At 61.1% G+C, this 115,343-nt stretch carries 89 protein-coding genes and 3 pseudogenes (1 of these 92 only partly in view); 62 read left to right on the forward strand and 30 right to left on the reverse strand.

Annotated elements, in window-relative coordinates; genetic code table 11:
• The 13 genes from ACZ5M5_RS18560 to ACZ5M5_RS18620 all read left to right on the forward strand — a co-directional run.
• Positions 1–807, forward strand: partial view of a helix-turn-helix transcriptional regulator gene (locus tag ACZ5M5_RS18560; RefSeq protein ID WP_412548318.1) — the 3' portion only. 9 nt of this gene lie to the left of the window's left edge; the window shows 807 of its 816 coding nt (coding positions 10–816); its start codon lies beyond the left edge, outside the window; its stop codon occupies positions 805–807.
• Positions 808–1,048: 241 nt separating this feature from the next.
• A complete protein-coding gene (locus ACZ5M5_RS18565; RefSeq protein WP_060741819.1) occupies positions 1,049–2,923 on the forward strand; it encodes a 3-dehydroquinate synthase in 1,875 nt (624 codons plus the stop codon).
• Positions 2,920–3,810 carry a UbiA family prenyltransferase gene (locus ACZ5M5_RS18570; RefSeq protein ID WP_464737767.1) on the forward strand — a complete coding sequence of 297 codons (891 nt, stop codon included), beginning with the start codon at positions 2,920–2,922 and terminating at the stop codon, positions 3,808–3,810. Before ACZ5M5_RS18565 ends, ACZ5M5_RS18570 begins: the two co-directional genes overlap by 4 nt.
• Positions 3,807–4,580: an EboA domain-containing protein gene (locus tag ACZ5M5_RS18575; protein ID WP_464737768.1), complete on the forward strand. Its 774-nt coding sequence runs from the start codon at positions 3,807–3,809 to the stop codon at positions 4,578–4,580. The genes ACZ5M5_RS18570 and ACZ5M5_RS18575 overlap by 4 nt, the downstream gene beginning before the upstream one ends.
• A gap of 38 nt (positions 4,581–4,618) precedes the next feature.
• Entirely contained in the window at positions 4,619–5,503 is an 885-nt protein-coding gene (locus ACZ5M5_RS18580) for a TatD family hydrolase (RefSeq protein ID WP_060741816.1), read from the forward strand.
• Positions 5,500–6,729: a metabolite traffic protein EboE gene (gene eboE / locus ACZ5M5_RS18585; RefSeq protein ID WP_464737769.1), complete on the forward strand. Its 1,230-nt coding sequence runs from the start codon at positions 5,500–5,502 to the stop codon at positions 6,727–6,729. The genes ACZ5M5_RS18580 and eboE overlap by 4 nt, the downstream gene beginning before the upstream one ends.
• Entirely contained in the window at positions 6,719–8,164 is a 1,446-nt protein-coding gene (locus ACZ5M5_RS18590) for an alkaline phosphatase family protein (RefSeq protein ID WP_464737770.1), read from the forward strand. Before eboE ends, ACZ5M5_RS18590 begins: the two co-directional genes overlap by 11 nt.
• Positions 8,143–9,285 carry a hypothetical protein gene (locus ACZ5M5_RS18595; RefSeq protein ID WP_060741813.1) on the forward strand — a complete coding sequence of 381 codons (1,143 nt, stop codon included), beginning with the start codon at positions 8,143–8,145 and terminating at the stop codon, positions 9,283–9,285. Before ACZ5M5_RS18590 ends, ACZ5M5_RS18595 begins: the two co-directional genes overlap by 22 nt.
• Before the next feature lie 10 nt (positions 9,286–9,295).
• The gene (locus ACZ5M5_RS18600; protein WP_464737771.1) at positions 9,296–11,680 is read left to right on the forward strand and encodes a hypothetical protein; all 2,385 of its coding nucleotides are present in this window, start codon (positions 9,296–9,298) and stop codon (positions 11,678–11,680) included.
• Positions 11,681–11,914: 234 nt separating this feature from the next.
• Complete coding sequence (locus ACZ5M5_RS18605) at positions 11,915–12,835, forward strand: hypothetical protein (RefSeq protein WP_464737772.1); 921 nt, start codon at positions 11,915–11,917, stop codon at positions 12,833–12,835.
• A gap of 18 nt (positions 12,836–12,853) precedes the next feature.
• Positions 12,854–14,158 carry a hypothetical protein gene (locus ACZ5M5_RS18610; protein WP_103308006.1) on the forward strand — a complete coding sequence of 435 codons (1,305 nt, stop codon included), beginning with the start codon at positions 12,854–12,856 and terminating at the stop codon, positions 14,156–14,158.
• Between the two features lie 3 nt (positions 14,159–14,161).
• On the forward strand, positions 14,162–15,970 hold the full coding sequence (locus tag ACZ5M5_RS18615) for a hypothetical protein (RefSeq protein ID WP_464737773.1): 1,809 nt from the start codon (positions 14,162–14,164) through the stop codon (positions 15,968–15,970).
• Positions 15,971–16,002: 32 nt separating this feature from the next.
• Positions 16,003–17,058, forward strand: coding sequence for a hypothetical protein (locus tag ACZ5M5_RS18620; protein ID WP_464737774.1), 1,056 nt, complete (start codon positions 16,003–16,005; stop codon positions 17,056–17,058).
• Between the two features lie 60 nt (positions 17,059–17,118).
• Here ACZ5M5_RS18620 and ACZ5M5_RS18625 read toward each other — a convergent pair whose 3' ends face one another.
• Positions 17,119–17,883 (reverse strand): SDR family NAD(P)-dependent oxidoreductase, encoded by a 765-nt coding sequence (locus ACZ5M5_RS18625; RefSeq protein ID WP_103308003.1) that lies wholly within the window; start codon positions 17,881–17,883, stop codon positions 17,119–17,121.
• A 307-nt stretch (positions 17,884–18,190) separates the two neighbouring features.
• Here ACZ5M5_RS18625 and ACZ5M5_RS18630 point away from each other — a divergent pair, with 307 nt between their 5' ends.
• Positions 18,191–22,366 (forward strand): DUF5801 repeats-in-toxin domain-containing protein, encoded by a 4,176-nt coding sequence (locus ACZ5M5_RS18630; protein WP_464737775.1) that lies wholly within the window; start codon positions 18,191–18,193, stop codon positions 22,364–22,366.
• Positions 22,367–22,666: 300 nt separating this feature from the next.
• On the opposite strand, the gene ACZ5M5_RS18635 is transcribed toward ACZ5M5_RS18630, so the two are convergent.
• The 8 genes from ACZ5M5_RS18635 to ACZ5M5_RS18670 all read right to left on the reverse strand — a co-directional run bounded on the left by ACZ5M5_RS18635 (position 22,667) and on the right by ACZ5M5_RS18670 (position 33,403).
• On the reverse strand, positions 22,667–23,386 hold the full coding sequence (locus tag ACZ5M5_RS18635) for a response regulator transcription factor (protein WP_060741804.1): 720 nt from the start codon (positions 23,384–23,386) through the stop codon (positions 22,667–22,669).
• Between the two features lie 444 nt (positions 23,387–23,830).
• On the reverse strand, positions 23,831–25,204 hold the full coding sequence (locus ACZ5M5_RS18640; protein WP_177431750.1) for a TolC family outer membrane protein: 1,374 nt from the start codon (positions 25,202–25,204) through the stop codon (positions 23,831–23,833).
• Between the two features lie 2 nt (positions 25,205–25,206).
• On the reverse strand, positions 25,207–26,532 hold the full coding sequence (locus tag ACZ5M5_RS18645) for an HlyD family type I secretion periplasmic adaptor subunit (RefSeq protein WP_464737776.1): 1,326 nt from the start codon (positions 26,530–26,532) through the stop codon (positions 25,207–25,209).
• On the reverse strand, positions 26,501–28,285 hold the full coding sequence (locus ACZ5M5_RS18650) for a type I secretion system permease/ATPase (protein ID WP_103311093.1): 1,785 nt from the start codon (positions 28,283–28,285) through the stop codon (positions 26,501–26,503). The genes ACZ5M5_RS18645 and ACZ5M5_RS18650 overlap by 32 nt, the downstream gene beginning before the upstream one ends.
• A gap of 102 nt (positions 28,286–28,387) precedes the next feature.
• Entirely contained in the window at positions 28,388–30,757 is a 2,370-nt protein-coding gene (locus tag ACZ5M5_RS18655; protein WP_464737777.1) for a CehA/McbA family metallohydrolase domain-containing protein, read from the reverse strand.
• Between the two features lie 51 nt (positions 30,758–30,808).
• Positions 30,809–31,558, reverse strand: a complete 750-nt coding sequence (locus tag ACZ5M5_RS18660) for an ABC transporter permease (RefSeq protein WP_060741800.1) — start codon at positions 31,556–31,558, stop codon at positions 30,809–30,811.
• Positions 31,559–31,565: 7 nt separating this feature from the next.
• Positions 31,566–32,567, reverse strand: a complete 1,002-nt coding sequence (locus tag ACZ5M5_RS18665) for an ABC transporter substrate-binding protein (protein WP_103309472.1) — start codon at positions 32,565–32,567, stop codon at positions 31,566–31,568.
• On the reverse strand, positions 32,564–33,403 hold the full coding sequence (locus ACZ5M5_RS18670; RefSeq protein WP_103309470.1) for an ABC transporter ATP-binding protein: 840 nt from the start codon (positions 33,401–33,403) through the stop codon (positions 32,564–32,566). Before ACZ5M5_RS18670 ends, ACZ5M5_RS18665 begins: the two co-directional genes overlap by 4 nt.
• 134 nt (positions 33,404–33,537) lie before the next feature.
• On the opposite strand from ACZ5M5_RS18670, the gene ACZ5M5_RS18675 reads away from it, so the two are divergent.
• Positions 33,538–34,281 carry a GntR family transcriptional regulator gene (locus tag ACZ5M5_RS18675; RefSeq protein WP_192262379.1) on the forward strand — a complete coding sequence of 248 codons (744 nt, stop codon included), beginning with the start codon at positions 33,538–33,540 and terminating at the stop codon, positions 34,279–34,281.
• Between the two features lie 6 nt (positions 34,282–34,287).
• Here ACZ5M5_RS18675 and ACZ5M5_RS18680 read toward each other — a convergent pair whose 3' ends face one another.
• Positions 34,288–35,199 carry a bifunctional helix-turn-helix transcriptional regulator/GNAT family N-acetyltransferase gene (locus ACZ5M5_RS18680; protein WP_464737778.1) on the reverse strand — a complete coding sequence of 304 codons (912 nt, stop codon included), beginning with the start codon at positions 35,197–35,199 and terminating at the stop codon, positions 34,288–34,290.
• Between the two features lie 182 nt (positions 35,200–35,381).
• On the reverse strand, positions 35,382–36,173 hold the full coding sequence (locus ACZ5M5_RS18685) for a GntR family transcriptional regulator (protein WP_060741795.1): 792 nt from the start codon (positions 36,171–36,173) through the stop codon (positions 35,382–35,384).
• A 246-nt stretch (positions 36,174–36,419) separates the two neighbouring features.
• Here ACZ5M5_RS18685 and ACZ5M5_RS18690 point away from each other — a divergent pair, with 246 nt between their 5' ends.
• The 5 genes from ACZ5M5_RS18690 (at position 36,420) to hisM (ending at position 40,534) form a co-directional block, all read left to right on the forward strand.
• Positions 36,420–37,433 carry an SIS domain-containing protein gene (locus ACZ5M5_RS18690; protein ID WP_060741794.1) on the forward strand — a complete coding sequence of 338 codons (1,014 nt, stop codon included), beginning with the start codon at positions 36,420–36,422 and terminating at the stop codon, positions 37,431–37,433.
• 2 nt (positions 37,434–37,435) lie between these two features.
• Complete coding sequence (locus ACZ5M5_RS18695; protein WP_464737779.1) at positions 37,436–38,290, forward strand: PfkB family carbohydrate kinase; 855 nt, start codon at positions 37,436–37,438, stop codon at positions 38,288–38,290.
• Positions 38,291–38,351: 61 nt separating this feature from the next.
• Positions 38,352–39,122 carry an ABC transporter substrate-binding protein gene (locus ACZ5M5_RS18700; RefSeq protein WP_060741792.1) on the forward strand — a complete coding sequence of 257 codons (771 nt, stop codon included), beginning with the start codon at positions 38,352–38,354 and terminating at the stop codon, positions 39,120–39,122.
• A gap of 24 nt (positions 39,123–39,146) precedes the next feature.
• On the forward strand, positions 39,147–39,836 hold the full coding sequence (locus ACZ5M5_RS18705; RefSeq protein WP_464737780.1) for an ABC transporter permease: 690 nt from the start codon (positions 39,147–39,149) through the stop codon (positions 39,834–39,836).
• Complete coding sequence (gene hisM / locus ACZ5M5_RS18710; protein ID WP_464737781.1) at positions 39,833–40,534, forward strand: histidine ABC transporter permease HisM; 702 nt, start codon at positions 39,833–39,835, stop codon at positions 40,532–40,534. The genes ACZ5M5_RS18705 and hisM overlap by 4 nt, the downstream gene beginning before the upstream one ends.
• Positions 40,535–40,544: 10 nt before the next feature.
• On the opposite strand, the gene ACZ5M5_RS18715 is transcribed toward hisM, so the two are convergent.
• Entirely contained in the window at positions 40,545–41,141 is a 597-nt protein-coding gene (locus ACZ5M5_RS18715) for a TetR/AcrR family transcriptional regulator (RefSeq protein WP_464737782.1), read from the reverse strand.
• A 514-nt stretch (positions 41,142–41,655) separates the two neighbouring features.
• Between ACZ5M5_RS18715 and ACZ5M5_RS18720 the strand changes: the two genes are divergently transcribed.
• From ACZ5M5_RS18720 to ACZ5M5_RS18760, 9 genes are all read left to right on the forward strand, one after another.
• A complete protein-coding gene (locus ACZ5M5_RS18720; protein ID WP_060741788.1) occupies positions 41,656–42,669 on the forward strand; it encodes an SDR family oxidoreductase in 1,014 nt (337 codons plus the stop codon).
• An 81-nt stretch (positions 42,670–42,750) separates the two neighbouring features.
• The gene (locus tag ACZ5M5_RS18725) at positions 42,751–44,271 is read left to right on the forward strand and encodes a class I adenylate-forming enzyme family protein (RefSeq protein WP_464737783.1); all 1,521 of its coding nucleotides are present in this window, start codon (positions 42,751–42,753) and stop codon (positions 44,269–44,271) included.
• Positions 44,261–44,872, forward strand: a complete 612-nt coding sequence (locus ACZ5M5_RS18730) for an HAD-IB family hydrolase (RefSeq protein WP_464737784.1) — start codon at positions 44,261–44,263, stop codon at positions 44,870–44,872. Before ACZ5M5_RS18725 ends, ACZ5M5_RS18730 begins: the two co-directional genes overlap by 11 nt.
• Positions 44,873–44,875: 3 nt before the next feature.
• Positions 44,876–46,639 (forward strand): FAD-dependent monooxygenase, encoded by a 1,764-nt coding sequence (locus tag ACZ5M5_RS18735; RefSeq protein WP_464737785.1) that lies wholly within the window; start codon positions 44,876–44,878, stop codon positions 46,637–46,639.
• Between the two features lie 119 nt (positions 46,640–46,758).
• Positions 46,759–47,850, forward strand: coding sequence for an acyl carrier protein (locus tag ACZ5M5_RS18740; protein ID WP_464737786.1), 1,092 nt, complete (start codon positions 46,759–46,761; stop codon positions 47,848–47,850).
• 74 nt (positions 47,851–47,924) lie between these two features.
• Complete coding sequence (locus tag ACZ5M5_RS18745; RefSeq protein ID WP_464737787.1) at positions 47,925–51,335, forward strand: beta-ketoacyl synthase N-terminal-like domain-containing protein; 3,411 nt, start codon at positions 47,925–47,927, stop codon at positions 51,333–51,335.
• A 7-nt stretch (positions 51,336–51,342) separates the two neighbouring features.
• The gene (locus tag ACZ5M5_RS18750) at positions 51,343–51,864 is read left to right on the forward strand and encodes an SRPBCC family protein (RefSeq protein WP_464737788.1); all 522 of its coding nucleotides are present in this window, start codon (positions 51,343–51,345) and stop codon (positions 51,862–51,864) included.
• A gap of 56 nt (positions 51,865–51,920) precedes the next feature.
• Positions 51,921–52,619, forward strand: a complete 699-nt coding sequence (locus ACZ5M5_RS18755) for an outer membrane protein (RefSeq protein WP_060741782.1) — start codon at positions 51,921–51,923, stop codon at positions 52,617–52,619.
• Positions 52,620–52,768: 149 nt separating this feature from the next.
• Positions 52,769–54,421: a sensor domain-containing diguanylate cyclase gene (locus ACZ5M5_RS18760; protein WP_464737789.1), complete on the forward strand. Its 1,653-nt coding sequence runs from the start codon at positions 52,769–52,771 to the stop codon at positions 54,419–54,421.
• A 4-nt stretch (positions 54,422–54,425) separates the two neighbouring features.
• On the opposite strand, the gene ACZ5M5_RS18765 is transcribed toward ACZ5M5_RS18760, so the two are convergent.
• On the reverse strand, positions 54,426–55,046 hold the full coding sequence (locus ACZ5M5_RS18765; RefSeq protein ID WP_464737790.1) for a LuxR C-terminal-related transcriptional regulator: 621 nt from the start codon (positions 55,044–55,046) through the stop codon (positions 54,426–54,428).
• A gap of 31 nt (positions 55,047–55,077) precedes the next feature.
• Positions 55,078–55,860, reverse strand: a complete 783-nt coding sequence (locus tag ACZ5M5_RS18770; RefSeq protein ID WP_464737791.1) for a hypothetical protein — start codon at positions 55,858–55,860, stop codon at positions 55,078–55,080.
• 245 nt (positions 55,861–56,105) lie between these two features.
• Between ACZ5M5_RS18770 and ACZ5M5_RS18775 the strand changes: the two genes are divergently transcribed.
• Genes ACZ5M5_RS18775 through ACZ5M5_RS18785 form a run of 3 tightly spaced genes read left to right on the forward strand, consistent with a single transcriptional unit; the run spans position 56,106 to position 57,776 of the window.
• Positions 56,106–56,534: a DUF1810 domain-containing protein gene (locus ACZ5M5_RS18775; protein WP_464737792.1), complete on the forward strand. Its 429-nt coding sequence runs from the start codon at positions 56,106–56,108 to the stop codon at positions 56,532–56,534.
• On the forward strand, positions 56,527–57,006 hold the full coding sequence (locus ACZ5M5_RS18780) for a DUF4760 domain-containing protein (RefSeq protein WP_060741778.1): 480 nt from the start codon (positions 56,527–56,529) through the stop codon (positions 57,004–57,006). Before ACZ5M5_RS18775 ends, ACZ5M5_RS18780 begins: the two co-directional genes overlap by 8 nt.
• Before the next feature lie 14 nt (positions 57,007–57,020).
• Positions 57,021–57,776 (forward strand): SIR2 family NAD-dependent protein deacylase, encoded by a 756-nt coding sequence (locus ACZ5M5_RS18785; RefSeq protein ID WP_464737793.1) that lies wholly within the window; start codon positions 57,021–57,023, stop codon positions 57,774–57,776.
• Positions 57,777–58,378: 602 nt separating this feature from the next.
• Here ACZ5M5_RS18785 and ACZ5M5_RS18790 read toward each other — a convergent pair.
• The 3 genes from ACZ5M5_RS18790 to ACZ5M5_RS18800 form a co-directional block, all read right to left on the reverse strand.
• Complete coding sequence (locus ACZ5M5_RS18790) at positions 58,379–59,623, reverse strand: saccharopine dehydrogenase family protein (RefSeq protein WP_060741776.1); 1,245 nt, start codon at positions 59,621–59,623, stop codon at positions 58,379–58,381.
• A gap of 25 nt (positions 59,624–59,648) precedes the next feature.
• Positions 59,649–60,746, reverse strand: a complete 1,098-nt coding sequence (locus ACZ5M5_RS18795; RefSeq protein ID WP_058545429.1) for a carboxynorspermidine decarboxylase — start codon at positions 60,744–60,746, stop codon at positions 59,649–59,651.
• A 251-nt stretch (positions 60,747–60,997) separates the two neighbouring features.
• A complete protein-coding gene (locus tag ACZ5M5_RS18800) occupies positions 60,998–61,933 on the reverse strand; it encodes a Ppx/GppA family phosphatase (RefSeq protein WP_060741775.1) in 936 nt (311 codons plus the stop codon).
• Between the two features lie 222 nt (positions 61,934–62,155).
• On the opposite strand from ACZ5M5_RS18800, the gene ppk2 reads away from it, so the two are divergent.
• From ppk2 to phnE, 5 genes are all read left to right on the forward strand, one after another.
• Positions 62,156–63,073 (forward strand): polyphosphate kinase 2, encoded by a 918-nt coding sequence (gene ppk2, locus ACZ5M5_RS18805; protein ID WP_060743179.1) that lies wholly within the window; start codon positions 62,156–62,158, stop codon positions 63,071–63,073.
• Between the two features lie 318 nt (positions 63,074–63,391).
• Complete coding sequence (locus ACZ5M5_RS18810) at positions 63,392–64,243, forward strand: putative selenate ABC transporter substrate-binding protein (RefSeq protein ID WP_207962056.1); 852 nt, start codon at positions 63,392–63,394, stop codon at positions 64,241–64,243.
• On the forward strand, positions 64,240–65,040 hold the full coding sequence (locus tag ACZ5M5_RS18815; RefSeq protein WP_192262359.1) for a phosphonate ABC transporter ATP-binding protein: 801 nt from the start codon (positions 64,240–64,242) through the stop codon (positions 65,038–65,040). The genes ACZ5M5_RS18810 and ACZ5M5_RS18815 overlap by 4 nt, the downstream gene beginning before the upstream one ends.
• Entirely contained in the window at positions 65,034–65,861 is an 828-nt protein-coding gene (locus ACZ5M5_RS18820) for a PhnE/PtxC family ABC transporter permease (protein ID WP_060741772.1), read from the forward strand. The genes ACZ5M5_RS18815 and ACZ5M5_RS18820 overlap by 7 nt, the downstream gene beginning before the upstream one ends.
• Complete coding sequence (gene phnE, locus ACZ5M5_RS18825) at positions 65,858–66,625, forward strand: phosphonate ABC transporter, permease protein PhnE (RefSeq protein ID WP_464737794.1); 768 nt, start codon at positions 65,858–65,860, stop codon at positions 66,623–66,625. Before ACZ5M5_RS18820 ends, phnE begins: the two co-directional genes overlap by 4 nt.
• Before the next feature lie 70 nt (positions 66,626–66,695).
• Here phnE and ACZ5M5_RS18830 read toward each other — a convergent pair whose 3' ends face one another.
• Together ACZ5M5_RS18830 and ACZ5M5_RS18835 are read right to left on the reverse strand one after the other, a co-directional pair.
• Entirely contained in the window at positions 66,696–67,340 is a 645-nt protein-coding gene (locus ACZ5M5_RS18830; RefSeq protein ID WP_464737795.1) for an NADPH-dependent F420 reductase, read from the reverse strand.
• Positions 67,341–67,375: 35 nt separating this feature from the next.
• The gene (locus ACZ5M5_RS18835) at positions 67,376–68,134 is read right to left on the reverse strand and encodes an SDR family NAD(P)-dependent oxidoreductase (protein ID WP_464737796.1); all 759 of its coding nucleotides are present in this window, start codon (positions 68,132–68,134) and stop codon (positions 67,376–67,378) included.
• A 150-nt stretch (positions 68,135–68,284) separates the two neighbouring features.
• On the opposite strand from ACZ5M5_RS18835, the gene ACZ5M5_RS18840 reads away from it, so the two are divergent.
• Positions 68,285–68,878, forward strand: a complete 594-nt coding sequence (locus tag ACZ5M5_RS18840; protein WP_464737797.1) for a TetR/AcrR family transcriptional regulator — start codon at positions 68,285–68,287, stop codon at positions 68,876–68,878.
• 25 nt (positions 68,879–68,903) lie between these two features.
• Here ACZ5M5_RS18840 and ACZ5M5_RS18845 read toward each other — a convergent pair.
• Positions 68,904–69,825: pseudogene (locus ACZ5M5_RS18845) on the reverse strand (LysR family transcriptional regulator).
• A gap of 113 nt (positions 69,826–69,938) precedes the next feature.
• Here ACZ5M5_RS18845 and ACZ5M5_RS18850 point away from each other — a divergent pair.
• The 5 genes and pseudogenes from ACZ5M5_RS18850 to yghU all read left to right on the forward strand — a co-directional run bounded on the left by ACZ5M5_RS18850 (position 69,939) and on the right by yghU (position 74,806).
• The gene (locus ACZ5M5_RS18850; protein WP_464737798.1) at positions 69,939–70,934 is read left to right on the forward strand and encodes an aldo/keto reductase; all 996 of its coding nucleotides are present in this window, start codon (positions 69,939–69,941) and stop codon (positions 70,932–70,934) included.
• Positions 70,935–71,057: 123 nt separating this feature from the next.
• Positions 71,058–71,816, forward strand: coding sequence for a substrate-binding periplasmic protein (locus ACZ5M5_RS18855; RefSeq protein ID WP_464737799.1), 759 nt, complete (start codon positions 71,058–71,060; stop codon positions 71,814–71,816).
• Position 71,817: 1 nt separating this feature from the next.
• Positions 71,818–73,161, forward strand: coding sequence for a GGDEF domain-containing protein (locus tag ACZ5M5_RS18860; RefSeq protein WP_464737800.1), 1,344 nt, complete (start codon positions 71,818–71,820; stop codon positions 73,159–73,161).
• A 28-nt stretch (positions 73,162–73,189) separates the two neighbouring features.
• Entirely contained in the window at positions 73,190–73,924 is a 735-nt protein-coding gene (locus ACZ5M5_RS18865; RefSeq protein WP_060741764.1) for a substrate-binding periplasmic protein, read from the forward strand.
• A 43-nt stretch (positions 73,925–73,967) separates the two neighbouring features.
• Positions 73,968–74,806 (forward strand): annotated as a pseudogene (gene yghU / locus ACZ5M5_RS18870) (glutathione-dependent disulfide-bond oxidoreductase).
• Positions 74,807–75,105: 299 nt separating this feature from the next.
• On the opposite strand, the gene ACZ5M5_RS18875 reads toward yghU, so the two are convergent.
• Together ACZ5M5_RS18875 and ACZ5M5_RS18880 are read right to left on the reverse strand one after the other, a co-directional pair.
• The gene (locus tag ACZ5M5_RS18875; protein WP_464737801.1) at positions 75,106–75,645 is read right to left on the reverse strand and encodes a hypothetical protein; all 540 of its coding nucleotides are present in this window, start codon (positions 75,643–75,645) and stop codon (positions 75,106–75,108) included.
• Positions 75,588–76,211: a hypothetical protein gene (locus ACZ5M5_RS18880; protein WP_464737802.1), complete on the reverse strand. Its 624-nt coding sequence runs from the start codon at positions 76,209–76,211 to the stop codon at positions 75,588–75,590. Before ACZ5M5_RS18880 ends, ACZ5M5_RS18875 begins: the two co-directional genes overlap by 58 nt.
• A gap of 341 nt (positions 76,212–76,552) precedes the next feature.
• Between ACZ5M5_RS18880 and ACZ5M5_RS18885 the strand changes: the two are divergent.
• Together ACZ5M5_RS18885 and ACZ5M5_RS18890 are read left to right on the forward strand one after the other, a co-directional pair.
• Positions 76,553–77,707 (forward strand): annotated as a pseudogene (locus ACZ5M5_RS18885) (FIST signal transduction protein); the annotation flags it as partial.
• Between the two features lie 372 nt (positions 77,708–78,079).
• The gene (locus ACZ5M5_RS18890; protein WP_464739420.1) at positions 78,080–78,580 is read left to right on the forward strand and encodes a methyl-accepting chemotaxis protein; all 501 of its coding nucleotides are present in this window, start codon (positions 78,080–78,082) and stop codon (positions 78,578–78,580) included.
• A gap of 172 nt (positions 78,581–78,752) precedes the next feature.
• Here the strand turns inward: ACZ5M5_RS18890 and ACZ5M5_RS18895 are convergent, their stop codons facing one another.
• Positions 78,753–79,148, reverse strand: coding sequence for a DUF4280 domain-containing protein (locus ACZ5M5_RS18895; protein WP_060741760.1), 396 nt, complete (start codon positions 79,146–79,148; stop codon positions 78,753–78,755).
• Positions 79,149–79,343: 195 nt separating this feature from the next.
• Here ACZ5M5_RS18895 and ACZ5M5_RS18900 point away from each other — a divergent pair, with 195 nt between their 5' ends.
• The 7 genes from ACZ5M5_RS18900 (at position 79,344) to ACZ5M5_RS18930 (ending at position 99,694) form a co-directional block, all read left to right on the forward strand.
• The gene (locus tag ACZ5M5_RS18900; protein WP_060741759.1) at positions 79,344–80,411 is read left to right on the forward strand and encodes a phosphotransferase family protein; all 1,068 of its coding nucleotides are present in this window, start codon (positions 79,344–79,346) and stop codon (positions 80,409–80,411) included.
• A gap of 23 nt (positions 80,412–80,434) precedes the next feature.
• Positions 80,435–81,202, forward strand: coding sequence for an SDR family oxidoreductase (locus ACZ5M5_RS18905; protein ID WP_003180553.1), 768 nt, complete (start codon positions 80,435–80,437; stop codon positions 81,200–81,202).
• 233 nt (positions 81,203–81,435) lie between these two features.
• The gene (locus ACZ5M5_RS18910) at positions 81,436–82,551 is read left to right on the forward strand and encodes a Gfo/Idh/MocA family protein (RefSeq protein ID WP_464737803.1); all 1,116 of its coding nucleotides are present in this window, start codon (positions 81,436–81,438) and stop codon (positions 82,549–82,551) included.
• Positions 82,552–82,876: 325 nt separating this feature from the next.
• Positions 82,877–87,223 carry a SpvB/TcaC N-terminal domain-containing protein gene (locus tag ACZ5M5_RS18915; RefSeq protein ID WP_464737804.1) on the forward strand — a complete coding sequence of 1,449 codons (4,347 nt, stop codon included), beginning with the start codon at positions 82,877–82,879 and terminating at the stop codon, positions 87,221–87,223.
• Positions 87,224–87,243: 20 nt separating this feature from the next.
• Positions 87,244–92,133, forward strand: a complete 4,890-nt coding sequence (locus ACZ5M5_RS18920) for a Tc toxin subunit A (RefSeq protein ID WP_464737805.1) — start codon at positions 87,244–87,246, stop codon at positions 92,131–92,133.
• 38 nt (positions 92,134–92,171) lie between these two features.
• Positions 92,172–96,890: a Tc toxin subunit A-related protein gene (locus tag ACZ5M5_RS18925; RefSeq protein WP_464737806.1), complete on the forward strand. Its 4,719-nt coding sequence runs from the start codon at positions 92,172–92,174 to the stop codon at positions 96,888–96,890.
• Complete coding sequence (locus ACZ5M5_RS18930; protein ID WP_464737807.1) at positions 96,890–99,694, forward strand: RHS repeat domain-containing protein; 2,805 nt, start codon at positions 96,890–96,892, stop codon at positions 99,692–99,694. Before ACZ5M5_RS18925 ends, ACZ5M5_RS18930 begins: the two co-directional genes overlap by 1 nt.
• Before the next feature lie 60 nt (positions 99,695–99,754).
• Here ACZ5M5_RS18930 and ACZ5M5_RS18935 read toward each other — a convergent pair whose 3' ends face one another.
• Both ACZ5M5_RS18935 and ACZ5M5_RS18940 read right to left on the reverse strand, forming a co-directional pair.
• Positions 99,755–101,197, reverse strand: coding sequence for an FAD/NAD(P)-binding protein (locus ACZ5M5_RS18935; RefSeq protein ID WP_464737808.1), 1,443 nt, complete (start codon positions 101,195–101,197; stop codon positions 99,755–99,757).
• 17 nt (positions 101,198–101,214) lie between these two features.
• Positions 101,215–101,778, reverse strand: coding sequence for a helix-turn-helix domain-containing protein (locus ACZ5M5_RS18940; protein ID WP_060741753.1), 564 nt, complete (start codon positions 101,776–101,778; stop codon positions 101,215–101,217).
• Between the two features lie 12 nt (positions 101,779–101,790).
• Here ACZ5M5_RS18940 and ACZ5M5_RS18945 point away from each other — a divergent pair, with 12 nt between their 5' ends.
• The 7 genes from ACZ5M5_RS18945 (at position 101,791) to ACZ5M5_RS18975 (ending at position 109,070) form a co-directional block, all read left to right on the forward strand.
• Positions 101,791–102,795 carry a DMT family transporter gene (locus ACZ5M5_RS18945; protein ID WP_464739422.1) on the forward strand — a complete coding sequence of 335 codons (1,005 nt, stop codon included), beginning with the start codon at positions 101,791–101,793 and terminating at the stop codon, positions 102,793–102,795.
• A 205-nt stretch (positions 102,796–103,000) separates the two neighbouring features.
• On the forward strand, positions 103,001–105,925 hold the full coding sequence (locus ACZ5M5_RS18950) for a monovalent cation/H+ antiporter subunit A (protein WP_464737809.1): 2,925 nt from the start codon (positions 103,001–103,003) through the stop codon (positions 105,923–105,925).
• Positions 105,925–106,269: a Na+/H+ antiporter subunit C gene (locus ACZ5M5_RS18955; protein ID WP_003202835.1), complete on the forward strand. Its 345-nt coding sequence runs from the start codon at positions 105,925–105,927 to the stop codon at positions 106,267–106,269. The genes ACZ5M5_RS18950 and ACZ5M5_RS18955 overlap by 1 nt, the downstream gene beginning before the upstream one ends.
• Positions 106,266–107,951, forward strand: coding sequence for a monovalent cation/H+ antiporter subunit D (locus tag ACZ5M5_RS18960; RefSeq protein WP_060741750.1), 1,686 nt, complete (start codon positions 106,266–106,268; stop codon positions 107,949–107,951). Before ACZ5M5_RS18955 ends, ACZ5M5_RS18960 begins: the two co-directional genes overlap by 4 nt.
• Positions 107,948–108,436 carry a Na+/H+ antiporter subunit E gene (locus ACZ5M5_RS18965; RefSeq protein WP_464737810.1) on the forward strand — a complete coding sequence of 163 codons (489 nt, stop codon included), beginning with the start codon at positions 107,948–107,950 and terminating at the stop codon, positions 108,434–108,436. The genes ACZ5M5_RS18960 and ACZ5M5_RS18965 overlap by 4 nt, the downstream gene beginning before the upstream one ends.
• Positions 108,433–108,711, forward strand: coding sequence for a K+/H+ antiporter subunit F (locus ACZ5M5_RS18970; RefSeq protein WP_003202841.1), 279 nt, complete (start codon positions 108,433–108,435; stop codon positions 108,709–108,711). The genes ACZ5M5_RS18965 and ACZ5M5_RS18970 overlap by 4 nt, the downstream gene beginning before the upstream one ends.
• A complete protein-coding gene (locus ACZ5M5_RS18975) occupies positions 108,708–109,070 on the forward strand; it encodes a Na+/H+ antiporter subunit G (protein ID WP_060741748.1) in 363 nt (120 codons plus the stop codon). Before ACZ5M5_RS18970 ends, ACZ5M5_RS18975 begins: the two co-directional genes overlap by 4 nt.
• A gap of 201 nt (positions 109,071–109,271) precedes the next feature.
• Here ACZ5M5_RS18975 and ACZ5M5_RS18980 read toward each other — a convergent pair whose 3' ends face one another.
• The 3 genes from ACZ5M5_RS18980 to ACZ5M5_RS18990 form a co-directional block, all read right to left on the reverse strand.
• Entirely contained in the window at positions 109,272–109,709 is a 438-nt protein-coding gene (locus ACZ5M5_RS18980) for a DUF3995 domain-containing protein (RefSeq protein ID WP_060741747.1), read from the reverse strand.
• 138 nt (positions 109,710–109,847) lie between these two features.
• On the reverse strand, positions 109,848–110,858 hold the full coding sequence (locus tag ACZ5M5_RS18985; protein ID WP_060741746.1) for an ABC transporter substrate-binding protein: 1,011 nt from the start codon (positions 110,856–110,858) through the stop codon (positions 109,848–109,850).
• 152 nt (positions 110,859–111,010) lie between these two features.
• Positions 111,011–111,460 (reverse strand): hypothetical protein, encoded by a 450-nt coding sequence (locus ACZ5M5_RS18990; protein ID WP_060741745.1) that lies wholly within the window; start codon positions 111,458–111,460, stop codon positions 111,011–111,013.
• Positions 111,461–111,887: 427 nt separating this feature from the next.
• On the opposite strand from ACZ5M5_RS18990, the gene ACZ5M5_RS18995 reads away from it, so the two are divergent.
• The 3 genes from ACZ5M5_RS18995 (at position 111,888) to ACZ5M5_RS19005 (ending at position 112,799) form a co-directional block, all read left to right on the forward strand.
• Positions 111,888–112,112, forward strand: coding sequence for a hypothetical protein (locus ACZ5M5_RS18995; RefSeq protein ID WP_109791099.1), 225 nt, complete (start codon positions 111,888–111,890; stop codon positions 112,110–112,112).
• Positions 112,113–112,243: 131 nt separating this feature from the next.
• Positions 112,244–112,474 (forward strand): hypothetical protein, encoded by a 231-nt coding sequence (locus ACZ5M5_RS19000; RefSeq protein ID WP_060741744.1) that lies wholly within the window; start codon positions 112,244–112,246, stop codon positions 112,472–112,474.
• 88 nt (positions 112,475–112,562) lie between these two features.
• Positions 112,563–112,799: a DUF2789 family protein gene (locus ACZ5M5_RS19005; RefSeq protein WP_060741743.1), complete on the forward strand. Its 237-nt coding sequence runs from the start codon at positions 112,563–112,565 to the stop codon at positions 112,797–112,799.
• A gap of 287 nt (positions 112,800–113,086) precedes the next feature.
• Here ACZ5M5_RS19005 and ACZ5M5_RS19010 read toward each other — a convergent pair whose 3' ends face one another.
• Both ACZ5M5_RS19010 and ACZ5M5_RS19015 read right to left on the reverse strand, forming a co-directional pair.
• On the reverse strand, positions 113,087–114,691 hold the full coding sequence (locus ACZ5M5_RS19010) for a methyl-accepting chemotaxis protein (RefSeq protein ID WP_060741742.1): 1,605 nt from the start codon (positions 114,689–114,691) through the stop codon (positions 113,087–113,089).
• 179 nt (positions 114,692–114,870) lie between these two features.
• Positions 114,871–115,275, reverse strand: coding sequence for a TraR/DksA family transcriptional regulator (locus ACZ5M5_RS19015; protein ID WP_003202859.1), 405 nt, complete (start codon positions 115,273–115,275; stop codon positions 114,871–114,873).
• Between the last annotated feature and the right edge of the window lie 68 nt (positions 115,276–115,343).

Below are 115,343 nucleotides of genomic sequence, written 5' to 3' on the forward strand. Positions count from 1 at the left end.
ATGAGCCCGCGAAATCACCCACCGCCGCCCCTGTCTGAACCGGTCCGTCGTATCGAGGCTGGGCCCTGGGCGATCGAATTGCTCCCTGGCTGTGCCTACGCGACCCGCTACGTCGCGACCCAGTCGGCGATCGGCTTTGCCTTCGACAGTCAGCGCGGCCTGCACGCCATCGGCAGCGACCGCGTGTTGCCCTTCGAGGCGCTGCCCAACGGCCTGGCATTCGTTCCCGCCGGGTGCGACGTGTTCTCCGAATCTCCCCGGGGCGGTGAATACCTGCGGATGGTGCGCACCGACGGCATGGCGTTGCCGGCGAAACATGCGTTCAACAATCGTATTGACCCGCAGGCCATCACCCTCGCCTTGAGAATGCGCAGCGCACTGCTGCGTGCCACGGCAGAGGACGATTGGGAAGCCTGGGCGCTCGGGCTGGCTGAGCGAGTGAAGGACCACAAGAGGTTTTCGGCACATTCCCAAGGCTCGATCACGGCCGGCCGGATGCGCCTGCTCGATGAGTTCATCGACGCCGGTCTCGACGGTCCGCTGGGGGTCAAGGAAATGGCCGGGCTGCTTGGCTTGTCCGAAGGTTATTTCATGCGGGCATTCAAACAGGCGACCGGCAAAAGCCCACACAGCTACCTGATCGACCGACGCCTCGCCAAGGCACGGGCGCTGATGCGCGACTCAACCGCCCGACTGACCGATATCGCCCACATCTGCGGCTTCAATTCCCAGGCGCACATGACCACGCTGTTCAAGCAACGCCTGGGCGTCAGCCCGGCGCAGTTGCGCGGGTATTCAAGGCCCTGAAGCCTCTGGGCAATGGGTTGATGGGGGCACCTGAGGGGCGAAATGGCGCCCCAAACCAAATTGCCATCAGATGGCCTTGCAAAAACACACTGGCCGTCTAGATTCAAACCTGTCTCCAACCAGATCTTCAACCACACCTGACAGCCCCTCGGGCGAGAGCGTCTATTGGCCTGAAAAATACACTTGGCGTTGCTTTCAATTACTGACACGGAATCAGTCATATCAACAAGAGGGATGCTTGATGAAGCATGGCCGTGGGTATCGTTCGCGCTCGCAAAAAGGACCAGCCGGACATTTCTGGCTGTCATTGGTTTGCTTTTCAGGCCTGGTGATCGCCAGCTTCCTGTTGTTCGAACAACAGATCCAGGATTTCCTGACCCATCTCAACCTGTACCTGCCCTCGACGCCCGCGCAGAAACTCAACCTGGCCTTGCTGCTGATTGCCCTGCTGGCGCTGGATGTGGTGTTGCCGGTGCCGTCGAGCATGGTCGCGCTGCTGGCCGTGGCGATGCTTGGCAGCCTGGGTGGATACCTGGTGATTTTCGTCGGCCTGTGCCTGGGGGCCGGGCTGGGTTATGCGCTGGGAGCCGGCTATTTGCGCCTGCTGTCCGGCCGCCTGGGCCTGCATCAGCGCCAGCCGGGGCAACTGGCGTACCGGTTGGGCACGCTGTCGTTGATCTGCCTGCGCGGCGTCCCGGTGCTGGCGGAAACCTCGGTCGTCGCCGCCGGCATGCAACGCTACCCATTGCGCGCGTTCATCCTGGTCACCACCCTGGCCAATGCCGGCCTCGCGTTGGCCTACAGTGCCATCGGCACCTTTCTCGTCGAACAGAACGCGCTGCTGGTGACCCTGCTCGCCAGCATGGTATTGCCCGGGCTGTTCATCGCCGGGTACAGCCTGTTCAAGAACATTCGCCGGCGCGACACGGCGCAACCCTTGCACGGGCGCTTCAAGGTCAGCTACGACTACCCGGTGGTTTTCACCGATCATCTGTTCGACCCGCTCAATCCCTGCCTGCATCGTCAGCTCACCGCCGGACACCGCGGCCAGGTAACGGTGCTGGTGTTCGCCGATGAACAACTGCTGCACAGCGCTCCGCACCTGCTGGCACAGATCAATACCTACTTCGCCAGCCATTTTCCGGACCTGCATTTGCAGGCGCCCCCCATCGCGGTCCCGGCCGGCGAATCGAGCAAGGATTCCCAGGTGTTGCAGCAGCTGTACAGCGACATGCTGCAACATGGCCTGGACCGGCATTGCTATGTGCTGGCCCTCGGTGGCGGCGCGGTGCTCGATGCGGTGGGCTACGCCTGCGCCACCTTCCACCGCGGCATTCGCCTGATTCGCATCCCCAGCACCGTACTCGCCCAGAACGACGCCGGCATCGGTGTGAAAAACGGCATCAACGCCTTTGGCCAGAAGAACCTGCTGGGCGCCTTCTACCCCGCCACCGCGGTCATCAACGATTTTCAATTGCTGACCAGCCTGAGCCGACGCGACCAGATCGCCGGGCTGGCCGAGGCAGTCAAGGTGGCGCTGATCAAGGACCAGGCGTTTTTCCAGTGGATGGAGCAACAGGCCGACGCCCTCGCCCACTTCGATCACGCGGCCAGCCGCTACGCGATCCGCCGCTGCGCCGAACTGCACCTGGCGCACATCACCGGCGCCGGTGATCCCTTCGAGCGCGGTAATGGGCGGCCATTGGACTACGGGCATTGGGCCGCTCACAAATTGGAAAACCTCAGTCACCACCGACTGCGCCATGGTGAAGCCGTCGCCGTGGGCATGGCCCTGGATGGACTCTACGCCAATGCCCTGGGGCTGTTGAGCGACGCCGACAGCGACCGGCTGCTGCACCTGCTGCTCAAGCTCGGCTTCTGCCTCAACCCGCCGGAGTTGACCTTGAAAGATGCACAGGGACGCTCGCAGGTTCTGCTCGGGCTGGAAGAGTTTCGCCAGCATTTGGGCGGGCAACTCTCCATCCCCATGCTCAGCCGGATCGGCGAGTCGGTGGACTTGCATGAAATCGATACCGCGCGAATGGAGCAGGCGCTGCAACGGCTCTGCACTCAGGCCGCCCCTGCACTCACACTGAACGAGAGCTGTGCGCAATGAACCCATCGTCGCCGGACCTCAAGACCTGGATGACCCTCGGCCGCGTGTCCAACCTGCCCACGGTGTGGACCAACACCCTGGCCGCCGCCCTGCTCGCCAGCAGCGCAGGGACCCTGGCACCGCCATCGTCCCTGGTCTGGCTCCTGCTGCTGGCGGCACTGTCGCTGCTGTACCTGGCCGGCATGCTGTTGAATGACCTGTTGGACGCCGACTGGGATCAACGCCACCACAATCCGCGCCCCATCACCCTGGGCCTGGTCAGCCGCCAGCAAGTGCGGTTGGCCACGGCGCTGCTACTGGTGCTGGCCGCGGTCGCGCTGCTGGGCCTGAGCCGGTTGATCGAACAACCGCACTGGCTGCTGGGCAGCGCCACGCTGTTGGTGGGTTGCATCCTCGGCTACAACCTGCTGCACAAGAAGTACGCCCACAGCGTCTGGCTGATGGGGGCCTGTCGCTCGGCGCTCTACCTCACCGCGGCGGCCAGCCTGGCGATGCCACCCGAACCGATCTGGCTCTGTGCCCTTTTGCTCGGCGTCTACATCAGCGGCCTGACCTACCTGGCCCGCCAGGAACACCGCAATCAACTGATCAGCCGCCTCCCGCTGCTGCTGATGTTGAGCCCCCTGGCGTTGGCGATCTACGCAGACAACGCCTGGTTCTGGCCAGTCCTGCTGATATGGCTTGGCTGGTTGGGCTGGCACTACTGGCGCAACCTGGCCAACCCGCGGCAACGGCAGGTCCGCGCCTTTATCGGTGCGGGCCTGGCCGCCCTGCCGCTGTTCGATGCCCTGGTGCTGGCCGTCGCCAACCAGCCGCTGGGCAGCCTGTTATGTGTCCTGGTGTTTTTCCTGCTTCCTCATTTCCAACGCTGGATCAAACCCACATGAACACGGACGTTACAGCATCGGCATCGGCAGCCCTCGACATGCGCCAGGATTGCCTGAACGAACAACGCCGGCATTTCACCCAGTCGCTCGATGAAACCGAGCGGCAATGGTGGCTCTCGGCGCAGGCGCAACTTGCCCAACGCCCGGACGCCAACACCGCGGCGTTCCTGAGCGGCCAGTGCAAGCGCCACCTCAAGGAGCGCGCCCAGCCCGGCACCGACGGCTGGAGCAATGTCCAACTGGCGCGGGCATTGCTGCTGGCCCAGGTCCTGGAACTGCAACCCGTCGCCGGGCAAGTGTCCTTGCTGCGCCAGTTGTTCCTGTGGGGCGACGACCAGGAAAAGATCGCCACCTTGAAAGCCCTCGACTGGCTCGACAGCGGTGGGCTCTGCCTCGGGCTTGCACTTCAGGCCGGGCGCACCAGCAACAGCCAGGTGTTTGCCGCCCTCGCCCTGGACACCGCCTACCCATCGCGTCACTACGACGAACGGGCCTTCAACCAACTGGTGTTGAAAGCCCTGGGCATGGGCCTCGATGTAGGGCGCCTGGTCGGCCTGACGCAACGACAAAGCGTCACGCTCAACCAGTTGGCCCTCGACCTGCTGGACGAACAACTCGCCGCCGAACGAACGGTATCTGCCGGACTGCCTCACGTGATTGCCTTTGCCTTGCTGAGCCCGGCGCAACGTCAGCGCCTGGCCGGGCTGGCCCAGCAACAACGCTTGCCGCCGCCATGGCAAGCGCACCTGGGCGGCACTTTGCCGAACTGATGCCCGCCCCTCCCCTGCCTTTTTGACGAGGATTCACCATGCTCAAGTACTTCGACCCGCATATCCATATGGTCAGCCGCACCACCGACGACTACCAGAACATGGCGGCCGCCGGCATCACCGGCGTGATCGAACCAGCCTTCTGGCAGGGTCAGGCCAGGACCAGCGTCGGCAGCTTCATCGACTACTTCGACACGCTGTTGGGCTGGGAGCGTTTTCGCGCCAGCATGTTCGGCATCCATCACTTCTGCACCATCGGCCTGAACCCCAAGGAGGCCAACGACTTGTCGGTGGCCAATGAAGTGCTGGAGATCCTGCCGCGCTACCTGGTGAAAGATGGCGTGGTGGCGGTGGGTGAAATCGGCTACGACGACATCACCCCGGAGGAGGATCGCTTTCTCGCCGCCCAATTGGAGCTGGCCAAACAATTCAACCTGCCGGTGTTGGTGCACACCCCGCACCGCGACAAGATCGGTGGCACCAAGCGCACACTCGCGGTCATTCGCGAGGTCGGCATTGCCGAACACCTGGTGATCATCGACCACCTCAACGAACTGACCCTGCCCCTGGTGCTGGACAGCGATTGCTGGCGCGGCCATTCCATCTACCCCAACACCAAGATGTCGGAACAACGCATGGTCGCGCTGCTGCAGCAGTACGGCACGGAAAAAATGGTGGTCAACAGCGCCGCCGACTGGGGCATCAGCGACCCGCTCAAAGTGCCCAAGACCGGCCAGGCGATGCTGGCCGCCGGCTTCAGTGAAGCCCAGGTCGAACAGGTGCTGTTCCACAACCCGGTGGACTTTTTTGCCCAGAGCGGCCAACTGGACAAAACCCTGGTCAGCACGCCCCTGCCCATCGATCAGCGGCGACAGTGGCAGGACAACTCTGCCCTGCGGGGCCAGGAGCCGGTGATCAAATGAGTGCCCGCACGGGTTGGACGGCCACGCAGATCGGCTATTGCAGCAACGTGCACCCGACCCATGACCTGGGCGGGCTGCGCGCTTCCATCGAACGGCATTTCCAGACCGTACGTACACTGCGCGGGCTCGACACCCAAGACAGTGGATTGTGGATCAGCGCCGTCGCCGCCGCCGAGCTCCAACAGGCGTCCGCCCGTGCGGATTTCCTCGACCTGCTGCAACGCAGCGGCCTACGCCTGACCTCACTCAACGGTTTTCCCTACGGCCAATTTCACCAGGGCGCGGTGAAAGCCGACGTCTACCTGCCCAGTTGGGGCGATCCGCAGCGGCTGGCGTACAGCCTGGACCTGGCTCGATTTCTCGCCCAGGCCCTGCCAGCGGACTGTGCCCAGGGGGTGATCTCCAGCCTGCCGCTGGGCTATGCCGCCCACTGGAGCCCGACGTTACAGCAACGTGCCGAGCAGCAACTGCGCGAGCTCACCGCCGCGCTGGCCCGGTTGCAACGGGAGACAGGCAAGAAGATCGTGATCTGCCTGGAAATGGAGCCCGATTGCGTGCTGGAAAACACCGACCAGGCCATCGCCTTCTTTCGTCACTGGCAAGCCACGGACCCACACCATGAACACCTGGCGCTGTGTTTTGACGTCTGCCACCAGGCCGTGATGTTCGAAGACTGCTACCAGTCACTGGACCGATTGCGTCTGGCCCGGGTCCCCATCGGCAAGATCCAGCTATCCAATGCGCTGATTTGCCACCTGCCTGAGGATGCGCAGCGGCGCGAACAGGTGCTCCAGACATTGGGCGGTTTTGCCGAACCCACCTACCTGCATCAAGTCAAAGCCCGCGCTGGACAGGAGCGGTTATCGGCCTGGGCCGACCTTCCCGCGGCCCTGTACGAGTGTGAGCAGGACGGCCACGCCCCTCCCGAGCTGAGGATCCACTTCCACATTCCGTTGTTCAGCGAACACCTGCTGTTGCCCGAACTCAGCGGCAGCCAGGTCGCCCTGGCGCAGACCTTCGATTTTCTCGCCGACCATGGGGATTTTCGCCCGGTACTGGAAGTGGAAACCTACAGCTGGGGCGTCCTGCCCAGCCAGTTGCGACCCACCACCGAGCACGCCCAACTCCAGGGCATCGCGGCGGAGTTGCACTGGGTCGAAGACCAGTTGCAGCAGCGCCAGTTGCTGCAACCCCAAGCGCTGGAGGCCTGCGCCGATGTCCTCTGAGCCTGCGCGCCAGCCGTTGCTGCTGATCAACGTGGTCGGCCTGACACCCGCACTGCTGGGGGCCGCGACGCCCTGCATCAATGCCCTGTTGAAAACGGCCAGGATGGCCACGCTGCAACCGGTGTTCCCGGCGGTCACCTCCACGGTGCAAGCCTCGATCCTCACGGGCCAGCCACCGTCGGAGCACGGCATCGTCGGCAACGGCTGGTATTTTCGCGATCAGGCCGAAGTGCGTTTCTGGCTGCAGCCCAACGCACTGATCCAGGGGGAAAAAGTCTGGCAGACACTCAAGCGCCAGTACCCCGGGTTTCGCTGCAGCCAGCTGTTCTGGTGGTACAACATGTATGCGGACGTGGACGCCGCCATTACCCCACGGCCGCATTACCCGGCCGATGGCCGCAAGATGTTCGGCCTGTATTCGACGCCGGCCTCGTTGCACGAGCATATTGAACAGCAGATCGGCGAATTCCCCTTTCCAAGTTTCTGGGGCCCGGCAGCCGGCATCGCCTCGAGCCGCTGGATCGTGGATTGCGCCATCGCCGAATTCCAGCTCGACCGCCCCGACCTGCAGTTGATCTACCTGCCCCATCTCGACTACAGCCTGCAACGCCTGGGCCCCGATCATCCGTCGATTGCCGACGAGGTGCGCGCCATCGACAGCGAAGTCGGGCGTCTGCTGGACTTTGCCCAAGCACAGGGCGCGGCGGTGATGCTGCTGTCCGAATACGGGATCGAAGCCGTCACCCAATCCGTTTCCATCAACCGGTTGCTACGCGCCGAAGGCTTGTTGCAGGTCCGCCAATCGCTGACCTGGGAGTTGCTCGATCCCGGTGCCAGTGCGGCGTTTGCCGTGGCCGACCATCAGGTCGCGCACATCTACGTGAAGCAGGCGCGCGACATCCCTCGCGTCAAGGCGCTGTTGCAGCGCCAGGCCGGCATCGAGCAGGTGCTGGATAAAACCGAACAACGGGCCTGGCACCTGGATCATCCGCGCAGCGGCGAACTGGTGACCGTGGCCGCCGCCGGTTGCTGGTTCGATTACTACTACTGGTTCGACGACCGCAAGGCCCCCGACTTTGCCCGCACCGTGGACATCCATCGCAAGCCAGGCTACGACCCGCTCGAGCTGTTCATCGACCCAGCCATTCGCTTCCCGAAATTGAAAGTGGCGCGCCGCCTGCTTCAGAAAAAACTCGGCTTTCGCTACTACATGGACCTGATTCCGCTGGACACCCGCCTGGTCCGCGGCAGCCACGGACGGCTGCCCGCGAGCGAAAAGACCGGCCCGCTGCTCATCACCAATTGTGATCTGTCGTTGCCGCAGCACCTTGCGGCCACGGCGGTGAAGCAACTGCTCCTGGAACACTTCCGGGGGCGCCCTCATGCCGATACGGCGAATGCCAAGGAGCTTCCATGCGGCGAGCCATTTCCATAACCGTTCTCAGTGCCCTGGCCGGTTTGGCCCAGGCACAGGACACCAACAACTTCGATTGCAGCAACTTCCTGCAGTTTGGAGCAGACATCAACAAGACCCGGACCGCGTTTGCCCAGAGTCCCGAGACCATGGCCTGGAACTGGTTCGTCTGTTTGAACCAACCCAGCACCGCGCAAAGCAGCAATCTCGTGTGGGAGACGATGAAGCCTTCGGACCAGGTCTACCTGCCCAACGGCGCACCACCGGGCACCTATGACAGCTCAGCGCCGCTCCCGGCCGCGGTGGTGACGCAAGCCAAGGCACAGGGCATGGACCTGTCCCGATCCTTCCATAACATCAATGCCACCCAACAGGTCGATGGCCTGATCCTGCAAATGGGGGGTGCCGTGCCCGATGCCCAACAAGGCCAGCCCGTACGCTTTCAGTTACTGATGGGCAAGGACACGTTCGATTACATCGTGAAGAAGCAGGTCTACAACGTGAACGGTCAGGCCGCCCTGGCCAACGACCTGGACTTCCCCCCCACCGCCTGGGAGTTGAAAGCCGCGTGGCTGTGGATCGGCACGGACACGACCTACCGACAAACCCTGGTGAACGACGGCTACTACATTGCCCAAGCCTACTACCAGCAGGACGATGGTACCTATCAGGTCGGCTATGTGGCATTGAGCGGCCTGCATGTCGTCAACAAACTGAACGCTGACTGGGTCTGGACCACCTTCGAAAACATCAACAACAGCAAGTACACCGTAACCAATGCCCCGACGCCGGCGCCGATGACCAACACCACCGGGCCGACTGCGGCTGCCAAGCCGGTCAATGCCAGCTTCCAGGCCAATAATCGGAGCCTGTCGAAGTACGAGTTGATCGGGGTCGAGTTCCAACCCATCACCCAGGTACTGGCCAATTCACAACTGGAATCGGCGTTCCAGAACACCTCGTCCTGCCTGGCCTGCCACGGCACCGCCGCCTACTCGAACGACAACGGCTACTTCAATTTCGCTCTGAACCAGGGGGGCGGCATCGTCTATCCCACCACTCCGCTGCCGCCCTCGGCATTCGATGGCTACAAAAAACTGGACTTTGTCTGGTCGCTGAAACGCGCCCAGTGGCAACGCTAAGGAGCATGACATGAGCGTATTGAATTTCCCCCGTATCTACCTCAACGGCCATATGTTCTGGAACCCACCGACGGCCAACAATAACGACGTATATCCGCTGTATGACGCGGTCAACGCGGACATCAACTGGCCGTTCATGAGCCACTTCGGCATCAACGCCACGAACGCCCCCACCCAGCTGATGCCCTGGGCCATCAAGCCCCTGGCAAAGAATGAGCTGCCGCTCTATATGCTGCAGGTACCGACCAATGCCAACCCGAAAACCTACCCATACATGCCCGCCGAATGGGATCTGTTTGGTGACAATGCCTGCGGCACGGTGAGCTACAAAGGGACTCGCTCAACGATCATTGGCGGCGAGCTGCAGGCAGACACCTACATCACCGAGGATGCGCTGGTTGGCAGGGACTACCAATTGCTCGGCAATCCCTTTGGCAGCAACGCTCCGACTGCCGCGCGCTTCGTCGATGTCAGCCCGTGGCAGAACACCTTCACCGCGTTGTATTTCGACAAGCTGATGCTGGGGGATGCCACGTGTGGCCTGACCCTCAATCGCCAGTATCGGATGATGGATCGCTTCCTCAATTTCAATTGGGGCGCCTTCGGTGGCCTGGTGTATGTCACCACCACCTGGCAGACCTGCTTTCCCCAGGAGAACCTGGAATGGGTCATCGGCGATTCGGCGCTGCTGAGTAACCTGCAGCAGCAGATGAAGCTGCAAGGGGCAAAGGGCCTGATGTTCAGGTTCTCCACCTACCTGACCTGCTACGACAGGAACGGTGTTTTCAACGACTTCCCGTACGTCAACACCCGTTCCAATGCCCCCTCGGATACGGCTCGTCTGCAAGCGATGTATCAGAAGGGCCTGGACAACGTTTCCGGTATTTTCTTCAATCCCGCCTACAGCCGCACCGCCGCGACCCTGGGCCTCTGGTTCGCCGACGAATACCCGACCGCGCCCGCCGGCCTGCGCCTGGTGCCCGCGCAGGCCGTATCTGTTGTTCAACCCAGTGGAACTCCCCAAAACGCCACACTGGGCGTGACTTCGGTGCAGATTACCGGCAACATCCTGTCGCTGGATCTGGCCAACACGTTCCCGTTCTATCCGGTAGAGCCCAATGCCCCCATCCTGACCGCCGAAAAATTCCAGGCCGGCGACTACCAACTGGGTGTACGCGAGGGTGATCAATTCATGTCGGTAGTGGACTTCGGTTTCGACCGGTATGACCAGGCAGCCTTCGACAAACGCTCCGGCCTGCAGGACTTCACGCTCAGCGACGCGGACCTGACGAAACTACAACCAGGTCATCCATTGGAGCTGCGACTCAAAGCTACGGCCGCCCCGACACCCGTGATCGCCGCCACCCAGCAAACCTGGACCGCCGAAGTGGTGGAGAGCGGCAGTTTCATCGACGTGGGCGACCATAAGACGCTGACCATCATGGTGCAGAAAAATGGTCAGCCGGCCGCCAATACCACGCTATGGGTGGCGGAATATGGCAACCCCTACATGGTGACCACCAGCGACTACTATCTGGCCTCCAGCAACGCGGCCAATTTCACGCTGTTCTTCGACCACCCGAACCACCCCGAACTGAACAAGGCCAATCTACCGAACTTCAATAACGCGCCGCCCGTACAAAACTATCTGGCCGAAGGCAGCGGCCGCCGACTGACCGCGCTGCGCAATACGGATGAGGACATTGGAGACCCGATCGGTTATCAGCAATTCCTGCAGGGCGAGGGCAAACCGGTCACGATCGACTTGCACCCTTGCCTGGCATTCGACGCTGGCCTCTACGCCACCGGAACCCTGCACGACGACGTCCACGCCACGCCGGTGGATTACTCTTATGTCACCACGACCACCGACGCCAACGGCATCGCCCAAGTGAGCTTCAGGGCCGTGGCCCCGGGCTTCCCGACCTTGCGTTTTTTCGTCAAGGACGGCGACAGCGATCCGGTCATCCCCTTCAGTTTCCCCGTTCCCCAAGCCTACATCGACTTCCTCGCCCCGCTCCGCGTCCTGCCCTTGGACGTGCAACTGCAACAGGACTTCATCAACTACTGGAACACCGTCTACAAGGATCAGAACGCCGCCACGCAGCTGTGGGAGGGCTTCCTCTACCCACGCATCCTGCAGACCTTCTATTACCTGTACCCCATCATGAACAAGTACATGCCGCTCAACTCCCAGGCACGCGTCGAAGGCGCCATCGACCAGCTGATTGTGCTGATCAGCAAGCCCTACCAGGAAGAAAGCACGCTCTCGATGCCCATCACCCGTGACATGTCCCAGAGCCGCCGCGCGGTATTGGAGCTGTGGGCCAAGAAGCTGGTGAAGCGCAACTATCCGCCACAACAACTCAAGATGAGCGACTACGACAACCTCTGACCGTAACGCTGTTCACCCAGGAAAGATAAACCACTGTGGGAGCGAGCTTGTGTAGGAGCTGAGCTTTTGTGGGAGCCGAGCTTGTGTGGGAGCTGAGCTTGCTCGCGATGAAGGCACCTCGGTCTTTCGAATGACCGCGTTATCGTTCATCGCGAGCAAGCTCAGCTCCCACACAAGCTTTGCTCCCACAGGCTCGCACACAGTGTCACCCGGTACTTTTCAAAGGAATGACCTATGAAAACCAGTATCTTGAACCGGCTGTTGCTGTTGATCCTGCTGTCCAGCCCACCGCTGTTCGCCGAGGACAGCGGTGCCGTCTACTTCACCATGGGCGTGCACAACACCGAGGGGTGCAACGAACAGAACGGCAACTGCATCGCCAAACGGGCCCCGGGCGACCCTTCCGATCCGTTCTTCCCGGCGTTCTGGATCAGCGATTGGACCATGTACCGGGTGATGCACAACTACGAAAAAAACCCGCCGCCCTACAGCAATCCGCCCTCCACCCTGACCCCGGCGGACTACACCGTCTCCCGAGGCACCAGCTACTACGACACGGCCTATATCCCGGCCGATGGCGACGGCTTCGGTGCGATGATGGAGCACTATGAGAAGTACTGCCTGCCGATCTTCCCGATCAAGAACAACAATTACACCTGCTCCTTCGTGTCCCTGGGCAACAAGGCGTACTTCCTGACCTATCCGCAGGATCGCCCCAAGGACATGCCGGCCTGCTGCATGTTCTCGCCGATGAACCATCCGCCGCGCCAAGACTTCATCCAGCACCTGCCCTACAGCGCCGAGCGCAGCCAAAACCTCGACGCCAGCGTGCAGGCCTACGCGCTGGACCTTCAATCGCCGCAGGGGCCGATCCTGTTCGGCTATGCCTTCTACAAAAAGATGTCGGGGCAACCGCCCTACCGGCAGCCCCAATCGTTCTTTTTCTCCGGTGACACCAGCGTTGCCAATGCCCCCATCGTCAGCCAGAACTACACCAACTTCCGCATCGCCAGACCGGACCCGGCCCAGACCTGGGCGCAGGTGGCCGCGATGTGCCCGGCGAATCCACCGCCCTGCCAGTTGTTCGAGCCACCGGCTTCCCAGAGCAACGGGCAAAAGGCGCAGTGGAACAAGCTCATGCAGCGCAAACCCTGAGCAATGACGGAGATCGCCATGAACATTTCACTGCGTTTCATCCTGGTACTAGTGGGTCTGGCCAATCTTCCGGCCCTGGCCCTGGAGCAATCCCAGGAACAAGCCATGCCACGGACACAGGCCTCCAGCCTGAATTGCCAGCCCCCCAGCACGGCGCCGGCGGCCACCGCCAGCCAGGACCTGTTCGATCAATACAGCTGGCAGCTGTTCATCGCCGTGAACTGGCCCGCCCAGGCAGGGCAGCGCGGGGATCCCGACTGCAGCAAGCAACCGGGGGACCCTGGCTACACCGTCTGGCAGACCTACAAGACCGTGGAAGAAATCTTCCTGCCACGGGGGGCCGATCCAGGCCCCTGGAACACCCCGCAACTGGCCAAGAGCCTGGGCATCATCAACATCGCCGCGCTGAAGAACAGCTCCCTGGTGAATGCCGTCGACCAGGCCGTCGGCGGCTGGCTGATCGACCAGGCCGGCAACCCGACCTACTACGACATCTCGGCCAACGAGACCTCCTACAACTACATCGTCGCCAACCAGTTCTATAACGCCGATGTGGTGTCCAAAGCCAACAACATCACCTTTCCCTACGGGGTCATCGAGGTCAAATCCAGCTGGCGCATCCTTACCACGCATGACAACGCCAGCCGCTACCTGACCATGCTCGCCCGCGTCGCCACGTTCGACGACCAAGGCCAGCGCACCGGCGTCACCGAGGCCTATCTGGGCCTGGTGGGGTTGCACATCATCACCAAGGTGAACGGTTATCCGCAGTGGATCTGGTCGACCTTCGAACAGATCGACAACGTTGCGCCCAAAGCGCTGGTGAACGGGGTATGGGTCGACCAGCCGGTAGCCGGCACGGCCTATTCCTACTTCAACCCCAACGCGCCGGCAGCCAGCCTCAACCAGTCACCCTGCGACTGGCAGACCCAGGGCGCGCACCTGGTCTGCGTGCCCAAACCCGGCACCACCTTCCAGACGCCGAACCCGTTGAACCGGTTCACCCCGATCGCCGAGATCACCAACGAGGTGAACGCCCGCTACCGCAGCGACCCGGACCTGCAACGCAGCGTGTTGAAGTACTACCAACTCATCACCACCCAGCGCCCGCTGATGCCGGACAACCCCAGCAACCCACTGGGCCAGCCGACACCCGCCCTCTCGGCCAACGTAACCATGGAAAGCTACATCCAGCCCAACAGCAGTTGCATGAATTGCCACTCCATGGCGACACCGGTCAAGAGCCCCTACAAATCCGATTACTCCTACCTGTTCAAATTCGCCAATTCGCCTGTCGGCAAAACCATCAAGGACGAGGAATAACTCATGAGCATCCTGAACGGACCACGGCTGAATTTCTGGGGCGGCATCCGCACGGACGTCAGCCTGCCGAACAACTCCCCGACCATTCCCTACGATGGCAACGATGACTGGCCGCTCTTCGACCTGACCACCTCGACCCTGGCACCCGGGGCCGAGTCCTACACCGATGACCAGTTGAACAACATGATCAATGCCCCCACCGGCAACTACTACACCGCCGGTGGCTGGAATCATTACGGGCAGCATGTCGTCGACATGCAGAACGCCTTGATCAGCTCCCAGGGCATCCCCGGCAGCATCAGCACCACCGGCGACCTGGTGGGCCAGGCCGTCTACCTGCTCGGCTCGGTGGACCCGGTGACCGGCCAGGGACCGGTGTCCGGCCCGATGATGGTGGACCTGGACCCCACCGCCTCGACGACCACCCAGATCTTCGTCGGCGGCCTGCAAATCGGCGGCAACGACAACATCCAGTTGCTGATTCGCAGCGACACCGTGTGCAGCAGTTTCTACATGAAGAAGCGTGTGCTGGAACCAGAGCAAATGGATGCCCCGGGCTCCTTCCGCTTCAGCGGCACATTTCAGCTGACCTTCCCCCTGAGTAGCATCGTCAACTGGAACCAGAACAGCAGTGGGCTGCGTTCGATCATCCAAGCACCGGGCGCAACGGGTATCGTCCTGCGTTTCGTCATGTTCGAGATGTGTCCCGCGATGACCACCGAGCAACTGGACGCTGACTACGCCGCTGGCCGGTACACGCCCAACCCGAGCATCGGCAGGGTCATCGGCACACTGGCCCCGGCCTTCGCCGACGAGCCGCTGAACTGCCAGCCGGGCCGGCAACTGATTAACCAGTACACGGGGAACGCCGGCTATGCCGAACTGAGTGACAGTGGCCTCCTGAGCATCGACATGGTGAATGTCATTCCGAAGAAAACCTTCCGGGCTGTCCGGGACGATATCACCAGCCCCATCGGGCCCAACGCCGATTACGGGACCGTGACCATCAGCGCCGGCACCACCACCCTGACCACACTGGACCCGACCAGCAGTCCCTTGGTTGACTACTACGTGTACGGCGGCATCGTCGACGTGCCCCTGACCACCAGCCAGCAGCAGACGGTGCGGACCACGGCACTGGCCATTACCGCGCCCGACAAGGTTTGCAACACCACACTTAATGCCACCGAATCGACCTATCGGATCTATGCCGACCAGCGCAACGTCTACCTGGAGGACTACCCCAACGGCCTGTCGATCACCCTGCAGGTCCGGTACCTGGGCGGCGCGGTGCCCAGCACCACCGAAATCGGCCTGAAGGCGGCGGCCCCCGCGGTCTATGATCAACCGCAATACTGGGACTTCCTCGACTTCCCTGATTCGTTGACCGTCGACAATGGCCAGCTTTCCGTCAGCTTCCCGGTCACCCTCAAGCCGGGCAGCGCCGCTCAAGCGGGGTTTGTTGCCCTGACCTGCACGGTCAACAATTTCCCCAGCAGCGCTTACTTCACCAACTTTCGCAAATACGCCCAGACCGACTTCGGCATCCCCCAGGGCACGACCATCACCTGGCCGCTGATGTACCCCAACGTGCTGCGCTTTCACTACCTGGCCTTCCCCGCCATGTCGCGCTATATCCCGCTGAATCAGCCCGACGCCATCATGGGCGCCAAGAACCCCATCCTGGCCCGCACCTCGGATGCGTACAAAGGCACCACGCTGTTCATGCCGGTGGTGCGCTCGATGTCGCCCTGCCAGCGGGCACTGCTGCGGGCCTACCTCACCGGTGAACCGTGGCAACCGCCGCAATGACCGCGTCCCCCTTTTGTTCACGGAGAGAGCCTATGTCAGTTCCCCTTCAGATCCCCGCACACCCGGAGGAAAGCCTGCGCCCCAGCACCCTTGTCGCCGAGGACCTGCTGAACCCTCGTGGTCTCTGCCTGCAAGCCGACGGCAGCCTGCTGCTCACCGAAGCAGGTTCCGGCTTGCCCGACCAACCTTTCAGCGGCCGTATCAGTCGACTGCGCCCGGATCCGCAGCAGCCCGGCGCCTACCTGCCCCGCGAAACCCTGGCGCAAGGGTTTCGCGCCATGAACATGCAGGCACGCATGCTGCGCGATGAAATCATGGGGCTGTCGGACATCGCCTGCGGTGACGGACGCTGCCTGGTCAGCCAGACGGATTATGTCGCCGGTTCAAAACTGCTGGACCTGCAATTCACACCGCCCGAGCCGGTCTTCCATAGCCGCGGCAACCTGAACGCGCTGTGCTACCACCCGACCCGCCGCAGTTGGCTGGCCGTCAAGCCCGATACCAATCAGTTGGTGGAGTTCGTCACGGGCCAAGAGGAGCGCGTGCTGGTTCAACTGCCCGAGCTGGATCAAGGCCAGGAAGCCGTTCCCGTGACCCTGGTGTACGAACCGGCGACAGACGCTGTGCTGATCAGTCTGTTCTCGGGAGAACTGCACGGCGACCCGAGCCGCAAGGGCATCGATTTTGCCGAAAAGGCCGGCCAGGTGATCCGGGTCTGGCCCGCCAGCGCCGAGATCGACATCCTGATTCGCGGCCTGCAACTGCCCACCGGGCTGGCGCTGCGCCCCAACGGCCACCTGCTGGTGCTGGAACTCTGTGAGCGCTTGCAACAACCCCTGCTCCCAGACTGGAACGGCGAACCCCTGCATGGCGGCTTTACCCGATTCAGTGGACGACTGCTGGGCTGCGACTTGCAAACAGCCCAGGTCACCGTGCTCGCCCGAGGCTTGGATACCCCGTCCAACCTGTGCCTGTTACCCGACGCGGTACTGGTCAGCGAAGGCATGGGCCTGGTCGGGCGGCCACTGCCCACGCCAGAGGAAAACGTGGTGCCGTTACGCGGCAGGCTTCGTCGGGTGCAACTCTGACGAAAACACCGGCCGGGCGCACAGCCCGGCCGGTGACCCAGGTATCATCCACCACTCGATTCAGCCTGCGGTAACGGTCATGCCACCGTCGGCCATGACCACCGCGCCGACCACAAAACTCGCGCGATCCGAGGCCAGGAACGCAACCACCTCGGCAATTTCTTCCGGCTGCGCGGCCCGGCCGATGGGCGCGGCTTCACCGTGCTGGGCGAGGAACGCCGGACCGTCCTCGACCACGTCATTGAGGATGTTGGTGACCACATCGCCAACACCGATGGCATTGACGCGAATGCCATGCTCGATGACTTCCAGTGCCAGGGTGCGCGTCAGTTGCGCCAGGGCACCTTTGGACGCGGTATAGGCGGCAATGGTCGGGAAGGCAAAATAGGACGCGTAGGAAGCAATGTTGACGATGGCCCCCGCCTTGTTCGGCATCATCGCCTTGACCGCTTCGCGCGAATGCAGGAAAGCGGCCGTGGCGTTGACCGCCTGGATGCGCTCCCAGTCCTGGCGCGTCATGTCGATGACGAGTTTATTGATGATGATCCCGGCATTGTTGACCAGGATGTCCAGCCGGCCGAACTGCTCGACGGCCAGGCCGACAGCGCGCTCGGCGGCGCCATCCGCGGTGATGTCGGCCTCCAGCGGCACCAGCCCGGGACGGGCCAGCTCATGGACGGCGGGGTTGATGTCTTCAGCGATTACCTTGGCGCCGCGGGCATGCAACAGCAATGCGATGGCCTTGCCGATGCCACTGGCGGCGCCAGTGACCAGTGCAACCTTGCCTTGGACTTCGTGGGGAATGCTGTGTTGAAAATCGGTCATGATCGCTCTCCTGCGTGAGCAGGCAGACGAAACATTCGCCCGCCCGGCGCCCGTGGGCGCTGTCGTTATCGACGACTTCACTTTCTCGCAATGGCGACTGCCAGGCTTTCGCAGGCTTGCTGGGACTGTCGGGGTTTTGCGCAAATCTGCCCTCACCGACTCACTCCCGTTGCCGGTACACGGCATAGGCCGAAACTCCCACCCCGCCTGGGAGTATCAGCCGATGCGCGATGGCCCTGTGCTTCCTCATAGTTGCGGTCAACGGTCAACGGTCAGGCCTTGATGACCGCATGCTTTGGAGAAAGTCATGACTATTCTCGAGCAAGACTCCGCGCTGCCGAGCGATCCAGACTCGCTATACACGGTAACAGCCAGCACTGGCCTGGGTGTCGTGTCAACCGGCGTCAACGTGACGCTGGATGAAACCGCCGGCTTGCAAAACGGCACCGCCACGCCGGGCGCCGCAACAGATACGGATGACAACGACATTCTGGTCGCGTCCCTCCCCCTGACCTTCGCCAGTCGGCTGACTGCCCTTGGCACAGGGGCCGCGACGGGCGTCGCCTTGAGCGGCTATACCGGTGCCGTCGGCGACACCGGCAGCGATGCATTCACGGTCAATTCCGCACCTGGCGCAAGCATTACCAATATCAGCTTCGTCGGCAGCACCGGTGCGCCGCTCGACGGTGTGGACAGTGGACTGGATACGCTCAACGGCACCAGCATCCTTCTCTACACGGACACCAACGACAATATCGTTCTCGGCAGGGCCGGTGGGCTAACTGGTGCCATCGTCTTCGCCGCCTACATTGAAGAAACCGCCACCGGCGGCAAGATCTGGACCGTGCTCTACGAACCGCTCCAGCAACCCGTCAACACCAACCCCGACGATGCCGTCAACCTGCTGGACAAAGTCTTCATCGGCGCGAGCCAGGACCTGGAATTCAGCCTGGCCAATGCGCCTTCCGGCCAGAACCTGTTCCTGATGTTCACAACAGCGAACCCCACGACGGAGCTGGTCGACGGTGTCCTGCGCATCACCGACCCCACTATCATCGCCACCGGCAAGAACCCGGCCGACCAGTCCAGCGGCGCCAACATCACCACCGGTGACACGATCAACACCAGCCAGGCCGGTGGGCCGACAACCTTCGGTACCAATAACCAGATGATCGTGGAACAGGAAGGCATCTGTTTCACTTTCGTCACCGGTGCCAGGCAGGATGTGACCATTCCCAACCTGGACCAGACCGAAGCGGATGTGGAATCCAACATCGACTTTACCGACGTCTTCAATACGAAGATGGCCAACTTCGATGTCGTGCAGTTGCAGGCCGGCAAGACCGCCGTGGTAAAAATCAGCGCGTTCAGCACCGCGGCTGAATCCGGGGTGAATTTCGTCAATGGCTACACCGGTGACACCTCGGTAGCGATCAGCAATGTCCGTGTCACCAACATCAGCACCGGGGTGGTCATCGAGAACTCGGACGGCTCTGCCAATGATGCGGGCATTGTCATCAGCTTCGCGTCCGGGGTCGCCACCATCACCGGCGTCAAGGCCGGCTACCAGATCGAATACACCACCACGTCAGATCACAACCGTGTGCTCATCGAAAACGGCGCGGCCCTCGATGCCAAGGGCACCAACCACGCCGACTTTGACATCGGCGGCTTCACCCTGGTCCAGGCGTCCGTTGCGAAGACCGAAATCGGCTCCAAGATGATTTTCGAAGACGACGGGCCGAGCATCAGCACCACCGGCACCGAGCCAACCCTGACGGTGGACGAGACGCTACTGGGCACCAACGCCACGCAGAACTTCGCCGCCAACTTTACCTCCGCCTACGGCGCCGACGGTGCCGGTACGTTGACCTATGCACTGGGCGTGGTGGCCGGCGCTTCCGGGCTGACCGACACGGCCACGGGTGAAGCGGTCAATCTGTCGCTCAACGGCGCGGTTGTGGAGGGCCGCACGGCCAGTACCAATCTGCTGGTGTTCACCGTCAGCGTGGCCACTAATGGCGATGTCACGCTCGACCAGATGCGGGCCGTGGTGCACCCCGACACCACCAATCCCGATGACGCCAAGAGCCTGACCTCGGACAACCTGGTGACGCTGACCGCGACCAAAACCGACAAGGACGGTGACAGCGTCCAGGCGACGCTCAACATCGGCCAGAACCTGGTGTTCGAAGATGACGGGCCGAGCATCAGCACCACCGGCACCGAACCAACGCTGACGGTAGACGAGACACTACTGGGCACCAACGCCACACAGAACTTCGCCGCCAACTTCACCTCCGCCTACGGCGCCGACGGTGCCGGTACGCTGACTTATGCGCTGGGCGTGGTTGCGGGTGCTTCCGGGCTGACCGACACGGCCACGGGTGAAGCGGTCAACCTCTCGCTCAACGGCGCGGTTGTGGAGGGCCGCACGGCCAGTACCAATCTGCTGGTGTTCACCGTCAGCGTGGCCACTAATGGCGATGTCACGCTCGACCAGATGCGGGCCGTGGTGCACCCCGACACCACCAATCCCGATGACGCCAAGAGCCTGACCTCGGACAACCTGGTCACGCTGACCGCGACCAAAACCGACAAGGACGGTGACAGCGTCCAGGCGACGCTCAACATCGGCCAGAACCTGGTGTTCGAAGATGACGGGCCGAGCATCAGCACCACCGGCACCGAGCCAACGCTGACGGTGGACGAAACGCTACTGGGCACCAACGCCACGCAGAACTTCGCCGCCAACTTTACCTCCGCCTACGGCGCCGACGGTGCCGGTACGTTGACCTATGCACTGGGCGTGGTGGCCGGCGCTTCCGGGCTGACCGACACGGCCACGGGTGAAGCGGTCAATCTGTCGCTCAACGGCGCGGTTGTGGAGGGACGCACGGCCAGCACCAGCCTGCTGGTGTTCACGGTCAGCGTGGCCGCCAATGGCGATGTCACGCTCGACCAGATCCGGGCGCTGGTGCACCCCGACGCCACCAATCCCGATGATGCCAAGAGCCTGGCGGACAACCTGATCACGTTGATCGCGACCAAGACCGACAAGGACGGCGACAGCCTCCAGGCAACGCTCAATATCGGCCAGAACCTGGTGTTCGAGGACGACGGCCCTTCGGTCGCGTTCGGCAACCTGATCGGCACCGGCAGCGTGCTTGCGCAGTACGGATTCTGGGATAAATCGGTCGGGGCCGACGGACTGGGGGCTGCGGGCCTGGACATCTCGTTGGTCAATGGCCAGTTCACCCTGGTCAGGCCTGACGACACGACCACCACCGGGACCGGCACGCTCACCGAACAGGCGCCCTCGCCGGACGCCAACGGCGCGTACCATTTCGCTGGGACATTGACCGGCGACTTCGACAACAATGCCACCACTGCCGACACCAGCGTCGACTACACGCTGACTGCCTACGCCAATGGTCGCTATGCACTGGACCTGGTGCAAGGCTTCAGCTCGACCATCGTACGTAGCAGTGCCGACGGTTCGCTCGATGCCGGTGGCCCGGATCCGGTGCGCACCTTGTTGATCCCTGAGACGAACAATCCGGCCATTCCTTCGGCATCCGAAGAAATCGTGTTCTTCTCCGCGAAGGCACTGGCCTCCACCACGGATATCCTGACCGGCATCGGACTCGGAGCCCCCGACCCCACCGAGGCTGCCCTGCAAACCACGCCATTGCCGTCCTACATCGACCCGACGGCCATGAACGTCAGCACCTCCGGCATCGGCGTCGGCAACAACCTGCTGCAAGGGGACAACCTGGCGGCAATCGGCGCGGCCGATGAAAGCTTCGTCATCAACCCGGAGAGCCTGGTAACAGGCATGAAAATCTTCATCGACAACTCGGTGGCCGGCTACAACACCGCGACCGAAGACCTGTATTTCCGGATCTACTACGAAGACGGCACGTTTTCCAACCTCACCGAGGTTAATACCCTGACGCCCGAGATCGGTGGTCAGGTGTCCTTCGAGATCGAGCGCGAAGGCACGGCAATGATCGATGCCGTTCAACTCACAATGGGCCGTGGCGCGATCAAGATTCCCGTGATCCAGTTCATCCAGGAGACCGAGAACCTGGCCAGCGATGTGCAGCTGTCGTTCAACGCAACGCTGACGGACAAAGACGGAGATACGGCGACGAGCGCATTCGACGCCAACCTGTTCGCCAACAACGCAACCGACGCACTCTTCGACTACACGCTGGTGGGCACAGGCGGTGAGCGGGATGCCTTCAACATCGACCTGACCTTCACCGAAAACCTGTACCAAGTCACGGGCTTCGATGTCAGCCAAAACCTGCGAGACACGCTGGTGCTCAATGGTGACCAGGGCGCCGTAGTCCAATCGATCGACAACAACGGCGCAGACAGCATCGTGACCGTCGCTGAGACGGGCGGGCAAATCACAACCATTACCTTGGTGGGCGTCGACCTGCTGGGGAGCGACGTGGTCTTCGGCAACGCCTGAAGCACCGCGCGTGTGAAAGATGCGAGGAGGGCCTGGAAACCATCCTCGCATCGCTTTTTATACCTTCCCTGATCACGACGAAACCCGCTCACCCTCATGGGTTTCTGGGTTGGATGCGAACTCCATGTTCACGGCGATTTTCCTGTGGGAGCGAGCTTGCTCGCGAAAGCGGTGGGTCAGCCTGCATCAATGGTGCATGTGCCGCCGTCTTCGCGAGCAAGATTTGCTCCCACAGATCTGAGGGGTGTACGACCAGAGGAACCAGGCCGGCTACTAGCCTGCTGCTCCCACACAGATCGCTCAATCCAACTCCACCCAAGTGGACTCCGGCGGTTCTTCACTGGCGGTAAGTCCATGCTTTAGCGCATACATCAACAGGTCGATGCGGTTAATGAGATCAAGCTTCTGATAAATGTTACTGAGGTGATTGTGCACCGTGTGCTCGCTGATACCCAGGCGCCCAGCGATGCTGATGTATTTGGCAGACGGGTCCCCCACGATGGCACGAATCAATTCCTTCTCGCGCAACGTCAACCGAGCCAGTTTCGCCTGCTCCAGATTGCATTGGGTGGTTGCATGGCCGATGGCGGCATAGCCGGAAAGCCCACCGGCCCAGGCCCTGTCCATTCCGATATCGCGATGATGCACCTTGACGATGGCCTGGATGATCGCCTCCGTCGGATCTTCGGCCAACACGATGCCCCGTGCGCCCGCCTCTATCGCCTGAGCAACAGGAACGGCCTCATACAAGCCCTTGAGCACGAGCACTTTCATCTGCGCGCTGCGGGTCAGCCCGGCGACAACCTCCAGAGGGTTCAGCGCATCAGGAAAGAAACTGAAGAAAATCACGTTGGGCCGCAACTGATCGGCGAGGTCCAGTGCATGGGTATAGGTCGCAGCCTGACCACTCACTTCCATCTGCGGCTTTCTGGCGTTGATCAAGTCATGAAGTCCGCGAAGGACAAGGGGGCGACAATCGACCAACATCACGCGGATTGGTGCTCTGTGATCCGGTCTCATATCGCTGCCCCCCTCGCAAGGCAAACCAGGATGTCCACTGGGTTTTCTGGTGGGGGTAGCGTGCATTTCAAGAAGCCGGACGAAACCCTCGAGACAACCTGGATAGGAATAATTATCAACAGCTTACACATGATAATGTGCTCCTTTCGAGCTCGTAGGCTGAGTCTAGGACAGCCCAGCGCACCGCCGAACATCCATTAGCCAGTCGTCGGCCTGAATCTGGTACCGACCGTCTGGCCAATTTTCCAGAAAGGTGGGGAAACGCTCGTTAAATCAGTTCGTTAAGCCCAGGGCAAGGAGTCGGCGAGACTGCCGAGGCTGGACGAGAATCGTCAATTAATCGACAAATGGTACGTACTTAGCCACCGCAATAAAGCGACTTAAAAGTAACGTCAAGAAAACGCCCACGCCGGGCAACCAGATACAGGAACGCAAACAGGCTGATCAGCGAAAGTCTTGGCCAGCGCTGTCGGGACTTAGCCAGCCATTCACATTCTCAATGCTCTCGGCCGGTGGTTTACCCGCCCAGCGGTTCAGGATCAGCACATTGCTGAGAAAGTCGTATTGAGTTTTAAGCAGATCCCGCCGAGCCCGGTATTCATTGCGCACGCTGGCCAGGACATCGACGGAATTGACCATCCCGTAGCTCAGGGCTTTTTCGGCGGCGACCCTGGATAACTGTGCCGACTCCAGGGCCAGCCGGTTCGCGCCGATTTTTTCGCCATTGGAGTTGGCGGTCAGATAAGCGTTAGTGATCTCCTTGACCACCCGCCGCCGAGTCGCTTCCAACTGCTGCTCGGCGACCACTTGGTCCTGATAGAGTCCACGGACCCGCGCCGACGTGGATCCGCCGCTGTACAGCGGAACCTGGAGACCTATCCCGGCGACATAACTGTCCGTGCGAGGTGCCAGGGAGTTGTTGTAGCCCTCATTGGTCTGCTGGGCACTCAGGTTCAAGCTCAGGGTCGGATAGTGCCCTCCCTTGCCGCTGCGCAAGGCCGCCCCCGCCGCTTCGACGCCGCTCTCGTTGGCCTTGAGCGCAGGGTTGAGTGCCATGCCATCGCGAACCCAGGTTTCCAGGCTGTGCGCCGAGACTTGCAGTTCAAGGTCGTCACGAATCCGATTGAGTCGCTCCTTGACCGGCCGACCGACAATCTCTGCCAGTGCCTCGCGACTGAGGCTGGCCTGGTTGCGGGCATCCAGTTCCTGGGCCGAGAGCAGATCCACCCGGGCCTTGAGATCGAGTTGATCGGTGATCAACGCCAACTGCTTTTCATACAACGCATTGATCCGGTCCAGGCTTCTCTGGGTGGTTCGACGCTCTGCCCGCACCAACTGCAACTCGTCCTCGGCCGCCAGCGCGGTGAAGTAACGCCGGGCCAGCTCCACCGAGGCTTCGGCCTGGGTTTCCAGGGCTTGGGATTCGGACTGCCTGGCCAGGCTCTTGAACTTCTGATAGTTCTCCCAGGCGGCTTTGTTATAGAGGTATTGACGCAACACCAGGCCATAGCTTTCGCTATCGAAACTGCGTTGCACAAGATCGCTTTCCTGGTGAATCCGATTCGACCCGGCGTTGAACGACAATTGCGGCAAGAGCGCGCCCATGGCTTCGCTCTGATGCTCCTGACCGGCCTGCGCTTGCGCATAGGACGCCAGTATCTGCGGATCCTCCAGCCGCGCCTCGCGATACAATTGCATAAGGTCGGTGGAAAACGTCGAGGCATTGATCCCGGTGGGCGTTGCCGCCTCGGCCTGCGCCAGGACGGCGGCCGCTGCGAGCATCAAGAAACCGCCTAGCAGAGCTGTCGACACGGCCATGGTCATTCCTCGATCATCGATTGAGACAGAGCATTGCGAGCCGGCTGCATCAGATACTGCAACAGCGTGCGTTGCCCAGTGATAATCAACACGTCCGCCGGCATGCCCGGCAGCAGTTTGCGCTCACCCAAGGTGCGTGCCCCCTCGTCGGTCACCCGCACCCGCGCCAGGTAATAGGCCGTCCCGGTCTTTTCGTTGGTCATGCGGTCTGCAGATACGCTGCTGACCTCGCCTTCGATCACCGGCGTGGTAGCGCTATTGAATGCGCCGAAACGGATATCGGCACGCTTGCCGATGGCGATGCGATCGATATCCACCGGCGCCACCTGTGCTTCTATGATCAGGTCGGACACCGAGGGCACGATATCGAGCAATGGCGTCGCCGGACGTACGATCCCGCCAATGGTATGCACCGTCATGTCGATCACCATGCCCGCGTCGGGCGCCCGGATGACGATACGAGCGAGCCGGTCTTCCAGCGCCGAGGTTTTCTCCTGGAGGTCGTAGATCCGGGTCTGGACCTCGGCCAATTGCTTGACGACGTCAGCGTTGAAATCTTTGTCGACTTGCAGGATCTGCAGCTGTGTTTCGTTGATCTGCAGGCGCGTCCGGTCAATGGTGGAGCGGTGATCGGCAACCTCTGAATGCAGCAGCCCCAACTTGCGCTCCTGTTCGAGCAGACGCTGTTTGTCAACGAACCCCTGCTTGAGCAGGTCAGTCAACTCTTCGATTTCGCCGCTGTAGGACTTCTCCAAATGAACCTTGGAGCCGACCATCGACTCCAGCCCTTTGATCTGCTGGCGGAACTGGCCAATGCGCTCGCGCAGCACCGCAATCTGGCCCAGCCGCGAGCCTTGCCGAGCGTTGAATACCCGCGTCTCACCCTGGCGCGCCTCCATACCCCGGACACTGTCGAGATCGGCACTGTTGCCAAAACTGATCGCCGACAAGCTGTCGCGCTCGGCCACAAGCCGCGCCTCCATGGCCCTGGCCGCGATCAGTTGACCCCGGGCCATTTCGTACTCGAAGCGCAGTTGGGCGTCATCCAGAATGATCAGCGGGTCGTCACGTTTGACGATGTCGCCATCATGAGCAAGCAGCGCCTTGACGATGCCACCTTCAAGGTGCTGGACGGTTTTCCGATACGCCTGCACGGTGACCACGCCTGGCGCGTAGGCGGCACCGTCGAGCGGGGCGACGGCCGCCCAGGTGCCGAACAGGCCGAAGATCACGGCGATAATGACAATGCCCAGGCGACGAATTTTACGATCGGAGGTTGGCAGGTCGGCGAAGCTCTCAATTTGACGACTGGGCACCATAGGGTTCATCGGAATCACCCTTGCCGGTATCGACCGAAGCCGTGCCGGTGCTTGCGGGCACGGCTGGCATCTGTGCCTGCTGTCGCTGCGCGTTAAGTTCGGCCAGGACATGCTCGCGTGGCCCGTAGAGACTGATAACCCCAGCGTTCATCACCATGAGTCGGTCAAGCTGCGACACGATGTTGGTGCGATGGGTAATGACAAACAGCGTCGCGCCGATCTGCCTCAACTGCAGGATCGCTGCCGCGAGGGCACGGTCGCCGACGTCATCGAGATTGGAATTGGGCTCGTCGAGAACGATCAGCCGTGGGCTGCCATACAGCGCCCGGGCCAGTCCGATGCGCTGGCGCTGCCCTGCCGAAAGCATGAGGCCCTCGCTGCCGATGACGGTGTCATAGCCATCGGGCATCTGCAGGATCATCTCGTGAACGCCGGCGACTCTGGCCGCCTGGATGACTTGCACCGAATCGACCGCAGTGAAGCGAGCGATGTTCTCACCGAGGGTGCCTTCGAACAACTCGATGTCCTGAGGCAAGTAACCGATATGGGGCCCAAGCGCATGCTTGTCCCAAGTGCTAATGTCAGCGCCATCGAGCCGAACCACTCCATGCTGCGCAGCCCAGACGCCCAGCAAGGCCCTGGCCAGGGTCGACTTCCCCGCCGCACTGGGGCCGATGATACCCACCATGCAACCGGCAGGTGCGCTGAAGCTGATGTTCTTGAGGATCGGGGTCCTGGAACCGGGGGCCGCGACAATCAGGTTCTCGACCTGCACGTGCCCTTGGGGGGCTGGCAAAGCCATGCGCTCGGGTTGCGCCTGCTGTTTATCGAGGATGTCATTCAGGCGGCTGTATTGAGAACGGGCGGTGATAAAGCCCTTCCAACTGCCGATGATCAGGTCGATGGGGGCCAACGCCCGCCCCAACAGCACGGACCCGGCGAACACCAGGCCGGCTCCGACCTGATGGTCCACGGCCAGGTAGGCCCCCAAGCCCAGGACAAGCGACTGCACAAGGATGCGGAAGGTGCGCGACAGCGTGCTGATGATCGCCCCGCTGTCACTCGCTGCCGATTGCAGCAACAGTACGTTGCGTTGCCGCCGGCTCCAGCGATCCATCAGGGTCTCAAGCATGCCCATCGATTCGATGACTTCGGCGTTGCGCAGGTTCTTGGTGGTGTGGAGCGTCGCGCCGATGTGCTCTTTGTTGGCCTGGGCTAGCACCGGCCCCGTCAGTCTTTCGTTGATGAAAGCGAGCGCAAGCAACAACAGCGCGCTGGCCGTCGCCACCCAACCAAACCAGGGATGGAACAGGAACATCACCGCGATATAGATCGGCAGCCAGGGCGCATCGAAAAACGCGAACAAACCGTTGCCGGAGAGAAACTGCCGCAAGCCCGTCAAGTCATTGAGCGATTGGGCCGAGGCGTCCATGCCGCCGCTTTCCAGGGCCCGCTTGAAGCTCGCCCTGTAGACCTGGCGACTGAGCAGCACATCCAGCCGAGTGCTGACCCGAACCATGATGCGTGAACGGATCCATTCCAGCGAACCGAGGGTCACCAGCAATGCGATCATGATCAGCGTCAGCATGGTCAGGGTCGCGAGACTTCCACTGGTGATCACTCGACCATAGACCTGGAGCATATAGAACGTGGGAACGAGCATCAGCGCATTGATGAAAAAGCTGAAAAACCCGACAGAAATGAAGCTGTCCCGGCAGGCTTTCAGTGCTTTTTTCAAGCTGTTTTCAGGTGCGCTTCGCATTGAAACCCCCTGCTCGGGTGACCCTCCTCTGGAGCTTAGATCATGCCGGACGACGGCGTGTCGCAATTAGCCAGTTTGTTTTCTGTCAGCCAATGCCAGCGTCTACAGGGTCAGAAACAGCGCGGAGGTCCAGACCCGTGACTGATCCCGCTGGCGGGCACAAATGAACAAGGGGTGTTCACGCCCTGGATCAAGCCCCAGCCGTGCCAGTTCGATGCGCCCCTGCAACTCACGGGGCAACGGTGCAGCGGTCATCCGTTCCAGGGACAGCTTCAACTCCGCGCCCGGCAACTGCTCGACCACTTGCGATTGCGCCAACAACTCATCGCCGGACAGCTCCATCACCACGGTCGGTGCATGCACGTAAGGTTGCGGTTCGGACGGGTCGCCGACCTTGATGTAATTGTCGATACGGCTGTGGATCTGTAGCGTGGCGCCGGCCAGTTGCGACAGGTCGATTTCGATGCTGTCGGTATCGCCGTTGGTGTCGGTGCGAAACGCCAGGACCGTGGCGTCCTTGCGCCATACGGTCTGCTCGGGATGGTCGAGGCCCAGGGCGCGGAAACCATTGATAACCGCGCCGGTGATACGGATTTCGCCAGTCCAGTACGCACCGCGATAGCGGTCCTTGATCCGCGCGCCACCCAGGCGCAGGCGAATGCGCTGCGCGCAGAAACCCAGTTCCTGGTGCAGGTTGCGCGACCAGATCAACTGGTCGCCATCGAACAGATCGACCTGCTCCCACCCGGCCTCTCCCAGCAGTCGATAGTCCAGGGAGGCATTCGAATCGGCAGTGAAGACTTCCCCCATGAAGTGCTTGCCCTGGCGCAGGCTGGCGAACGAACGCTCCCCGGTCGTGGCGAAGGTACGGCGGGCGCGCAAGGCCTTGCCGACGCTGGCGCGGTCGAAAGCCTCGGCGACCACCCCCGTCAACCCGCCACGGGAGCCGAACACCGCCGTGGCCGGAACGCCGCCACCGCAGCGGCCCTGGTGTTCATCGCTGTTGGCCGCGGCGCCAACCCGATAGCCACGCTGCAGCGCTTCGGCGTAGACCCAATGGAACTGGCCCCAGGCCGAACCCACCTCGATCAGCCTCTCGAGTTCCGGGTGATGCCAGTCGAGGTTGCAACGGCGTCCACCGACATGGGGCATCATCAGATGGCCTTCGGGGTCCTTGGCATAGGCGGCGTACAACTCGTCCACCGGCCAGGCGCCTGGCTTGATGGTGCCGGCGGTGAACTCGTTCCATTCGAAGGAACGCACCAGTCGTCCTTGATTGTCGAAGGGGAACTCGGGTTTGCGGTCATGCAGGAATACGACGTTGCGGTCGCCGCCCGCGCAAGAGTTACCGCACCATTCGGTTCCGGGATAGCACACGAATCGGCCCGGCTCATTGAGCTCGTGGATCAGCTTGACCGCCTGGTCCCAGCGTTGCTCGGTGATATTGAAGTCATTGGCGGTGTAGCCGAGGACGTCGAGCCCGGCGACATCGCGACCGTAGCTGAGGTTGTACAGCGTGTCGTTGGTGCCCACCGTGTCATCGGAGTGCACATGCAGGTCGGCGTAGAGCGGGCGCAACGCCGTACCGGCCGGGTCGACAGTGACGAAGGCCTGGGCCCCGTCGACAAACGGCGCCGCCACGTTGGCGGACAAACGCCACTCGCCCACGGCGCCGAGCTCAAGCGCCTCGAGCCGGGCCGTCGCCCAACCTTCGGACGCCAGCGTGAACGGCTGTCGGCGCTCGCCGCCCTCCGGATCAACCAGGGTCAGGACACCCTCGAGCGGCAAGTTTCGGCAGGTGTTGCCCCAGGCATCGTCCACCCGCAAGAGGACATCGAAGGCTTCCCCGGCGCTGACCAGTCGAGGCACGATCAGTTGCACGCGCTGCGCCGGTCCCGGCACGATGTCCAACAAAGGATCGCCCGGCACTTCGGCAAATTTCGAACTGCCCAACGGGTCGATGAACAGGCGGAAACGGAAATCCTTCTCGACGAAACTCTGCACCCGCGTCCCCGCCCCGCCCTGGCGTCGGTCCCCCAGGCGAATGATGACTTTATCGCCCGGGTTCAGGTACCCGTCGATGATGTCGATGATGATCGCTTTCTGGAATGGCCGTTCATGGCCCTTCTGGTCGAAGCGCACCTTCAAGTGCTGCACCGTGGCCTGGCTCTGGCCGGGGACCAGCTCACCGGCCTGGTATTCGGCGCTGACATAGTTGGGACCGGCCGGGTTCGAGGTCTGGAACAAGGCCCAGTCGGAATAGAACTTGAAGGCCAGCTTGAGCCACGCGCCGTCGGCCAGGCCGCTGCCACCGACCTCGTAGACCAGGGTGATTTCATCCCACTGCCCGGCGACCAGCGTGTCACGGTCGCAGTGGACGCTGCCCAGGAACGGACGTTTCTTGTTGCGCTCGTACAGGCCTTGTGGGGCGATGTAATGCCCGGCTTCGCGGGGATCGAAAACGTTACTCACATGACACCTCGTGCAGTGGTCCACTGAAGGGTTCGAATACGTGGGCGATGCTTATTGCACGCGCCATTGCTGGTAGTGACGCTCGATGCGCCGGAACACAAAGCTTTCCATGAGCCAGGCAATCAAGCCGATCACGACAATGCCCAGCAGCACCTGGCTGCTGTTGCCGATCTGCCCGCCCGTGGCGACCATCCAGCCGATGCCGCGGGAAGCGCCGATCATTTCCGCCGCCACCAGCGCCCGCCAGCCCTGGCTGAAGCCGATGCGCAAGGCGGCGGTCACGAACGGCAACGAGGCCGGTAAATAGACGTGGGCCAACAGTTGCCAGGCGTTGGCACCCAAGGTCCGTGCCGCGCGAACTTCACCGCCGCGGATGCTCTGCACGCCTTCCTGGATGGTCACCGCCATGGGGAACATCGCGGCAATGAAAATCACCAGCACGATGGAGACATAACCCAGGCCGAAAATGATCATGATCAGCGGCGCCCAGGCAATCGGCGGGATGGCCATGAACAGGCTGTTGAGCGGCGAGATGAAATCGCGAAAGCGCGAGGACAGGCCAGCGGCCGTGCCCAGCAGGAGCGCAACGATCACCGCGGCGCAAAAACCACCCAGTTCTTCCAGCACGCTGGCCTGCAGGTGCTGCCACAGCGAACGGTCCCCCAGCCAGCGCAGCGCCTCGCGGGCAACGTCCCAGGGCTGCGGCAGGATGTAGGTGGGAAAGCGACTCGCCAGGGCGATCCAGATCAACAACAGGAATGGCAGCGACGCCCATCCCCAATTCGGTTTTGGCAAGGACATGACGGACTCAGTGCGCGGCTTTTTCCAGGTAGGAGGTATCCACGATCTGTTCGGTCTTGAGCGTGGTGTCGATAAAACCCAGGTCGTGGGAGTAATCCATCAGGCGCTGGATGAACTGGATGTCCGCCGCCTGCAAGTCCGCCGACCAGCCCAGCCGGGTTCGGGCCTGGGCAACGATGGTTTCCGGCGCGATGGTCTTGCCGTCAATGCCTTGCACCGATTCGAGCTTGAATGCCTCGGCGATGAGCCGGTTCGATTCGTCGGGATGTTCATTGAGGAAGGCGATGGCCTTGTGATGGGCGCGTAACAGCTTCACCACGTCATCCGGGCGCTCCTGCAAGGTTTTCGGCAAGGCGATCACCACGTACCACGGGTACTGGGGCAGCGCCTGGTTGACGTCCAGCAGGATCCGGCTCGAACCGCGCAACACCGACTGGCTGACGAAGGGCTCCCAGGAAAATGCCGCGTCAACGATGCCACGTTCAAGGGCAGCGTTCATGTTGCCCGGCGGCATGTCGATGATGTCCAGGTCCTTGTCGGGATCGAGCCCGGCCTTTTCCTTCAGGACATAACCGCGCAGCAGCACATCCATGCCACTGCCCTTCTTGACCCCGGCGAGTTTTTTCCCCTTGAGCGCTTCCAGCTGGGTGATCGGACTCTTGGCGTCGACAATCACTGCGGCCTGGCCGTAATTGACCTTCGCCAGGATCCGGCTTTGCAGCCCGCGGGAAAACCATTGGTACACCGGTGGGGTGCCGACATAGGCCACGTCCAGTTCACCGGCGGCCAGTGCCTGCTGGATCACCGGACCATCGCCCAAGGCCTTGAGGTCGACGTTCAAGCCTTCTTCACGGAAGTAACCTTGCTTGTCGGCGATCAGCGCCGGGGCGTTGGCCATGGCGAAGACATAACCCACGCGCAAGGGTTTCGCCTCGCCCGCCACGGCGAAGGCGCTGCCTGCCAACGTGGCGGCGGACAATGTAAGGGCAAGCAGCGAACGTTTGATCATGCTGTCAGCTCAAGTCGAGGGGTGGGGTAAACCGTGGTGTCGCAGGCGTCCATCACCTGGGCAATGCGCGTCATCAGCTCATTGCGGTAATCGAGGAACGCCGGCAGGCGACGGGTTTTCAGGTTGCTGCGGGGACGCGGCAGGTGGATCTCCAGCTCGCTGTGAATACCGCCCGGCGCGATGTTGAGCACGATGACTCGGTCGGCCAGGAACACCGCTTCGTCGATGTCGTGGGTAATGAACAACACCGTCTGGCCCAGTTCGGCCCAGATGCGCAACGTCTCTTCGTTCATGCTGTTGCGACTGATTGCATCGAGCGCGGCGAACGGCTCATCCATCAGCAATACGCTGGGTTCCAGTGCCAGGGTCCGGGCCAAGGAGACGCGCTGCTGCATGCCGCCGGAAAGCTGGTGCGGCAACCGCTGCGCGGCATTCTCCAGGCCGACCAGGCGCAGGTACTGCAACGCCTGTGCGCGCTGCTGCGCTTCGTCGGTCCGGGCGCTCATCCGCAGACCGAAACGAACGTTTTCCAGGGCACTCAACCAGGGGAACAATTGCGGCGCCTGGAACACATAACCCAGCTCCGAGCGCTCCGGGCGTACCGCGGTCTGGTTGATGGTGATGCGGCCACTTTGCGGTTGCACGAACCCTGACAACAAGTTCAGCAAGGTGGTTTTCCCGCAACCGGATGGCCCGAGGATCGCGACGAACTCGCCGGGTTTGGCGTTCAGGCTGAAAGAGGAAAATACGCGATGCCCGTTGGGGTAGCTGAAGCTGATGTCATCGACCGTCAGAGCGTCGGCTTGCGGCTGCGGGTAAGGGAGGGTTTTGGGCATGGCAAGTGTCGTCAGGTCGTTTACAATGGGAATGCCTGACATAATACGTATTAATACAAGTAGTCCCAATAACCTATTTTTATAACCTTAGAAGTGAAGGCACCCTGCCCCACTCAAGGCCATGGAAGCTGACAGTGTCCACCTCCATTCTTCGCGACAGCACCACCTCGCTCTACGAACAGATCGCCCATCAACTGCTGGAAGAAATCCAGCGCGGCGACTACGAACCCAGCGGCAAGCTACCGTCCGAGGCGCAGTTGGGCGAACGGTTCGGGGTGAGCCGCGTCACGGTTCGCCTTGCAGTGGGCAAGCTCAGCGACGACGGCGTGGTGGAGCGCAAGCAAGGCAAAGGCACCTTCGTCGCGGCCAAGCAGGTGCGGCACGGCCTGGATGCGTTGCGCAGCTTTCATGAGGCGTTGTTGTTGCAAGGGCTGCAACCGAGCATGCAGGTGCTCAGCCATGCCCTGCAGCCCGTTCCGGAAACCCTGCGGGGTCTGTTTGAGCAAGCGCACGACTGCCTGCTTCTGGAGCGACTGCACTTCGTCGATGACGAACCCATCGCATTGGGACGCAGCCACCTGCCGGCAGAGTTGGCCAGCGTGGCCTGGGCTGAGGTCGAACATCAGCCGATCTATTCCATTCTCGAATCGATCACCGGCCTGGCGGTCAGCCGCGCCGACCTGGCCATCCGTGCACAGGAAGCCGACAAAAGCCTGGCCAGCGCGCTGCACGTCAAACGCGGTGCCGCGCTGCTGGTCATGGAGCGCACGTCCTATTTCGCCGATGGCCGTTGCTGCGACCGCACGACGTTTTTCATCCGCCCGGAACGCTACGCCTTCGTGCTCAGTGGGGTGTTCAAATCCAATACCGCCAATTGATAGGATTCAAATTGGCGCGACGGTTGGGCCCGGCCTGACAAAACACTGTTCTGTAACCGGTCGCCCCCATTGCTGACCCTCTTGCTCCTGCTCCAACCTGAAACCGAACGCTTCATACAGCTTGCGAGCAGCGTCGAGCCCCTGGAACGTCCAGAGGATCGTTGAGCTAAAGCCCCACTCGTCGCAGAACTTCATCGCTTCGGCCAACAGGCGCCTGCCAGCCCCCTTGCCACGCGCCGAATCATCCAGGATGAAGCAGCGCAGCACCGCACTGCCGCCCTCGCCTTCGCCGTCGATGGCAATCGAACCGACTATTCGTTCGCCATCCAGGGCGACCCAGACCTCATTGCGCGGATTGTGCAGACGCCCCATCAGCTCGGCCATGTCCGATGCAACCAGGCTTTCGAACAACTGGCCGAAGTTCGAATGCCTGGCGTAATAGTCCGCATGCATTTGCACAATGCGGCCAATGACGCCAGGACGGTAGCCACGCGCGATCTCCAACTGCGCCGGCGCGGGCGGCGCTGTACCGAGCCGATGGGCGTGTAGCGCGATGGCATAGCTGGCAATCCCCTCGCTCACGGTCTGACACTGCCCATTGGATAAGTGAGCCATGGCCGCGACAACCTGTTGCGTGGCGAAAGCATCGATGGCACGGAGGGTGTTTTGCCCCTGGGCGGTGAGTCGCAATCTCTTGGCCCGCGCATCCTGTTCATGGGTAACTTCTTCGATCTCGCCGGCCTCGATGAGCTTGCGAACCATCCGGCTTACGCTGGATTTTTCCAGGCCGAGCAGCTCGACAAGCTCGCCCGCGGTCAGGGATTGGCGATTGCCGAGTTCCACGATGGTGTGTACCGACGACGGCGGATAATCCGTCGCAGCCAATGTGGTGTGCATGAACCCCAGCTCCCGCACCATGAGACGCGACGCCGAACGGATGTTCTCAATCAGATCTGGTGGGCAATGATTCACGGGGACCTCGGACGCGATGGGTATTTAGTTGTACCACACAACTAAATACCCATCCGTGCGTTCAGTCAAGCTTTCCAGTCCATATCCCAGGAGCAACGGCCACGCCGCGCAGCGAATGGAACATGCACCTAATGATCGCCATGAAGGCTATTGACCCGACTGTCCGCCAGCTTGAACACCACGCGCTGAGGGTGGTTGATCGAGACCAGGTACTCCACGGGCTGCCCTTGGCGGTCGAAGATCACGCCCCGGTAGACCAGCGCCGCCGTCCCGGGCTCGACGTCGAGCAAGCGCGCCTCCTGGTCGTTCATCGTGGCGATGCTCAGCGTGCCCTCGTCGCTTTCTATTTCAATCTGGTAGCGCGATAACAACAATGCATACAACGAAGCCCCCTCGATCAGGTCTCCCGCCACCAGCTCCGGTGCCCGGGCGGCCGGGATGTAACTGGTCTCGATGCAGAATGGCTTTTGATCCACGGTGCGCAGGCGCCTGATGGTCAGCAAGGGGTCGCCTTCCTGGATTTTCAGCAGTTTCGCCACACGAGCACTGGCTTGGGTTTGTTCGAAGTAGAGCAATTTACTGCCCGGCCGGGCGCCAGCCTGCTCGACCACTTCGGCGATACCTTTGCGCGCGACGGTATTGAGCGGCCGCTCGACACCTGGCGCCGTGACGAAGGTGCCACGATTGCCCCGACGCTCCAGGACCCCGCGATCGATCAGCGTCTGCAGCGCCTTGCGCAGGGTCATCCGGCTGATCCCCAGGTGCTCGGCAAGATCCCGTTCCGCCGGGATCCGTTCAGTGGGCCCGAATTCCGGGCGTTCCAGCATCTCCAGCAAGGCCTGCACAGCCTGCCAGGCCACCTGCTTGCGTTCGGGCGCCAACAGCGCAACGTCGGAAGACTTTGGAGGCGTTACTTTCATGGTCTACATCCTGGATTATTTTTTCGGCACTGCATTGCGACTGTGGAATCCAAAAATAATGTCGCAAACCCGCCAGCTTGATCATAAGCGGCAAAACCGCCTCGCGGAACACCGTAGAAATCCCTTAGGAAGCCTATTAGACCATGGGGAAAAATCCTTGTAATGGTATTTTTCATGGTATAGCTTTTGGTCTAAATCGTGTTCATGACAGCAGCATGAACCCTTTAACAAGGCCCAGGAGTTCACATGGCGATCCAGTTCAACCGGGAAGCATTCATCAGTTCCTTGCAGCAATCCGTGCACATCGTCGACGACGCCCAACAGTTCGGCCAGGAGTTGGCCTCGCGGATCGACCGCATCTATTTCGTCAGTTGCGGCGCTCCCAACCGCATCATGCTCGGCCTGCAATATTGGCTTGAACGCTATAGCCACACGCTGGAAGTGCGTCGTTATTTCCCGGCCGATTTCATGGACATCGATCCACCGCGCCTGGATGAACGCACCCTGGTGGTCCTCGCCTCCAAGTCCGGCACGACCCAGGAAACCATCGCCGCCGCACGCTTTCTGCAAGACAAGCCTTGCCTCACCGTAGGCGTGACCCAGACCGCCGAGTTGCCACTGGCCCAGGCCGTCCAGCATTGCTTCCTGCTGGGACGTACCGACGAAGCCTACTTCGGTTGTTTCATGACGCTCCAGGCCCTGATCGGCGGGATCCTGGCCAAGCGCGAAGGCTGGCCGCTGCTGGACAAGCTCACCCGCTCGCTCAAGGCATTGCCAAGGGCCCTGGCCGATGCCGCGATCAATAATGACCAACGGGCAACCGAAGAGGCACGCCTCTACAAAGACGACCGCGTCATGTATTTCCTTGCTTCGGGGCCGATGTTCACCACAGCCTATGTGTTCGGCGTCTGCGTGGTCATGGAAAGCCAGTGGTTGCATTGCCTGCCGGTGGAAGCCGCGGAGTTTTTCCACGGCCCGTTCGAAGCCATCGATGCCACCACGCCCCTGCTCCTGCTGGTAGGCGAAGACCCCAGTCGTGCACAGATGGAGCGCGTCGTGCGGTTCTGCCAGCGCTACACGGAACGGGTCATGGTCTATGACGCCAAGGACTTCCCGATGGAGGGCATCGACCCCGAGATCCGCGCCATTGTCGCGCCCTACATTGTCGGCATCGCCGTGGAACGCATCGCCGCCCACCTGGCGGTCTGGCACCAACAGCCACTGACGACCCGCCGCTACATGTGGAAAACGGAGTACTGAGCATGGCCAGCCTGATCGCGGTCGGTGACAACACCCTGGACGTCTACCTGGACCAGACCATCGAATACCCCGGCGGCAATGCACTCAATGTCGCGGTATTCGCCGCCCGGCTGGGTGCTCGCAGTGCCTACCTGGGCTGCGTTGGTGATGACCGGCACGGCCAGTACCTGCTCGATTGCCTGCAACAGGAAGCGGTCGATGCTTCACGCTGCCGGACGTTATCGGGTGCCAATGGCTGGGCGTGCGTCGACAACGTCGAGGGCGAGCGGGTGTTCCTCGGCAGCGATCCTGGCGTGTGCCGCCAACTGCGCCTCGATGCCGACGACCTGGCCTATATCGGCACATTCCCGTTGGCACACAGCAGCCTCTACAGCGGCCTGGAAGATCAATTGGCCCAGGTTCGCCAGGCCAGTGGTTGCCTGTCCTTCGACTTCTCGGACAACTGGGTCGAGTTCGACTGGCAGGCCCTGATCCAGCACGTGGACGTCGCTTTTTTCTCGGCGGCCGATCTCTCGTCGGCGCAAGCCATTGAACTGGCGAACGCGATGCGGGCCAAGGGGCCGGCGGTGGTGGTCATCACTCGCGGTGCCCAGGGCGCCCTCGCAGTCGACGCACAGGGCGTGCATGAGCAAGCCGCGCGCGCCTGCGCGTTCGTCGACAGCATGGGCGCCGGCGACGGCTTTATCGCCGCGTTCCTGCTGGCGTGGCAAGCCCGGCGCACCCTTGCCGAGTGCCTTGCGCGCGGCGTCGATCATGCCGGCCAGGTGTGCGGGTGGGCCGGTGGCTTTGGCCATGGGCGGACCGTGGACAGCCAACGCGTTCAACAACTGAAACACGCCTTGAACATTCAAGGCTGATGCGTACTGCCCCGGGCCACTCCCGGGACGGCTCTACCAACCTGTCGTGGATACCCTGTCGATGAAAAAATATCTGATCGGTTTGATGCTCGTGGCCAGCCCGCTGATGTCCTGGGGGGCCAATGAAGAACTGCGTTTCGGGGTCGATCCCACCTACCCGCCCTTTGAGTCCAAGCGCCCGGACGGCTCCCTGACAGGTTTCGATATCGAGCTGGGCGAAAGCTTGTGCAGCGAATTGCAACGCCGTTGCGTCTGGGTCGAAAACGCCTTCGACGGCATGGTCTCGGCCCTCAAGGGCAGGAAGTTCGACGGGATCCTCTCTGCCCTCTCGATCACTGAAGCACGCAAAGCCGAAATTGCCTTTTCCAACACCCTCTATGACACCCCGGCACGCCTGGTAGCCCCTGAAGGCAGCCCGTTGCAACCAACGGCCGAATCCCTGCGCGGCAAACGCATCGGCGTGCAGCAAGGCAGTGTGTTCGAAGTCTATGCCAAGCGGATGTGGGGCCTGAAGGGCGTGGAAGTGGTGCCCTATCAAAGCAGTGACTTGACCTATTCGGACTTGATCAACGGTCGGCTGGATGCGGCGTTCGACGATGCCATCGCCGTCTCCGAGGGCCTGTTGAAAAAGCCCGCAGGCAAAGGCTTCGGCTATGCCGGCGAGGTGGTCAAGTCACCGGAGATCTTCGGCCCGGGTACCGGCATCGGATTGCGTAAAAGCGATACCGCCCTGGCCGGGGAAATCAATCAGGCGCTCGAACGGCTCCACCGCAATGGCACCTACGAACGCATCGCCAGTAAGTACTTCGACTTCGATATCTCACCGAAATGAACCCACCGCGCGGAGCCTGAAAGCATGTTTCTCGAAGGGTACGGCTATCTCATTTTCCAGGGTGCGTGGCTGACCGTCCAAGTGGCCACGTGGGCCGTCTGCGTCGCCCTCGTGCTTGGCCTGCTCGGGGCCTTGGCGAAACTCTCGCCACTGGCACCGCTGCGGCTGGTCGCGACGCTCTACACCACGCTGGTGCGCAGTGTGCCGGACTTGGTGCTGATGCTATTGATCTACTACAGCGCGCAGATCGGACTCAACCAAGTGGCAGAAGCGTTTGGCCGTGAATCGCTCCAGTTGAACCCTTACGGTACGGCGATCGGCACCTTGGGCTTCATTTACGGTGCCTATTGCGCCGAAACCTTTCGTGGTGCCTTCCAGGCGATAGCGTTCGGCCAACTGGAAGCGGCCCGGGCCTATGGCATGAACCATTGGCAGGTGCTGCGGCGTATCCGGCTGCCACAGATGATGCGGTTTGCATTGCCCGGCATCGGCAATATCTGGCAAGTGCTCCTGAAAAGCGCGGGCCTGATCTCGCTGCTGGGCCTCAACGACATGGTCCAAGTGGCCAAACAGGCGGGCAATGCGACCTCGAGGCAGATGTTCTTCTACCTGGTGATTGCGGCGATCTTCCTGGCTTTCGCAATTCTTTCAAGCCTGGTGCTCAAACACCTGGAACGGCGCTACAGCGTTGAACCGCCGCGGAGCGTGTCATGATCGAGATTCTGAAGGAATTCGGACCGAACTTTCTCTGGTCCGACGGTTACCGCTGGAGCGGCCTGGTCGTCACGCTATGGTTATTGGTCACGTCCGCCGTCATCGGCTTGTGCGCGGCGATCCCCCTGGCGCTGGTTCGCACCTATGGCAATCGTTGGCTGGCACTGCCTGTCCAGCTTTATACCCTGGTGTTGCGCGGCACGCCGTTGTTCGTGCAACTGCTGATCATCTACAGCGGCCTGGCCAGCCTGAGCGTCATCAGGGAATCGCCGAGCCTGTGGTGGTTCTTTCGCGATGGCATGCATTGCGTGATCCTGGCCCTGGCCTTGAACACTTGTGCCTACACCGTCGAGATTCTCGCGGGCGTGCTGCGCACCATCCCACGCGGCGAGATCGAAGCCGCCCTCGCCCTGGGCATGACCCGCACTCAGCTATTCCTCCTGGTGCTGATACCGAGCATGCTGCGCCGAGCACTCCCGGCCTACAGCAACGAAGTGATCTTTGTCCTGCACGCCACGGCCATCGCCTTTACCGCGACCGTTCCTGACATCCTTAAAATCGCGGCAGATGTCAACGCTGCCACCTTCAAGACGTTCCAGGCCTATGGCATTGCCGCGCTGCTCTACATGTTGCTGGCGTGCGCACTGGTGGGTGTATTCCGATTGGCTGAACGCCGATTGCTGGCTTATCAGCGATAACGATGAAGACCTATAGAGGCTCCGCGGTCTGGATGAGCGAATTGAGCACCAGCTTTATTTCAATCGCCGGATCTTTATGCCCTTGCAATATCAAGCCTTCGGACAGGGCCGTGAAGGTCTTCGCAAGCGCGGCATAGTCCAGCGGCGGTTTCTTGCCAGCATGGTTGAATATGATGGTAATCAACTTGCCCAGGGCTTCGCTGTTTTCCTCATGCAAGTCGTAGTAATGCTGTGAGAACTCTTCATCCCGCAGGGCGATCAGTTGCAACTCGGCATCGAGGATCGCACAGCGGGTATTGTTCTTCAGGGTGTCGATATAGGCATTCAAGCCATGGCTCAACTGCTCCGCCGAATAGCCCGACGCCAGGGTCGCGCTCAAGCGATCGATTTCAACTCGCTTGAAGCGTTGAGTCAGTTGCAGGAGCAAATCCGATTTACTGGAGAAATTGGAAAAGAAGGCCCCTTTGGAAAAGCCCGCCGCCTCGGCGATAACGTTGACGCTGGCGGCATGAAAGCCTTTGCTGATCATCAGCTCAGTGGCAGTGTCGAATAATTTATCTCTTGTTATTTGCTGGCTCTCTTCTCGACCTAGTCTCTTTTTAATCACGCCCTCGGCTCCTTTGGCCAGTCAAATTACGTACATGTAACTAAATGCGACGCAGCGGCTACTCACTGTATGGAATCCATCTTCGCCATCATATCTTATACGCACCTCGTTCAATCATTTACATTTTAACTTCCATCCCGTGCCATGTATGTGCCATGTAACCGGGACAATCTTGAGGCGAACGCAAGATGACTACCCAGTCACTTTCTTGCCTGGGCCCATGCAAGGCAAAACCGTTGTGGTCTTTGCCTGACGAGCTGGATGGAGTGCCTCCTACCCACCTCAAAACGGCATTTTTTCCCACCGTCCCACGGCACACCACAGCGTAAAAAAATCTGCGTAAGGCCCGGTTCAGAGCCACTGATTTGCCATTACGACTAAATACCACTTGATTCTCAGATACCGAATGGTTTTTAATTGCGCCGTTGGTGGAGCCCAACGCCTGATCCAGGCATCACGTCCGTGACACGGGTCTCGATGCAATGGCAGGTCATCTCACAGGAGCGGTATTTTAATGGAATATGCCTTCGTTACAGGCGCTACGGGCCTGCTCGGGAACAATATCGTTCGTGCGCTGTTAAAACGAAACATCAAAGTAAAAGCACTGGTTCGTTCCGCAGAGAAAGCCAAGAAACAGTTCGCCAGCCTACCCGTGGAATGGGTCGAAGGCGACATGCTCAATGTCGATGCCTTCAGCCATGCCCTGCAGGGGTGCGATGCCTTGTTTCATACCGCAGCCTATTTCCGCGACAGTTACAAAGGCGGGAAACACTGGCAAAAACTCTATGACACGAATGTGACCGGCACCGAGCGATTGTTGCAAGCCGCCTATGCCGCCGGCATCCGTCGTGCTGTGCACACCTCTTCCATCGCCGTGTTGAAGGGCAATAAAGATCAAGTGATCGATGAAACCATGTCTCGCAGTGAACAGGAGGCTGACGATTACTACTTGAGCAAAATATTGTCCGAACAAAAGGTCCAGCAATTCCTGTCGCAGCACCCGGACATGTTCATTGCCATGGTCTTGCCAGGGTGGATGTTCGGCCCGGGGGATATCGGCCCGACCTCCTCGGGCCAGTTCCTGCTCGACTTTGTCGGACAGAAATTGCCCGGCGTACTTCCCGGAAGCTTTTCCGTCGTCGATGCCCGGGATGTGGCCGAACATCAAATCGCGGCCATCACCCGCGGCAGGTCCGGAGAGCGTTACCTCGCCGCCGGCAATCACATGGACATGAAAAGCATTTTCCAGGCGCTGTCCAGCGTCAGTGGCGTGAAAGCCCCGGAACGAAAAGTGCCCTTGTTCATGCTGCGAATCATCGCGCTGATCTATGAAGGTTATTACCGGATTACCAAGAAACCGGTACTCATCAGTACTTCCACGGTCAAGCTCATGGCGCAAGAACAAGGCCGTACCCATTTCAGCCACAACAAAAGTTCAAGGGAGTTGGAATGCCAGTTCCGCCCTGTCGCTGAAACCCTGACCGATACCCTGGACTGGTATCGGAATAACAACTACACAGATGCTTAATTGAAACACTTCATATAAAGCCTGCCTCAGTAGTACTTATTTTGACGCGCCCTATATCCAAGGATTGAAAGAGGTTGGTAAATGAAAAGCCTTTCATATAAAGAAGGTTTTCTGCATCGTTTTGTCGGTTTTTCGGAATCGTTCCCAGAGCAAGTTGCTATCCGGCACCTGGACACGGAAGAAGAGACCGTCACTTACCGCGAGCTGCGCATCAAGGCCGAAGCCTGCAACGGTACCCTGACGGCACTCGGTGTATTGCCAGGCGATAAAGTAGCGCTGGTGCTGCCTAACGGGGTGGCGTTCATCGCTTACTACCTGGCGATTATCGGGCGGGGTGCCATCCCGGTCATCCTCAACTACAAGTTGACTCCCTTCGAAATGAACAGTGTCGTCAGCCTCGCCAGGCCGACGCTGGTGGTCACGACCGAACCGTTGTGGGGACAACACAGCGAGGTATTCCAGCCGGACAACGGCGTCAGGCATTCCCTGGTGCTGGACGGTGGGAGCGAACCGTCATCGCCCCTGCCCGCCCATGCAACGGCCGCCTCTGAACTTCCTCGACAGCTCGAACCCTTGTCGTTGCCCGACGGCAATCCGATCGTCTCGGTGCAGTTCACCTACCGCGGTATCGGCAGGCCCCTGGCTGTTTCTCACCGCTACCTCGACCTGACGCAATCGAGCGATGGCCTGCACGAGCACTTTCACCTGCAGGGCGTCGGCTCGGTGCACCTGGTGACGCTACCGCTGTATGCCATTTTCGGCCTGTCGGTGATGATGGTGTTCCCTTTGAGCGTGGGCGCCACCCTGCTCATGACCAACACCCTGCTCAATCGCGACCTGGCCGAAGTCTTGTCCGAGCACCAGGTCACCTTCGCCTGCCTGGTGCCCGATGTCATCCGCTACTTCAATACGCGCCTGGCCAAACGCAAAGGCACGCCGTTGCCACTGCACCCGCAACTGATGATTTATTCCGGCGGCAGCCACCTGCCGGCCGATGAAGCCGAGAAACTGGGCAAGCTGCTGGGTTGCAACCCGGTGCTGCAAGGCTATGGCCTGACCGAAAGCATGCCGGTCATTGTCCAGAGCTCGATCGGCGAGGTCCACCGCGGCGCCATGGGCCAGCCGATCACCGGCGTGGAACTGCGCGTCGTCGATGCCGAGGGCCAGGACGTGGCACCCGGCCGCATCGGTGAATTGCTGATCCGCGGCGCGATGGTGATCGACGGCTACAACGATGCCGAGGACAGCAATGCCCGGTTCTTCCGCGAGGGCTGGTTCCACAGCGGTGACCTGGTCTGGCGGGACGACGCTGGGCATGTATTTTTCTTTTGCCAACGCCTGCGGATCTCGAAGATCAAGGCGCAGATGGTCGACCTGGTGGAAATCGAATCCATCGCCCTCAAGCACCCCGATGTGGTGCGGGCCAGGGCCTACATCGTCCCGGACCACAAGGAAGTCAACGTGCTGCACCTGTGCGTCGAAGGGACCGGCGAGCTGAACCAGAACGCGCTTTCCACCCTGCTTTCGCGCTACCTGTCGGGCTTCAAGCTGCCCAAGACCATCGAGATCATCTCGCTCAAGGAAGAGGCACATGCACGCTAACAGCACCCAACCGTTACTGGCCGTTTTCGACTTCGACGGCACATTGACCGACCGCCACACGTTCTGGCGCTACATGCGTTTTATCGTGGGTACCCGTTCGTTCTGGCTCAGGATCATTCCCCTGCTGCCCAAGATGCTCAGCGTGATCCTGGGCATCACACCGCTGATGCAAGCGCGCCTGGCTTTCATCGCCTGTTACCTGGGCGGGTTGTCGGTGGAACAAGAACGCGAGCACGCCAAGTACTTCATCAGCGAACAGCTCCCGCGCTGGCTCAGGCCCGAGGCGTTGCGGCGGCTGCAATGGCATCAATCCATGGGGCACGTCACCGCCCTGGTCAGCAACTCGCCGGAAAACTACCTGATTCCCTGGGGCCGGGTCGCGGGGTTCGACTATGTGTGCGGCACCCGCCTGGCCACGGCGAAGAACAAACTGACTGGCGGGATAGCCGGTACCAACTGTGTAGAGCGAGAGAAAGTCACGCGGCTCAAAGGCTGCCTGAGCAACCTTGATGATTTTTACATTTATGCCTACGGCGACTCATCGGGCGACGATGCCCTGCTCGGCATTGCCAACTCTCCCTTCTACAGAAACTGGTACTGATCGATGAACACTCTGAGCACGTTGGCCCCCCAGCATTTCAAGCGCCCTGGCAGCGCCCCGGCCGTCATGATCGTCGGCGCCGGCCCCATTGGCCTGTCCCTGGCAATCATGCTGAAAAAATGGGGTGTGGCGTTTCGCATCATTGAAAAGAACGCCGGACCCTCGACGGCGACCAAGGCCATGGCGATCCACTCCCGGACCCTGGAAATCTTCAGAGACCTGGGCGTTGCCGAGCAAGCCATCCACGACGGCTTCACGATCAACCAATTCTCCGTGCAGTCGAACGCCAGGCGGGTGCTGAACTACAACTTCTCCTACCTGGACGCGACCTATCCCCTGCTCTTGAGCCTGCCACAGCCGCAAACCGAGAAGATTCTCCTGGAGCGGCTGAAGGAACTGGGCGCCGAGGTGGAATGGAACACCGAACTGGTGGACATCGAAAACCTGCCAGGGTCGGTACGCATGACGCTCAAGCATGCCGACGGCACCGACGAAACCTTCACCAGTCGCTGGGTGGCCGCCTGTGACGGGGCTCGCAGCAACATCAGAAAACGCCTGGACATGACCTTCGAAGGTTCGTCCTACGACCGCTTCTTCATGCTGGCCGATGCCGATATCCAATGGTCCGGCAGCCAGGATGAGGGCGCGTTCTTCCTGGGTGCGCAGGACGGTTATGTGGCCGTCGCACCGATCAGCGCCCAGTCCCGTTATCGGCTGTTCATCGAAATGCCCTATAACCTGCCCCCCGAAGGCGAGCGCCCGTCCTTGAGCCTGGAGAACTTTCAGCGCCTGTGCGAAGGACGCGGGCAAAAGATGACGCTGTCCAATATCTCATCGACCACCATCGCCTCGTTCCAGCATCGCCGCGTGCAAACGATGCAGCAAGGCTCGGTGTTCTTGCTGGGGGACTCGGCGCACATCGGCAGCCCCATCGGTGGCCAGTGGATGAACCTGGGGGTTTCCGAGGCCTATAACCTGGCCTGGAAAATCGCTTATGTCGACCAAGGCCTGGCGGACCCGTCCTTGCTCGACAGCTACAACGAAGAGCGTTATCCGGTTGCCCTGGAAGTCGAGAACACCGCACACCGCCTGACACGGCTGATTACCGTTCGGCGGCGCGCCCTGGTCTGGCTGCGCGACCATGTCCTGCCGCTGTTGAGCAACCGCAAAAAGGTCCAGCGCAGGTTGCCGTCAATGATTTCCGGTCATCAGTACCACTATGACAAGAGTGACTACATCCAAGAATCGCTGACGAAGCAGCAGCGCCAGAACTGGAATAAAAAAGGCAAAAAACCCGAGTTCCAGACCGCCGCGCCCCGCGCCGGGCAACTGGCGCCGGATGTCGAGTTGTGGCAACTGCAAGGGCTGCCCACGAAACGCTTGATCGACCTGTTTCATGGCACGTTCACGTTGTTGATCTTCAGCGCGGCCGATCAGTTTTCGCCGTTATTGCCGGGCTACTACGCCTTGGCCGAGTCGGTGGAAAAGGACTACCCGGGCATCAAGGCCTATTGCGTGATCGACGCCCTGAGCAGCGCCGGGCTACCGGCCTGGCACTCGACACTGCTGGACCCCGATTGGCGATTGCACAAGCGCTACCACGCCAAGGAAGGCACGTTGATGCTGATTCGTCCTGACGGCTACATCGCTTTCCAGGGCGCCGATGCAATGACGCTGGTGACGTATCTGAACGTAAGGTCCGGGTTGCTCAAGGGTGCCAGAAAAACGCTGACTCGCGAGATCGACGCAATGGAACTCCAACTTTAAGTCGCTCCATGGCTACTGCCAGTTCGCTTCATTGATATAAACACGGCCCAGTCCTGGGCCGCGATTTCTGGTCTTTCTTCTGTATAGAAATATCGACCGACTTTGGTTAGGAGAACCTTATGCGCATGCAACTTAACGATGTGGTGCAGGAATTCATCGTGTCCAACGGAAGAATAGCCCACAGCTATTTCTCTCTGTCCGAAAAGATCATTGAATCATTGTGCGAATCCAATATCGCCAAGGAAGCGATATTGCTGCGGGTGTTGGAACAGGCCGAATCCGTCACGGCCCACTATTTCAATGCTCATCAACAAGTTCTCGAGGGTGTTTATGCCCATGGGATCGCCGCCCCCGTCAGCCAGAATGTTGCGGTGCTGGAGCCTGTTCACTCGAACCCGACAATACTGGCTCCGGTGCCCGCCGCCGAAACCGTCGAACAGGCCACCGCACTCAGCTACGGGCAATGGTTGCGCAGCGAAATCGGCACGGTGACCGGGTTCCAGGCGCAACAGATCGACTTCGATCAAAGTTTCGAAAGCCTGGGGATCGACTCGCTGGGGCTGGTGGATATCTTCGAATCCCTGGCCCAGCACTTCCCGGAAAAGAAAGCACTCACCTCGCAGCTCTTCGATGCCCCGACCCCGACCGCCTTGCTCGCACGGCTCGAAGCCGATCCACAGGCACCGGCGGTGGATGTCCAGGGCTGGGTACTCGATCAACTGGCGGCGATCACCGGCTTTACGGTCGAGCAGATCGACCCGACACAAAGCTATGAAAACCTGGGCCTGGATTCGCTGGTGCAGCTGGATTTCCTCGAGTCGGTAGTCGCCCTGTGGCCGCAGCTCAAGGCTCACAGTTCCGAGCTGGCCAATGCCAGGTTCCCGCAGGCAACCATCGCCCTGATTCAAGCGGCCCTGGCCGATCCCCAGCCACAAGCGACGCCTTGCGAGACGCCTTCCCCTGCCGCGACGAACACTCAAGGACAGGAGGAAAACCTGCTGTTCAACGCCCTGTCGCCGTTGATCCCGGACGCAGCGCAGGCGATCGATATCCAGACGCCCTTCGCACAACTGGGTCTCAACGGCTTTGCCCGGGAGACGCTCTGCCAATCCATGGCGCAGCAGTGCTCGGCCAGCGAATTTGCCGGTGAAGCGCTGATGTCCCGTCGCACGCCCCAGGATGCCTTGTCGCTGCTGGCCAGGCTGAGCTGAGCCCAGCAACAACAGGAATGGAATCCGGGTGACCGAACAGGTCACCCAGCATTTTGGCGATCAGGAGACAGGGTATGAGTGGCGCAGTAACGACAGCGGGCGATTTTTGCTTCAGCGCGATGGCGGGCGAGTTTCCGGGGGCACCGTCAACGGAGGCGCTCTGGCAGTTGCTCGCCCAAGGGCAGGTCGCACCGATGGAATCGATGCCGACACGCTGGGAAGTGGACAAGGCATCAATCTATTCAACCAAGGCCGGCGAGAAGGATCGCACGTATCTGGACAGCGCTTTTTGCCTGACCGACGACGCCTCGATCCCGTCACGGCACGAAGGACGGCAGGTCGCCATCGGCAAGAAGGTGCTTCAGACGCTGTTGACCCAACTCGCCGCACAAGGCTCGCCACTGGGCGGGGAACGCACGGCGCTGGTAGTCGCGACGTCTTGGAGCGACGAGAGTTATTTCGTCACCGGCATGTCCGGAAAAACCGCTGCGCCGCCGGGTTTTACACCGGGTGAACAAGTGGCGGCACTGGCCGCAGCCTTTGCCTTGGGCGGCCCGGCGTTATCGGTGGACACGGCCTGCAGTTCGTTCCCCTATGCCCTGGACATGGCCCAGGCGCTGGTCAACAGTGGCCAGGCGGACAACGCGATTGTCATGGCCCTCAACACCGTGCTGCCTCCGGCGCTGTTCCTCGGGTTCTCGCAGTTGACGGCATTTTCCGCACGGGCGCGGATGGAAGCTTTCGGCCAGGACGCCGACGGCATCGTGCCGGGCGAATGCGCGGTCGCGTTTCTGGTCGAACCCGTCGCCCAGGCCCTGACGGCGCAGCGCCATCCCCTGGGTGTCTTGCGCGCCTTGGGCATGTCCGCCGACGGTGCCGAGGGCTCGGTGTTCGCCCCCGGCAAACAGGCCCAGTACTCGGCTTACCAACGTGCCTATCGCGGCCTAGACCCAAGGCACGTGGACTACATCGAGACCCACGGCACCGGTACGCCGCTGGGGGATGCGACGGAGTTGGCCTCGTTGAACAGCTTCTTCGCCCCCCATCGCCCGGACGACCGGAAAATCACCATCGGTTCGATCAAGTCGGTCATCGGCCATCCCCTGGCCGCTGCCGGCGGCGCGTCGCTCGCCAAGGCCTTGATGATACTGCGCCACAAAGGCATTCCACCGCAGCCCGGCTACCGCCCCAGCACCAAGGTCGACGACACCTGCCTGCGACTCGCCACCCAGCAGGTGCAGCCTCTGCAAGCGCGTCCGTCGGCGCTCCGGATTGGCATCTCCAGCTTTGGTTTTGGCGGCGCCAACGCACACCTGGTGGTGGACGAATACCTGCCCGGCGACCACCCTGCCGCAGCCCCCGCAACCACCTCCGGCGTGCTGATGCTGGACCTTGCCATTGTCGAGGCTGAAGCCGCGCTGGGCAGCCACCGCTCGTTGCAAGCATTCCAGCAGCAGCTCGACCAACCCGCCGCCCCCTCCGTCGTGTTTCCTTATGGGCGCTTCGTCGATTACACCCCGGCTCCCGGTCAGCCTTTGCTGGGAAAATTCCTCGCCCAGGACCACGTCATCGATATCGACGGCTTCGGCATGGGCCCCAAGCCGCTGGCCCATGTCGATCCGTTCAAGCTGTTGATCACCGATCGCGTCAATCACTTGCTGCGGCGCTTGCCGGGCGTGGCCGGTTCGCCCGGCACCGCGATGGTCATGTGCTGCAACATGGGCGGCGAGCGCTTCAGCAACGCCTATAGCAGCGCCCACAACTTCTATTCCCGGGCACAAGGTGCGGCGCCGGGCGTCGAGGTGACCGACGTGGCAACCATGTTGCCAAACATGCTGTCCGGCTACCCGGCGCAGATTTTCGACTTCAAGGGTTTCCATCAGACCCTGGTCGGCACGGCAGGCCTGTTCTGGCAAACCTTGCTGGCCTCGCCGCAATGGTTCGACAACGGAATCACCACGCTCCTGCTCGGCGCCGGGCGTTTTTTCAGCGGTGAAATCGAGGTCGAGCGCGCTCGGTGCAACGCGACCCAGCAAGGTGAAGGATTGGGTTTGATCGCGCTGCGTCGCTATCAACCCCAGGCCACTGACAACCCGCTGCTGGTGATCCGCGCCGCGGTCCTCGCCCATGCGGCGGGCACGCTGGAAGAGGCTTGCCGGTTGTTGGGCAAAGCGCCCGGCCACTCTTTGCACGTTGAAGTCTGCGAGTTGCAGCCGGTTGCGACGCCTGCCAGCGGATCGCTGCAGGACATCACCGGTTTCCTCGCTGAAGCCAGTGGCATCGAAACCCTGCTGGCGGTGATGTTGCGGGGCGCGCCCCATACCGTGATCGAAGTGCGCGAGGCCGGCAAGGCGGTGATGTGGCTGTTTACCGAGCAGCTTCGCCGGTGGAACCCGACCACCGCCGAGGTCAGCTCGCCCATCAAGCATCCGTTCATGTTGCGCTTTGCCCATTCGTCATCCCAGGAACTGCAGCAAGTCATCACGCCTGTCAGCCTGGTCCGCGAGCCGCAGAACGATGGCGTCGACGTGCAGCAGCTCAGCGACATGCTCACCAGCACCCTGCTCTCCGGGCTGCGGGTACGGGTGCGCGCCATGGAAAGCCTGTTCGCCCTGCACCGGGGCGATACCGCCCAGCGCCCGACGCACTGGCAGCGCAGTGCGGAACATAGCGTGATCACCAACGCCCAGCGCAGCCATCAGTCGCTGCATGCCCAACTCGTGGTGAATGAAGCGCACCCGTACTTCTTCGATCATCCCCTGGATCACATCCCGGGCATCTTGCTACTGGAGGGCATGCTGCAACTGCTCGAACTGGCCATGCCGCCTCTGAGCGGACGGGTCGCCTACATCAAGACCCTGACGATCAGGTTCCAGCACTACGTGCAGAAGCAGGACACGGTCGACCTGCACGTCGAACAGGGCGAAGACCCCCTGGTGTTCAACGCGAAGGTCATGCAGGCCGGAAAAGTGATGTGCACCTGCGTCCTCGTCATGGCCTACAGCTCGGCATTCGAGACCTCGCCGGCTGGCGAATTCAGCGCCACGCCCTGCCGCGACAAGGCCCTGTTGCACAAGGCCAGGGCGGAAAACGTCATCGTCAGTGACATGAGCGGCATCGCCCAGGGCCTGAGCGTGGACACCGTGAAACTGCCGCCGGAACACTTCTTCCAGGCCGGCGATCCCCAGCACTATTCGATGGTGTATTTCCTCGAAGTGGCTCGCCAGTGCTACATGCAGATCGCCCACAGTCACCTGCGGATCCCGCTCAATACCCCGATGAACCTGCTGGCCTTGAGTTTCACCCTGGACCGGCCCATCCCCAGGAACAGCCCGCTGTCCTTGGCGCCGCAAGCCGGTTTCGATGCGTCGCTCCAGGCCTTCAAGACCAACCGCATCTATATCGACCTGTTCAACCGGGGCGAAAAAATCGGTCAAGCCAGCATTACCGCCCAGGTGCTGAGTCAATCGGCACCGGCAGCCTGAGCATGGAATGGATCTGCCCACCCGGCATGACCGTGCCCCCCACAACCAAGGTGTCGCCGTGAACGATGTCAACGTGCAAGTCATAGTCAAATCGCCCCCTTCTGAAATCTGGAAGCTCTGGAGCAATTTTCCCGAAGCGCCGCTCTGGGATACCGACGTCCGCCAATGTCAGCTCGACGGTCCGTTCCAGGCTGGAACCCGCGGTAGATGTGTCCTCAAGAATGGCTTGGAAATGCCTCTGAAACTGGAGGCCGTGAGTCCGCACGAAAGTTATCGCAACAGCGCCCGGCTGCTCTGGATCGACCTCGAATTCGACCATCGGATGCGCAGGCTCTCTGCCGATGAAACCCATGTCATCCATAGCGCAAAGATTTCGGGCCCGTTGAGCTTCCTGTACCGCGGGCTGCTGCGCAAAGCGCTGGCCAAGGCGATGACCACCGCACTGGACAACCTGTGCAGGCTGGCTGAACAACGAGCCATCGACACATCGGTGCACGGGAAAACCGCGACGCCCTTACACCTCGTATGAACGTCTTCGGACACGCTTCGCCTACTTATCGATAACAGCAACATTTCGGATCTAGCATGAACCTACAGAAAAACACCCGGTATCTTGTCATGGGCATCATTGGCCTGGGTGGTACCGCCCCGGCGTCGAGTTTCGCCGACACACTCGGCCCCTATGTCAGTGGCATGGGCGGCGTGAACTGGGTCGCTGAGCAGGACCTTAACCAGAACGACCTTGACTTCGTCGAGATGGAATTCAACCAACCGTTGCATTCCGGCTTCGCCACCGGCCTGGCACTGGGCTGGCGATTCCCGGTCGGGCTGAGGCCTGAAGTGGAACTGAGCTACCGCCGCAACACCCTGACTCAGTTCAATCACCGGGTCTACGAAGGTGGCGGCAGCATCGACGGCAAAGGCGAAGAGCAAGCCACCAGCCTCATGGCCAACCTCTGGTATGACGTCACGAACCTGCCAGCCCCCTTGAGCCGGTTCACCCCTTACGTCGGCGGTGGCCTGGGCTACGCCGTGCTGACCATCACCGGCCTGGAAGCCGGCGGCGTCGAGTTCGGCGACACCCATCGCGACACCGTCTCGGCCTGGCAACTCGGCACCGGGGTCGCCTACGAGCTCAGCGAGCATTGGTCCATGTCCCTGGATTATCGCTACTTCAAGACCGGTGAAGCGCACTTCGGCAACATCCAGGGCCTGCCCCAGGGCGATGTGAAAACGGAGTACAACGCCCAGTCCCTGATGCTGGGTTTGCGATACTGGTTGTAAGCGGTAGACGGAGCGGCGCCTTGCCTCATTCGCAGGGCGTCCGGTCGGTGACCGCGCCAGTACCCCAAACTGGAAAATTTTGAGAGGATGCATGCCAAGAACGCCATGGAATACAGGCTTTCCAATTTCCATCCCCGTGGCGGTCCGACATGTACATCCCTCTCTTCCAAAGCTTACAGGCACGCTTCGCCATCGTCGTGGCGCTGGTGGTGCTGCTGCTCAGTTGCATCTTCGGCACCGTTATCGGCGAGTCCTCCATTTCGCGGCTCAAGGAGCAAACCGGGCTGCAACTGAGCGAATATGCCTACTCGATGATCGATCGCCTCGATCGCGACATGAGCAACCGTTCAAAAGCGCTCACGGTCCTGAGCAAGCTGGAAACCCTGCGCAACACGGCGAACCCCGGCGAAGCACGCGCCCTGCTCGACCACCTTAGCCAGCAATTCCCGAACTATTCCTGGATCGGCCTCACCGACGCCCACGGCAAAGTGGTCGCTTCGACCAACGGGGTGCTCGCAGGCGCCGACATCTCGCAACGGCCGGTCTTTGCCAATGCGCGGGAAAAGACGTTCATTGGCGATGTCCACGAAGCCGTCCTGCTGGCCAAGTTGCTGCCGAATCCTTCCGGGGAAGCGATGAAATTCGTCGATATCAGCATGCCAATCAAGGACATCGGCGGAAATCTCACGGGGGTGCTCGCGACGCATCTTTCCTGGGAATGGGCTGCGGAAGTCGGCCGATCGCTTTTTGCCCCCCTGCAGGAGCGCCTGCCTGGCCTGGAGTTCCTGGTCATCAGCAAGGACGGCACCGTCTTGCTGGGCCCCAAGGACATGATCGGCAAGCCCGCCGGTGTCACGCTCGACGGGCGCGGACAAAGCTGGTCGGTCGAGCGCTGGCCGGACGGTAAGCTCTATCTGGCAGGTGCGGCGCAAAGTGTCGGTGTCGACGACTATCCCGGCCTGGGATGGACCGTGGTGACCCGCCAGCCCGCCGAGATCGCCTTTGCGGCTGCACGTGAGATGCGCAATGAAATACTCCTCTGGGGCGGCCTGCTGTCCATCCTGTTCGCGGTCATCGGATGGATCATGGCAGGTATTCTCACCGGGCCGGTGAACGTCATCGCCGAGGCTGCCGCGCGCCTTTCCGAAGGCGCCGATGTGGGGATTCCCTTGCTCAAGGGCACGCGCGAAGTCGAAACGCTGAGTGTCGCGATCCGGCACCTCGTTGATAGCCTCACCCGAAAAAGGGGTCAGTTGGCGGTGGTCGAGGGTATCGCCTACCGCGATGTCGTCACCGGCCTGCCGAATCGGGCAGCCTTGGAAAAGTACATCGAGGCGGTACGCAGCGAGGTCGACGTACAGCCTGGCTTCGGCGTGCTGTGCCTGGATCTGGACGGGTTCAAGCCCATCAACGATTGCTTCGGCCATGCCGTTGGCGACGCATTGCTCCAGGAGGTCGGCCTCCGGCTCCTGGCCGCTGTGCGCGATGGCGACATCGCTGTGCGCCACGGCGGGGATGAATTCGTATTGCTGCTGCGCCTGCGTACCGGAGAATCCTTGTCCAGCATGCAGGGTGCCGCCCAGCGCATCATCGCAAAACTGGCCGAGCCGGTCGTGCTGGCCGGGGAGTCGATCACGATCGGCTGCAGTATCGGCGGGACGCTGTGGACCGGCGGCGAGTTTACCGAGGCGCTGGCCCAGGCCGACGAAGCGCTCTACCGGGCCAAGCGTGCGGGCAAGTCCCAGGCGAAATTCCATGACACCTCGTTCACCGAGGCAGGACATACCGGAGCAAAGGTCTGAGGCGCTAGCGCAAGGTCTGAAGCGCCTCGCGCCCGGCAAAACGAGCAGCGGCCACCGCCCTGTTGGGAACGTTCAGCGCACGGATCAACGAAGAGACATGAATGCGCACGGTGAAGGGAGAGATCTCAAGCGCTGAGGCGATTTCCTTGTTGGTCTTGCCTTCGGCAATCAATTGCCAGACCTCTCGCTGCCGTGACGTGAGCTTGCTCATATCATCGTCGGAACCCAGTGGGAGCGGGCCCGAAGACTCGTACTTGACCAGCACTTCGCCACGGCGAATATCGGCGATGGCCTCGCCGACCTGGTCGGGAGAAAGGCTCTTGCCGACAAACCCGTCGACACCAGTGGCCATGACACGGCCAATGACATCGCTGTCATCCAGGGTCGAAACCACAATCATCACGGTGTGCTTGAGTGCCTGGCGCAACTGCGCGAGCTCGCTGATGGAGCCCAGGCCGGGAAGACGTATTTCAAGAATCAGCGTATCGAGAGGTTGTCCGTTCGTTGCCAGCGTCCGTACTTCCTCCAGGCTCCCTGCTTGTTCGATCATTGCGTCAGGTATCAGGCGTTCCAGCAACACCATCATCCCCTCTCGGAACAGCGGATGCTCATCTGCCACGATCATCCGGCAAATCTTCCGACCCGAGACGCGTCTCTCATCGCGTCCCATACTGCATCTTGACGACTTCACTGATTCTCTGCGCAACGCCATTGAACGGAGGCGTGACGGATCGGATCGACTGACCACGATAAGGTCCGTCCGCGGGAAACCAGTTCTGGACAACGACAACCTGTTTCGGCTGCCCGGCCGAAACCGAGCCCGTGGAGATTTCATTGGTGAATTTGCAGGTATCAAACGTCCCCAGGGCCGTCTTGATCGTTTCACGCCCGTTGTACGTCAGCTTCTCGACGACATCGAACTCCACCGCTCCCCCAGCGCTCACCGCTTTGTTTTTGTAGCTGACGGTGACGGTCTGCCCAGGTTGCAGATCAATCGGTGTGGAAGCGGGAGGCTGGTAGGTGGTGGTCACCAACGATGCCCCGGCACCATGGCGATCACCGTAACGAACCAGCCGACCGTCCTTGATCTCGGCGAAGGTCGTCGTCAGGAAAAACGGCGCATTGTTCAGGAACGACGTGTGCACCGAAGCCACCGGATTGGCGCCGGCAAACGCCTCGCGCCCGAGCGCCTCGGTTTTACCGCGACTGGTGGCTGGCGACAGGTTGTCCCGGCTTTCATACTCCACCACCGTCCCGGCCTGGAAATCCGCCTCGTTGGTGCAAGCCGCAGAGGATGTCTCACTGGCCGTGGCAGCCGACGCACCGGCGATCAAAGAACCCCAGCCACTGGCGACAAAGGCCGAGACGGCGAATGCCGTTGCGAGGCGCTTGCGATAAGCCGGGCAGATGCTGGACTTTCTGGCAGGTGTGCTTTTCAAAAAACAGATCCTTGTTCAAATAGGCTCGTTGCGACCGATCGAAAACCCGATAGCGCTCATAGGTTAGGGTCGAGTGCCGAGCGGCGCTATAGCGCAAGTGTGCTATAGGCTTTGCCCTCGTTCTGGATGGGGGTGATGATCGAGACTACCGATACGCGCCAGACCATGACATCATAAAGCCATCTTTTTTGATCGAGCCTGGACGTGCTTCATTCTTCAGCCTTGAAACCGTATCAGAGGCTTGTATGACCGAATCACTGGAGCGCTTTGTCCAGGCGCAAGCGTCAACCTATGACCACGCTTTGCTCGAGCTACGGCGCGGCCGCAAGGAAGGCCACTGGATGTGGTTCATCTTTCCCCAACTACGCGGCCTGGGTGTCAGCGAGAACGCCACCTACTACGGCCTGCGCGACCTGGAAGAAGCGCGCGACTATTTGCATCACCCGCTTCTGGGACCACGACTGGAGTGCGCAACCCGCGCCGTCCTGGACTCGGAAGTCGCGGTAGAGAAACTCCTGGGGACACTCGACGCCATGAAATTCGCGTCCTGCATGACGCTGTTCGCAGCGGCCGCGGGCGGGCATTGCGTGTATGCCCAGGCGCTGGAGGGTGGGGTGAATGTCGACTCAAGAACACTGGAACTACTTAAGGAGCAAGAGAGAAAAAATGTCTAATTACGAAACATGGACGTTGGTGGTCCAGGTGGCCGTGGCCCTGGTGGCCCTGCTGTCGATGTACCTGGTTGTTCGCCAGGTGGTCATCCTGACAGCACAACTGAAGGCGACTCAACAGGCTTCCGAGGCCCAGAGCATCATTTCGATTGTCGAGTTCCTGCAAGCCAGCCAGGCCCGCGATGCCCGGCAAGCGGTTCGCGCCACGCTGTCGACCCTGCATCATGACCAATGGGACGCAACCCATGTCCAGCATGCCTCGCTGACCTGTGCGAACTACGACGTCGTCGCGGCGTTATTGCGGGCCGACTTGATCAAGAACAAGCACATCATCATCGAAAACTGGGCGCCGAGCATCAAGCACTGCCACCAGATACTTGCCCCGTTCATTGAGACAAAACGCGCCCAGCCCGGCGGCGACCGAAAGTACTGGAGCAACTTCGACTGGCTGCGCGAGCAGTGCTCTAAGGTCTGACGGGGGTTGTGACAGTGAATCCAGAAGCCATTTTCGCTGAAACGGTGAAACGCCTGCGAGCGGCCAGGCACCTTGCCATTTTTACCGGTGCCGGCATTTCCGCACAAAGCGGTATCGCCACGTTCCGTGATCCCTCGACCGGCCTCTGGGCGCTTTACGACTCAAAGAAACTGGCCACCCCAGCCGCCTTCGCCAAAGACCCTGCGCTGGTATGGGCATGGTACAGCTGGCGCCGAACGCTGGTTAACGAAGCGCACCCCAATGACGCGCACCGAGCAGTCGCCAGGCTGACCCAGAGCTTGCCCCGCGTGACCGTCATCACGCAGAACGTCGACGACCTGCTCGAACGCGCCGGGTCCAAGGAGGTGATTCATCTTCACGGTGATCTGGCCAGCGCCCGTTGCTTCCAGTGCAACCGTCCCTACCTGGGCGCGTTGCCCGTGGACATCGGGCCAGACTGCGACAGCCTGGCCCCCCCGCGTTGCCCACACTGCGACGGCCAGATCCGCCCCAATGTCGTCTGGTTCGGCGAGAAAATGCCGGAACAGGAACTGGACCAGGCCTTCAGCGCGGCCCGCGACTGCGACGTCATGCTCTCCATTGGCACTTCTGGAGAGGTCTACCCGGCGGCACGGATTCCAACATTGGCAACCGAGCATGGCGCCTGGCTGGTGCATATCAATATCAAACCGATGGGGGCCGCTTCCGATAAAACGCTGGTGGGCGATGCGACATACTGGTTGCCGAGGCTGGTTGAGGCGTTGGGCTGAGAGGTGGCCTGCAAGGCTTGCCCGACACCGCTGAACTGAACCGGGAGGTCGTCGCCCAGGCCGATCATGAATTGTCGCAGTCGCGTTGTTAGGGGCCGCTGGGCTGCACAGCAGCCCCAAAAAGCTGAATGCGGTCTGCCTGAAATACCACAGGGTCTGACTTCAGGGCCGCTTCACGCGCCAGCGGGAGCAAGCTCCCTCGCCACAAAAACGGTGAACAGATGATGGGCGCACACCCCTGTGCCTTTTGTGGCGAATGGTTAAATGACTCCCAGCCCAACCCAACATAACTCCGTGGCGAGGGAGCTTGCTCCCGCTGGGCTGCACAGCAGCCCCAAAAAGCTGAATGCGGTCTGCCTGAAACACCACAGGGTCTGACTTCAGGGCCGCTTCACGCGCCAGCGGGAGCAAGCTCCCTCGCCACGGGCCTTTTTGATGGGCCCCTAAACGAAAAATGCCCCGTACCTTTCGATACGGAGCATTTCTTCAAGGCTTCCCGCGGATTGCCAGGTATTCACGCGACGGTGAGTCTTCTGGTTCAATCGCCTGCAGAATCCAGAGCGATTCTGCAGTTCCTATCGGGGGAACCCGCCTGAAGTCCTTCAGGCGTTCTGGTTCCAGGGACGGTCTCCATGTTCGTCCTTGATGCGCGTCGGCAGGCCCATCACATCCAGCGCCTCGAGGAACGCCTCGGCAGGCAGCTCTTCGACGTTGACCATGCGCTGCACGTCCCACTCGCCACGGGCCACCAGCAAGGCCGCGGCCACGGGTGGCACGCCGGCGGTATAGGAAATGCCCTGGCTGTCGGTTTCGGCGTAGGCGTCCTCGTGGTCGGCCACGTTGTAGATGAACATTTCGCGCGGCTGGCCATCCTTGACGCCTTTGACCAGGTCACCGATGCAGGTCTTGCCGGTGTAGCCCGGCGCCAGCGAGCTCGGGTCAGGCAGCACGGCCTTGACCACTTTCAACGGCACGACTTCCAGGCCTTCGGCGGTCTTGACCGGTTGCTCGGAAAGCAGGCCGAGGCTCTTGAGCACGGTGAACACATTGATGTAGTGCTCGCCGAAGCTCATCCAGAAACGCACGTTGGGCACATCGAGGTTCTTCGACAGCGAGTGCACTTCGTCGTGACCGGTCAGGTACAGGTTCTGCGAGCCGACCACTGGCAGGTCGTCGGTGCGCTTGACCTCGAACATGGTGTTGCTGGTCCACTGGCTGTCCTGCCAGCTCCACACCTGTCCGGTGAACTCACGGAAATTGATTTCCGGATCGAAATTGGTGGCGAAATATTTGCCATGGGAGCCAGCATTGACGTCGAGAATGTCGATCGAATCAATGCGGTCGAAATGCTGTTGTTGCGCCAGTGCCGCATAGGCATTGACCACACCCGGGTCGAAGCCCACGCCGAGAATGGCGGTGATGTTCTTCTCCTGGCACTCCTGGAGATGGTTCCACTCGTAGTTGCCGTACCAGGGCGGCGTCTCGCAGACCTTGCCCGGTTCTTCGTGGATGGCGGTGTCCAGGTAGGCCACGCCGGTATCGATGCAGGCACGCAGCACCGACATATTGAGGAAAGCAGAGCCGACGTTGATGACGATCTGCGACTCGGTCTCGCGAATCAGCGCCTTGGTCGCTTCGACATCCAGAGCGTTCAGTGCAAAGGCCTTGATGTCGGCGGGTTGCTTGAGGCTACCCTTGGCCTTGACGCTGTCGATGATGGCCTGGCATTTGGAGATGTTGCGCGACGCGATAGCAATACGACCGAGTTCGTCGTTGTGCTGCGCGCACTTGTGGGCCACCACCTTGGCGACACCTCCTGCACCAATGATAAGTACGTTCTTCTTCAATTTCTTTATTTCTCCTTCCGCCAGCTCAAGAGAGGCTGGACAAGTAGTCGTCGTAAACAAACTCGCGAACCACCTCGACGCTGCCGTCGAGTTGCTTCACAACGATGGACGGCATTTTCAGGCCGTTGAACCAGTTTTTCTTGACCATGGTGTAGCCCGCTGCGTCGATGAACGACAGCCGATCGCCGATGGACAGCGGACGATCGAATTGGTACTCGCCAAAGATGTCTCCAGCCAGGCAGGATTTGCCGCACACCATGTAGGTGTGTTCGCCCTCGCTCGGTGCCAGCTTGGCGTCCAGGCGATAGATCAGCAGATCGAGCATGTGTGCCTCGATGGAACTGTCCACCACGGCCAGGTGCTTGCCGTTGTAGAGCGTGTCGAGCACGGTGACTTCCAGCGACGCGCTCTGGGTGATCGCGGCCTCGCCCGGTTCCAGGTAGACCTGCACGCCATACTTCTGCGAGAAGGCCTTGAGCCGTGCGCAAAAGGCGTCCAGGGCGTAGCCCTCACCGGTGAAATGGATGCCGCCACCGAGGCTGACCCACTCGACCTTATGCAATAGATGACCGAAACGCTCCTCGATCGTGCCCAGCATCTGGTCGAACAAACCGAAATCGCCGTTCTCGCAGTTGTTGTGGAACATGAACCCGGAGATATGCTCGATGACCTGTTCGATTTTCACCGGATCCCATTCGCCCAGGCGGCTGAACGGTCGTGCCGGGTCGGCCAGCAGGTAATCGGAGCTGCTCACTTGCGGGTTGACCCGCAGGCCGCGGACCTTGCCGGCCGACGCCTCGGTGTAGCGCTGCAACTGGCCGATGGAGTTGAAGATGATCTTGTCGCAGTTGGCGAGCATCTCCTCGATCTCGTCGTCGGCCCAGGCCACGCTGTAGGCGTGAGTCTCGCCTGCGAATTTCTGCCGGCCGAGCTTGAGTTCATACAGCGACGACGACGTGGTGCCGTCCATGTACTGCTGCATCAGGTCGAACACCGACCAGGTGGCGAAGCACTTGAGCGCCAGCAAGGCCTTGGCCCCGGACTGCTCACGCACATAGGCGATCTTCTGCATGTTCGCCAGCAGCTTTTGTTTGTCGATGAGGTAGTACGGCGTTTTGATCATTTTCGAGGCCTCCGGGCAAGGCGAGCCAAAAAAGGATGCGCATTGTGCCTTCACTGACTGCAGATCGAAAGAGCGAAAAGCCCCGTTCGCGCAATCACCCCGATCCAGATCGACGCTTTGCGATCACCGGACATACCGGCCGCCCAGGCGACGAAATGCTGAATCTGGCAAAGGGAGGATAAGCAAAGAGCGCTGACGCTCGACCTTGAGCCGTCGCGGATAACCGGCCTTGCACAACAGGCCATGGGTGATCAGTGTTTATGCATCAGGTCATGCAGGACACCAAACCTCAGGCCCGCTTCACAAACGATCATGTCTGTAACACCGAAGACCTTGAACGCTGCCAGCATGATCGCCAGGCCACCGGGCAGGATGCCCAGGCGATGGCTTTGCAAGCCGGCCAATCTGAGGCGGTCGACATGGCCGACTTCCAGCAGCCGCAACGACAGGCGCAACAACCCGCTGTAGGTAATGCCGCCTTGTCCAACGTCATTGAGACCATTGGCCTTGAGCACTTTGGCCAACATCCGCGCCGTACCGGAAGAGCCGATCACCTGCTGCCAGCCCTGCGCGCGATAACGCGCCGCCATCGCTTCAAACTGCAGGACGGCCACGCGTTCAGCCTCCAGCAGCGCTTGAGCGGTGATGCGTCCGCCCGCAAAGTAACGCGCGCCAAAGGTGCCGCTGCCGATGGCGATGCTTTCCGTCAACAGCGGCTGAGCGCCCTGCCCCAGGATCAGTTCGGTCGAGCCACCGCCGATGTCCACCACCAGTCGCGTCCGCTCGACACCGGGCACCGCATGGGCGACACCGGCATACACCAACCGGGCTTCTTCATGTCCGGACAGCACGTCGATCCGAAACCCCAGGTGCCGCTCGGCACTGGCCAGGAACAATTGGGCATTGGCCGCTTCGCGCACGGCACTGGTCGCCACCGCCCGTACCCGTCCGGCTTCGAAGCCACGCAGCTTTTTGCCAAATCGGGCCAGGGCCTGCCAGCCTCGATCCAGCGCCAGTTCGTCCAGGGCCCCGGCTTGCAGGCCCTCGGCCAATCGGACCGGCTCGCGCAGGGTTTTCACTTCCTGGATCACCCGTTGTCGATTGCGCTTGACCGACTGGCCAATCATCAGGCGAAAGGCGTTGGAGCCCAGGTCAATGGCCGCGAACAGGGGGGCGTCGCCTTTCATAGCGGTGTTCCTTGATTCATCAGCCAGCAGGCACAAGCGCTGCGGGCATTCCACGATGGTTTGCGAAGATCCTGCCATGGCTTCGATGACACCTGGATGACACCCCTTGAGCCCCAGTAACTGTTTTAGCCAAGGGCAGCGCATGAAGCACAGATGACGTTCACCACTATGTAACAAATTGCAACTAGCGTGGATGGCGCCTCCACGACCGAGTTTTCCATCATGCTTTCAACCCAGGACACCTTGGTACAGCGCATCCACCGCGAATTGCTCGATCACAGCGACGAAGAACTGGAGCTGGAGCTCTCCGAAGACGGGCATGACCTGAACGCCTTGTTCGATGAACACGCCCCGGATAGCAGCGAGAAAGAAATCCGACGCCTGTATTTCAGCGAACTGTTCCGCCTTCAGGGCGAACTGGTGAAGCTGCAAAGTTGGGTGGTCAAGACCGGGCACAAGGTCGTGATCCTGTTCGAAGGGCGCGACGCCGCCGGCAAGGGTGGCGTGATCAAGCGCATTACCCAGCGGCTCAATCCCCGGGTGTGTCGCGTCGCCGCCCTGCCCGCCCCCAACGACCGTGAACGGACTCAATGGTACTTCCAGCGCTACGTTTCGCACCTGCCGGCGGCGGGTGAAATCGTGCTGTTCGACCGCAGTTGGTACAACCGCGCCGGGGTCGAGCAAGTCATGGGGTTCTGCACCGACGAACAGTACGAAGAGTTCTTCCGTACCGTGCCGGAATTCGAGCGGATGCTCGCCCGCTCCGGCATCCAGTTGATCAAGTACTGGTTCTCCATTTCCGACCAGGAACAGCACCTGCGCTTCCTCAGCCGCATCCATGACCCGCTCAAGCAATGGAAGCTCAGCCCCATGGACCTGGAGTCCCGCCGGCGCTGGGAGGCCTATACCAAGGCCAAGGAAATCATGCTCGAACGCACCCACATCGCCGAGGCGCCCTGGTGGGTGGTGCAGGCCGACGACAAGAAAAAAGCCCGGCTCAACTGCATCCATCACCTGCTTGGGCAAATGCCCTATGAAGAGGTGGAGCTGCCGACCATCGAACTGCCGCAGCGGGTACGCCAGGAAGACTACTCCCGCAGTCCGACGCCACCGGAGCTCATCGTGCCCCAGGTCTACTGAGACCCGCCAGGCAAGCCTCCCCACAAGCGGTTCTGACCTCGTGTTCGCCGGGGCCTTACGATCGAGGCCTCGGTTCCCCCGCCCGCCACAGCCCAGTGTGGGAGCGAGCTTGCTCGCGATAGCGGCGTGTCAGTCACGAATCTTGTCACTGATCCTCCGCTATCGCGAGCAAGCTCGCTCCCACAGGGGATTGGGTGAGTTCACCGCCAGAAACGGTTAACATCCCTCTCCTTCGTCTACCCTCACAGAACGGCGTACCGCCATCCATGTGGGCGTGATGCTTCGACATTCCTTGCCTTTCTCTATCGGAGATCTTCCATGCTCAAGCCTTCCCTGGCATTGGCCGCTGGTGTTGCCCTGTCGTTTTGCAGCTGGCTGGCGCAGGCCGCCGACACCCTGAAAGTCAGCGCGATTCCCGATGAGGCCCCAACCGAACTGCTACGCAAATTCAAGCCGCTGGGGGCTTACCTGGAACAGCAAACCGGCATGAAGGTCGAGTTCGTCCCCGTGAGCGACTACCCGGCCGTGGTCGAGGCATTGGCCACCGACCGGATCGACATGGCATGGCTGGGGGGCTTCACCTTCGTCCAGGCGCGCCTGAAAACCGGCAACGCCATCCCGCTGGTCCAGCGCGAACAGGACGCCCAGTTCACCAGCAAATTCATCACCGCCGACCCCGCCGTCAAATCCCTCGCCGACCTCAAGGGCAAGACCTTCGCCTTCGGTTCGGTATCGTCGACATCGGGCAGTCTCATGCCGCGCTATTTCATGCTTCAGGACGGCATCAAGCCAGAGAGCTACTTCAGCCGCGTCGGCTATTCGGGCGCCCACGACGCCACCGTCGCCTGGGTCCAGGCCGGCAAAGTGGACGCCGGGGTACTGAACGCCAGCGTCTGGGAAAAACTGGTCGCGGCCGGCAAGGTCGACACGACCAAGGTCAAGGTCTTCGCCACCACCCCAGCCTACTTCGACTACAACTGGACAGTGCGCGGAACCCTCGACCCCGCGTTGGCGGCCAAGATCAAGGCGGCCTTCCTCGCACTCGACCCGGCCAACCCGAAGGACAAGGAAATCCTCGACCTGCAAGCCGCCAGCCGCTTCATCGAAACCAAGCCTGAGAACTACAAGGGCATCGAGGAAGCCGCACGCGCCGCCGAACTGCTCAAATGACCCTGCGACTGACCCAGGTCAGCGTTACCCATGCCAACGGCGTCCAGGCGCTGCGAGGCGTGGACTTGCACATCGGCGCGAACGAACAGGTCGCCATCATCGGCCCATCCGGCGCCGGCAAGTCGAGCCTGCTCAACCTGCTGGCCACCGCACTGCGCCCGGGCAGTGGGGAGCTGCAGCTACTTGGCGAACGCGCCTGGCAGCTGTCGGCCCGCCAGCGTCAACGCCTGCGCGCGCGCATCGGTCTGATTCACCAATCGCCGCCCCTGCCGCCGCGCCAACGTGTGGTGACGGCGGTCCTGGCCGGAAAGCTCGGCCAGTGGGGCATCGGCAAAAGCCTGTTGAACCTGTTGCACCCACTGGATATTCCAGGCGCCAGGGCGGCATTGGCCCAGTTGGACCTGGGCGACAAACTGTTCGCGCAATGCCAGCAGCTGTCCGGCGGACAACTGCAACGCGTGGGTATTGCCCGGGTGTTGTACCAGGCGCCGGAGGTGTTGCTGGCCGACGAACCGGTTTCGGCCATGGACCCGGTATTGGCCGAGCACACGCTTTCGGTGCTTTGCCGCCACGCCCGGGAACACAACGTCACCCTGGTCGCCAGCCTGCATGCGGTGGAACTGGCCTTGGCGCACTTTTCCCGGGTCATTGGCCTGCGGGACGGGCAGATCCTGTTCGACCTGCCAACCGAGGCGGTCGACCGTCCGTTGCTCGACACGCTCTACGCCAACGAACAACTGCAGTCTTCACCAACAACGCCCCACGCGTCCTTGAGCGTGCAGATTCCCCGATGCTGACACGCGATACCCGAGACCCCGCCACCCGCCCTCGCCTGCTGCTCAGTCTGCTGGCCCTGGTGTTGCTGTGGCCGGGCATCCAGTTCAGCGAATTGGACCTCGGCGTGCTGCTGGCCAGCGACAGCCAGAGCGAAATGGGCCGGTTCGTAGCGGCGTTCTGGCCGCCCGCCCATGGCGACGAATTCGTTGAACTGCTGTGGCAGGCCACCTTGCAGACGCTGGCGATCGCCACGGCTGGCATGGCCTTGGCATTGCTGTTGGCGGTGCCCGCGAGTCTGCTGGCCAGCCGCGCCCTGTCGCTGTCGGCAGCCTCCCGCGCCGGCCATCCGGGCTATTGGGGCCAACTGCTGCGCTGGCCGGTACGCGGCTTGTTGATCTTCTTGCGCAGCGTCCCGGAAATCGTCTGGGCCCTGCTCTTCGTGCGCGCCGTCGGCCTCGGCCCAACGGCCGGTGTACTGGCGATTGCCATTACCTACAGCGGCATGCTGGGCAAGGTCTACGCGGAAATCTACGAGTCGGTCGACCAGCGCCCGGCCCACGCGCTCTTGCAGTCCGGCAGCAGCCGGCTGGCGGCCTTTTGCTATGGGATCCTGCCCAATGTCGCGGCGGAACTGTTGTCGTACACGGTGTACCGCTGGGAATGCGCGATCCGCGCCTCGGTGGTGATGGGCTTCGTCGGCGCCGGAGGGCTGGGTCAGCAGATGGACCTGTCGCTGCGAATGTTCGCTGGCGGTGAAGTCGCCAGCCTGCTGCTGACGTTCCTGGCACTGGTGCTGCTCGCCGATCAACTCAGCCGCCTGCTGCGCTGGAGGCTGGCATGAATCGCCTGCTCAACGTGGTCATGGTCCTGTGCATCGGCGCGGCAGTCATCGCCTCGTTCGTCTACCTGGGCATCGACCTGGGCGAGCTCGGCGACAGCGGCAATCTGCAGCGGATGGGCGCTTATGCGCAGCGCTTTCTCAGCCCGGACCTGAGCCCCGGCCATCTGAAAGCAATCGGTCACGGCGCCCTGGAAACCCTGGCCATGTCCGCCCTCGGCACCCTGCTCGCGGCGGTGTTCGGCCTGCTGTTGGCCTTGCCCGCGGCCGGACGCTTCGGCTGGCCTTTGCAGAGCGCGTCGCGCCTGGTGCTCAACGCCTTGCGCGCGGTTCCGGAGCTGGTGTGGGCCGCACTGATGGTCCTGGCCGCCGGGCTCGGCCCCAATGCCGGCACCCTGGCGCTCGCCCTGCACACCACCGGCGTACTCGGGCGCCTGTTCGCCGAAGCGTTGGAAAATACCCCTTCCGAACCGGCCGACGCCATCCGTTTGCAAGGCGGCAACGCCGTATTGGCGTTCTGCTACGGGACACTGCCCAACCTGCTGCCGCAACTGTTGGCCTACGTCCTGTATCGCTGGGAAAACAACATCCGCATGGCCAGCGTGCTCGGTTTTGTCGGTGCCGGAGGGCTTGGACAAATGCTCTATGTCAGCCTCAGCCTGTTCCAGGAGGCCCAGGGCAGCACGGTGATTCTGGCGATGCTGCTATTGGTGCTCGCCGTCGATACCTTGAGCGGTTGGAGTCGCCAGCGTTGGGTCAAGGCTTGACGGCCAGGCAGGTCATAAAGATCCACAACCGGTTTTATGACCCTGATTCGAACGAGTCAAAAATGGGTGGTCAATGGAGCGGGCGCGCCTTGGCAAGATTGGCGAGCAGCTCGGATCGGCTCTGGCGCTCCTGCTTCCATGCCGGCTGTCCGGGGGCACTGCGCCACGACTCGCTCAGCGGGCTGTTATCCACCGTGTCGAAACCGAACTGGTCGTACAGGCGCGTGACGATCTCCAACGCATCGGCATAATCGCTGGAAGCTGACAGGGCCAGCCGGTCGGGAGAGCCGGCCGGCCTGCCCCACGTGAGGATCCGCGGCGCCTGGATGTGGGTGAACGCCTTGACCACCCGGGAGGTGGGAAGCTGCTCCTGGCGAAGTTCATGGACGGTCTTTTGCCCCGAATCGATGACCGGGATATGGCCGTCACGCCAGATCATGTAGTTATTCGTGTCGAGCACGACCTTCCCTGCAAGCGCCTCCACGGGCATATCGTTGTCGACCTTGAGCGGGACGGCCACAACGACAAAATCGCCCGCCGCGGCCGCGCCTGCAGCCGTCGCCGCACGCGCCGACGGCCCGAGTGCTTCGACCAGCCCGCGCAACGTCTCGGGACCTCGCGAGTTGGCAATGACAACCTCATAGCCGTTCGCAATGGCCGCTCGCGCGATATGGCTGCCAACTTCGCCAGCCCCGATGATGCCGATAGTGGTCATGAGTCATTCACCTCAGTGTTGGATTGGGCGCGGGGTCAGATGCTCAAACCGCCAGCCACATCGATGGCGCTGCCCGTGATATAGGCGCCGTTCGGCCCGGCCAGGAAACACACCGTGGCCGCCACTTCTTCGAGCGTGGCGATCCGGCGGATGGGGTGCAGGTCGAGGATCGCCTCGGGCACGCCGTCGCCGAGTACTTGTGCCGCCATGTCGGTCGGCATGATGCCGGGCTGGACGACGTTGACCGTGATATTGCGCGGCCCCAGATCCCGTGCGACACCCTTGGCATAGCCGACGATGGCCGCCTTGGTCCCGGCATAATCGGCCGCCCCGGCGAACGGTACGTGACCGCCCAGGAGCGAGCCGATGAAGATGATCCGGCCACCGTCCGACAGCACCGCAGCCGCCGCTCGCGTGGTCGCCACCGCGCCCATGACATTGACCTGCCACTGGCGATCGAGATTCACGGTGTCGAGATCGGGATCATCGACCGTCTTGCCCTGGACGGCGATCGCCGCGTTGTTCACCAGGATGTCGAGCTTGCCGAAATGCGTGATCACCTCGTCGATCAACGGCTTGGCCGCCGTGCTGTCGGCCTGGTCGCTCTGGATGGCACGGGCACGGACGCCTTGCGCCTCAAGCTTTTCCACCACGGCCCTGGCCTTCTCGGCCGAGGCCACATAGCTGATCGCAACATCCGCCCCTAGTTCGGCGAGCGCCTGCGCGAGGGTCGCACCGAGCCCCCGGGACCCACCCGTCACGAGCGCAACTTTGCCTGCCAGTAATTTCTGCATGGGAAATCCTCTTCATGAATGCCTGAACGCCCTCGCCAAGAGGGCACTTGCCAACCGTAACGAGCGTTAGCGTAACGAACAGTATGAATTTGGACAGGGACCGTCAAGCGGTTTAATATCGATCGTTATGAAAAAGTCGGGGGTGATCTGATGGGGCGTCAACGCGAGTTCGACGTGGATACGGCGCTGGACGCGGCGCTTTGCGTATTCTGGCGCAAAGGTTATGAGGGCGCGTCTTACACCGACCTGACGCAAGCCACCGGAGTGGAACGCCCGGCGCTCTACTCCGCGTTCGGCAACAAGGAATCGCTGTTCCGCCGGGCACTCGAGCGCTACTACGCGCGTTACCTGGATTTCTTTCCGGCAGCGCTGGAACAACCCACTTCACGCGACGTCGCCGCCTACATTCTTCGCGGGGCTGTCGAGGTGAATACGCGCTACCCGGACCGCAAGGGCTGCCTTGGCATTCATGGCGCGTTGGCCGGCTCGGACGATGCCGAGCCCATCCGCCAGGCCTTGATCGACGCACGCGCAACCGGAGAAGCGTCGCTGCGGGAACGCTTCGAACGGGCGAAGACGGAGGGCGACCTGCCGGAATCGGCCAACTGCACGGCGCTGGCCGCGTTCGTGATGGCAATGACCCACGGAATGGCCGTTCAAGCCAAAGCCGGGTTCACCCGCGAGATCCTGGAGGCGGTTGTCGAGCAGGCCTTGTCGACCTGGCCATCCAACCCTGCAGGCTAGGCCAGGGCGAATCAATCATTGGCCGTCAGACTCGCACCATCAACGCCGGCTGCGTATCCGCCACGCCATGCAATAACTCGATCACCCAATCGATAAATACCCGCACCCGTGGCGACAGCTGCCGATGGGGCGGGTACACCGCCGATATGGGCCAGGTCGGCACGCGGTGCTTGTCCAGCACTTCAACCAGGCGGCCCTCGGCCAATTGCCGTTGCACGTGGTAACGCGGCACCTGGATCAAGCCCAATCCCGCTTCGCAGGCGGTCACGTAGGCATCGGCATTGTTGACGGTCAGTTCACCGCTCAATGGCCATTCGCGAACCTGCCCCGCCACCTCGAATTCAAACGGGAAGAAGCGGCCATTGCCAGTCGCAAAACAGATGGCCCGATGGGCCGCCAGGTCGTCCAACCCCCGGGGTGCCCAAGCGTGCCAAGTAGTCGGGGCTGGCACAGGTCAGTTGATGCAGGCGCACGATAGGCCGGGCCACCAAGGCCTGGTCAACGACATGCCCGGCGCGGATCGCGCAATCCACGCCTTCGCGCTGCAGATGAACCTGGCGATCGTGGAAACCGATGTCCAGTTGCAGCGCCGGGTAGCGCCGGTAGAACTCCGGCAGGCGTGGCAGGATCCAGGTGCAACCGAAGGCGATCGGCATGTCCACCTTCAACGTACCGCGAGGCTGGCTCCTTTGCGCCGACAACGAACTCTCAAGGTCAGCGAGGTCGTCCAGCAACTGGCCGCTGCGCTGGTAATACGCTTCACCGTCCAGTGTCGCGCGCACCTGGCGGGTGGTGCGCTGTAGCAGTTGCACACCGAGGTGAGCCTCCAACTGCTGGATCAACAGGCTGACGGTGGCACGGGGTAATCCAAGGTCATCGGCCGCCTTGCCGAAGCCGCCCAGCTCCACAATGCGCCGGAACACCTGCATGGCATGTAGTCGGTCCAATGTGCGCCCCACTATTCAGGAATCACGAATAGTTAAACCAATATTTGTGTATTTATCCAGAAAAACGCTTATCAGACACTAAACGGGTCGTTCATATCCAGGAGTAAAACATCATGAAGACCCGCCAACTCGGCCATCGCGGCCCTTACGTTTCCTCCATCGGCCTGGGCTGCATGGGCATGTCGGACTTCTACACCACGGGCGTGAACGAGGGAGAAGCGATTGCCACGCTCCACCGCGCCCTGGAATTGGGCGTGACACTGTTCGACACCGCCGACATGTACGGGCCGCATACCAATGAAGAGCTGCTCGGACGCGCCTTGCGAGGCAAGCGTGAACGCCTGTACCTGGCGAGCAAGTTCGGCCTGGTGCGCAGCAGCGATCCCCATGCCCGCGGCGTCAACGGCCACCCCGAATACGTCCGACAATCGGTCGACGGCAGCCTCAAGCGCCTCGCCACCGACTACCTCGACCTCTACTACCAGCACCGCATCGATCCTGAAGTGCCCGTCGAGGAAACCATCGGCGCCATGGCCGAGCTGGTCCAGGCCGGTAAAGTCCGCCACATCGGAATCTCGGAGGCCAGCGCCGAGACCATCCAACGGGCCCACGCCGTGCATCCACTGGCGGCGGTGCAAAGCGAATACTCGTTGTGGTCCCGCGAGCCTGAACACAATGGCGTGCTCGATACCTGCAAGCGCCTGGGCATTGCGTTCGTCGCCTACAGTCCCTTGGGCCGGGGCTTTCTGACCGGCGAGCTGAAATCACCGGAGGATTTTGCCGCCGATGACTATCGCCGCTTCAACCCACGCTTCCAGGCCGACAACTTCAAGCGCAACCTGGCGCTGGTCGAACGGGTCAAGGCCTTGGCCGCGGACAAGGGCATCAGCGCCTCGCAACTGGCCCTGGGTTGGGTATTGGCCCAGGGTGACCACGTCATCCCGATCCCGGGCACCAAGCAGCGCAAGTACCTGGAGAGCAATGTGGCGGCGGCTTCAGTGGTGTTGGGCGCTGATGAACTGGCCCATCTGGATGGGATTTTCGCAGGCGAAGGTGTGGTGGCGGGCGACCGATACCAGGCGCAGACGATGACGTTGTTGAACGGTTGATCCGTCGGCTGGGCTGTCGGTTTCGACAGGCCGGATTCAAGCAGGCGCCAGCCCAGCCGATAACCCTATCAATAATAGCCCCAGGCTTCGCCGGGCTCTGCCAGTTGCATAGGGTAACGATCAATGAGTTTGCCGCTGAATCGCCTGCTGATGTGGGGCGTCCTGATGTTCCTCGCTGCAAGCGCTTGCGCGGCAGAGACACCCCTGCGCATCGTGACGGAGGAGCTGCCGCCCTACAACATGACGCAGAACGGACGCGTGACCGGCATGAGCACCGAAGTGGTCCAGGCCGTGCTCAAGGAAGTCGGCATGGACGCGCCTATCCAGCCCATGCCCTGGGCCCGGGCCTACGAACTGGCGCTCAACGAAAGCAATGTGTTGATCTATTCGATCGTCCGTACGCCTGCACGCGAATCGCTTTTCCAGTGGGTGGGCACCATTGGCCCGACACAGTGGTACATCTACTCACTGGCGGACCGGCCGGTAAAACTCGACTCGCTGGCCGACGCCCATGGTCACCAGATCGCCACGGTCAATCAGGACGTGGGCGAGCAATACCTGGTCTCGAAGGGTTTCCGCATCGGCGAGGAATTGCAGTCGAGCACCAAGTACGAACACAACTACCGCAAGCTCAAGGTCGATCACGTGGAGCTGTGGATTTCCAACGAGCTCAACGCGCTGTACCTGACTCGCCAGAATGGCGAAGACCCGGACAAGGTGCTGATCCGCTCGCTGGCGCTTCCCGAACTGAGCAGCCCGGACGGCCTGAGCATGGCGTTCAGCCGCAAGACGCCGGCCGAGACGGTGGAAAAATTCCGCGCCGGCCTTGAGACCATCCGTCGCAATGGGGTCTACGACGCCATCCTGCGCAAATGGTTATGACATGGGGGACCCTTTCCGCACGGCATCGTCCCAGCCACCACCGACCAAGGCGTTCAGCTCCCTGGGACGGCGCCTGGTATTGGCAACGCTGTTGTTCTGCCTGTTCTTTACCCTGGCGATGGTCACCTGGCGCACCTGGCTGGCCTGGGAAAACAACCTGGCGGAAATGAATTCGGAGCTGGCCCTGATCGATCAGGTGTTCCAGAACACCTTGGCCTACGCCATTTGGGAACTGGACCGTGAATCCCTGGACCAGCAAATCACCAGCGTTGCCGCGGCAGCCCCCGTGGGCCGCGTGGTGTTGAACATCCTGCGCCCCGGGCAAGCGCCGGAAGTCATCGAACTCAATCGATACGCCGTCGATCAATCGGGTGTGGTGCCGGTGCTGCATCGCCAGCTCATCGCCGAGCCCTACGCCGGGGCCCATGAGAAAGTCGGTGAGCTGACCATCGAAGGCGATAATAACCTGCTGTGGGAGCGTCTCTGGAGCGAAGCACGCAGCATCGTCATCACCCAGCTCATCCAGTCCCTGCTGCTGGCCGGGTTGGTCATGACCATGTTCAATCGCCTGGTGACCGTGCATGTGGTGCATATCGCCCGTCACCTGGGCGGACTCGCGCCGCATACCCTCAAGCATCACCTCAAGCTGCAACGGGCGGTGAATCGCCAGGACGAACTGGGCCTGCTCGAATTCCAGGTCAACGAACTCCAGGACAATCTGTACGCCCACCTCGAACGCCAGCATTCGGACGAACTGGCCCTGGCCGCCAGCCGCGATCAAATGGCCGAACTGGTGGAGGCACGCACTGCGGAACTGAAAGCGGCCAACCAATCGCTCGAAGCGCTGTCCCGTCACGATGCCTTGACGGGCCTGGCCAATCGTCGCTACTTCGACGAATTGAAGGAAATCGAGTTTCGCCGGGCAATCCGCCACAACACCCCGCTGGCCGTGCTCATGTGCGATGTCGATTTCTTCAAGATCTACAACGACACCTACGGCCACATGCAGGGCGACCTGTGCCTGAAAGAGATCGCAGAGACCCTGCGCAGCGTGTTCGGCCGCTCCGGCGAACTGACCGCCCGCGTAGGCGGCGAAGAGTTCGTCGTGGTCCTGCCCAATATCGACGCCGCACAGGCCTGCCAAGCGGCTCAACGCTTTCGCACCAGCCTGGCGGAACGCGAGCTGCCCCACAGCGGTTCCAAGGTCTCGCCTTTCGTCACCGTGAGCATCGGCGTTGCCGAGCTGGACCCGGAGACCATGGACCATTTCGATCAAGTGCTGCAACGCGCCGACCAGGCGCTATATCGGGCCAAACACCAGGGACGCGACCGCGTTGCCCTGTAACGACCACCGCGCGCCATGAGGTCTGCATATGCACATTCGCCTGACACTCTGCTCATGCCTGCTACTCGCCTCGATCAGCCTGGCAAGCCACGCCGACACAATCGAAGTCGTTACCGAAGACTCGCTGTACGCCTATCAGCGTGACGACAAGGTCGTCGGGCCGGGCATTCGCATTGCCGAGGAAACACTGAGAAACGCGCAGCTCACCGACTACAGCCTGTCGCTGTACCCGTGGGCCCGGGCCTACGAAAAAGCGCTGCACGAACCCAACGTGCTGATCTTCCCGCTGGACCGCACCCCGGCCCGCGAGACATTGTTCAAATGGGTGGGTGAAATACATCGGGTGGCGAGCCGGCTCTATAAACTGCGTGATAACCGCGACATCACCGTCAGCAGCCTCGAGGAGGCCAAGCAGTACAGCATCGGCGTGGTGCGAAACGACGCCAAGCAGATTTACCTGCAGCAGCGTGGGTTCACCCGGCTGGTCATCTCGGCCAACAACCACGACAACTTTCAGAAACTGCTCAATCGCCAGATCCAATTGCTGCCAATGCCGGAGAACACCGCGCGCCTGATGAGCCAGGATGCACAACTGGATTTCGCTTCGCTGGAAGAGGTCTATACCCTCGACGAACAACCCCACAGGGTCCACCTGGCCTTCAGCCTGAGCACACCGGATGAAGTCGTCGCCAAGGCCCAACGCGCCTTCGAACAACTCAAGGCTTCCGGTGAAGTCGCACGCATCATGAACGAACAGCGGTAGACTCTGGGGGATCACACCGCAAGCAACGATGAGGTATGTCCCGATGAGTAAAGCGTCCTACGTTCCGCCCAAGGTCTGGAAAAACGACGCCCCGTCTGGCGGCCAGTTCGCCAGCATCAACCGCCCCATCGCCGGGCCGACCCATGACAAAACCTTGCCGGTTGGCAAGCATCCGCTGCAGCTTTATTCCCTGGCCACGCCCAACGGCGTGAAGGTGACCATCCTGCTGGAGGAACTGCTGGCGCTGGGTCATACGGGCGCGGAATACGATGCCTGGCTGATCCGCATCAACGAGGGCGACCAGTTCTCCAGCGGCTTCGTCGAGATCAACCCCAACTCCAAGATCCCGGCCCTGCTGGACCGCAGCGTGGAGCCCGCCATTCGGGTCTTCGAATCCGGCTCGATTCTGCTTTACCTGGCGGAAAAATTCGGCGCCTTCCTACCCACCGATCCGGCGGGCCGCACCGAAACACTGAACTGGCTGTTCTGGCAGATGGGCTCTGCCCCGTACCTGGGCGGTGGCTTCGGGCATTTCTACGCGTATGCGCCGGAGAAACTCGAATACCCGATCAATCGCTTCACCATGGAAGCCAAGCGTCAACTCGACGTCCTGGACCGCCGCCTCGGCGAAAGCCAATACCTGGCAGGCAACGACTACACCATCGCCGACATCGCGGTCTGGCCCTGGTATGGCCAACTGGTGCGCAACAACGTATACGGCGCCGCCGAATTCCTGAGTGCCCACGAATACACCCATGTGCAGCGCTGGGCAGAAGACATTGCCAAGCGCCCCGCCGTCCTGCGCGGACAGCGGGTCAACCGCACGTGGGGGATGAGGCAAGCCAAGTGCCAGAGCGGCATGAGGCTGGGGATTTGGGCTGAGGCCAGGTTGCACGCCGGCTCGGTGATGAACCTGGATTCCTCAACTGACACAGCCCCCTTGTGGGAGCGAGCTTGCTCGCGATAGCGGTGGATCAGTTGGCCTCGATGCTGAATATGCCGACGTCATCGCGAGCAAGCTCGCTCCCACATTGGATCGGTGGTGAACCTCAGTTTATCGACTGGCACCGCCCCCTGTGGGAGCGAGCTTGCTCGCGATAGCGGTGGATCAGCTGGCCTCGATGCTGAATATGCCGACGTCATCGCGAGCAAGCTCGCTCACACAGTTTTTCGTCAAATGTTCAGCGGTTGGCTTCCAGCTTGTACCTGTCACCCGCCGACGCCGGAGTCGTCTCATTGGCCAGGGCAAAAACACACTCATCCAGATAAGGCCTGACATCCGCCCATTTCTTGCGATCGGCGATAAACCCTCGCAGCTTCTTGCCGGCATCCACGACATCCGGCTCATGGGCCATCAACATGAGCCTGGCGACTGAACTGGCGTCATCGTCCTTGTGCTTGGCATGATCCTGCCGAGCGTAAGAGTGAAACTCCTCGATCCGCCCCAGCACAGCCTCGGCACCGCCCATGCACTTGTCACCCAGGATCTCTTCGCGCCGCTGCGCATGTCCGCCGGCAAAGCTGTCCTGGACAAGATGAAGCAAACTGCCAAACGCCACCTGATTCACATTCGCCCGCAACCATGGACGCCCCACCGCAAAAAGATCCTGCACGGTTTGTCCGTTATTGAAATGCTGTTCCCAGCCTTCGATCTGGATGTCTTTCAAATAGGTATTGAGGGGGTAGGTACCATCGGCAACCCCCAGGCGAACTCGGACCACATCATGATTTCGCGCTTGGTCTTCTCTGGCGCGTCGCCCTCTTGGGACGCCATTGCATGCAAGAATTGCAGGTCGCCAAAATGCGAACGGGAGATGTAGTTCCCCGCCCCCATGAACGCCATCGGATCGGAAGCGCTTATGCCCTCGGCTTTCTCGAAGAGATTGACCCAGCACCGCGTCTGCGAGATGAAACCAACCGAGTAACGTCCATCGCAGCCCTTGGTCTTGGCATCTTCCGCGCCCGGCATGAACACCGGATCATCGTTCCAGCGAACCCCGGCAATGACATAAGCGCCGGCGTTCTCCAGGTTGGGGTTGCTGCAATCCTGCCAATCCCCGTCACACCCATAGATCTTCTGCGTCAGCGCCTCGTGGGCAGGATCGGAAAAGTTATGCAGCGCGAAACTGGCGAAAGGCACCGTCGCCTTATAGGAAACCCCGTATTTCTTGGCCATCTCCCGTTCAGCCAACGTGCCATCCGGCGAGAGTTGAAAAGCGTTGGCGTGTCCGATGCAACCCAACAGAACACCCCAGGCAACTCCTGACACGGCTTTGTGTTTGTTCATGAATCGTCTCTGCAAAGGGCGGTGACGAGCAGGTTCTCGTCTCGCGCCGGGGATGGGTTGTGGTGGGCATGGCAAATGGCAAGAGGCCATCGTCGATAGCATAGCGGGTGGGGCTTTGTCGTCCAGCGAGCAAACGCTGATTTTTTCCGTAGGTTTCCCGGGACCAATACGAAAGTCGCCGTCCAACAGACGGAGTAAACCCCAACCAAAAGCCCCTATGGACCGCCCCCGCAAATAGCACAAGCTCACGCCCATACAAGTCCCCTGCCGTGATCGCTACAGAGAAAGGACTCCGCACGCATACCTCGTACGCGTCACGTCGCGCTCAACCGAGTCCTGCCATGAACCTATCGAATCTCTTCAACAAAGCCCGAGCCCGTACACAGGGGGCGGTCAGCGTGGCCTGCACGTTGAGCGAACTGGACCAGGCACTGGCCAGCGTACGCATCACACCGGTATTGATCGCCGGGTTTGTCTCCCCTCACCTGGACATCGACCGGGTCGCCGCCAAGGTCAAACAGCGTTTTCCCCAAAGCGCTATCAGCCTGTGCACGACGTCGGGTGAGCTGTGCAACGGTGCGAACGCGCTGTATTGCCAGACTGGAGAGACCTGGGACCGAGTGGTGCTGCAGCTGTTCGACGCCAGTGTGATTGCGTCGGCCGAGGTGGTGATGGTGCCGCTGGAGTGCGAGGACATTCGCGGTGGCGGCAAGCGCCTGGCCATGCGTGAGCGAATCGCTCGATTGGTGAATAACATCAAGCAGGCGCAGGTGAGCACGCCCATTGACCATCGCGATACCTTGGCCTACGTGGTGTTCGATGGTCTTTCGGCTTCCGAGTCGTTCTTTATGGAGGCGCTTTATGAATCAGGCCGTTTCCCCTGCCTGTTCGTCGGCGGCTCAGCCGGTGGCAAGGCAGATTTCAAGAAGACCTTGATCAGTGATGGGCAGCGCAGTTACCAGAACCATGCGCAGATTGTCTTTCTGAAAACCGCGGCGGATGTGCGCTTCGGAGTGTTCAAGAGCCAGAACTTCCAACCTGCCGGGCTGACATTCAGTGTGCTGACCGCGTCGGTCGAAGACCGCACCATCGATCAGGTCATCGACAGCCGTGGAAACATCAAGAGCATGGTCCAGGCGCTGTGCGAGGCCTTCGAGTGCAGTGCCCAGGCGCTGGAAAAGAAGCTGGCCGATTATTCATTCGCCATCCGCGTGGGTGATGAGCTGTTCGTCCGTTCCATTGCCCGCATCGACCATCAGCAGCAGATCATCCAGTTGTTCTGCGACGTGGCGCCCGGCGAAGAGCTGGTGATGGTCAAGCGCACGCCCCTGCGCGAGGCGACCCGGCTCGACTACGAGAAATTTCTCAAAGGCAAAGGTGGCCGGCCGGTGGCCGCCATTCTCAACGATTGCATCCTGCGCCGGCTCAACAACAGCAGCGACCTGGGCAGCATGGCCGGTATTTTCGGGGATGTGCCTCTGGCCGGCTTCTCGACGTTTGGTGAAATCCTCGGTTTGAACCTTAACCAGACACTCACGGCGATTTTCTTCTTCAGGGTCACCAAGGGCGCCGGGTTTGTCGACGAGTACGTCGATCACTTCATCACTCACTATGGCGAGTTCAAAGCCTTTTTCCTGCGCCGCCAGATCAAGAAGCTGGCGGGCCTGAACCATGTCGTGGTCAAGCAGATCATGGCGTTCAAGATGAATGACTTCAGCAGCGCCTTGGACACTCGCGGCCTGGACCAGACGATCCTGCCGGTGTTCGACGGCCTGACGGACCTGGGCCAGGTATTGGCGCAGGCCAGCCAGCACCAAGCGTCGATGGCGACGCAAATCAAGCATTACTCCGGCGAACTGCACCTGTCGATGGATGACCTGACGGGCACCATCGACCGGCAAAACAGCGTCGCCGAGCAGGCCGGCACCACCGTCGAGCAGCTTGCCACGCAAGCGGGTGAAGCGGTGGTCGGTGCCCGTGCGCTCGCCAATTCGAGCTTGCGTATCCAGTCGATCGTACAGGTCATCCAGCAAATCGCGGGGCAGACCAACCTGTTGGCCCTCAACGCCGCCATCGAAGCAGCGCGGGCCGGTGAGATGGGCAGAGGCTTTGCGGTGGTGGCCGATGAGGTCCGCAAGCTTGCGGAAATCACCCGCAAGAATGCCGCGGAAATCGGCGTGGACATCGACCTGCTCTCGACGGAGATCCAAGGCGTCGCCCAACAGATCGAAGACCAGTCCGTCGCCGTGAGCGCCCTGCGGGAGATGCTCGATGCCCTGGAAGACTCCAGCCGTACCACCGAAGGCACAGCACAACGCACGAAGGCCATCGCCGACACCTTGACCGGGCTGACCCACGCCAATGCGTGAGGCCAAGTCGCCCCGGCGATGGATCAAGATTGAGCGATCAGCACACGTCCCCTTGTGGGAGCGAGCTTGCTCGCGATGACGTCGGCACAGTCAATCACCGCAAACTGATCTACCGCTATCGCGAGCAAGCTCGCTCCCACAGGGAGTTTGTGGTTGTTCACAGGCGTCACCGTCAGGGAATCAACATCTGCACCTGCCCCGGCACGACGATCTTGATCACCCCGGCCCAGGAACACATCAAGGTGCTGTTGGCGTCGATGGCCGGCATGTTGCCCAGCAACAGGGTCGGGGCGCCGCCGGGGATCCATGGCGCCGCGGTGGCCGGGATGCAGGGCATGGGGGTCAGCACGCCCAGGGCCGCCGCCGTGGCGGCGGCCACGGTGGGGTTCGCCAGGCTCATGCACATGCCGAAGGTGGTGACGTTCACCAGCGGGATGTGATCCATGATGTTCGCCGCCGGCATCCCGCCGGTCAGCAGGCGATTGACCGGCAGCACATTGAGCACCGCCGGGGCTGCGCCGAAGCTGCATTGCAGGGTCGCGGTGCTACAGACTTGCGGGCATCCCATCGCGGTGGCTCCTTTGACAGCGACTCCCCGAACCATAGCTCGCCCGCATCCGACGCGCACGCCGCCATGCATCAAGCCCGCTGATTATCCGGCAACACGCTAACCTATAAGACCCTGGCGTGCTTGTGACGCCTCCCACGCGCCATTAGATTAGCCAATGATCGATGGCCTCCAAAATAAGCAGAAGGGATAAGCATGGCGTTTACTGATCAGTCCACCCGCGTGCGCGACGGTGAAGAACTCGATGCCAACCTGATCGACCCGTACCTCAAGGCCCACATTCCCGGCCTGACCGGCCTGCCACGGATCAGCCAGTTTCCCGGTGGCGCGTCGAACCTGACCTACCTGCTGGAATACCCCGAACAGGAATTCGTCCTGCGTCGGCCGCCGTTCGGCCACAAGGCCAAGTCCGCCCACGACATGGGCCGTGAGTTCCGCATCCTCAACCAGTTGCGCGAAGCGTTCCCGTACTGCCCCAAAGCCTATGTGCATTGCACTGACGAATCGGTGATGGGCGCCGAGTTCTACGTGATGGAACGGGTCAAGGGCATCATCCTGCGCTCCGACCTGCCGCCGGAGCTGGGTTTCGACGCCGCCCGCACCGAAGCGCTATGCAAGAGCTTCATCGACCGGCTCGTCGAACTGCACCGCGTCGACTACAACGCTTGCGGCCTGGCCGACCTGGGCAAGCCCGAAGGCTACGTGGCCCGGCAGATCCGTGGCTGGAGCGACCGCTACGAAAAAGCCCTGACCCCCGATGCGCCGAAATGGGCGGCGGTCAAGGCCTGGCTCAATGACAAGATGCCCGCCGACCACCCGACGTCGAGCATCGTCCACAACGACTACCGCTTCGACAACGTGATCCTCGACCCGGAGAACCCGATGCAGATCATCGGTGTGCTGGACTGGGAACTGACCACCCTGGGCGACCCGTTGATGGACCTGGGCAACAGCCTCGCCTACTGGATCGAGGCGGACGACCCGGCGCCGGTGCAACTGATGCGCCGCCAGCCGAGCCACGCCCCCGGCATGCTCACCCGCCGCGAATTCGTCGATTACTACGCCGAGCGCGCCGGGATCCGCATCGACAACTTCGACTTCTACTACACCTACGGCCTGTTCCGCCTGGCCGGCATCGTCCAGCAGATCTACTACCGCTTCTTCCACGGCCAGACCCAGGACAAACGCTTCGCGCAGTTCGTTCAGATGAACAAACTGCTGGAGCAGATGAGCCTGCAGGTCATCGGTAAATCCACGCTCTGAGCGCCCCATCACAAGGAAACAGCATGTCCAAGACCCAGTTGTTCGACCTCGACGGTAAAATCGCCTTCGTTTCCGGCGCCAGCCGCGGCATCGGCGAAGCCATCGCCAAACTGCTGGCCCAGCAAGGCGCCCATGTGATCGTGTCCAGCCGCAAGCTCGACGGTTGCCAGCACGTAGCCGATGCGATCATCGCCGCCGGCGGCAAGGCCACCGCCATCGCCTGCCACATCGGGGAAATGGAACAGATCAGCCAGGTGTTCGCCGGTATCCGCGAACAGTTCGGGCGCCTGGACATCCTGGTGAACAACGCCGCCACCAACCCGCAGTTCTGCAACGTCCTGGACACCGACCTGGGTGCGTTCCAGAAAACCGTGGACGTGAACATCCGCGGCTATTTCTTCATGTCGGTGGAAGCCGGCAAGCTGATGCGCGAAAACGGCGGCGGCAGCATCATCAACGTGGCGTCGATCAACGGCATCTCGCCGGGGATCTTCCAGGGCATCTATTCGGTGACCAAGGCTGCGGTGATCAACATGACCAAGGTCTTCGCCAAGGAATGCGCCCAGTTCGGCATCCGCTGCAACGCCCTGCTCCCGGGCCTGACCGACACCAAGTTCGCTTCGGCGCTGGTCAAGAACGACGCCATCCTGAAAACCGCCCTGGCGCAGATCCCCCTCAAGCGCGTGGCCGACCCGAGCGAAATGGCCGGCGCGGTGCTGTACCTGGCCAGCGATGCGTCGAGCTACACCACGGGTGTGGCGTTGAATGTGGATGGTGGGTTCCTGTCCTGATAGCGAACGCCATGGCAGACCTGTGAGAAACCCTGTGGGAGCGAGCTTGCTCGCGATGGCGGTGTGTCAGCCAAGAATCTTTTTCACTGACACGCCGCCATCGCGAGCAAGCTCGCTCCCACAAGGGGTCCTCTGCGATCGCACAAATGAATATTTATTCCAACATTTGCAATTTGAGAATATTTATTCCATAAAGAGCCTTCTGAAAATAACAATTCAAAGGGCTCTTTCTCATGCGTGAACTCGGCATCGGTCTGATTGGCACCGGCTTCATGGGCCGTGCCCATGCCTTGGCGTTCCACAATGCCAAGGCGGTGTTCGACCTCCCCCTGAACCTGACACTCGCGGCCCTGGCCGACGCCGATCCGCAGCGTGCCCGGCAGTGCGCCCAAAGCTGGGGGTTCGAGACGGCCCACAGTGACTGGCAACAGCTGATCGACGACCCCAAGGTCAACCTGATCGCCATCACCACACCCAACCACCTGCACTTCCCGATGGCCATGGCGGCATTGGCGGCGGGCAAGCCGGTCTATTGTGAAAAGCCCCTGGCGGTGTCCCTGGAGCAGGCCGAGCAGATGCGCCAGGCGGCCAGAGCCGCCGGGGTAGTGACGCGGGTCGGCTACAACTACCAGCACAACCCGATCATCCAACTGGCGCGGGACATGATCCAGCGCGGCGAACTGGGGCAGATCATCAGCTTCCAGGGTGAGTTCAGCGAAGACTTCATGGCCGATCCCGCTTCGCCGTGGTCATGGCGTTGCGAAGCGACCCACGCCGGTGGCGCACTGGCCGACCTGGGCAGCCACTTGCTGGCCATGGCCCGGCACTTGTTGGGCGATGTCGAGGCCGTGTGCGCCGACAGCCAGACCGTGCATCACCAACGCCCTGCCAGCGCCGGCAATGCCGAACAACGGGCCATCGCGGTGGACGACCACGTCCACGGGCTGCTGCGTTTCGCCAATGGCGCCCGGGGCACGGTGAGCAGCAGTTGGCTCAAGCATGGCTACAAGAATCATCTGAGTTTCGAGATCAGCGGCACCCTCGGCACATTGGCCTTCGATCAGGAGCGGCTCAATGAACTGCGCCTGTGTCGCGCCGGCCAGCCAGGTTTCCAGCGCCTGCTGGCCGGCCCGGACCTGCCCGGCTATGCCGCATTCAGCCCCGCCGCCGGACACCAGTTGGGCTACAACGAATTGAAGACGTTGGAGGTGCAGGAACTGATCATGGCCCTCGCTGGCGAAGGCGGCAGCGGCACGGACTTCGACGAGGCCTGGGAAGTGGAACGGCTGGCGGCAGCGATTCGGATGGCGGCGCGGGAGCAGCGCTGGGTCAAGGTCAGCGAGCTGTAACCGCTCACCTCAGTGAACACTTTTGTGGCGAGGGAGCTTGCTCCCGCTGGGTTGCGCAGCAACCCTAAAAAGACTGAATGCTGAATGCGACCAACCTGACACACCCGGGTGAATGGTTTTGGGGCTACTTCGTAGCCCAGCGGGAGCAAGCTCCCTCGCCACAAAAGCATGTTCCCCAAGGGTAGAGAGTAAGTCTGTGGTGAGATATGCCCCTCCCACCATTTTCTTATTTCATTAACGACTAGAGAACTGTCAGCTCTGACAGTAGATGCCCCCTCAGATTCGCGCCAAATTAGCTCCCTGCACACCCGCACAGAGCCTGGCGATGGATCAACCGGAACGCTTGAGCATCACCCCTCCTTCGTTGCCAAAGGGCGGCGGTGCCATCCAGAGCATCGGCAGCGGCTGGGGCGAAGTGGGGTCCACCGGCAAGGCGTCCTTCGACTTGCCGCTGCCGATTTCTCCAGGACGCGGTTTCGCCCCTGCCCTGCGGCTCGGTTACGGCAGCAGCGTGGGCAACAGCCTGTTTGGAATCGGCTGGGTGCTGTCGCTGGGCTGCGTCGCACGGCGGATCAGCAAGGGAGTACCGGCCTACACCGACGACGATGTCATGTTGGGCCCCGACGGCACGGTGTGGATGCCAGAGCGCGATGATGACGCCGAGATCATTCGCCGGCCTGTCGACACGTATCAAGGTCTGGACCTGGGCACGGTCTATCAGGTCGCGCGTTATTTTCCGCGTATCGAGGGTGCTTTCGAACGTATCGAACACTGGCGGTCAGCGGATGACTACCCAGGGTTCTGGTTGATTCACGGGGCCGATGGCAGCCTGCATCTGTATGGTTTCAACGCTTCGTCACGCAGCACCGACCTCGAAGACGCCCTGCGTGTCGGCGAGTGGCTGCTGGAAGAAAGCCTGAACGCCCATGGCGAACACATTCTCTATGAATACGCGGGCGAAGATCATGCGGGCATGCCCGCCGATACGCCGCGCGACTTTCGCGCCCAGTGTTACCTGAGCCGAGTGCGCTATGGCAATGCCGAAGCGAACGCGCACCTTTATCATTGGGCGCCGCCCCAACTCGAACGAGCCCAGTGGCACTTCGACCTGATCTTCGATTATGGCGAACGCGACACCGGGTTGACGGACATCCCCGCCTACGAACCAACGGATACGTGGCCGGTACGCAGCGATGCTTTCGCCACCTACGGCTATGGTTTCCTGCTGGGCAACCTGCGTCTGTGCCGGCAAGTGTTGATGTTCCACCATTTCGCTGAACTGGGCAGCGAACCACGGCTGGTGCAACGCTTGCTGCTGGAGTACCACACCACGGAACTGGGCTATAACCTGCTGTCTGCCGCGCATCAACAAGGCTACGACGAACAAGGGCACATCGAGTCGCGCCCACCGGTGGCGTTCAGCTACGCGGCGTTTTCCACCGAAGATGCCGGGTACCAGGAATTCGATGCCATGCCTGGCCTCAACGACGGCCAGCAATACCAGTTGGTCGACCTGTATGGCGAGGGTATTCCCGGTGTGCTCTATCGCAGCGACAAGGCTTGGTACTACCGCGAGCCGCTGCGCGCCCAGGCGCCCCAAGCACCGGATGAGGTGAGCTACGACGCGTGGAAACGCTTGGACGCCATCCCGGTCATGGACAGCCGCAAACCGGTGCGCCAGTCGTTGATGGACCTCACCGGTGATGGCCGGCTGGATTGGATCATGGCGCAACCCGGCGTGAGTGGCTTTTTCACCCTCAACCCGGATCGCCACTGGTCGAAGTTCGTCACCTTTGGTGCCTTCCCCGTGGAGTTCTTCCATCCACAAAGCCAACTGGCCGACCTGATGGGCGGTGGATTGTCCGACCTGGCCTTGATCGGCCCACGCAGTGTGCGGTTGTACGCCAATCGTCGAAATGAAGGCTTCGCGGCGGGCAAGGATGTCGCGCATTTCGTCGAAACGGCCCCCGACGATCGCCTGCCCCTGTTGAGCCAGGCGCAGACCGAATTGGTGGCGTTCAGTGATGTGTTGGGCACGGGCCAACAGCATCTGGTGCGCATTCGCCACAACGAAATCGTCTGCTGGCCCAACCGTGGCCACGGTCGCTTCGACCCAGGCTTCCGGCTCGGGAACCTGCCTTACACCTACAAGTCTTTCGATACCTCGCGGGTGCTGCTTGCCGATCTGGACGGTTCCGGCGCCGCTGACCTGATCTACCTCACCAGCGAACACGTCGAAATCTTCATGAACCGCACCGGCATGGGGTTCGAGACCACCCCACGGATCCTGCCCTGGCCACCGGGCGTGCGTTATGACCGACTGTGCCAGGTCAGCGCCGCCGATTTGCAAGGCCTCGGCTGTTCCAGCCTGGTGCTGACCGTACCGCACATGAAGCCCCGGCACTGGCGCTGCGACTTTGTCCAGGCCAAGCCCTATCTGCTGCACCGCACGAACAACAATATGGGCGCGGCAGGCGAAGTGTTCTACCGCAGCTCAGCCCAGGAATGGCTCGATGAAAAACAGGCACTGCTGGCGGCGAACCTGGAAATCGCCAGCTATGTACCGTTTCCGATGCCCGTGTCCGTCCGGCAGATCCAACTGGATGAAATCACCGGCAATCAGTTGACCCAGTGCTTTGAATACCGACAGGGTTTTTACGACGGGCAGGAACGCGAATTCCGCGGCTTTGGCCTGGTGCTGCAAACCGACAGCGAAACCACCGGCGAGGAACAGCGCCAGGCCGGCTTTACCGCGCCGGTGCTGCGCAAAAGCTGGTTCCATACCGGGCGCACGCCCGACCTGCCGGGGCTGGACTATGACCGTTCGGACAGCGCGGCCCAGCCCCTGGGCATGGCCTTGCTGCTGGCACCCCAAGGTGACGCACCGGACGAGATCATCGGCAACGCCAATGACGAAACCCGCCACGACATGGCCTACGCCCTGGCCGGCGTGTTGCTGCGGGTCGAGGTATTCGGCCTCGACGCCGCCGACCCGTTGCAGGCCCGGCCCTATTCGGTGCAGCAATCGCGCTATGCCGTGCGCCTGTGGCAAGGGCGGGACGACTACCAGCCGTACTGTCGGATGCAACCGCTAGAACTGGAGTCCATCGTCTACACCTACGAGCGCCAGCCGGAAGACCCGCTGTGCCAGCACCACATCAACCTGGCCTGGGATCGTTATGGCGCGCTCACCCACGAAGTGACGGTCGACTATGCCCGACGCAAAACTATCGACGACACGCCACCGTTCGACGACGCCCATGAACAAACCTGGTGGCGTGCCGCCCACGATGACGCGCAGCGTTTCTACTACCTGAATGAACACCGCGCCCAGTTCATTCACCTGGACGATCAGCAAGCCGTTCGCCTGGGCTTGCCCTACCTGTCCCGGGGCAACGTGATGGTGCTGCCGAAGACGGTGCTGCGGCCGCAAGACATTTCCCATGAGGCGCTGTTCGACCGTCTCAACGCCCCGCCCGGCGGAGAATTCCAGCGAGTGCTGGCCCACTTGTCCGAACAGCGCTATCAACACGCCGGCCAGGCCTTGCCGGCGGGACAGGCCAGCTTCGAGGCCTTGGCCGACTACCTTGAGTCCGCCGAACTGGATGAGACGGCACTACAGTCGTATGCGTCAGTGCTCAGCCCCGAGGAGCTGGCGGACAGACTCCCCGGGCTCGGTTATCGCTCCATGGCCGCCGTGTTGCCGACGGAACCGGACCGGGTGTTGTGGTCGACGCGCAAGGGGTTCATGACCTATGCCGGACCGGAGGGGTTCTACCGACCGATCAGCGCCCGGCCCACGGAAAGCCAGGGGCCGACGGACATTGTTTTCGATGCCTATCACTGCCTGCCACTCAGCGTCACCACGGCTGACGGATGCAGCACCCGCGTGGCCGAAGTCGACTACCGGTTCCTCCTACCCCGGCGCATCGTCGATCCGAACCAGAACATTCAGGAGGCCCGCTATGACGGTTTTGGCGAGCTGTCGGCCAGCAGCTTCCATGGCACCGAGCGCGGCATCGAGGTCGGTTTCGCCCCAATAGACCAGCACCAGCCGGGTATCCGTTTACCGACCGAAGCCATTGCCGCCCCCGATGCCGCCCTGCAAGGCGCGGCCAGCGCCTGTTTTCGCGATGCCTTCAGTTGGGTGCAGCGCCGTGAGCCGGTACACGCCGCCGTCTTGCAAGCCGACCGCTATCCGCAACCGCCGGACAATCCCGAACGCAAGATCCGTATCGCCGTGCAGTGCTGGGATGGCTTTGGCCGGAGTCTACAGAGCAAACAAAAGGTCGAGCCAGGTACGGCCTATCAGATCGCGGAGGACGGCAGCCTGGTGCTGGACGACGACCAACCGGTGAGCGCGCCGGCCGCCGAGCGTTGGCGGGTCAGCGAACGGGTCGAGTACAACAACAAAGGTCTGACGGTGCGCATCTACCGACCGTATTTCGCCGACGGCTATCGCTACATCAACGATGAATCGTTTCGCCGATTCGGCCATTGCGACCAGCAGTTCTATGACCCACTGGGTAGACCGACCTTGACGGTCACGGCCATGGGGTATTGGCGGCGGCAGCGGTACTTGGGTTGGTATGGGATTGGCGAAGACGAGAATGACACCTTGGAAGAGTCCCAGGCGAACAAGGAATCTTTGGCGGGAGACCATCGGCCATGAGTAAGTCCCCAAGTTCTCTGTTGCAACTGTTGGGCAAGACCGAGCGCAGTCGCAGCCAGCTATTGGAACACTACGACTCGGTATTGGAAATCGCCAAGGGTTCGCTCCAGCAACTGATGAGCACTGACAGGACCTTACACATCAGCGAAGCACGTGCCTTGCATGAACAGGCCAGGGCCATCAGCGTCGTCACGGCCCGGCAGTTTCGCGAACAACGGCTGACCACCGCGATACGCCGAGCCCTGGAGCCCGGCTCGGGCATCAGGGGATTGGTGGATGCCCCGACCTATAACGATCTGTTCCGGCCGGACTGGGCCAACCATTGCCCGACGGATGCGATTGAAGCCACGACCTCCCCCGTCGCCTACCTGGCCGACCTCTACCGCGAAGCGCAGAAAATCGAGCAGAGCGGCAGGACGGAGGACGGGCAGCAAAACCGCATTTTATTGTCCGATCGGCGTCCGGACCTGGCGGGCCTGTGGTTGGATCACAGTGCCCTCGAACGTGTCGAGCCGACCCTGGTGTTGGTCAACGAAATACTGGAAACCTCGGCGCGCCACTATCTGGAAAGCTTCGGCGACGAGCGTTCGCTGGATGATGTGCTGTTGGATGTGCGTTACCCCACGACCTTGCCGTATGAGCGCTATCAGCAACAGATCAATTACACCTTGCAGCGCAAGGAACGCCTGCCCGGAGACGTGATCCGTTGCACCGACCCGGCCTATCCCTATTTCAAGGAACCTGGCGTGCATTCGCTGCTGTCGGATATCGCCCTGGTGCAAGACACCGGCTTCGGTCCGGTGCAGCAGGGAATCTTGCTGGAGGCACCGTACTTCCCAGAGTTCGATCCCGACCTGGAACCTGACCCCGAGCAAACCCTGGCGTTGGCCCGCATCAACCCCAGGACCCGTCTGCTCGAACCCTCCAGCATTGATCCCGAGCACTTCTTCAAGGACAACTTCGGTGAGGGCGATGTATTGAGGCTGCTCGATACCCAAACCTTCTGCCTGCACACCGGACTGAAGACCGAAGAGCTCGAATCGCTGCTATCCGTGGGCGCCTATGCGCCCTATTCGTCGGTCAATTTCATCTCCTCCGATGAGGTGCCGGTGGATGGTGCAGTGTTCGGTTCGGTGTACGTCAACGCGGGTATCAGCCCGGCCATGGCGATTGAAACGACTGGCGACGCTGAAACTGGCCCCACTCACCGGATCGTCAATTGGTCCCATGATCGCTTCGATCGTCTCAACCGCATGATCCGCCTGGCGCGCTGGCTCAAGTTGCCGTTCGACCAGGTTGATCGCCTGCTGGTGGCCTCGATTGGCGCCGAAAGAAAGACTTCGAACTACCTGATCACTACCGACACCCTGCGCGCTCTCGGCTTGTTCCAGAGCTTGCGCACGCGCTACAAGGTCAGCGCCGCCGACTTTGCCGCCTTGCTCCAGGGACTGGCCGTGCACGGCCGGGGCAAGCAGTCAACGCAAGTCGATCAGATATTCAACAGCCAGGCGCTGTTCCCCATTCCCCTGATCCTGGATGGCCAGGCCTTCAGTATCACGCCGGGGAACGACGCCGAGCGGCGGAAAATCGATCATTTGTGTGCCGCCCTGGGCATGACCTTCGAGATGTACCGCTTTACCGCCAAGGTCATCGAGCAGGCCTACGCCGGTGAGCCGTTGCGCTGGAGCGCGGCGGTGGTGTCGGCATTCTACCGGTTGGTCCGACTGCCCCATTATCTGGGGCTGACCACCATCGAGGCGCTGGCGTTGCTTGAATTGCTGGACAACGGTGGCAGCCAATTGGTCTCGAAACTGGCCGGGCCAACCCATATCGCTTCCTACCAGACCTCCGGTAACACCGACACTTTGAGCGTGATCCATGCCCTGGTCGAAGCCAGTGTCTGGCTGGCCGAACATAAATGGACGGTCGGCCAGGTCTGTCGGATCGTGCTACCGGCCCTGACCAAACCGGTGGCCAGCGAGGCCGAACTCAACCTGCTCAAACAGATGCACTCGCGCCTGGCGGCGGCGCTGATCAGCGACAGCAGTTTCGCCGAAATCGGCGCACCGCAAACCCGCGTGGTCGTTGACGTCGATGACCAGGGTATCGAGAAGATTTCCTCGGTCGCCATCGATTGGTTCGACGAACTCAAAGAGTTCATCGAGGCGGGAGAAACCATCCCGGCAGCCAGGGGCCTGGTCAAATACCTGAAGGGAGAAACCGAAGAGAACTATGAAGCGGCCCTGAGCGGTACCGTGGCGCAGGTACTGGAACGATTCGATCTGCCGATCGAAGGCCTGCACGCCCAGCTCTGCAATATGATCATGCGCGCTCGTGGCGCTCAGGAAGCCTTGCTGATGGAAGGGCTGGCCGGTTATCTGGACAGCTCGGTCGAGCTGGTCAAGGTGTTGCTGTTCTGGGCCGAGGGCAATCGCTATCAGTTGCTGATGGAAGTGCTGCGGGTCTATGGGCAAGCGGGTAACACCAGTGGCCCCTTGCAGTTGGCCATTGGCGACGAAGTGCTGTTGGTGCTCGACAACCTGGTCAAGCGAGCCGCCGTCACCACCCACCTGGACCTGAGCCCGGCCTTTGTCGATCAGTGTGTGCTACAGCCACAGTGGTTTGGTCTTGATGATGTCGGGTTGTCGCTGCAGACCCTGTACTTTTTTACCCAATACGCCTCGACCGTACGCCTGAGCGCACAACCGGAAGAACGGCTGCTGGATTATCTGCAACTGATCAACACCTTGTGGGACAAGGCCCTGGAAGGCGACAAGCGGCTGATCCGCGACAGTGCAGCGAACAAGCTGGCCGGTTTTCTCGACTGGGGTGTACGCCAGGTGCTGGCAGTGGCCTCGTATCTGAACCCGGAGGACGGGGTGATCTTCACCCTCGCCGAATTGGATTTGTTGGTGCACACCTGTCGCCTGGCGCGGCAGACCGACCTGGATGCCGAGGCGCTGTTGGCGCTGGGCAAGCTGACGCCCATCAGTGACGTGGCGGATTTCCGCTATGCCGCGGAGCTGGCCTTGGCCAGCCTCACCGAGTCGGTACAGGGAACACCGGCCGGTGAAGTCGGGCAAAGCCATAGCAGCGTGATCACGGTGACGCCGGACTATCTGGTGGCCAACAAACCTGGCGAAAGCGCGACCTACCACATCACCCTGCGCGACTTCATGGATGAACCGTTCGAAGACGTCACCATTACCTGGAGCACCAACAAACTTGGGGAATTGGAGCAGCTCTCGACGGTGACCGACGAGAACGGCCAGAGCAGCGTCACGCTGGGGAGCGGCGACACCATGGGCATCGTGCATGTGGTGGCCGAATATGGGCTGGGCGACAAAGTGCTCGCACCGGTGGTGACCATTGGTTGCGATGATGCCTCGTTGCACTTTTCAGCGCCGACCTATGATCGTTTGGAGGCGTTGTCCAACAAACTCGAAGCCATCAATTTCAGCGTCACGTTAGTGGATGACTTTACCAACCTGGGTATTGACCGCCTGGTGGATTGGGGGACAACCCTGGGCGAGTTCCAACGTTACCAGACGATGACCAACCATGACGGGATCAGCCATTCGAGTCTGCGCAGTGGGCCACTGGGTGAGGCGACAGTTGTCGCACGATACGAAAACGACAGTCAGTGGACATTTCCAACCGTGGTATTTATCAGCACGCCGTATTTTCAATATATTCGTTTTGATAACACGGTGGTTGAGAATATTGAAGTGGGACTCAGTTGTCGATTGGTTGAACTTAATGGCGACCCGGTACCGGCCGGGACGTTGGTGACTTGGACGGCGGATACGGAAGGCCTGCTTGATCTGACAAGTGAAACGGATGGTGAGGGTATTGCTCGCTCACGTTTTAATGCTGAAGAGAGTGGGTCGGTAACCGTAACGGTCAGCGCGGCTGCACCGATTCAGAGTCGATCAAGTGCGGTGACCGTCATCTACCCCTTGACGAGGATTGTTAGGCATGAAGCGTCCCACACGCATTATATGGAGGGTAGCCCGGATCCGATCATGTTCTCTGTCTGGTTGCGCTCTGGTGAAGAAACGCCTTCCCGTATGCCGGTAGAATGGGAAATAGATGGGGTAGCTGTGGCCATCAGTTACACAGACAGTTCTGGGGAGGCCAGGTTTAGTTCAAAATTTACAGTTGAAGGCTCGGCGCTGACTGAGCACACCGTTGTTGCTAAGGTATCTGGAGGGGATAGCCAGGTTTCTTTTGCGGTAGCCGCGACCCCTTATTTCAATTTCCTGGTGATACTGGAGGGCGAGGAGCTTCACGCCAGTGTTCCGGATTTATTAGCCCGTAGCTTTAGCTATAAATTGAATGTTAAAACCATAGGGGTAAATGGCAACCCTATCGCAGGCGTTCCCTTCAAACTTGAAAATCGGGGAGCGGACCTTTCAATTATCAAGATTGGAATACCTGAAATCGATAAGCTTCTTGTCTCGACGGTGGACGGATGCGAGCTGGACATCCATATCCTGGCGGACAACATAACTTATTATCAGATGGGGGACTTGAGGCTCGGTTTGAAGGGAACCTATCCATTCCCTGTCGAGTTGCTGCTTGAATATAAAATTGGATATATTTTTGATTCATGGAATCCCAAATATATCGAGACGCCAATCAAGAGTATGTGGTGCATGTTCCGGCCCAGACTTGGATATGTTTGGCCTGTGGGCCAGGAAACTTGGAGGCTTGATGGGGTTTATATGACAGCCACCGCTCAGAATCTGTCATGGACGAGTACGGTTGAGATGAAGTTCAACCCCGAGTCCGAAGCGCGCTTCCCCATCGACAATTCCCCCAGTAGCGGGTGGGTGTTCAGTACCAGTGAGGTAGTGGCGGCTAATGGTTATGTTTTGTATGAAAGCATGACCCATGTTGTCGAGTGATTTTTCGATTCCCTATGCCTATTCGTGAGGTGGCGATAATGAAATCAGGAATTATCGGCGAACTCGAAGAACAACGCCGCGACGCCCTGGTCGCCTATTACCTGGGCCAGATCGTGCCGTCATCGAACACGGCGGCTCCTTTGCGCCTGACCACTCCCGAGGACCTCTACGAATACCTGCTGATCGACAATCAGGTCGGCGCCCAGGTGGAAACCAGCCGGGTCGCACAGGGTATCGCCAGTCTCCAGCAGTATATCCATGCCATCTACAACGGCATGGAGCCCGGCTACCCCTATGGTTTCAGTAACGAGGAACTGCGCTTGTGGCGCGAGAGCATGAGCCAGTACAGCATCTGGGCCGGCTACCAGATGATCGAGGACTACCCGGAAAACTACATCGACCCCGCGCTGCGCCTGGGCAAGACCAGCCAGTTCGAGGCTCTGGAGAACGACTTGGGGCAAAGCCGCCTGACCGAGGACAGCGTACAGACCGCACTGAAAAACTACCTCAGTCAGTTTGAGTTGGTGAGTAACCTGAAGATGCTCTCGGGCTATATCGACGGCACGGACTTCAGACACGCCAATTATTACTTTGTCGGTCGGCAAAACGTCGAACCATTTGCCCCCTATTGGCGCAAGGTGGCGATTGACCTGGATGATTCGAGCACCCACGTTTCGCCCGCGGCCTGGAGTGAGTGGAAAACCATTGATGTGGCCTTTTCGGTGGGCGTCACCCAGGTTCGCCCGGTGGTAATTCGCGACCGACTGCACCTGGTCTGGGTCGAAGTCGATCAGCCGGAGGTCAGCGATGATGGCAGTAAAACCGGTCAGTATTTTTATTCGGCAAAGATGGCCTATAAGCAAATAAATGATCAATGGTCTCCGGCAACGATACTTTTTACTGGGCTCACCGCGGTGAATAACCTGGTGGACAAGTTGGCGGCGGAAATCTATATCAAGAGCGGTGCACTTTCGGTGGCCATGGACCTTCGTGTTGCCTCGACCCCTCGGTTGATCGTAGCCTTTAAGTTGGGCGCAAATACAGAACTGCGAGTGCATGATGAGTCCTTCAACCGAATCATACTGAATGTGGCGGAAGAGCGAGAGCTGACGCTCGTGGCGAACTCCATGTTCGGGAATGATCCAACACGCTTGCAGTTTCCTTATGTGGGCATTGACAGTGGCTCTACGAAGGTTGACTGGGCCATCGACTCGGTAGTGTGGGATCGTGATAATGTCCATAACTATTATCCGCCTCCGGCAGACTACCCGGATGCTTTGAATCCTTATTTGGAATTCAGTGCAACTTTGCATATGCACAAGAATGCTCAGCAAGAACTGATTGGAGGCAAGCTGGAGGTTCAAGGTTCGTGTTCAATTGTCCGGATGGAACAGGTGGATATAAAATTCTCCCTTGATGACCGAAAGATTTGGGAGTGGTCCCATCCACTTGGCACATGCAAAGTTGAGGTTTTGTTTGCTGTCTATTATGAAGAGGGGAAGCTCTGGGCACAGTGCGAGAAAATCGATCTTATGCACTCTTATGTGGAAAAATTAAATCACAGCCATGTATTTAGTTACAACGGCACAACGCTTGTTACAATAAATCAAAACACACCGGGCACGCAGATAGGCGCGGATTGGAACAGCTCTTTTCATGGCGGGCGTGTCAGGCGGATGCGCTACAAAGTTCCGTTGGATTTGGAGCTGGAGGCACTCTTGCCTTTCACACCTGAAGAGGTTCGCAGAGGGGCATTGTTTAAAGCGAAATCGACAATCTCGCTTATCTACGGTGGTCCAGTAGAGGGAGAGATTGACTTTGTAAATAAGTCAAATGTTTTTTCTGAGATCTTTGCCCCGCTGACGCGAGATTTTGGCGTTTGGTACGCTTATGAGGATGAAGGTGCCTATAAGGAAGATAGGTTGGGCTCAGCTTCGCTCACGTTAAACGGTGCGGCTAAAACCCCTCTTTTCACGAAAAGTTGGACCGGTGCAACCAGTACTTCCTATGCGTTCCCTTTTGGTGTGACGAGAGGTAGCGATCCTGGAATAGGTTGGAATAGATTCCTGGTGACTCTCAGCCCAATGCTCCGTGACGTCCCCAAAGTGACGGCCACTGCGGCGGGCGCACAGTTTCTTGATCTGCAGGCCCTGGAGTTGAACAACCTGCGGTACGTTCGGCTGAACAGCTTGTTCGCTGCGGAGTTGGTCGCCAAGGCGGCCTTCTCCCTGGAAGCGGCCCTGAGTTGGGAAACCCAGCACACGGTTGAACCCCCCGTTCCCGGTTCTTCGCAAGCGGTTCCCCTGGATTTCAACGGGGCCAACGGCCGTTATTTCTGGGAACTGTTTTTCCATGCTCCGCACTTGGTTGCGCGGCGCTTGCACAGCGAGTTCGATTACCTGGGCGCGGAAACCTGGTATCACGCCATTTTCAATCCGCTGGCACGTATTCAGCCGCTCTCTCCTGCGCCCTCCGCGGACTATCCGTATTGGTGCGTCAGGCCCCTGGCCCAGCCGGATCGTCCCGCCGAGCAGTTTTTCGGCCAGGGTGGCCTGCGCGATCCGGACGCGATTGCCTACAGTTCGCCCTCGCACTATCGCAAGGCAATCTTTACCGACTACGTGAAAAACTTGATTGCCCGCGGCGACATGCTCTACCGGCAACTGACTCGCGATGCTCTCAACGAAGCCAAGCTCCTTTATGTACGCGCCCTCTCCTTGCTCGGCCCCTTGTCCAAGGGCCGCAGTATCAGCCGCTGGGAGCCCATGCCGCTGGAGGAAGCGGCGGATTATGACAGCGCGCTATTCAGCGCATTCGAGTCATCGATCCAAGAGCTGTTCATCCAGGATACTCCACGGCATATCCAGGGTGAGCCGTGGTTGCGCCTGATCGATGCACCGTGGTTTCGCCTGCCGGTGAACACGCAATTGCTCGAACTGTGGGACAACCTCGACTTACGCCTGGGCAACCTGCGCAACAACCTCACCCTGGATGGCAAACCGTTGCTGTTGGCGCTTTACGAGGCCCCGGCCAATCCGTTCGACCTGTTGCGTGCGCAATTGGCCGGCGAAGGCGGCGGCGCCCGGCGGCTGGGGTCCCTGGCGATCATCCCGCCGTACCGTTTTCGCGCCATGCTGCCCCGTGTGCAAAGCGCCGTTGACACCCTGATCCGCTTTGGCGAACAGGTGCGCGCCTATATGGAACTGCGGGACCGCAGCCAGCAGGAAGAGCTGCTGCAAGGCCATGTGCAGGAACTCTCCGAGTTTGGTGTGACCTTGCAGGAGCAGGCCATCGAACAGGCCCACAGCAGCGAGAGTGCTCTATGGGCCAGCAAGGCCATGGTGGTTGCGCGTCAGAGCTATTACGAGGGGTTGCGTGAAGAGGATGTTTCCGACAATGAGAACAGAATCATGGCCGAGCACTTGGCCGCGGGGATATTCAATACAGTGTCGTCAGCCTTAACGGCGGTCGGGCATTCAATTGACTCAACTTATTTCAATAAGGCGGGAACGACTGTTGGACCACGCAAACCAGCTGCACTTGCCTTTGCGGCTGCGGCAGCGTTAGAGACGACATCTAGGGGCATTATGATCGACGTAGAGCGTCGAACCCGCAATGAGCAGTATCGCCGCCGCCGCGAAGAATGGGATTTCATGATCGAGCAAGCCAAGGCAGAAATTGTCGTGCTCGAAAAACAGATACTCACTCAGCAAGTCGCTATCAATGCCGCCGGCACCAGTCTTCTGCAAGCCAAGAAAGCCCGCGACCAGGCGCAAATCTACTATGACTTCCTCAAGCACCGTTCCACTGGGCCGGGGCTGTATCAATGGTTGCTCAGTCAGATGTCGACGCTGTATTTCCAGGCCTATGACGCCGTGTTGTCGATGTGCCTGGCCACCGAAGCCGGTTGGCAATATGAGCTGGGCGATCACGACACGCGCTTCATTCCCCATGATGCCTGGGCCGACAACCGGCACGGCCTCAATGCCGGCGAAGCTTTGAAACTGGGGTTGTTGCGCATGGAGTCGGCGTTCCTCAACCGCCATGAACGCCGCCTGGAACTGACCAAGACCATCTCCCTGAAAGACCTGCTCAAGGATTACGACCCCAACGCCTCGCCCGATAGCGCTGTACCCAGGACCGTCGGCTGGGAGGCGGTGCTGGATCAGCTCAGGGAGCATGGCGAGATCCCGTTCCATCTCACCAGCTCGCTGTTCGACAAGGATTATCCCGGCCATTACCTGCGCCAGTTGATAGGGGTGTGCCTGTCGTTCCCGGTGGTGCTGGGGCCGTACCAGGATATCCATGCCACCCTGGTGCAAATGCGCAGCAGCACCCTGTTGAAACCCTCGCTGGGTGGCGTGGCCAGTCTCTATAGCGACGCCAATGAGCTGGCTCCGGACAACGATATCGAACTCGATCGACGATACATCGTGTTCAATCCAAGGCTCAGCCAGCAAATCGGCTTGTCCAGCGGCCTGGATGATTTTGGCCTGTTCACCCTGAACTTCGACGATGAACGCTATCTGCCTTTCGAGGGGACGGGCGCGGTGTCGAGTTGGATGCTGAGTTTTCCCCGGCACCTCTCGGCGCATCAACAAGCCGTCTTCGATTCGTTGACCGACATCATCCTGCAGGTGCGTTACCTGGCGGTGGATGGTGGCAGCGCATTTGCCGCCCAGGTCGAGCCCCTAGTGGCGTATGTGGAACAACAAGCATCGGTAGGGACCAAGCTGTTACCGCATCAGGATAAGTGATGAACAGAGTAGGAACCGGACATATCCATACTCACACCCCTACCCTGACGGTGGCAGACCCGCGCGGGCTCGATGTGCGTTCAGTCGCCTACTACCGCGCCGTCGAGACGGCAGCCCCCGAAGAGCGAATCAACCGCAGCGCTTATGACGCGATGGGGCGCCTGGTTGAGCAATGGGACCCCAGGCTATGGGCGCTCAAGACAGAAGATGCGGCAACACCGGCGAACCTGAGCAACCGCTACTCGCTGTCAGGCAAGGTACTGGGCTCGATGAGTGTCGATGCCGGTGAGCGGATCAGCTTGTTCGGCGATGCAGATCAGTTAGTGGAAACCTGGGACAGCCGAGAGACTGAGCGACGGGTCGAATACGACGATCTGCTGCGCCCACTGGCCGTTTACGAACAAGGCAAAGGCGAAGCCGCGCGCTGCACCGAGCGTTATGAATACGCGGCTGCCGGGGCCGATTTCGCCGTTCACAACCAATGCGGGCAAGTGATCCGACACGATGATCCGGCGGGCAGCCAGACTCTGGACGAGTACGCTTTAACCGGTGGAATACTTGAACAGACCCAACGCTTTTTGCATGCGCTGGAAGCACCGGATTGGCCGCAGGCCCTACCTGAGCGCGATGCACTGCTGGAGCCGGTGGCCCAAGCGGCAACCAGTGCGACGCGTTTCAACCCGCTGGGCGATGTGCTGGAGCAGGTGGATGCCAAGGGCAATCGGCAACTGTTCGACTACACCGTCGATGGCCTGTTGTTCGCGAGCCATTTGCAATTGAGCGGTCAGGCAACGCCTCGGACGCTGGTCGGTAATATCGCCTACAACGCCTACAGCCAGGTCGAACAGGAAACTGCCGGCAACGGTGTGGTCAGCACCCTGACTTACCGTGCCGAGGACGGACGCCTTCTGCGGCTGCACGCCGCGCGCGATGCCGATGCCCCTCTGCAGGATCTTCGCTATGCCTACGACCCGGTGGGCAATGTGCTGAGTATCGAAGATGCTGCCTTGCCAATTCGTTACTTCGCCAACCAACGGGTGGAGCCGATCAACCGCTATGACCATGACAGCCTCTATCAGTTGACCAAGGCAACCGGCTGGGAGGCCGGAAGTGCCAGTCGAGGCCCGGGCTTCAACCGCTTCGATGATCCGGGCGCAGTCGCCAACTATCAGCAAACGTACCACTACGACGCGGGTGGCAACTTGCTGGAACTGATCCATGTCGGTCCACAAAGTCACAGCCGCAAACTGACGGCCGCTCGTTACAGCAATCGTTGCCTGCCTGACCTGGATGACCGACCACCGACCGAAGAGGAGATTGCCGCCGCGTTCGACGGCAACGGCAACCTATTGGCACTGCAACAGGGGCAAACATTGCGCTGGGATTTGCGTAATCAATTGCACGAGGTGCGCCCGGTGGAACGTGAAAGTAGTGACGATGACCGCGAACTGTACTTCTACGGCGGCGACGGAATGCGGCGACGCAAGGTCCGCTCCACCCAAACCAATGCCCGTTCGCTGATCTCGGAAGTTCGCTATTTGCCAGGCCTGGAAATCCGCACCCGCGAAGGTACGAGCGAAGTGTTGCACGTGATCTGCGTACAAGCCGGACGCAGCGCCATGCAGGTGCTGCACTGGGAAACCACACCGCCTGCCGGTATGAGCAACGATCAATACCGCTACAGCCTGACCGACCATCTGGGTTCCAACAGCGTGGAGCTGGAGGGCGAGGCCGGGGTCATCAGCCGGGAAACCTACCATCCCTATGGCAGTACGGCCTGGTTTGCCGGGCGCAGTGAGGTGGAGGCCAGTTACAAGACCGTGCGTTATTCGGGGAAAGAGCGGGATGCGACGGGGCTTTATTATTATGGGTTCAGGTATTACGCAACGTGGTTGCAGCGGTGGGTTAATCCGGATCCGGCAGAAGGGGTGGATGGTTTAAATATCTATCGGATGGTTAGAAATAACCCGATAAGCTACAACGATACGGACGGACTAATACCAACTAAAAACACAGGAGAAATTAAGTTAAAAGACATCCCAAATGTGGAAATAGAAGTCAACCGATTTAATCGATTCCACTTTTTGGCGCTACTATCCAAGAAAAGAATAAAGGTATTTGATGAGTCGCTAGATGATTATATTTCTAGTGATGACTTCGAAACCGTAGAAGTGGGGGTCGGATCTAGGGAACAACTGCTCAAATATGGCGACGTGAGTGGCGTGACCACTAACGAGCTAAAAGATACGCTGAAGGGCTATAAAGATATATACAGCGACATAATAACTTCAGACATCCTTAAGGGAGCTAAAGATGCTACAAAACAGAGAAGAAATTTTCAGTTAGGAGCCTATCTCTCTGGAGAATTTCACGATTGGATACATTCTGGTGAGCAGTTGCGGGAAATCGATTTATCATTGAACAAGAAAAGCCCAGACAATCGGTTGTTCGCACTGTTCAAAAAATCGGATCTTAATAAGGAACCGGCTGATCGAAAAATATATGGCATAACCCTCGTTACCCTGAGTTTCCCTGACGATGATGATCGTACCAATGCTGAGCTGAAGGTTAATTTCACTATCATTGATCCCGGTTCGCAACTGAGCGGAGCGCAATTAAATAGAGCCATCGCCGAAAGGATAGTTACGGAAAACACCTTGAGTATTCGTGGCGCAGGCACATATTTGACAATGAATGCGTTGAAACAAGTGAATGACGTAAACGTGAAAAAGATCAGGGCACAAGCTGCAAATCCCCGTTCCGCAGCTATAGCCCTAGGCTGGGGAGAGCGCAGGCCGCTGTGATGGAAGGATCTCTTCTTCGCCTCTTCGCGCCCCACACCAGCGCGACAGCACGATCCAATTTCAAGTTTGGATTTGCAATTGAAGCAACCGCCCCGCCAACGCCTTGGCCTGACTCGCCACATCAGTCACGGCCGTACTTTCCCACCACATCCCGCGCAACGGCGGGCCCATGGCGAACAGGCGGTCGGCGGGTTCGCCTCGGGCGTTGAGCACCGCGCCGTCAGGCCGGGCGGCGATGCCCAGGGCCAACGGTCCCGGCTGGATCAGACCGCGGGCCAGCAGCTGTTGTGGCAACGAGCGGGCGACCCGGCGCCAGTCATATTCGATGCCACTGGAATTGATCAACGCAGCGCCCTGCACCACCGTCGTCCCGGCCTCGCCGCGCCGCCGGATGCGGATCCCAAGCGCCCCCTCGGCAGACTCAACCAACCCCTTGAACGACGCCGCCTGGATCCGCAACCGCCCTTCCCCATGCAAACGCGCCACCAGCTCCGCGCTCAACGGTGGCGAGCGATGGTGATGACTCTCCCACCACGGCCGCACATGCCGCACGAACTGCCGGCGCTGCACATCGCTGGCCTGGTTCCACAAACGCCCGATATGCGCACGCACGGTGTCCAGCGGCGCCTGCCAATCGATGCCCTGGGCCATGGCCTGGCAGCATTGCTCACGCAGGGCGCGCATCAACTGGCGTGGCGAACGCAGGCTGTGATCTTCAGCGAGGAAATCCACCCAGGCCGGCGGCTGGCGGCGTACGTGTGGCAACAGCCCATGGCGGGAAAACACTTCGATGGGGCCACGGTGCCCGGCCTGTTCCAGGGACACCACGGCGTCGACCATGGTCAGGCCCGAGCCGATGATCAGCACCGTGGCCTGGGGATCGAGCTGACGCATCGCGGCCACATCCCAGGGATCCAGGGCAGCGGCGTTCAAGCCGCTGGATTCGGTTTGCGGGGTGCGCGCCGCCGGGAACATGCCGGTGGTCAGCACCGCGAAACCGCCTCGCAAGACTTGGCCGTCGGCAAGCGTAACCATCACCGCATCGTCGGCAAGCTGCAGGTCCACAGCCTCCCCGCGCACATGCTCGGCGGTCGAACCGTTTTGTGCGCCCAACTCGCGGGCCTCGGCCAGGCGCTGCTGCACATACAGGCCAAAGATTCCCCGGGGTGGGAACAACTCGCTGATCGGCACGTGCTGCTGATCCGACTCGGGCCAGCCGCCGGCTTCGATGAACGCGGTGAGCCATTGGGTCAGGTCGTCGGCGTTGTCCGGATCGACGCTCATGCGCGCGGCGTTGCCGTTCAAGGTGTGCCCCAGCTCCACGGCACTGTAGGCCTCGCCACGGCCCAGCTCGCTGCGCGGCTCGACGATCAGCACCTCGCGCCGGCCCGGCAGGCGCAGCAATTGCGCGGCCAGCATGGCACCGCTCAGGCCGCCACCGATAATCAGGATGTCGGCTTCGCGGATGAGGCCACTCCCCTGCCGTTCCAGCGCTGTGTCCATACCGCTCTCCCCAGGAATCAAATCACCACGTTGCGTACGAATCTCGCCGCCACCGGGCCATCGTTGCGATAGGCATGGGGCTGGTTGCTGGCGAACATGAAAAACTCACCGGCGCCAATGCGGCGCTCCTCGCTGCCCAACAGCAGGGTCAGGCAACCCTCGAAGACATAGAGCTGCTCGCTCCAACCGTCGGCGTCAGGCTCTGAAGGGTAATGCTCGCCGGGCTCCAGGCGCCATTCCCAGAGCTCGACTTCACGGCTGGCGGTGGCCTTGGCCAGCAATACGGCCTTGCTGCCGGGGATGGTGCCGGCCCAGGCCAGTTCATTGATGCGGCTCGGATCTCGCGCCTCGGGGGCCTGGATCAAGTCGCTGAAGGCCACGTCCAGGGCTTCGGCGACCCGATCAAGCGTCGTCAGGCTGACGTTCTTTTCCCCCGCCTCGATGGCCACCAGCATGCGCCGGCTGACCCCGGACAATTCCGCCAGCGCGGTCTGGCTGAGCTCGGCGGCATGGCGCAGACGACGGACGTTCTGGCTGACGTGTTGCAGGACGGAGGCCCGCTGGCCGGATTCTTTGTGCACTATATTGCTCACATGGCTGGGTTGCGCATTATACTGCCCACCTTCGGGCGCATTGTGCGTCCCCCTCAAGTGGCGCGCAAGGTCATGGTATCGGTGAACTCCCCTCAAGCTTCCCCCCGTTTCTCCCGGTTCAGCAAGGCCGAATGCGTGCTGGTGCTGATCACCATGATCTGGGGTGGAACGTTCTTGCTGGTACAGCACGCCATGACGGTCAGCGGGCCGATGTTTTTCGTCGGCCTGCGCTTCGCGGCCGCCGCCGCGTTCGTCGCACTGTTTTCCTGGCGGCACCTGCGCGACCTGACCCTGTTCGAACTCAAGGCCGGGTGCTTCATCGGCGTGGCCATCATGCTCGGCTACGGTTTGCAGACCGTCGGCCTGCAAACCATTCCCAGTAGCCAGTCGGCGTTTATCACCGCGCTCTACGTGCCCTTCGTGCCGTTGCTGCAATGGCTGGTGCTGGGCCGTCGCCCTGGGCTGATGCCCAGCATCGGCATCATGCTGGCGTTCACCGGTTTGATGCTGGTGTCAGGGCCGGCGGGCGCTTCATTGAATTTCAGCCCCGGTGAAATCGCCACGTTGATCAGCGCCATCGCGATTGCCGCCGAGATCATCCTGATCAGCGCCTATGCCGGCCAGGTCGACGTGCGCCGGGTGACCGTGGTGCAACTGGCGAGCACGGCGGTGCTGGCGTTCCTGATGGTGGTGCCGACCCAGGAAGCGATCCCGGATTTTTCCCTGTTGCTGCTGGTCAGTGCCGTGGGCCTGGGCGCCGCCAGTGCCGCGATCCAGGTGGCGATGAACTGGGCGCAGAAAAGCGTCTCGCCGACCCGCGCCACGCTGATCTATGCCGGCGAACCGGTGTGGGCCGGCATCGCCGGGCGCCTGGCCGGTGAGCGGTTGCCGGCGATTGCCTTGTTCGGCGCGGCGCTGATCGTGGCGGCGGTGATTGTCAGTGAGCTGAAGACCCGCAGCAAAGATGCCATTGCAGCCGATGAATCGCTTGAGCGGGAAGGTTGAGGCCGGCCAGCAATCCATTCGCCACCGAAAAAAAAGCCGCCTCGGCAGCGGCCATTCCGGCGTTGACGCTTCGTCCGAGGTCATCTGAAACCCTGCAAAGTCGGAAAACACTGCCTACCTTGTAGGATTCTGCGACACCCTCACGGTTGGTGATCGGGAATACGCCACGTATGATCCCTCACAACCTCCCGCCGAATAGAAGCCTATGTCACTGATAGTTCTATTGCTTTTGCCCTTCATCGGCAGCTGTGTCGCGGCGCTGCTGCCGCATAACGCCCGTAACGCCGAATCACTGCTGGCCGGCCTCGTCGCCCTGGCCGGTACCGTTCAGGTGGCCTTGCTGTACCCGCAGATCGCCGACGGCGGCGTAATCCGCGAGCACTATGCCTGGTTGCCCAGCCTGGGCCTGGATTTCGTGCTGCGCCTGGACGGGTTCGCCTGGCTGTTTTCGTTGCTGGTGCTGGGCATCGGCACGCTGGTATCGCTGTACGCCCGCTATTACATGTCGCCGGACGATCCGGTGCCGCGCTTCTTCGCCTTCTTCCTGGCGTTCATGGGCGCCATGCTCGGGCTGGTGATCTCCGGCAACCTGATCCAGATGGTGTTCTTCTGGGAGCTGACCAGCCTGTTCTCGTTCCTGTTGATCGGCTACTGGCACCACCGCGCCGACGCGCGGCGCGGTGCCTATATGGCGTTGATGGTGACCGGGGCCGGTGGGCTTTGCCTGCTGGCGGGGGTGATGCTGCTCGGCCATGTGGTGGGCAGCTATGAGCTGGACAAGGTCCTGGCCGCCGGCGACCTGATCCGTGCCCATGCCCTCTACCCCATCCTGCTGCCGTTGATCCTGATCGGTGCCCTGAGCAAAAGCGCGCAATTCCCTTTCCACTTCTGGCTCCCCCACGCCATGGCCGCCCCCACGCCAGTATCGGCGTACCTGCACTCGGCGACCATGGTCAAGGCCGGGGTGTTCCTGCTGGCGCGGTTATGGCCGTCGCTGTCGGGCAGTGAAGAATGGTTCTACATCGTCAGCGGCGCGGGGGCCTGTACCTTGCTGCTGGGCGCCTACTGCGCCATGTTCCAGAACGACCTCAAGGGTTTGCTGGCTTACTCCACCATCAGCCACCTCGGGCTGATCACCCTGTTGCTGGGCCTGAACAGTCCACTGGCGGCCGTGGCGGCGGTGTTCCATATCCTCAACCATGCCACCTTCAAGGCCTCCTTGTTCATGGCCGCCGGGATCATCGACCACGAAAGCGGCACCCGGGACATTCGCAAGCTCAGCGGCCTGGTGCGGCTGATTCCATTCACCGCCACCCTGGCCATGGTCGCCAGCGCAGCGATGGCCGGGGTGCCGCTGCTCAATGGTTTCCTGTCCAAGGAGATGTTCTTCGCCGAGACGGTGTTCATTTCCGCCACGGCCTGGATCGAGCTGGCGTTGCCGATCATCGCCACCATCGCCGGGACCTTCAGCGTCGCTTACTCCCTGCGTTTCACCGTGGATGTGTTCTTCGGCCCCACCGCTACCGATCTGCCCCATACCCCCCACGAACCACCGCGTTGGATGCGCGCGCCAGTTGAATTACTGGTGTTCACCTGCCTGTTGGTGGGGATTTTTCCGGCCCAGGTGGTCGGCTCATTGCTCGCGGCCGCCGCGTTGCCGGTGGTGGGTGGCACGCTGCCCGAGTACAGCCTGGCGATCTGGCACGGCCTGAACGCGCCGATGATCATGAGCCTGGTGGCGATGTCCGGCGGCATCGTCCTGTACCTGTTGTTGCGCAATCAGTTCCGGCAAGGCCACATCAAGCACCCGCCGTTCATTGGCCGACTCAGCGGCAAGCGCCTGTTCGAGCGCTGCCTGGTGCTGATGATGCGCCAGGGCCGGCGCCTGGAACGACGGATCAGCACCCGCCGCCTGCAAGCCCAGTTGTTCTGGCTGGTCCTGGCTGCCGTGCTCGCCGGGTTGATCCCGATGCTGCACAGCACGCTGGTCTGGGGCGACCGGCCGAAGATCCCCGGCTCCATCGTCTTCGTCACCTTGTGGCTGCTGGCAATCATCTGTGCCCTGGGCGCGGCCTGGCAGGCCAAGTATCACCGGCTCGCGGCCCTGACCATGGTCAGCGTCTGCGGCCTGATGACCTGCGTGACCTTCGTCTGGTTTTCCGCCCCCGACCTGGCCTTGACGCAACTGGTGGTGGAAGTGGTGACCACCGTGCTGATCCTGCTGGGCCTGCGCTGGCTGCCCCGGCGGATCGAGGACGTCTCGCCACTGCCCAACAGCGAGCGGCGCGCGCGCATCCGGCGCCTGCGGGACTTGCTGCTGTCCATCGCGGTGGGCGGCGGCATGGCGTTGCTGTCCTATGCGATGCTGACGCGGCAGACGCCCAACGACATTTCGTCGTTCTACCTAAGCCGCGCCCTGCCCGAAGGCGGCGGCAGCAACGTGGTGAACGTGATGCTGGTGGACTTCCGTGGCTTCGACACCTTGGGGGAAATCACCGTGCTGGTGGCGGTGGCCCTGGCGGTGTTCGCCCTGTTGCGGCGTTTCCGACCACCGAAGGAAAGCATGCAACTGCCGGCGCAGCAGCGCCTGCTGGCACCGGACGTGGTCACCGACCTGGTCAACCCGCGCCATGCCAGCGATACCGCCTTGGGTTTCATGATGGTGCCGTCGGTGCTGGTGCGCCTGCTGCTGCCGATCGCCCTGGTGGTGTCGTTCTACCTGTTCATGCGCGGCCACAACCAACCCGGTGGCGGCTTCGTGGCCGGGCTGGTGATGTCGGTGGCGTTCATCCTGCAATACATGGTCGCCGGCACCCAGTGGGTCGAGGCGCAAATGAGCCTGCGACCGCTGCGCTGGATGGGCACCGGGCTGTTGTTCGCCACCGCCACCGGCCTGGGGGCGATGGCCGTGGGTTATCCGTTCCTGACCACCCATACCTGGCATTTCGAATTGCCGTTGCTGGGTGACATTCACCTGGCCAGCGCGCTGTTCTTCGACATTGGCGTGTACGCCGTGGTGGTCGGTTCCACCCTGTTGATCCTCACCGCCCTGGCTCACCAGTCGGTGCGGGCACATAAGCCGGGCCTGCAAGCCAAACCCATCGCCCCCGCCAAAGGAGCCACCGTCTGATGGAAGAAGTCATCGCAATCGCAATCGGCGTACTGGCCGCCTCCGGCGTCTGGCTGGTGCTGCGGCCTCGGACCTTCCAGGTGGTCATGGGCCTGTGCCTGCTGTCCTATGGCGTCAACCTGTTCATCTTCAGCATGGGCAGCCTGTTCATCGGCAAGGAGCCGATCATCAAGGACGGCGTGCCCCAGGACCTGCTGCACTACACCGACCCGCTGCCCCAGGCCCTGGTGCTGACCGCCATCGTGATCAGCTTCGCCATGACCGCGCTGTTCCTGGTGGTGCTGCTGGCGTCCCGGGGCCTGACCGGTACCGACCATGTGGACGGTCGGGAGCCCAAGGAATGATCGTGACACCCCACCTGATCGCCGCCCCCATCCTGCTGCCGCTGCTGACCGCCGCGGTGATGCTGATGCTGGGCGAGAAGCACCGCCCGCTCAAGGCCCGGATCAACCTGTTTTCCAGCCTGCTGGGCCTGGGCATCGCCGTGCTGTTGCTCTACTGGACCCAGGACCAGGCCTTGCCCGCCTCCATTGGCGTGTACCTGCCCGGCAATTGGCAGGCGCCGTTCGGCATCGTCCTGGTGGTCGATCGCCTGTCGGCGCTGATGCTGGTACTGACCGGCATCATCGGCGTCAGCGCCCTGCTCTTCGCCACGGCCCGCTGGGACCGCGCCGGTGCCAGTTTCCATGCGCTGTTCCAGATCCAGTTGATGGGCCTCTACGGTGCCTTCCTGACGGCGGACCTGTTCAACCTGTTCGTGTTCTTCGAAGTGCTGCTGGCGGCTTCCTACGGCCTGATGCTGCACGGTTCGGGCCGGGCGCGAGTGTCGGCGGGCCTGCATTACATCTCCATCAACCTGCTGGCCTCGTCGTTGTTCCTGATCGGCGCGGCGCTGATCTATGGCGTCACCGGCACGTTGAACATGGCCGACCTGGCCCTGAAAATCCCGCTGGTGCCGGAGGCCGACCGCGGCCTGCTGCACGCCGGGGCAGGCATTCTCGCGGTGGCGTTCCTGGCCAAGGCCGGCATGTGGCCGCTGAACTTCTGGCTGGTGCCGGCCTATAGCGCCGCCAGCGCACCGGTGGCGGCGCTGTTCGCGATCATGACCAAGGTCGGCGTCTACACGCTCCTGCGCCTGTGGACGCTGCTGTTCTCCGGCCAGGCCGGCGCCTCGGCGTATTTCGGCGCCGACTGGCTGGTCTACGGCGGCATGGCAACCATCGTCTGCGCCGCCATTGCCATTCTCGCCGCCCAACGCCTGGAGCGCATGGCGAGCCTGAGCATCCTGGTCTCGGCCGGGATCCTGTTGTCGGCCATCGGCTTCGCCCAACCGAACCTGGTGGGTGCGGCGCTGTTCTATCTGGTGAGTTCGACCCTGGCGCTCTGTGCGCTGTTCTTGCTGGCCGAACTGATCGAACGTTCGCGCTCGGCCAATGAACTGTCCCTGGACGACGACTTCGACACGTTGCCGCGACCGCTGGAATCCTTGCAGCCGCCCAAGGGCATCAACCTCGATGACGAGCAAAAAGCCGTGGTCGGGCAGGTGATTCCCTGGACCATGGCTTTCCTTGGCTTGAGCTTTATCTTCTGTGCGCTGTTGATCATCGGCATGCCGCCGCTGTCGGGGTTCATCGGCAAGCTGAGCCTGCTCAGTGCCCTGCTCAATCCCCAGGGGCTCGAGGCCAGCGCCGGAACGCCGGTGTCGAACCAGGCCTGGGGCTTGTTGGCGTTGTTGATCCTGTCGGGGCTGGCCTCGTTGATCGCCTTCTCGCGCCTGGGCATCCAGCGCTTCTGGACGCCGCAAGAGCGCCCCTCGCCGTTGCTGCGACCGTTCGAATGCCTGCCGATCGTCGTGCTGCTGGGCCTGGGCATCGCCCTGACCTTCAAGGCCGAGCCGTTGCTGCGCTATACCCAATCCGCTGCCGATGCGCTGAACAACCCGGAACATTACGTGATGTCGGTACTTGCCACCCGCGCCGTGCCCAACCCTGAAACCCGCGCCGTGTTGCGGGAGGTGCAGCCATGAAGCGCCTGTTTCCCGCCCCGTGGTTGTCCCTGGCGCTGTGCTTGTTGTGGCTGGTGTTGAACGTGTCCCTCAGCGCCGGCCATCTGCTGCTGGGCGCTGCACTGGGGTTCCTGGCCCCGTTGATGATGCGCCCGTTGCGACCGCGGCCCATCCGTATCCGCCGGCCGTGGGTGGTGGTGCGCTTGTTCCTGCTGGTGGGCCGCGACGTGCTGGTGTCCAACCTGGCGGTGGCCTGGGGTGTACTGAACGCCGGCCGCCGGCCACCTCGCTCGCGGTTCATCAAGGTGCCGCTGGACCTGCGCGATGCCAACGGCCTGGCTGCGCTGTCGATGATCACCACGGTGATTCCCGGGACCGTCTGGTCGGAACTGGCCCTGGATCGCAGCATCCTGTTGATGCACGTGTTCGACCTGGCCGACGAGGCGTCATTCATCGCGCATTTCAAGGCCACCTACGAGCGCCCGTTGATGGAGATTTTCGAATGAGCCCGTTGCTGTCCAATGCGATCCTGTTGAGCCTGTTCCTGTTCTCCCTGGCGATGGTGTTGACCCTGTGGCGGCTGTTCAAGGGCCCTTCGGCCCAGGATCGGGTACTGGCCCTGGACTACCTGTACATCGTGGCGATGCTGATGATGCTGGTGCTGGGCATCCGCTATGCCAGTGACACCTATTTCGAGGCGGCGCTGCTGATCGCCCTGTTCGGCTTTGTCGGCTCGTTCGCCCTGGCCAAGTTCCTGCTGCGTGGCGAGGTGATCGAATGAACGGCGAACTGTCGATGTGGGTTGAAATTCCGGTGGCGATCCTGCTGGTACTCAGCAGCCTCTTCGCCCTGGCCGGGGCGATCGGCCTGGTGCGCTTGAAGGATTATTTCCAGCGCATGCACCCGCCAGCCCTGGCCTCCACGCTGGGGGCCTGGTGCGTGGCGCTGGCCTCGATCGTGTATTTTTCGGCGCTCAAGTCCGGGCCGGTGTTGCACGCCTGGCTGATCCCGATCCTGCTGTCCATCACCGTACCGGTGACCACCCTGCTGCTGGCTCGGGCAGCGTTGTTCCGCAAACGCATGGCTGGGGATGATGTGCCGGCGGAAGTGAGCAGTCGCCGAACCGGACAGGACGGCTGACCGCTACCTTGCGGCGAACACCCTTGTGGCGAGGGAGCTTGCTCCCGCTGGGCTGCGCAGCAGCCCCGAGACCTGTCACCTCGGAGTGTCAGGCTGTTTGTGTTCAGCTTTTGGGAGGGCTGCGCCCTCCAGCGGGAGCAAGCTCCCTCGCCACAAAAGCGGGTCGTCTTGTGTAAGTCCCTCCCACCCTTGCACTGCCGTTCAAGCCCACGCCACCGTCAACAACCCGGCCCCGAGCACCACGCACAACGGCGAGTAGACCCAGGTGTCGAGCCTGGCGAATGTCGAGCCCTTGACCTCCTTGAAGAAGCCCACCAGGTTCGACTCGCCAATCGCCCGTGCGAACATCAGCAAGGCGATCGCACTGATCAGCCACTGCAACGCCCGATGGGTGACTGGCTGCGCCAGCAGACCGCCCCGCAGGCACACCAGCAGCGCAATCATCAGCAGTGCCAGGGCGACCAGCAACGTCAGCCAGCCCGAAGGGTCGAACGCCGGTCGCAGCGCGTCCCCCTGCCTCACCGGCACCTGGGGTACCACCGCCAGGGCCGCCCACCGCCCACCCAGGGCCCAATACAAATGAATCAAGCTGATGGTCGCAAACACCGCGACCAGCGACCGAGCCAATAAAAGCGTCATTCGCCAGCCTCCTGAAAAAGGTTGAACAATCATCCTAGCTCGAATTTGGCATTTCGCTGGACGGGCGCAGGTTGCCAGTTTCCAGTGAATGATTCATTGCCCAGGATCAAGCGTTCAGCCCGCTGGCACGCGCGCGCCCTACAGACCGGCAGAGACCTTGTCGGCGACCTCCTTGGGCAACCAGGCCTGCCAGACCTCAGGGTGGGCCTTGAGGAACGCCTCGGCGGCTTCACGGGGTGGCGTGCGCTTCTCGCTCATGTCGGCCAGGGTCTTGTTCAACGGCTCGATGGGCAAGTCGACCTTGCTGAAGAACTCGGCAATCTCCGGGTATTGCTTCTGGAATGGCGCCGAGACACCGATCGACAGTTTCGAGGCCAGGGAGCGGGTCGGTTTCGGGTTGGGGTTATCGGCGTCGGTCAGGGTCTTCCAGGCCTCGGCATCGAACGGCGGTTCTTGCAGCTGCACCAGCTTGAAGCGCCCAAGCAGCGGCGTGGGCGACCAGTAGTAGAACAGGATCGGTTTGCCCCGGCGGATCGTCGAGCTGATTTCCGCATCCAGCGCCGCCCCCGAACCGCTGCGAAAATTCACGTAGCTGTCAGACAAGCCATACGCCTTGAGCTTCTGTTTGTTGACCACCTCGGAGGTCCAACCGATGGGGCTGTTGAGGAAGCGGCCCTTGTCGGGGCTCTCCGGGTCCTTGAACACGTGCTTGTAGCGCGCCAGGTCTTCGACGCTGCGCAGGTCCGGCGCCAGGGGCTTGATGCCCTTGGCCGGGTCGCCCTTGATGACGTACTCGGGCACCCACCAACCTTCGGTCGCGCCTTTGACCGTATCGCCCAAGGCGACCACCTTCCCCTCGGCCTCGGCCTTGACCCACACGGGGCTGCGGCCGGCCCATTCTTCGCCGATCACCTGTATGTCGTTATTGGCCAGGGCGGTTTCCAGGGTAATGGTGGTGCCGGGCAATGTATCGGTCTGCAATCCATAGCCCTTTTCCACGATGACTCGCAGGATATCGGTGATCAGGCTGCCACTTTCCCAGTTCAAGTCGGCAAAGTGGATCGGCGCGGTGGCGGCTGACACCGGAAGGGGTGAAACCAACACAGCGAAGGTGGCCCAGGCAGCCAGCCACTGTCGAACTCGTTTCATGCTTTGCACCTCATGCCAGATACCGCAATAGCTGAACGGCCCTGCGTAACCGAACGCAAGTCCCTGAATAGTTCAGTCAATTGACTGTAGCCGAGGTTCCAGCGAGTTCTTGCGAAACTGTCAGTGGTGTGGGCGCACAGGCCCAGAAACGGTCACTCACTGGCCTTGAAAGTCACCAGCTCGCCCTTGCGCCACTTGGCGGCCTTGGCGGTCACCGCCTTCAAGGTCTTGGTCAAGCCTTCCTGCAACTGTTCGTTGGCCGCAAACACGGTCACCACGCTGTGGCCTTCCTTGAACAGGATGGCATGACCACCAGGGGTCGTGACGAAGGCGTAATCGCCAAGGCCATAGACCGTCAGCTTGATTTCGCGAAAGCGGATTTCAAACTTGCCACCTTCGCGACTGGGCAATACCGCCGCACGAAAATGATCGCCGACCTTGAGCTCGAGCCTGGGCTTGTCATCGACCACCAGGGCCGACTCGGTGTCGATTTCGGCGACATAAATACCTTCGGCGGTCTGCTCGGTGATGTAGACGAAACGTGACTGGAATTGTTTGACCAGTTTTGCCCGCAGGTCACCAAGTACAAATAACGCATGCATGTCGAGATTACTTACTGCCAAGGAAACATCCCCATTTTTGAAAAAGACCCGCCCTGCGCAAAGGACGGACCACGAGAACCCGTACCGACTGTAGTGTCGTAATGGACCTGTCACTGAAATTCGAAATGAACGGCGCGCCCCTGTCCCGGGCCGAGAGCAGACTAAAGGTTGCCGCTCTCGCCGTCTTTCCCGGGGGTCGCCAGAGGCTGAAGGAAAACGCCACTCTGAGCATCGGAAAAGATGGGACTACTAACTTTAGGGAAATTTCTCACTTAAAAAAGCATTTTTCTGACATCGAGCCCAAAAAAAATTGCTTTAGATAGGCGCAACCGTCCACACGACGCTGCCGATTCTAGAGCAGCCGAAGGCGTGGAGACTACTCGAAGTACCCGGCAATTCGTCGGTAAACCATGAAAAGGAATTCACAATGGCCACTTTCACCACCCACGTCCCATGCATCGTTGAACCAGCCAACAGCCCTGACGGAGCCGATTGCCTGCCAATTTCGTTGATTCAACCGCGTTATCGGGTCGTCTTGGCCGGCAAGTGTTTTTTTCACATTGAAGAAACATCGACTGGACGTGTAAGAGGATTCCGCACCGACCATAACGAGGCCTGCTACCTGGCCAGGCGCCTCGAAAACAGCGCCTGAAACGCATATGTGCCCGTCCATGACTTAACTCAGCCGCCGACAGGCAACTGCTGCCATACTGCCCGCCCAGCGAAGACCGTCGTGAATCGGCGGTTCGCGCACCCATAATGGTTTCGAGGAGAAGGCGCGACGTGACGGAATTTGATATTGGCGAGTTTTTTATCCGGGGCGAAGCCAGAGAAGTCGAAGGCGAGTTCCAGGCCGTCATCGTGATGCGTGCCAAGCCACCGTTGACCACCGTCAGTTGCCACCAGGTGGAAAAGGATCGCTGGTTCAAGACTTCGCAGCTCGCGGCCGAGGCGGCCAGGGAAGCAGCCAGGGCGTTGAAGGCCGCCGTGGATGAAGGGGCCTTGAAAGCCTGATTCCAATCGAACTCCTGGTGACCGCTTGCCTCAGATAAAGGTAAGCCCCGAGGCGCCACGACGGCGCCCCCACCCAAAGGAGACTTCCATGGAACAACCTTCTCACGAACTCAGCACCTTGTTCGACCAACTCGGCCTGCCCTCGGACGGCAACGCCATCGACGATTTCATCGTCGCACACCCATTGGCGCCGGAGATCAAGCTGGTGGAAGCCGACTTCTGGTCGGACCAGCAAAAAGACCTGCTGCGCGAATGGCTGCTGGCCGACGGCGAAGAGGCGGTGCTGGTGGATCAACTGAACGTGCGGCTGCACGACGGTAAATAGCAGCCAGACCTTTGGCCAGGGACAAGACAGCTATAGCAGCCAGGACCTTTGACTGAGTGCAAGGCTGCTCTTGTGGCGAGGGAGCTTGCTCCCGCTCGACTGCGCCCCGTAGGAGCTGCGTAGGAGCTGTCGAGTGCAACGAGGCTGCGATCTTTCCCCAGACACTTGGATCCCAAGCGAAAGCTCAAAAGATCGCAGCCTTCGGCAGCTCCTACACAAGCCCAGCGGGAGCAAGCTCCCTCGCCACTGGATTGCGGTGGCAGGAATCCCACCACCTGCAATCAGGCCTAACGCGGCTTCTCGGGTTTGTAGCCCAACCGCAAGCCTCCCCAATGACGGCCCTTGAGCATGATCGGTACGGAAAGATCGTGCATCAACTCCCCCGTGTCCCGGGTGTAAGTCTGGAGCAATACGGGTTGCTGGTGGCTGCCGCAACGAATCCCGGTGCGATCGGAGAATTTGCGCTTGGTGCGATTATTCAGCGTGTCCACCTGGGGATCGCCGGTCAGTGGCTGGCTGAACGCCTTGTTGTGGGTCGGTACGTAGCCCTGTTGGGTGCAGGCAATCGCAAACACCAGCCCCTCGTGGCGGGTCAGCAACGGTTCCTGGATCGCCGGCAGGACCTGGTCGGTGTAACGGTCGAAACGGGTCTGGAATTTGGCCGGTTGGGTATTGGGAATCGGCTGGTAATTACGGTCGAACAAGTCCTCCAGGCTGACACGGCCCTGGTCGATGTCGGCCTCGAACTGCGCGGCGATCTGGCTCGCCCCTTCCCGCGCCAGGTCGTAGACCCGTTGGTGATAATCGTCGAGCCCCACCTCGGCCAGGCGTTCGCTGATGGTTTCGGCCTGGCCTTCCATCTGCACCGCCGCCTCGGCCAGGCGCTGGGTCTGCTGGTCGCTGATGGACAGGTCACTGCGCATCTGCTCGATGGCGTGGAACAGGCTGTCGAGTTGTTCGCGGTTGGTGTCGGTGCCCTGGGCGATGGCGCTGACCTGGGTCTCGACCCCTTCTGCAAGCCTGGCAATGTTTTCCAGGTGCTGGCCGGTGTGCTCCACCTGCTGCACGCCGCTGTCCAGGTCAGCGGCCAATTGACGGATCTGCTCCACCACCTGGGTCGTGCGCTGCTGGATGTCGGCCACCATCACCCCGACTTCGCCGGTCGCCGCGGCGGTGCGCCCGGCCAGGCCGCGGACCTCATCGGCCACCACCGCGAACCCACGGCCATGCTCACCGGCCCGGGCCGCCTCGATGGCCGCGTTCAACGCCAGCAGGTTGGTCTGGCTGGCAATCGATTGGATCACCAGGCTGACTCGCTGGATTTCATCGCTGCGTACGCTCAAGGCTTCGATCAACTCACGGCTGTCATTGGCGCGCTGGCTGAGCTGGTGCATGCGGCTGATGGACTCCACCAGTTCGCTACGCCCGGCCACGCTGCTGCGATGGGCCTCGCTGGCAGCGCCCAAGGCCTGCTGGCTGAGTTGCGAAGTGGCCTGTTCAGTGGCGATCATCGATTCGGCATTGCTGACGATCTGCGCCGCCGCATCGAGTTGGGACTGGACCTTGCCGGCCAGTTGCTTGACCGAATAGGCGACGCCGGCCGCCGACAGCGCGTTATGGCTGGTGGTGTAGGACAGGTCGCGGGTCAACTCGGCCAATGTGTCGGTCGTGGCTGCGGGTGCCGCGGCCACGCGCGAACGCAGGCGCGGCAACCAGACGATGAGCATGACCAGCGGCAGGCCCAGGTACAGCGACCAGCCGCCCAGGGCCATGCCGCACAGCAGCAAGGCCAGGGCGAGGCTCTGCAAGGTCGGCGTCAGCCAGCGCGCCGCGCCTTTTGTCACAGGTTCCGAGGCCGGCACCGCACCCGCCAGCGTTCCGTCTGTCGCCATGTTCGTCACCCACACTCTCGTTGTTATGACCGCATTAAACGCCACTACCGAGCCATTATCCATGGTCCATTAGTCGTGTTCTTGCAGCAGGTCAACGGAAGTAGACGAACAGCCACGGGCGAAAGCAAAAGATCGCGGCCTTCGTCAAAAGGTCGCGATCTTTTTTCGGAAAACGCGAATCAGGCCTGACGCTGGTGCTTGTCGATCTGTTCGTGACGTTCCTGGGCTTCGATGCAGTACTTGGTGGTCGGACTGATCAGCAGGCGCTTGAGGCCGATCGGCTCGCCGCTGTCGTCGCACCAGCCGAAGCTGTCGTCGTTGATGCGGTCCAGGGCCTGCTCCAGTTGAGGCAGCATGCGCTGGTCGCGATCGATGGCGTTGACCAGCCAGGTACGCTCTTCTTCTACGGAAGCAGCGTCCGCCGGGTCGGCCGGGGTGTCCAGGCTTTCAATGGCGATTCGGTTCTGTTCGATGCGCTCGTGGGTTTCGACCTTCATGTTCTGCAACAGCTTGGTGAAGAAAGCCAGCTGCTCGGCATTCATGTAGTCATCCGCCGGCATGGCCAGCAACTTTTCCTTTGTCATTGATTTCTCTATAAAAAAACGTGCATTAAGGCGAATTATGGAGCGTCCCGCAGCGCAGCTGCCACGCT

This window comes from Pseudomonas sp. Van50 (assembly GCF_055390755.1).

Coding starts and splice junctions, on each gene's coding strand:
- ACZ5M5_RS18640 (WP_177431750.1), bottom strand. CDS start 25,204: ATGGCCGTGTCGACAGCTCTGCTAGGCGGTTTCTTGATGCTCGCAGCG.
- ACZ5M5_RS18615 (WP_464737773.1), top strand. CDS start 14,162: ATGAGCATCCTGAACGGACCACGGCTGAATTTCTGGGGCGGCATCCGC.
- ACZ5M5_RS19005 (WP_060741743.1), top strand. CDS start 112,563: ATGGAACAACCTTCTCACGAACTCAGCACCTTGTTCGACCAACTCGGC.
- ACZ5M5_RS18595 (WP_060741813.1), top strand. CDS start 8,143: ATGCGGCGAGCCATTTCCATAACCGTTCTCAGTGCCCTGGCCGGTTTG.
- ACZ5M5_RS18635 (WP_060741804.1), bottom strand. CDS start 23,386: ATGAGACCGGATCACAGAGCACCAATCCGCGTGATGTTGGTCGATTGT.
- ACZ5M5_RS18945 (WP_464739422.1), top strand. CDS start 101,791: ATGGCTGGGTTGCGCATTATACTGCCCACCTTCGGGCGCATTGTGCGT.
- ACZ5M5_RS18955 (WP_003202835.1), top strand. CDS start 105,925: ATGGAAGAAGTCATCGCAATCGCAATCGGCGTACTGGCCGCCTCCGGC.
- ACZ5M5_RS18705 (WP_464737780.1), top strand. CDS start 39,147: ATGTTTCTCGAAGGGTACGGCTATCTCATTTTCCAGGGTGCGTGGCTG.
- ACZ5M5_RS18685 (WP_060741795.1), bottom strand. CDS start 36,173: ATGAAAGTAACGCCTCCAAAGTCTTCCGACGTTGCGCTGTTGGCGCCC.
- ACZ5M5_RS18700 (WP_060741792.1), top strand. CDS start 38,352: ATGAAAAAATATCTGATCGGTTTGATGCTCGTGGCCAGCCCGCTGATG.
- ACZ5M5_RS18890 (WP_464739420.1), top strand. CDS start 78,080: ATGGATGACCTGACGGGCACCATCGACCGGCAAAACAGCGTCGCCGAG.
- ACZ5M5_RS18605 (WP_464737772.1), top strand. CDS start 11,915: ATGAAAACCAGTATCTTGAACCGGCTGTTGCTGTTGATCCTGCTGTCC.
- ACZ5M5_RS18670 (WP_103309470.1), bottom strand. CDS start 33,403: ATGCCCAAAACCCTCCCTTACCCGCAGCCGCAAGCCGACGCTCTGACG.
- ACZ5M5_RS18680 (WP_464737778.1), bottom strand. CDS start 35,199: ATGGTGCGGGAGCTGGGGTTCATGCACACCACATTGGCTGCGACGGAT.
- hisM (WP_464737781.1), top strand. CDS start 39,833: ATGATCGAGATTCTGAAGGAATTCGGACCGAACTTTCTCTGGTCCGAC.
- ACZ5M5_RS19010 (WP_060741742.1), bottom strand. CDS start 114,691: ATGGCGACAGACGGAACGCTGGCGGGTGCGGTGCCGGCCTCGGAACCT.
- ACZ5M5_RS18570 (WP_464737767.1), top strand. CDS start 2,920: ATGAACCCATCGTCGCCGGACCTCAAGACCTGGATGACCCTCGGCCGC.
- ACZ5M5_RS18695 (WP_464737779.1), top strand. CDS start 37,436: ATGGCCAGCCTGATCGCGGTCGGTGACAACACCCTGGACGTCTACCTG.
- eboE (WP_464737769.1), top strand. CDS start 5,500: ATGAGTGCCCGCACGGGTTGGACGGCCACGCAGATCGGCTATTGCAGC.
- ACZ5M5_RS18980 (WP_060741747.1), bottom strand. CDS start 109,709: ATGACGCTTTTATTGGCTCGGTCGCTGGTCGCGGTGTTTGCGACCATC.
- ACZ5M5_RS18735 (WP_464737785.1), top strand. CDS start 44,876: ATGAACACTCTGAGCACGTTGGCCCCCCAGCATTTCAAGCGCCCTGGC.
- ACZ5M5_RS18690 (WP_060741794.1), top strand. CDS start 36,420: ATGGCGATCCAGTTCAACCGGGAAGCATTCATCAGTTCCTTGCAGCAA.
- ACZ5M5_RS18930 (WP_464737807.1), top strand. CDS start 96,890: ATGAACAGAGTAGGAACCGGACATATCCATACTCACACCCCTACCCTG.
- ACZ5M5_RS18730 (WP_464737784.1), top strand. CDS start 44,261: ATGCACGCTAACAGCACCCAACCGTTACTGGCCGTTTTCGACTTCGAC.
- ACZ5M5_RS18755 (WP_060741782.1), top strand. CDS start 51,921: ATGAACCTACAGAAAAACACCCGGTATCTTGTCATGGGCATCATTGGC.
- ACZ5M5_RS18630 (WP_464737775.1), top strand. CDS start 18,191: ATGACTATTCTCGAGCAAGACTCCGCGCTGCCGAGCGATCCAGACTCG.
- ACZ5M5_RS18960 (WP_060741750.1), top strand. CDS start 106,266: ATGATCGTGACACCCCACCTGATCGCCGCCCCCATCCTGCTGCCGCTG.
- ACZ5M5_RS18580 (WP_060741816.1), top strand. CDS start 4,619: ATGCTCAAGTACTTCGACCCGCATATCCATATGGTCAGCCGCACCACC.
- ACZ5M5_RS18740 (WP_464737786.1), top strand. CDS start 46,759: ATGCGCATGCAACTTAACGATGTGGTGCAGGAATTCATCGTGTCCAAC.
- ACZ5M5_RS18830 (WP_464737795.1), bottom strand. CDS start 67,340: ATGACCACTATCGGCATCATCGGGGCTGGCGAAGTTGGCAGCCATATC.
- ACZ5M5_RS18835 (WP_464737796.1), bottom strand. CDS start 68,134: ATGCAGAAATTACTGGCAGGCAAAGTTGCGCTCGTGACGGGTGGGTCC.
- ACZ5M5_RS18725 (WP_464737783.1), top strand. CDS start 42,751: ATGAAAAGCCTTTCATATAAAGAAGGTTTTCTGCATCGTTTTGTCGGT.
- ACZ5M5_RS18780 (WP_060741778.1), top strand. CDS start 56,527: ATGTCTAATTACGAAACATGGACGTTGGTGGTCCAGGTGGCCGTGGCC.
- ACZ5M5_RS18745 (WP_464737787.1), top strand. CDS start 47,925: ATGAGTGGCGCAGTAACGACAGCGGGCGATTTTTGCTTCAGCGCGATG.
- ACZ5M5_RS18865 (WP_060741764.1), top strand. CDS start 73,190: ATGCACATTCGCCTGACACTCTGCTCATGCCTGCTACTCGCCTCGATC.
- ACZ5M5_RS18625 (WP_103308003.1), bottom strand. CDS start 17,883: ATGACCGATTTTCAACACAGCATTCCCCACGAAGTCCAAGGCAAGGTT.
- ACZ5M5_RS18600 (WP_464737771.1), top strand. CDS start 9,296: ATGAGCGTATTGAATTTCCCCCGTATCTACCTCAACGGCCATATGTTC.
- ACZ5M5_RS18650 (WP_103311093.1), bottom strand. CDS start 28,285: ATGCGAAGCGCACCTGAAAACAGCTTGAAAAAAGCACTGAAAGCCTGC.
- ACZ5M5_RS18880 (WP_464737802.1), bottom strand. CDS start 76,211: ATGAACAAACACAAAGCCGTGTCAGGAGTTGCCTGGGGTGTTCTGTTG.
- ACZ5M5_RS18665 (WP_103309472.1), bottom strand. CDS start 32,567: ATGATCAAACGTTCGCTGCTTGCCCTTACATTGTCCGCCGCCACGTTG.
- ACZ5M5_RS19015 (WP_003202859.1), bottom strand. CDS start 115,275: ATGACAAAGGAAAAGTTGCTGGCCATGCCGGCGGATGACTACATGAAT.
- ACZ5M5_RS18860 (WP_464737800.1), top strand. CDS start 71,818: ATGGGGGACCCTTTCCGCACGGCATCGTCCCAGCCACCACCGACCAAG.
- ACZ5M5_RS18915 (WP_464737804.1), top strand. CDS start 82,877: ATGGATCAACCGGAACGCTTGAGCATCACCCCTCCTTCGTTGCCAAAG.
- ACZ5M5_RS18895 (WP_060741760.1), bottom strand. CDS start 79,148: ATGGGATGCCCGCAAGTCTGTAGCACCGCGACCCTGCAATGCAGCTTC.
- ACZ5M5_RS18760 (WP_464737789.1), top strand. CDS start 52,769: ATGTACATCCCTCTCTTCCAAAGCTTACAGGCACGCTTCGCCATCGTC.
- ACZ5M5_RS18720 (WP_060741788.1), top strand. CDS start 41,656: ATGGAATATGCCTTCGTTACAGGCGCTACGGGCCTGCTCGGGAACAAT.
- ACZ5M5_RS18850 (WP_464737798.1), top strand. CDS start 69,939: ATGAAGACCCGCCAACTCGGCCATCGCGGCCCTTACGTTTCCTCCATC.
- ACZ5M5_RS18910 (WP_464737803.1), top strand. CDS start 81,436: ATGCGTGAACTCGGCATCGGTCTGATTGGCACCGGCTTCATGGGCCGT.
- ACZ5M5_RS18800 (WP_060741775.1), bottom strand. CDS start 61,933: ATGAAAGGCGACGCCCCCCTGTTCGCGGCCATTGACCTGGGCTCCAAC.
- ACZ5M5_RS18985 (WP_060741746.1), bottom strand. CDS start 110,858: ATGAAACGAGTTCGACAGTGGCTGGCTGCCTGGGCCACCTTCGCTGTG.
- ACZ5M5_RS18855 (WP_464737799.1), top strand. CDS start 71,058: ATGAGTTTGCCGCTGAATCGCCTGCTGATGTGGGGCGTCCTGATGTTC.
- ACZ5M5_RS18775 (WP_464737792.1), top strand. CDS start 56,106: ATGACCGAATCACTGGAGCGCTTTGTCCAGGCGCAAGCGTCAACCTAT.
- ACZ5M5_RS18975 (WP_060741748.1), top strand. CDS start 108,708: ATGAACGGCGAACTGTCGATGTGGGTTGAAATTCCGGTGGCGATCCTG.
- ACZ5M5_RS18970 (WP_003202841.1), top strand. CDS start 108,433: ATGAGCCCGTTGCTGTCCAATGCGATCCTGTTGAGCCTGTTCCTGTTC.
- ACZ5M5_RS18995 (WP_109791099.1), top strand. CDS start 111,888: ATGGCCACTTTCACCACCCACGTCCCATGCATCGTTGAACCAGCCAAC.
- ACZ5M5_RS18925 (WP_464737806.1), top strand. CDS start 92,172: ATGAAATCAGGAATTATCGGCGAACTCGAAGAACAACGCCGCGACGCC.
- ACZ5M5_RS18820 (WP_060741772.1), top strand. CDS start 65,034: ATGCTGACACGCGATACCCGAGACCCCGCCACCCGCCCTCGCCTGCTG.
- ACZ5M5_RS18900 (WP_060741759.1), top strand. CDS start 79,344: ATGGCGTTTACTGATCAGTCCACCCGCGTGCGCGACGGTGAAGAACTC.
- ACZ5M5_RS18590 (WP_464737770.1), top strand. CDS start 6,719: ATGTCCTCTGAGCCTGCGCGCCAGCCGTTGCTGCTGATCAACGTGGTC.
- phnE (WP_464737794.1), top strand. CDS start 65,858: ATGAATCGCCTGCTCAACGTGGTCATGGTCCTGTGCATCGGCGCGGCA.
- ACZ5M5_RS18965 (WP_464737810.1), top strand. CDS start 107,948: ATGAAGCGCCTGTTTCCCGCCCCGTGGTTGTCCCTGGCGCTGTGCTTG.
- ACZ5M5_RS18575 (WP_464737768.1), top strand. CDS start 3,807: ATGAACACGGACGTTACAGCATCGGCATCGGCAGCCCTCGACATGCGC.
- ACZ5M5_RS18610 (WP_103308006.1), top strand. CDS start 12,854: ATGAACATTTCACTGCGTTTCATCCTGGTACTAGTGGGTCTGGCCAAT.
- ACZ5M5_RS18620 (WP_464737774.1), top strand. CDS start 16,003: ATGTCAGTTCCCCTTCAGATCCCCGCACACCCGGAGGAAAGCCTGCGC.
- ACZ5M5_RS18645 (WP_464737776.1), bottom strand. CDS start 26,532: ATGAACCCTATGGTGCCCAGTCGTCAAATTGAGAGCTTCGCCGACCTG.
- ACZ5M5_RS18810 (WP_207962056.1), top strand. CDS start 63,392: ATGCTCAAGCCTTCCCTGGCATTGGCCGCTGGTGTTGCCCTGTCGTTT.
- ACZ5M5_RS18565 (WP_060741819.1), top strand. CDS start 1,049: ATGAAGCATGGCCGTGGGTATCGTTCGCGCTCGCAAAAAGGACCAGCC.
- ACZ5M5_RS18840 (WP_464737797.1), top strand. CDS start 68,285: ATGGGGCGTCAACGCGAGTTCGACGTGGATACGGCGCTGGACGCGGCG.
- ACZ5M5_RS18815 (WP_192262359.1), top strand. CDS start 64,240: ATGACCCTGCGACTGACCCAGGTCAGCGTTACCCATGCCAACGGCGTC.
- ACZ5M5_RS18765 (WP_464737790.1), bottom strand. CDS start 55,046: ATGATCGTGGCAGATGAGCATCCGCTGTTCCGAGAGGGGATGATGGTG.
- ppk2 (WP_060743179.1), top strand. CDS start 62,156: ATGCTTTCAACCCAGGACACCTTGGTACAGCGCATCCACCGCGAATTG.
- ACZ5M5_RS18795 (WP_058545429.1), bottom strand. CDS start 60,746: ATGATCAAAACGCCGTACTACCTCATCGACAAACAAAAGCTGCTGGCG.
- ACZ5M5_RS18990 (WP_060741745.1), bottom strand. CDS start 111,460: ATGCATGCGTTATTTGTACTTGGTGACCTGCGGGCAAAACTGGTCAAA.
- ACZ5M5_RS18935 (WP_464737808.1), bottom strand. CDS start 101,197: ATGGACACAGCGCTGGAACGGCAGGGGAGTGGCCTCATCCGCGAAGCC.
- ACZ5M5_RS18660 (WP_060741800.1), bottom strand. CDS start 31,558: ATGTCCTTGCCAAAACCGAATTGGGGATGGGCGTCGCTGCCATTCCTG.
- ACZ5M5_RS18750 (WP_464737788.1), top strand. CDS start 51,343: ATGGATCTGCCCACCCGGCATGACCGTGCCCCCCACAACCAAGGTGTC.
- ACZ5M5_RS18905 (WP_003180553.1), top strand. CDS start 80,435: ATGTCCAAGACCCAGTTGTTCGACCTCGACGGTAAAATCGCCTTCGTT.
- ACZ5M5_RS18950 (WP_464737809.1), top strand. CDS start 103,001: ATGTCACTGATAGTTCTATTGCTTTTGCCCTTCATCGGCAGCTGTGTC.